The following is a 115,343-nucleotide window of genomic DNA, read 5'->3' as shown; positions in this document are numbered from 1 at the left end:
GATCTACATTAGCTACGGAATTTACTCCATAAATGCTTACACTACTCTCCGATACTATTGTTATAAAACTTCGTGGCGCCCCAATTGAAATTGCCTTCCCCATATGGCATTAAACAAGCAACAGAGCGCAATGGATAACTGGCAACGACTTACGCATTGATAGTGGAGGTTCCTTTAAAAGCAAAATGCCAAAATAGAAAATTAATAGCATGCCTTCTTGATGCCTCGTGAAGTCATTTTTAATTGTATTTATCCGATGAAAAAAATTTATATCTTATTTTTTTTAGCCTATTTAGGCACTTGCTTTTCACAAAGTTTAACTCAAATAAATCCTCAACTTGCGGAAGGAGTACCAATTGCAAAAGTCACCATTTTGATTAAAAAAGAGGGACAAACCATACCGACCACAGAACAAGAAAATGATAAATTTTATACCGCATTTGGTATTCGGCCTGGCGCTTCGTTTAGCAAGCAGATTACCGAAATGAGTGTAAAACGAATCGAACAAGAACCGGATATCGCTCAGGTTCATTATTTTGTTTACAACTCCGAGTTTAATGGTCCCGTGGATCTGATATTTGAAGTGTATTTTAAAAGTGAAACCTCAACACCTTCAGAAAAAAAAGGGATGATTAACAGTGGAACGATTAAAGATTTTCCAACCCTGATCGAAACCCCAAAAAGTAAATTAACCCTAATAATGAATGGCGCCACAGGTCTTTTTAATGAAAACAATGCCTTTTTTAGCCAAGGCAAGTTGTTTACAGAAGGTAATCCCGTAGCAACAAACCCCGCAGGAAATGGGACTCGCTTTTGGGGCGAAGCATTTATAGAGCCTGGGATAGCAGGGATTACAAAAATAGGAAAGAAACAAACCTATATTTACGGTTCGATCTCAGCCATAATTTCTGGAAGAAATACTAGCGACATTTATTCTCAAGGATCCGCCCTATTTATTGATTTTGAACGATTGTATGCCGGAGTGTTATTCACTGGATTAACCAAAAAGAAAGATTTAAACATCGACATTTCTGCTGGTAGAAACTTTTTCCAACTGAACGAAGCCTTTCTGATTTCCAAAATTAGTGGTTCAGCGAATGCGGGCGACAGAGGAAGTGTGTATTTTAGTTCTAGGACGGCTTTTCAAAAAACAGTTTTACTCTCCGTTCACAAAAAAAACTTTCGATTTAATGGTTTTTTCTTAGAACCTGAGGAATTGTTTAAAAACAAACAAACCAACACGAATTACTTAGGAGGAAGCTTAAATTTCAACAACAATAAAACTGTTGATGCCGGCCTCACCTATTTGACAGTTTCCGGAGGAAAATCTAACTATTCAACTCCCGAAGGCCCGATACCTAAAAAAGGGATGTACATCGTCAATCCAAAATTATACCTTACCAACATAGCCAAAACTGGATTATTTTTAAAAACAGAATATGCCTATCAATCCCATCACTCCGAGGATATGCAAAGCAAAGGATGGTATGCCGGTTTAGGATATAAAACAAAATGGTTTGGGAATCCTTCCCTGTATTATCGCTATGCCTTTTTAGAAGGTGACAACATCAATACAGATACTTATGAAAGATTTGACCCTGTTTTGACAGGTGGGTTAGGCAACTGGGTACAAGGAATTAATTTTAGAAAAGTAACGGGGAACGGAAATTTTGTCACCCATAGAGTGGAACTAAAAGGTAATTTTTCTAAAGATTGGGACATATCATTAGACTATTTTTTTCTGAGAGCAGATGAATTAAATAATCAAGGGGGATTAGCACCTATTTCCAATTTAAAAAATAAAGATATCGGCCAAGAATTCACCTTAAACACACGCTATTTTATAAACACACATTTCATGCTTTGGGGGTTGTACTCCATTGCGGCTCCAGGCAAGGCCATTCAATCTTCATTTAACGAAAAGGTCTACAACTGGAGTTCTTATCAACTCGCCTTATTTATGTTCTTTTAAAAAAAAAACACTATGAATAATCAAAGTATTATTAAAGGGTCAATTATAGCAGGAATTATTAATGCTATCATAAACGGATTAATTTATTGGTTTCAAATTGACCAAACCAAAAGCTACAATTTAACAACCGACATGATTTCTTCTCAAGAACCCACTGTGTTTGGTGAAGCTGTTGTGTTAGGAACTTCTCTAGCATTCATTTTAACGAGCATCACTTATTTTACTACAAAAATGGACAACAAACCATCCTATTTCCCTAAAGTGTTTCTTATGGCATTAAAGAATAGCATTTTTGCTTTTGGTACCATTACCATTTTTGCTTTGTTATTCCAAAGGGTATATGGAGCTATAGAAGTGACCGCTTTTGGAGGTGCAATAATCACAAGCCTAATTGCAGGTATCGCCTCGGTACTCGTTGAATACGATACCAAAACCAGTTTATTATTCAACAAATAAATATTTTTTAATTAACCTAAAATAAATGATTTTATGAAAATTGTAATTATTGGAGGAACTGGTCAATTAGGTCACTTCATAACCAAACATCTTTTTCAAAAAGGACATGATTTAGTTGTTATTGGTTTAGGATCCGAACCTGAAAAAGGATTTTTACCTGACGGTACAAAAGTTATTATAAAGAACATCTCTTTGTGCACAGAAGATGAACTATTGGACATATTTGGAGGGACTGATGCAGTAGTGTATGGAGCAGGAGCGGATGGCAGAAATCTATTTGACAAACCAGCTATAAATGGCTTTAGAAGAGAGAATGTGGATTCTATTGCTCAAATAATAAAGATCATGAAAAAAGTAAATGCCAAAAGACTAATTATCTTAGGCTCATACTATACTGCCATGCATAGAGATTTCCCATCACTAAACATTCCATCAAAAAGCCCCTATATCCTTTCTAGGGTAGAACAAATAGAGGTAGCTTTTCAAGAGGCTGGAGATACACTATCTGTAGGCATTTTAGAATTGCCTTATATTTTTGGCGCTGCCCCAAACCGTCCTACGCTATGGGGTTTTTACATAGATACACTTAAAAATGCTACAGATGAAGTCCCTGTACATACAGGAGGCTCGGCGTGTATAACTATGAATCAAGTTGGAATAGCAGTCGCCAATGCCTGTGAGGTTGTTAATGGTAAGAAATATTATCCGATTGGTAATGTCAATCTTAAATACAAAGAAATTTTCGAAATCTTTGCTGATCACTTACAATTGGAAAGAACAATAAAACCTATGCCTTCTGATTTCTTTATGGAAAAAGCCAAAGAACAAAAGAAGAAAGTGGAAGAATCCGGTAAAGAAAGTGCTTATGACCCTTTGGGTTTACTTGAACTTGAAGAATGCGATTTCTACATCGATCCTACATCATCAATGAAAGAATTAAACTACGGCTTTGAAGACATTAACAAAGCAATTAAAGAAAGTATTGATGCCACTTTAGGGAAAAAAAGTATTGGTCCAGGAGCAATTAATTAAAACAAAAAGACATGAACACAACAAAAACAATCGTAATAACAGGTTCCCAAACAGGTATGGGATTTAGCACAAGACAACTTCTAGAAAAAAATGGAGTAAAAGTAATAGGGGTTTCTAATTCAGGCGATCCCGAAATTACTGCCGATCTTTCAACCAAAGAAGGTGTTGATTATGCAGTATCCGAAATAATCAAATTATCAAACGGTCAAATCGATGGTGTGTTTGCCAATGCTGGAGTAGATAACGAAAATGCCGAATTAGTATTTGGCGTTAATTACTTTGGTATCATACAAATGCTGACTTCCTTACAGCCCTATTTAAAAAAATCAAACAATGGAAGAGTGGTCATCAATGCATCAAATTCTGTTGTAATTACGCCAGGCATACCCTCTGATGCAGTAGATGCTCTTTTGAATTTCGAAACGGAAAAAGCTTTTGAATTGATTAAAAACAACCCAAAATATACATATCAAGTAAGTAAAGTTGCTATAACAAAATGGGCTCGACATAATGCCCACAAAGCTGATTGGGCAGGAAGTAACATATCTATGAACATTATTGCTCCTGGAGCTGTTCTTACTCCATTAATTGAACACGATATGAAAGATCCTCGTAAAGCAGCAGGTATAAATATGCTGCCAAAACCAATTGGAGAAATTCCTAAACCCGATAATATTGCCCCTCTAGTAAAGTTTCTTCTACTTGACGATTCTCGATTTATTATTGGTCAATACATCATTATAGATGGAGGCACAGAGGTTACTTGGCGAGAAAAGGACAATCCAAAAACTTGGGACATTAGCTACGAAGATTTTAGTAAGCTTTTGAAATAATAGCTTTTGAAAAAAGTATAGGTCCCAGTAGATTTAAAACAACTAGCTGGCGCAGCTGCTAATTGGTTTGAATTGGGTATAAACTTCAATCCTTTCTGTTGGTAAATCAACAGCCATCTATAATAAAGAGATAGCCCCGAAAAGTGAGACACTATTTGGGGCTATTTTTATCAGAAAAACACGTTCGACTATACATTGAAATAATACAAAACTGCATTATTGTACCCGCCGCTGCTACATTCCGGTTCTGATAGCTTCTACAGGGTCCAAACGAGCCGCTGCAATAGCAGGCAAAATACCGGATAACAATCCAATAAAAGCCGCCAAACCAGAGCCTAATAAAATATTACCAATACTCAATACAAATTCAAAATCTAAGGCTTTTGTGAGCACTAAAGCAATGACCCAAACAAAAAACAGCCCAATCAACCCCCCAATTAAAGACAAAATAATAGCTTCAAACAAAAACTGAAACAATATGAATCGGTTTTTGGCACCTAAGGATTTCTGGATCCCTATCAAATTAGTTCTTTCTTTTACTGATACAAACATAATATTGGCAATACCAAAACCGCCTACCAACAATGAAAACCCACTTATAATCCATCCTACTACATTCATCTGTCCAATAATACCATCAATGAAATCTGTAAAACCCGAAAAAACATTAATAAAAAAATTATCAATTTCGCCTGCTTTCAACCCTCTAAAAGCACGCAATTTTTGAATAATTTCGCCTTTATACGCTTCCATATCCACCCCTTTTTCTGGTTTAAGAATAATAACATTGGTTAAGCCGTCGTTGTTATCACCGTACAATTGACGTACAAAATTAACCGGAATAAATGCTGCGGTATCATCGTCATCAAACAATCCAGAACCTTTTTTCTTTAACACCCCAATTACCGTGAAGCGCTTGCCATACAAGCGTACATTTTTCCCAATGGGGTCTGTCCCTTCAAACAGAGAATTAGCCACCTCATTACCTAAGACTATAACAGGAGCCGCCGCATTGGCCTCCGATTCGGTATAAAACCGTCCTTCTTCGAATTCTAACCCTTGGATGTCAATGAATTCATGTGAAACAGGCACAATATTCACATCGCTAACCGTTTTGGACTCGTACTTTATGGTTTCCCGTTTGGTAAAAATCTGATACCCCATTTGCTCGGTTTGCGTCATAGCCCCTTTCATATAAATGTATTCATCGTACTTTACATTAGGAAATTGTTCTCTTTTCCATTGCGGGATATCGGTAGGACCAAAAGAAAAACGCATCAAATAGATGGTGTTTTTATCCAAGCCACTTAAATCTTTTGATATTTTTTTATCCAAGGAATCGACCGCAGCCAAAACCGCTATAATCGAAAAAATTCCGATAGTTACGCCCAATAAAGAAAGTAAGGTCCTCAATTTATTGGCCAATAAGGCATTCTTAGCAAAACTAAAACTCTCTTTAAGTAATCGAAGGTAAAGCAGCATAGTGATTTTTTTTTAAAGAAGTAAAATTGGTCAAAATTCAAAGAAAAACCTAGATTTTTTTTCCATAATCATTGGTCACAATAGCTTCAAAATTGTTACAAAAAATACGCTGAAATAATACATAAAAATTAACTACTTTTGCACTTTCAAAAAACTACGATACATGAACACTACTAAAAAAATTCAATCGGCCTTAATTTCAGTGTTTTCAAAAAAAGGATTAGAGCCAATTGTTAGAAAATTACACGAACAAAATGTTGTTTTTTACTCCACAGGAGGTACAGAAGAGTTTATCAAGAATCTTGGCATTCCTGTAATCCCAGTAGAAGACGTAACTTCTTACCCTTCAATTTTAGGAGGAAGAGTAAAAACTTTACATCCTAAAGTTTTTGGTGGAATATTAAACCGTCAAGACAACGAGAGTGATGTACAACAAATGAAGGAATTTGACATTCCTCAGATTGATTTAGTAATTGTGGATTTGTATCCTTTTGAAAAAACAGTAGCCTCTGGAGCAAGCGAAGCCGACATCATTGAGAAAATTGATATCGGAGGAATTTCCTTAATTCGTGCTGCTGCCAAAAACTTTAAAGACACTGTTATCGTACCTTCTATGGACCAATACGGTTTATTTTTAGATATGATCAGTAGTCAAAACGGAGCTACTACTTTAGCCGACCGAAAATTATTGGCCACTAAAGCCTTTCATGTTTCTTCGCATTATGATGGCGCTATATTCAATTATTTCAATACCGACGAAACCTATTATAAAGAAAGTATCGCCAATGGTCAAGTATTGCGATACGGCGAAAATCCACATCAAAAAGGATTTTTCTTTGGCGATTTCGAGGCCATGTTCCAAAAAGTTCACGGAAAAGAATTGTCGTACAACAACTTATTAGACGTTGATGCAGCAGTAAACTTAATTGCCGAATTCAAAAACGACGGCCCTACTTTTGCCATATTGAAGCACAACAATGCTTGTGGTCTAGCTACAAGAGACACGATTAGCGAAGCGTATTTGGCAGCATTGGCTTGTGATCCTACTTCTGCTTTTGGAGGCGTTTTAATTTCGAATACCGCTATCGACCTTGAAACTGCAAGCGAAATCAACAAATTATTCTGCGAAGTAGTTATTGCGCCAGCGTATTCACCTGAAGCTATTGCTATTTTACAAGAAAAGAAAAACAGAATCATTTTAATTCAAAATGAAGTAGCCTTGCCAGAAAGACAAGTTCGTACCTGTTTGAACGGATTATTGGTTCAAGACCGCAATAACATCACTGACCAACCAGAAGATCTAAAAACAGTGACCATCACGGCACCTACTGCACAAGAAATCAAAGATTTGATTTTTGCTTCAAAAATTTGCAAAAATACCAAGTCAAATACTATCGTATTTGCCAAAAACGGCACGCTTATTGCATCAGGAACAGGCCAAACCTCAAGAGTAGATGCTTTACAACAAGCCGTAGACAAAGCCAAAGCTTTCGGATTCAGCTTAGAGGGGGCTTCCATGGCTAGCGATGCCTTCTTCCCTTTCCCAGATTGTGTGGAATTGGCCAAAAAAGCAGGTATTACAGCGGTTATTCAACCCGGAGGATCAATTAAAGACGAATTAAGTATCAACTATTGCAATGAAAACAATTTAGCAATGGTATTTACAGGAACACGTCATTTTAAACATTAATTTTTTTAACTTTGTTAATTAATTTAAAAATCATAAAAACATATGGGATTTTTTGATTTCATGACTGAGGATATTGCGATAGACCTTGGTACGGCAAACACCTTAATCATTCACAATGATAAAGTAGTTATTGACAGCCCCTCTATTGTGGCTAGAGATAGAATATCGGGTAAAATTATCGCAGTTGGAAAAGAAGCCAATATGATGCAAGGGAAAACGCATGAAAACATCAAAACCATTCGTCCTTTAAAAGACGGAGTTATTGCTGATTTTGATGCGTCTGAGAAAATGATCAGCATGTTCATCAAAAGCATTCCTGCCTTAAACAAAAAAATGTTTACCCCAGCCTTACGCATGATAGTTTGTATTCCCTCTGGAATTACAGAAGTGGAAATGCGTGCGGTAAAAGAATCATGCGAACGCGTAAATGGTAAAGAAGTATATCTAATACACGAACCAATGGCTGCCGCTATTGGTATTGGTATCGACATCATGCAACCAAAAGGAAACATGATTGTAGACATTGGAGGAGGTACTACCGAAATCGCAGTTATTGCCTTAGGAGGTATTGTGTGCGACAAATCGGTAAAAATTGCAGGTGACGTATTTACCAACGACATTGTGTATTACATGAGAACACAACACAACTTGTTTGTAGGAGAAAGCACGGCTGAGAAGATTAAAATACAAATTGGTGCCGCTATTGAAGATTTGGAAACACCTCCAGAGGAAATGTCTGTACAAGGACGTGACTTGCTAACCGGTAAACCTAAGCAAGTAGAAGTATCGTATCGCGAAATTGCCAAGGCTTTGGATAAGTCCATCCAAAGAATTGAAGATGCTGTTATGGAAACCTTATCCCAAACACCACCTGAATTAGCAGCTGACATTTACAATACCGGTATTTATTTGGCCGGAGGAGGATCAATGCTAAGAGGGCTAGACAAACGTATTTCTCAAAAAACAGATTTACCAGTTTACATCGCTGAAGATCCGTTAAGAGCTGTAGTACGCGGAACCGGAATGGCTTTGAAAAACATTGCCAAATTTAAAAGCATCTTAATTAAATAAAAAAACAAGCTATAACTACTCCATTAACCCCATAATTATACCAAAACAAAATGCAGCAAATCGTTTATTTTATTACTAGAAACAGTTATAGAATTCTGTTTTTGCTGCTTTTGGGTATATCCCTTTCGTTAACCATTCAATTTCACGCTTTCCACAGAAGCAAGTTTATTAGCTCGGCCAATGTAGTGACCGGCAGTATTTACAAGGAGATTAATGACATCAATGAATACCTCAACCTTAAAACAGAGAACGACAACTTAGCCCAAGAAAATGCGATGCTAAGAAGCCTACTATTCCAAGTAAAAGACTCTAGTTTTATGGCTAAAATTGACAGTATTAAAGGGGTAAAACCCTCTGATATTGTAGTAACCAAGGTAATCAAAAACTCCTACAGCGTTTATGAAAACTATCTTACGCTGAATGCCGGTAGAAAACAAGGGATAAAACCTGATATGGGAGTAATTAACAGTCAAGGTATCATTGGCATCATAGACGATGTCTCTGAAAATTACGCAACTGTTGCCAGTATTTTAAATAAAAAATCAAGGATAAATGCTAAAATCAAAAAATCAAATCATTTTGGTTCTTTGGTTTGGGATGGTAAAAGTACTGGATTTGTACAGTTAATTGACGTACCTCGTTTGGCCGCCATTCGAAAAGGCGATACGATTGTTACTGGTGGACAATCGGTAATTTTCCCTGAAAATATTAACATCGGAACCATCAATAGAATTTATATTGACAAAGACAATAAAACCAATTTTTACACTCTAGAAATCAAACTCTTTAACGACATGACCAATTTAGGCCATGTGTATATTTTGAAAAACAAAGGGAATGAAGAAATGAAAAATCTAGAAAATCAAAGAAAAAAGGATGAATAGCACTTTAATCGTAAATATTTTTCGTTTCATTTTGTTATTAGCCGTTCAAGTTGTTGTGTTTAACAACATGAATTTCTATGGATATATTAGTCCATTTCCTTATATTTTGTTTATCATTCTTTATCCTGTAAACGGCAATAGAACCGCCTTACTTACCGCCAGTTTTGTGATGGGTATACTCTTGGATATGTTTTGCAATTCTGGAGGAATCCACGCTACCGCTGCTTTGGTTTTGGCCTTCATACGACCCTTGATTTTTAAATTTTCATTTGGTTTAAGCTACGAATATCAAACTGTAAAACTCAATGATGTACTCACACCCGAACGTTTTTCGTTCCTACTCATTTCTATTGTAATTCATCATTTAATTTTATTTTTTCTAGAAGCTTTTGAATTTAGCTTTCTACTAGATGTACTTTTGCGCACTATATTAAGTACGCTATTCACTTTATTATTAAGTATCACTATAATATATCTTATAAAGCCAAGTAAACGATGAGAAAAGCTTTGTTGCCTGCTTTAATTATTATTTGTTCCGCTCTACTTCTTATCCGTATTTTTTATCTTCAAATCATTGACGAGACCTTCAAACTTAAGTCGGAAAACAATGCTATAAAGATAAAATACGATTATCCAGAACGGGGCTATATCTATGATCGTTTTGGAAAACTTTTAGTGGCCAATCAGGCTTCTTATGACATCATGGTAATTCCTAGAGAAATAAAAAACCTTGATACCTTAGAATTTTGTAAACTGCTCAATATCCAAAAAGAGGATTTTATCAAAATTGTAGAAAAAGCTAAAGTCTACAGTCCGAGGTTACCTTCAGTCTTTTTGGCACAATTGAACAAATACGAATTTGCTGCTTTTCAAGAAAAGATCAGAAATTTTGAGGGATTTTACTTCCAGAAACGTTCACTACGAGATTATGAAGCTGATTTTGGGGCCAATATTTTTGGTTTTATTACCCAAGTAAATGAAAACACGATCAAAAAGAACCCTTATTACAAAAGTGGTGATTTGATAGGAAAGCAAGGGGTTGAAGAGAGTTACGAAGAAATTCTAAGAGGAATAAAAGGGGTAACCTACATCCAAAAAGACAAATACAATCGAGAAATTGGCTCTTATAAAGACGGCAAATACGACACCGTAGCTGTACCTGGCAAAGACATAACCTTGACCATTGATGCCGAAATTCAAAAATATGGCGAGCAATTAATGGTAAACAAACGAGGCGGGATAGTAGCCTTAGAACCCAAAACAGGAGAAATATTAGCGTTGATTACCGCACCTTCCTATGATCCTGGAATTTTGGTAGGAAGACAACGTTCCAAAAACTACACCAAATTGTATCACGACTCTATCGCGAAACCCTTGTATGATCGAGGATTATTGGCAGAATATCCTCCTGGATCTCCGTTCAAAATCATGACCGGATTAGTTGCTCTTCAAGAAGGAGTAATCGACGAAAACACTAGCGTAGGTTGTAATCATGGCTTTAGTTATGCCCGCGGGCGATTCATGCGCTGTCACTGTCGCGGCGGTATGTTGCAATTACACCGTGGTATATATGAATCGTGTAACGCCTACTTTGGTACCGCTTATATGAAAACCATCAATAAGTACAAAAAACCCGGTGATGCCGTTGACATTTGGAGTAGTCATGTCAAAAGTTTTGGTCTTGGAGAGTTCATGGGCTATGATTTGCCGACAGGTAGAAGAGGAAAAATTCCTACTTCAAAAACATATAAAAGAATGTATCCCAACGGTGGCTGGAGAAGCACTGCTATTGTATCTAATGCCATTGGGCAAGGGGAAGTATTGATGACGCCTATCCAATTGGCCAATATGATGGCTACAGTGGCCAACGAAGGTTATTATTACACTCCTCATATCATCAAAAAAATTGCAGGTCAACCCATCGATAAAAAATTCACCACCAAACACGAAACTACCATTGACAAAAAATATTTTGCTCCAATAATTAGTGGCCTTTTTGACGTGTATAACTTAGGTACAGCTGCCGGACTTAGAGTAGAAGGTATCGATATTTGTGGAAAAACAGGAACGGCTGAAAATTTTGCCAAAATTAATGGTGTAAGAACGCAACTGAAAGACCACTCTATCTTTGTGGCTTTTGCACCCAAGGACAATCCTAAAATTGCGATTGCAGTAATGATTGAAAATGGAGGTTATGGAGCCACGATAGCTGGACCAATTGCTAGTTTGATGATTGAAAAATATTTGAGAAAAAAAATCACACGTACCGATCTTGAAACTCGAGTACTCAATACTAGCTTACAAGCCCAATATGCCAAATTAGGTGGTTTAAATCCTGAAGTCATGCGCGAGCTTCGCATCAAAGATTCATTGGCACAACTTAAAGTAAAAAAGCAAAACCCATCCCCGACAGCGGTGGTTAAAAAAGACAGCACGAAAAAAAATTAAATCATTTGACATAAAATGAAGAATCAAAGTGTAACAAGTAATATCGATTGGATTTGTGTTCTTATTTACATCCTATTAGTTCTTTTAGGATGGTTGAACATATATTCTTCCTCATTATCTTCAGAGGACGGCACTTCATTTAAACAATTGATTTTTATTGTATTTGCCATCCCCTTAATTTTTACGGTATTGGCCGTTGATGGCAAATTCTACGAAAAATATGCTTCGATTATTTTTGTTATTTCTTTGGTATCCTTACTAGGTTTGTTTGTCGCTGGAAAAACCATTGCAGGGCAACGCTGCTGGTACGCCATTGGTAGTTTTACTTTGCAACCCTCAGAATTTGCTAAAGCGGCTACCGCCTTAGCAATTGCAAAATACCTTAGTGATCCTATCATCAACTTAAAAGAAATGAACCGCCAGATTCAAGCGCTGGCAATAGTCTTCTTACCTGTCTTGTTGATCTTACCTCAACCCGATCCAGGGAGCGCCATGGTGTATAGTGTTTTTATTTTGGTTTTGTATCGAGAAGGTTTGCCTGCTTGGTATGTATGGACAGGATTTACCGTGATTTTGTTATTTGTACTTACTTTGCTATTAGAATCCTATGTAGTCATCTTATTAGCCGCCGTGGTTTTGACTTTGATTCATTTCAAATCACGATTAGCAGACCGAAATGTGCTTAGAAGCATGATCTTTTTAGCTTTAATTACGGGGTTTGTGTTATCGGTAAGCTTTGTGTTTGACCACGTATTCAAACAACACCACAGAGACCGTTTCAACATCCTTTTAGGAAAAGCTGTAGACATGAAAGGTATTGGATACAATACCAATCAATCAGAGATTGCCATTGGTTCCGGGGGTTGGTTGGGTAAAGGTTTTTTGGAAGGTACGCAAACCAAAGGAGGGTTTGTACCGGAACAACACACCGATTATATTTTTACAACCGTTGGAGAAGAATGGGGATTTTTAGGTTCCACAGTAGTCATTGGCCTCTTTGTGTTACTATTGATGCGTATCATCTACCTAGCCGAAAGACAAAAGACCAAATTTAGTCGCGTCTACGGCTATTCGGTTGCAGCCATTTTGTTTCTTCACTTCTTTGTTAATATTGCCATGGTAGCAGGAATTTTTCCTACCATTGGAATTCCCTTGCCTTTCTTTTCGTACGGTGGATCTGGTTTGTGGGGATTTACCATTTTGTTGTTTATTTTCATCAAAATGGATGCTAACAAAGTAAATGAATGGTAGACTAATTAAAGCTCCATTGTTTGTAGTCTACCTTTTTTTCTAATTCCTTTTCCAGCGCATCGGGAAACTTTGGGAAAAAGTCAATTCCGGTGAGTTGTTCCACTCGATCAACACTAACCACATAATCATACAGCGGACGATCACTTTTGGCATTTGGAATAACAAAGGCAATGGCGCGATACTCGCCCTGCATTGGCACTAAAACAATTTTGTAAAACAATTTAGGAACTGCTACTTTTTCGTACCCAATGGTTTTCAAATTAGGTTGCAAAACGCCTCCAGTAATCACATAAAGGGTATTGTATTTCTGTGCCCAATAGCGTATTTTCTCTTCCAATCGGTTCCAAATACCACTATTAAATTCATGATTTTGAGGCGCTATATTTGAAGTTAAAAAAGTAGCATAATATCCTTCTTTACTGTATTCTCGATCTGCAGCTGGACACAAATGCCCTTTGTCATAACCGGAGTTTTTGTAATTTTTCCAATCGGCAGAAAGCGAAGCAATACTGTGGTCTTGCACAAAATAAGGCCGTTTATACTTAGCATTCACTAGTTGTGATTTTCTTAATTCATAGGCTACCCATTCTGCTTGCTCATAGGTTTCGTTATAGGACAAGGTGTAAAATTTATTTTGCACGATAGTATGGGTAGTCGAAGTAGGCAACCAATCCATTTTCTCTTTGGATTGAGAAAAAGAGTTCCATACCGTGACGTTGGAAAACCAAAGGGGCAATACCCAAAAAATAAAATAAAAACATCCTTTCATAGCCATAAAAAAAACGACTTAATAGTTTCACTATATAAGTCGTTTGATACTTTTAATTACACTCTTATGATTTAACTAGTTTCGTATTAGTTACTTTCTTGGGCATAGATTTCACCACTTGTTTCGATTGTAAATCTTCCAGAATATTCAATGCTTCTTCAACATACACATCTTTAGCCAAAGATTCATGCCATCTTTCGCGTTTTTCTTTCAAAGAAGGATCTTTTAAATACTCTTCTAACTCATGTGGCAAAGAAGTAAATTTTAAATTGTTCTTATAATCAAAAATGGGTTTGAATTTTTTAGCCGTAGCCTCAACATGATTTTGAGCTGCTTTAAATTTATCTAGATTAAGATTGTAATCGTTTTCTTTGCTTTTACTATCAATCCATTTGGCATTATCTTCAATCAATTTGAATTGAGGATTCTCTGCAATTCGCTTTTTACTATTAGCAATAACCGAAGCAAAATTTTTACTGTTTTTCCATAACGAATAAGGGGCTGCGTCAATTTTGTCCCAAGGCATTGCATTATCTACATCGCGCTCCCCCATTTTGAGGTACGCATAACGGTCTGGCATCACCACATCGCTACTTACACCTTCTAATTGGGTTGACCCCCCGTTTATACGATAAAATTTCTGAGTGGTTGTTTTCAAGGCACCTAAATCTCCAACAGAACTGTTGCGTACAAATTGATTCAAATCAATTACATTTTGAACCGTTCCTTTTCCGTAAGTTTGTTTGCTACCAATGATAATTCCACGTTTGTAATCTTGAATGGCAGCCGCCAATATTTCAGATGCTGATGCCGAAAAGCTGTTCACCATAATTACTAATGGACCGTCCCATGCAATTTTAGGATTGGTATCATATAAAATTTCTTTTTTCTTTCCAGAAGATTTCACTTGTACAATAGGACCTTCTTGAATGAAAAGCCCTGCGATATCAACAACCGTAGACAAAGACCCTCCCCCGTCGTCTCTCACATCCAATACAATTCCATTCACTTTGGCCTGTTTCAAACGTTCAACTTCTAACGCAATATCTTTACCAGCGTCACGACCGTCGCGGTTTTCAAAATCGATATAAAATTTAGGCAAGTAAATCACCCCATATTTTAAACCATTTTTCTCCACTACACTTGACTTAGCATAGGTCTCCTCAATCTCTACAATATCACGAACAATTGAAATGGTTTTGATCGTCCCGTCTACTTTCTTGACTGTCAATCGAACAATAGTCCCTTTAGGGCCTTTGATTTTTTTCACTACATCGTCCAAGCGCATCCCCACCACATCTACGGGTTCGGCACTACCTTGAGCTACTTTAAGAATTAAATCACCCGCTTCTAATTGACGAGCTCTCCAAGCAGGACCACCAGAAATCAATTCACTAATTTCGGTGAAATCATTTTTCTTTTGCAAACGCGCTCCAATTCCTTCTAATTTTCCGCTCATACTCACATCAAAACGCTCTTTTTCTTCTGGAGCAAAATAACTAGTGTGAGGATCAAAACGAGACATAATCGAATTGATATATACGGTAAACCAATCATCGCGGGTTAACTCTTTGATGAAACCAAAAGATTCGTCTAAGGACTTCCCAATATTGTTTCTACTTTCGACTTCTAGCTCGGCAAAGGTTTTAATTTTTTCTTTCTTATCCGTTTTTGAAGTAGCATCCATTCCTAACTCGGCCGCTAATTCTTTAGGCTTTGACACTACGGTAGAATCCGTTCCTTTGGTTTTGTTTTCTTGCATTCGCAAGCGCTCAGTTATGGAAGACAAAGCCGACAATTTCATTTGTTTGCGCCATCTTTCGGACAATTCTGCATTGTTTTTGGGATATGACATTTTATCATAGTCCGTATTAAAGTTTTCATCTATAGAAAAATCGTTTGGCGTAGCTAGGATGGTTTTATACAGCTTTTTGCTTTCCTCCATTCTAGTCATTAAACGTGTATAAGTCAAATCGAAGAAGGTCAAATCTTTGTTTTGAATTTGATCGTCAATTTCCAATTCATACTTGGCAAACTCATCTATATCGGATTGTAGGAAAAAGCGTTTGGAGGGATCTAAGGCTTGAATGTAATCTTTATAAACTCCTTTAGAGAATTCATCGTCCATAATGGCAGGATCATAATGCCCTTTTTCTATAACAAAGGTGAGCAATTCCAATAATAGTCGATCCTTCTCAGGATCAACCGTGTTGAAACGAGCACCATTTATTTTAAAAGCAAATAAAGCACCTGACAAGCACAATATGGCAAGTACGATTTTAAAATTCTTCTTCATAAAATTTAGTATTGCATTCATCTAAAGATGTGTAATTAGTGTAAAGATAAAACCAAGTTAATTTGTCTCTATATAATTTTTTGTTAAAGATATAAAAATGTCCTAGCGATTGTCTTTTTTTGAAAAAAAAGTAACAAAAAACGTACCACAGCTTCACAATAGACAAGATGCTAGTATCTTTGTGATGAAAAAAAACATCCGATGAGCAAGAAAAGACCACTAATCTTAGTCACCAACGACGATGGCGTTACAGCTCCAGGCATACAAGCATTAATAAGCGTGATGCAGGAAATAGGTGATGTAATTGTTGTTGCGCCAGACAAACCCCAAAGCGCGATGGGTCATGCGATTACTATCAACAACACTTTGTCTTTACATAAAATTTCTAAAGAAGGGGCTGCCACTACCGTATACAGTTGCTCAGGCACTCCGGTAGATTGTGTCAAAATGGCTACTCAGGAAATTTTGAAACAAAAACCCGATTTATGTGTTTCTGGAATCAACCATGGGTCGAACTCCTCCATAAACGTTATTTATTCGGGTACAATGAGTGCAGCTGTTGAAGCGGGTATTGAAGGTATTCCAGCCATAGGATTTTCATTGCTAGACTACAGTTGGGATGCCGATTTTAAACCAATACTTTCCTTTGTAAAGAAGATTGCCCTAGAAACGCTGGAAAAAGGCTTACCTAACGGCGTCGTGTTGAATGTGAATTTTCCAAAATTAGCAGAACACGAGATAAAAGGTGTAAAAATTTGCCGACAAGCTAAGGCACAATGGGTTGAAAAGTTTGACAAAAGACAAACCCCCTTTGGCAAAGATTATTATTGGCTCAGTGGTGACTTTGTCAATCAAGACAAAGGAGAAGATACTGATGAATGGGCCCTTCAAAAAGGATACATCTCGGTGGTGCCGGTACAATTTGATTTAACCGCTCATCACTCGATTCAACTATTAAATACTTGGAATTGGAATGAATAAATTAGCTTTGTTTTACGGATTTGCCTTAGGACTGCTGGTGGCTTTTTTAGGTTGTTACTTTTTTATTACTTTTTTTACTTCTTATGATTTTAGCACCGGAGTAACTTTTTTAAAAACTCAGGGGTTTCTTGGCAAACTGATTGCTGTTGGTTCATTGTTAGATTTGGTTCTTTTCGGGATTTTATTAAAAATCAATAAAGAAATAATGGCGCGTGGCGTTGTATTTGCAGTATTGCTTTTGGCTTTGCTCTCCTTATTTTTTCTATAAAGCCACCTAAATCGAATCGATATTCAAGACCGTATTTTAAAAACTTTTAATACTAAATTCTACACACACGTTGTTTTTTAATCATCGTGTACGGTTTCGAAACGGAAGATTTTGAGTAGCTCAAAATTTTTATAAGTATTTGTAAGTCATCTATTTAATTTTTTATGTAACTTCACATAGAAAACAAATTGTTCCACTAAAAGCTATACTTATGAAATCACTAGTTGCCATTAAGCCCTTTTTATGTTTCGTATTGATTGGATTATTCCTATCTATTTCGGAAGGATATTCACAAACCTCCCCAAAAAAGAATGACATTACGCCAGTTGATTCCACCTATTTTGCCAAAGACCGATTAAAAGGCAAAGTAATCATTATCACAGGTGGCGCTAGAGGTATCGGTCGCGCCACAGCTATTCGAGCTGCCAAAGAAGGGGCCTCGGTTGTTATTGCCGATTGGTTAGAAAAAGAAGGTAAAGCAACTGCAAAAACCATTGAAAACAATGGAGGCAAGGTATTATATGTAAAAACAGATATTCGAAGCACCGAAGATTGCAACAAATTAGTTAGTGAAACTATCAAGAAATTTGGCAAATTAGACGGTGCCGTTTTAAATGCAGGTGTTATGGACGGTGTACATTCTGGTGACCCTTTGGATTATGACAAACAAACGGCATTATTACCAGCTTCAGTAGACGCTGCTACAGACGCCTATTGGGATTTTGTATTTGATGTTAATGCAACCGGAACCTTCAAATCTATGCGAGCTGTTTTAAAACAATTACTAAAAGAAGGTAAAGGTGGAGCATTAGTTACAGTTGGATCAATTGCAGGATTAACCGGCTTAGCAGGCAATCCGGCTTATGTGGCAAGCAAATATGCCGTAAACGGATTGACACGAAATGCCGCTATTGATTATGCTCCTTATGGGATTCGTGTGAACTCCGTTAACATGGCTGCAACCTCAACACCAATGACAGATAAAGCGTTTGCATTTGTAAAGGAAGTGAAGAAAAGAGGCATTGCAGGAATGGGTGGTGCTAAAACAGAAAGTTTGTTGATGCAAAATGACAGCAAACACAGAATGTCAACGCCTTGGGAACAAGCTTCAGTGATTTTGTTTTTACTCTCAGATGAAGCATCTAATTTGACTGGAGGAACTTACGCAACTGATGGAGGATGGACAGCTTATTAACCCATAAGTTTATTGTGAAAAATTTTGGCTTACTGTTCCTATTCTTTTTTTTAGGATTAAAGATTGGTTTCGCTCAGGAAAGTGGAAATTATTTGGAAGGTGAAAACATTCAATCTGTTTTTATTGAATTTGAGAATCCATTAGAAGATGCTCAAAAACAAAGTAGTTTGTTGGCAAAAGTGAATATGCTTTTTCCAGTATATCCACAAACCACGGTAAGAACCATTTTATTAGACGCCTATACTGCCAAAGTAAAACAATTGCCTGAAGTAGAAGATGCTTTTTACGAAGTACGACCATCATTAACAGGAGATATTACGGTAACTTTAAAAATAAAACTAAGCGATACATTAAAAGATAAACCTGCCAAGAGTGGTGCACTGATTGGCGGAAGGGATTTTCCAATTTTGTATATGGACAATAAATCATTGCTCACTTCCCGCTTTGCTTTGGCAGAAATGTTGTATTCCAATAACAACTCTTGGTACGCTAGAGACGATGCCATGTTACAAGGCAATCCGCTAGTAAATGGCCCTGCCGGAAAAGGCTATACCGGCTGGATTGAAGCTTGGGGTTCTGCCGGAATTTATGGTATTACTGCCCTATCTACTAAGCGCAATTTGTATCTCTATGGAGGAGCAAGTTTCATTGTAAGTGGAACAGCTGGAAGGGAATTATTCACAGATCAATCCCGTATACACTCAGCTTTTGACGATGCCTATATAGGATTTTTTGGCACCAAATCCTTCTCTAGAGGAGATGTATTGACCTATAATTTTTCGGTAGGACGGCAACAATTTACTATTGGTAATGGTTTTATTATTAGAAACACTGCTTCTAATGGTGGAAATCGTGCTGCTTTACAACTCAATCCTCGATGGGCCGCTGATTATATTGGGTTGGCCACTATCAGAATGAACAATCTGATGCTGCAAGTTTTTCAAATCAACCCAGATGAGTTGCCTATTATCGATTCAAGGACTGTTATGCACGGATTTAATACCGAGTTTGGAAACAATTTGGGACACAAGGTCGGCTTCACCTACTTGAAAGTTTCAAGATCGGATTTTGGCTATTATACCCCAACAGGAGACGTATTCAGGCGCCAGGGTCTCAACCTTTACAATGTACGATACTACAAAAACTTAACTCAAGGAAAACCGGGGCTTTTACTAAAATCTGAATTAGCCTATGAACGCAATTCTAATTTTGACATGTCCGCTTTTGCAGGCTATGGCGAAGTAGGTTGGAGTTTTAGTAAAGCTAAGGCATCGCCTACCTTTTTGTACCGATTCGCCTACTTTTCTGGAGATGATCCCAACACCAAAACCTTTGAAAGATGGGATCCTTTGTTAACGGGAGGAAATGGAGAAGATTGGGTATTGGGAGCCAATCATTTTAAAATTGTACAAAACAGTAATGTAATTGCTCATAAAATTCAAGGCAGTTTAAGAGTCAGTAAAAAAGTAGAATTGGTACCACAATATTTCTATTTTCAAGCCGCAAATAACAACAATGTAGGGGGCAACCCAGCATTGAGTTTTATGCCACAAAAAGCATACGGACAAGAAGTCAATCTCACCTGGAAATATTTCCATTCACGAAAATGGTATTTTCATGGCCATTTTGCACAAACCATTCCTGGTGCAGGAGTAAAAGAAGCCTTGGGAGGCGATGCTAAATCATGGTTTAGTGCCATGCTCTTCTTTAGATATTCGTTGAACTAAACAGTTATTGATTTACCAATCCAAAAAGAATTAAAATAAGAGGCAAAGGGTTTTTATTTCCTTTGCCTCTTATTTGTTTTACTTTCAATTTACTAATTTAGCCACACAAAAGAAATCTAAACTAGGATACTTGTTTTTTATCCCAACTTAGTACCAAATCTATATTCAATCTTTCAAATTTCAACACATGAAGTATTATATAATTGCAGGTGAAGCCTCGGGCGACTTACACGGTGCCAATTTGATGAAAGCACTGTATCAGGAAGATCCTTTAGCCGACATTCGTTTTTGGGGAGGCGATTTGATGCAAAATGTAGGAGGCACCATGGTCAAGCATTATCGCGATTTGGCGTTCATGGGCTTTGCCGAAGTACTTTTCAATTTGAGAATTATATTGAATAATATTAAGATTTGTAAAAATGATATTTTGACCTTCCGCCCCGATGTGATTGTATTTATAGATTATCCTGGTTTCAATTTAAGAATAGCCAAATGGTCCAAAGCTTTGGGTTTTAAAAACCATTATTATATTTCGCCTCAAATTTGGGCTTGGAAAGAAAGCAGAATCAAGGAAATCAAGCGAGATATTGATAAAATGTATGTGATTCTTCCGTTTGAAAAAACGTTTTACGAAGACAAGCATCACTTTCCTGTAGCCTTTGTTGGCCATCCGCTTATAGATGCCATTCAAGCCCACCCTCTAAAAGACAATACCCTTTTTAGAAAAGAAAACGATTTGAACGACCTACCAATTATTGCACTGTTACCAGGGAGTAGGAAACAAGAAATTACAAAAATGTTGAGCGTAATGTTAAGCGTTGTGGATGATTTTAAAGCGTATCAATTTGTAATAGCAGGAGCGCCAAGTCAAGAATTTTCGTTTTATCAACAATTTATTACTACTCAAAACATAAAATTTATATCCAATAAAACCTACGATTTATTGCAACATGCCACGGCTGCCTTGGTTACCTCAGGAACGGCTACTTTAGAAACAGCACTTTTTAAAGTACCTGAAGTGGTGTGTTATAAAGGCAATTGGATTTCGTATCAAATTGCCAAACGTATTATTACTTTAAAATACATTTCGCTTGTCAACTTAATCATGGACCAAGAAGTGGTCACCGAATTAATTCAAGACGAATGCAATACTACTCGGATTAAAGAAGAATTACATAAAATTCTTCACACCAATCAACGCAAGCAAATTTTAGAAAACTACCAAGTATTGGAAACAAAATTAGGAGGCAAAGGAGCAAGCACTACCACCGCGCAATTGATTGTATCGGAGCTAAAAAAGTAAAAAAGAGAATGTTGTGATTTCTTACTAAAAATTGTATTTTAGTACTATGAAAATCCTACAATTCCCTCTTACTAAACTATTTGCGTGTTATGTCGTTGGTTTACTTTTGGCTTACCAAGGGGTCTTTTCTTTACCTACTGCCCTACTCTTATTTAGTAGTGGTCTTGTTATTCTTTGTATAGGTTTTGTACTTAAAAAAAGAATCCATTGTCCTGCTGTTCTCATAGATGGCGTTTTGCTATTTGCATCACTTGCCTTAGGCGCTTTTGTCTTGTTGCTTCACACAGAGCGTTATCAAAAAGACCATTACACTCAATATCCTAATCTATTGGAAAAGCCTGTTCGTGTTCGTGCAATCATTCAGGAAAAACTTAGAAAATCAGCAACTAATGATCGCTATATTGCAGCGATTTTTCAAATAAACTATAAAGTCGTTAAAGGTAAAATTCTACTGTCTATTGAAAACGATTCTACAACAGAAATTGGAATTGGAACAAAGATACAGTTAAACGGATCGCTGCTTCCGAACCCCTCCCCTAAAAATCCTTATGAGTTTAACTATGCTTCGTATTTGAATCAAAAACAAATCTATGCCCAATTGTTTGCCCACCCTGAGGAGATTCAATTTCAAAAAGAACCGCAAAAAAACCTTTGGTATTACACTTCAGCACTTAGGAATACCATCGCAACAAATTTAAAACAAAGTGGAATTAACAATCAAAACTTGGCCATTGTAATGGCTTTGCTACTTGGTCAACAACAAGATATTGATTCTAAAACCATTAAAGACTATCAATATGCGGGAGCAGTACATATATTATCCGTATCGGGATTACACATAGGCTGTATTGTGCTTTTTTTGAATTTCATTTTGAGTCCCATTCCCAATACCCCAAGAGGTCGATTTTTGAAGTTGATGGTTTCCTTATTGAGTTTGGCTACTTTTGGTGTGTTAGCAGGATTAGCCCCTTCTGTGCTTCGCTCGGTCACCATGTTTGCTTTCGTGGCTATTGGGAACTATTGGCATAAAAACAGCAACATCTATCACACATTAATAGTATCCGCTTTACTTATCCTATTGTGGCAGCCATACTTAATTTTTGATGTTGGATTTCAACTAAGTTATGCCGCTTTATTCTTCATTGTTTGGCTACAACCCTTGTTGGCAAGTATTTTTCTTGTAAAAAACAAAGTGGCACTATTCTTTTGGAACATCCTTACGGTTTCATTCGCGGCACAAATCGGGACATTACCATTAAGTTTGTATTATTTCCATCAATTTCCAGGCTTATTTTTTGTCACCAATTTATTCATACTTCCCCTCTTAAGTGTAATCATGATTCTTGGGGTCATCGTGATGATCATTGCCATTTTTTCAAAAGTTCCCATGTTATTACTAAATCCGTTGGATTGGGGCATACAAATCATGAATGCAATCATTCATTGGGTAGCCTCTGTAGAGCAAATGGTTTTTGAAAATATATCATTTTCGATTGGCTTGCTTATAGGGTTTTACTTGTTGATTATTTCGTTTTTTGTTTGGGTGCAAAATCCCAAATTTCACAACAGCCTAGCAGTATTACTAGCGATTGTTTGGCTACAAATACTATACATTACAATTAAAATACAACAACAAAATGATAACGAATGGGTTGTATTACACACGCCAAAAGCAACTACAATATGCGAGAGAACAAGGGATAAGATCAAGGTGTATACCAACGAAAAACTAACAAAAAATAGTTACCCCTATACAACATTACAAAATTACGCGACAGGTGTATTTAGTGAGGTTCAAACAATTTTCCCCACAAGAAATACTTATGCCTTTAACGGACAAAAAATTCTTCTGGTAGACAGCACTTCAATTCTCCCCTCAGCACCAAACTGCGACATTTTAGTACTTTCTAAGGGACCAAAAATTAATTTAGATAGAGCCTTACTAAACTATCACCCCAAAATGGTGATAGCCGATGCGTCCAATTATCGTAAACTCATAGAAAGATGGAAAACGAGTTGCCAAAAACAACATATCCCTTTCCATGCTACTGCCGAAAAGGGATACTTTGTTATAAAATCATCGAGCACACAGTAACTTTAGTATGCTCCTAAAGCCAGCTGTATTTAAGCTTTTTTATTGGCGATAAAACCATTGGCAACCGCTAACCAGGCCGATGGTCCTCCGGCTACATAACCCGTACTGCCTAAGCCTTGAAAATTTATTTGTCCATTTTTGTTTTTAACTGCTTTTGCAAAATGTATCGTAGGATAGCCTTGAATTTGAAAAACTTGTTCCAAAGCGGCATTTTGTTTTTTAATTTCTTCCGTTTGATAAGGCTTTCGAGGAAAATCTAATTCTACTAACACTACATTTTTTTTAGCCCATTGTGCAAATTCTGAAGTTTTTAACACCTCTTTTTGCAAACGGATACACCAACCGCACCAATCACTTCCGGTAAAAAAAAGAAGCATGGGTTTTTTCTCTTTTTGACTCACGCTTATGGCTTCGTTTACATTGGTAAACCATTTTAAGTCAGACGCTTTTTCGTTGTCATTAGTACTTTGCGCTTTTCCCAGTAGTGCAATAAAGGCAAAGAAAAATAAAAAGAGTAGTTTTTTCATAAGTTTATTTTATTTTGATTGTCGAATTGTGATAACATTCAGTTTCGTTGCATCGTTTTGTAATACTTTCAGTAATACAAATGTATATAAAAATTAATTGCCTTATCAGGAGCTATTTTACTTCTTGCATCAATTTTCGAACCAAAGGTGAAAGTAAAATAAGCAGAACTCCAGCAATTAAAGCATAAATGGCCAATTGCAAATAACCGTCGGCATACACATTAAGTTTCTCTATATTGCTCGATTGCTCCGACGCTTCTGCGATGTTAGCACCTAAAATACCCGCAAAATATTGCCCATAAGCACTTGCCAAAAACCACATACCCATTATAACGGCTTGTGTTTTTGCTGGCGACAACTTAGTCATGGCCGACATTCCTATGGGTGACAAACACAATTCTCCCAAAGTGATGACAAACCATCCAAAAGTAAAAATCCCTAAAGAAGTTCTCCCAAAACCATCAGCAAAAAATTTGGTGTAATAAAATACCCAGAATCCTCCTGCTAAGAACAAAAAGGCTAGGCCAAACTTAATCACGGTGTTGGGTTCCATTTTTCTTTTGTCCAACCAAAGCCAAACCAAGCCCACCAAAGCAGCAAAACCAATCACAAACAATGAATTGGCGGAATTATTCACACCATTAGGACTCAATTCCACACCAGCAATTGTATTGTTCAAATTGTTTACAGCAAATAAACTTAAGGACCCGCCACTTTGTTCGAAAAATGCCCAAAAGAAAATGGAGAAAATAATAAAAATCAAAGCAGCCAATAGCTTTTTGTTTTCGGCTAAAGAAAAATTCTTCATTTCATAAAACAAGTACAAAACTGAAGCAGGACCGATACAAATCATAAAATAATCTGTATACTTTGTATTTGCCACCATCACAATTATTAATGGCACTACAAGCAAAGATCCAACATACGTTACTATTTCCAATTGTTTGCGCTTAGAGACTACCATTTCTTTTAGAGGAGAAAGTCCAATAGGGCCTAAACTTTTTTGGGTTTGAGTAAAAGTCAATAAACTAATGATCATCACTACGGCTGCAAATCCGAAACCAACATTCCATCTCAAATGTTCCGGAACCAAAGCTTGCCACATGGATCCTTCGGCCACAGCGATACAAAGATACCCTCCAATCAACGCCCCTAAATTCACCCCCATATAAAAGAATGAAAATCCAGCATCTCGTCTTGGATCTCCTTCAGGATACAACTGCCCGACCATAGAGGATATATTGGGCTTAAAAAAACCTGTTCCAACGATGGTGAAGCCAAGACCAATAAAGAAAAAATTCTTTGGGTCTAAAGCCAGAATTACGCTTCCAATAATCATGAGGATTCCACCCCAAAAGAGCGATTTGCGCAACCCTAAAATCTTATCGGCAAACAAACCTCCAATAAAAGTAAACGCATACACCCAAGCTTGGGTTGCCCCATACTGCAAATTGGCTATGCGCTCGTTCATACCAAGGTGACTCACCATAAAGACTACCAACATACCGCGCATGCCATAAAAACAAAATCGTTCCCACATTTCGCTAAAGAACAAATACCACAATTGCTTTGGGTATTTCCCTTTGAAATTTTGAATTTCGGCTAAGGTCAATTTGGATTCCATGGTTCTTTCTTTTTAGTTAATTCCTTTTTCTTTCATTACTTTATTAAGCTCCTTAACCAAAGCAAACATCAGTGCTGAAGCAAAAAGAAGCAATCCAAAATTAATCCAGAAAAAATTGGCTTTATTTTCATACGTATCCCACATGCTGGCTAAAACACCGCTTAATTTATTTCCGATTGAAGTAGCCAAAAACCAACCGCCCATCATCAAAGAGGTGATGTTTTTTGGACTCAATTTAGATACTACCGATAATCCCATCGGGCTTAAAAATAATTCTCCAATGGTAATCACACCATAATTAGCTACCAACCACCATACGGAAACTTTCTCTGCGCCATTATTGCCAATATGAACCGCAGCCACCATAACCAAGACCGATAAAGCTGAAATCAACAAACCAAAAGCAATTTTGGTGGGTGTTGAAGGTTCTTTTTGACGGTTACGCAAAAAGGTGAAAAAGGCAACTACCAAAGGGGTTAACAGTATAACCCAACCTGGATTAATCGATTGGCTCAAATTGGCCGACCAGGTGGCCACTGTACTACCTTCAATGGGCAATTTATCTGGGGCAACGTTACGAAAATACAAAGGGTAATCAACCGTTTTAACAACATTACCGTCCTTTTTCTGAATTCTAAATGCCGCATCATACAAGGCTACCGAATCCTTTGTATAGGTCAACGTTTCGGTAAGTTTCAGACTCGAACCTATTTGTTGTGACACCCCTGTCAACGTACGATCGGTATATTTGTCTCCCCAATTGTTGAGTGCCGAACCGTTTAACTTGAAAACGGCCCAAAACAAAATCACAACCGCAAAAATTGAAAGCAATGCGCCGATAGGACGTTTATCTTCAGGCTTCGCTTTGAAATAAAGACTAGCATAAAAGAAAATCACGGGTATACACGCAAAAACAAAAGCATCGGTACTATCCGACCCAAAAACAGCACTATCCAAATTAGTATCCGAAGCAATACCTTTGACCAACCAACCGATCACACCGAAAATTATGGAGGGTACTAAGATAAAAAGTACAATTTTGTAAAAAGGCATATCGCCAGGTTGTACGCCTTTCTTTTCGGTTTTATCGCCATAATGTTTGGCTCCTAACAAAAATACCAAAACTCCTATAAACATTCCAACTCCAGCTGCCATGAAAGCTTCTTGCCAACCAAAAATTATTTTTAGTGCCGCACCAAAGAAATTACAAATAAAAGCCCCCACATTAATCCCCATGTAAAAGATATTGTAGCCTTCGTCTTTTCTCGATTTAAATGGCTCGTCATTATAAAAATTACCTAAAAGCGTCGAAATATTAGGTTTAAAAAAACCATTCCCTACAATAACTAAGGTCATAGCAGTATATAGCATGGGGACACTATGCACGCCCATAATAAGGTAACCAGCCCCCATCATTAAACCACCAATAACAATTGATTTTTTGTAGCCCAAATAACGATCCGCGATCAGTCCGCCAATAAAAGGCGTCAAAAACACCAAGGCAATAAAAGTCCCATACAAATCAGAGGCTTCTTTTTCGGTCATCGAAAAACCAGCTTCTACATCTTTGAGATACAGCGTAAAAATTCCAATCATTAAATAGTAACCGAATCGTTCCCACATTTCGGACAAAAACAAATAAGGAAGTGCTTTAGGGTGATTTTTCCACATAATTAAAGGGTATTAAAAAAGAAAACCTACAAGCTAAATCTTGTAGGTTAAATAATAAAATTTATAATTAACGGATGCCATGCATCATTTTTTTCAGTTTTGGAGTTAGCGCGAACAAAATCAGGGAGGCAATACCCGTTAAGACCACAAACACCATGAAAAATTCGAAAAGGTTGTGAATTTCGAAACCAGCAAAATGGGGATTTACTGCACTTATTTGATTTTCTTCCAAAAGTGCTAATTGTTCCGCTGTTGGAACTATCTTTTTATCTAATACAGCTTGTAAATCGATACCCAATTCTTTAGCCTTATTAAATTTATCGCCAGTTGCAGGCAAAATAGATCCAAGTGTACCAGCTAAGGCATAACCTGCAGCATTGGACAAAAAGAAAACGCCATAGAGTAAAGAAGCAAAACGCTTAGGCGAAAGCTTACCTACTAATGATAATCCAATAGGAGACAAACACAATTCGGCACAAGTTTGAATTAGATATAAAAGTATCAACCAATAAATGGCTAATAATCCATTATTCCCTAAGTCTTTTACATTGTGAGCAATAATAAAATAACTGATGGCAATCAGCCCCAAACCAAAAGCTTGTTTCATAGGAGAAATTGGTTCTCTCCCTTTTTCTCTTAATTTATCCCATAAAAGGCTAAAAGGCACTGCAAACATTACCACAAAAAGTCCATTGAAAATCTGTACCATCGAAGGAGGCATATTCCATCCAAAGAAATTTCTATCGGTTTGATTATCGGCTATAAAAGTCAAAGAAGAACCCGCTTGCTCAAACGCTGCCCAGAAGAAAATCACGAAGAAGGCCACTATATAAATTACCAAAATACGATCACGTTCAACTTTTGTTAAAGAAGTATCAGATATAATCAATCCCGCAAGCGCTAAACCACTAGCGTAAATGATGGAGTAAATCACATTTTGTCCTAAATAAAAATGAAAAGCCAATCCTAGAGCTATAAATCCTAAAATAGCAAAAAGTAATGCTTTTGGTGAAAAAACAGCTACTTGTGATTCGCCTTCTTCGAAATCGGCTGCATCATTTTTTGAAGGTAATCCGCCAATTGGTCTTCCTTCTGGAGTAACCACATACTTGTCTTTTAAGAAATAAAAAACCGCAGTCCCTAAAATCATAGCAATAGAGGCAGCCAGGAATCCCCATTTGAAAGCATGTATGTCTCTAATTCCATCTACGTCTTTTACATCTCCAATGATTGGGCAAATTAATTGACCTAAAAATGCTCCTAAATTGATCCCCATATAAAAAATGGTGAAAGCAGTATCTAGTTTGCTTTTCTCTTGTTTAGGATATAGGCTCCCCACCATGGAAGAAATATTAGGTTTGAAAAAACCATTACCAAATATGATAATTCCTAATGCAACCCATAACAAAGTATTGGCTAAAGATCTATTGGGTTCAAAAATACTAGCACTAAAAAACAACAGAAATTGTCCGATAGCCATCATCAATCCCCCTAACATAATACAGTTTCGATTTCCAAAGTAACGATCCGCAATAAAACCTCCTAACATTGGGGTCAAGTAACACAATCCAAGAAAACCACCGTAAATTAGTGAAGCATCGGCTTCCTTCATTAAAAGTGCATTCACCATAAAAAGCGTCAAAATAGCACGCATGCCATAGAAATTGAATCGTTCCCACATTTCTGTTCCAAACAATACCCAAAGTCCTTTTGGATGTGCTGTTTTTGCTTGAGTTTCTACCATTTTTTTAAGTGTATTTGAATTTTATTATTAGATTATTTTTATAAGTTTTCAAGGATAAAGTTAGTCATTTTGTTAAACAATTGAATTCGGGTGTACCCACCGTAAATCCCGTGGTTTTTATCGGGATAAATTTGCGAATCGAATTGTTTATTGGCTTGTATCAAGGCTTCCATCATTTGCATCGTATTTTGTACGTGCACGTTATCATCGGCCGAACCATGAATCAACAAAAATTTCCCTTTTAATTTTTGTACATGGTTTATTGGTGAATTGTCATCATATCCGCTTGGATTTTCTTGAGGGGTTTGCATGTAACGTTCCGTGTAAATGCTATCGTAAAAACGCCAGTTGGTAACTGGTGCCACTGCAATGGCCATTTTAAACACATCGTTCCCTTTCAAAATACAATTCGACGCCATAAAACCTCCAAAAGACCAGCCGAAAATCCCAATTCGATTTTTGTCTACAAAAGGATAATTCCCGATCACTTTGGCCGCATCTATTTGATCGATTACTTCGTACTTGCCCAATTCTTTTTGCGTAATTTTTTTAAATTCGGCACCTTTGAACCCTGTGCCTCTACCGTCAACACAAGCTACAATGTACCCTTTTTGAGTCAATGATAAAAACCAATAATCGTTGGCGTCTAACCAGTCGTTGTTCACTTGTTGGGAACCCGGTCCAGAATACTGGAACATAAATACGGGATATTTTTTATTAGGATCAAAATCTTTGGGCTTGAACATCCACATATTCAATTCAACTCCTTTTTCAGTCTTCAATACAGAAAATTCTTTAGAAGGCAAATCAAAATTTTTCAACTTGGCCAACAAGGCTTGATTGTCTTCTATCAATTGCAATTGCTTTCCGGTTTTTGAATCGTTTAAAGCATACACCGGGGGTTGTGTCGCACTAGAAAAGGTATGTATAAAATATTGAAAATTGGGACTAAAAGTTGCCTGATTAGTACCATTTTGTGTGGTTAGACGTACTTTATTTTTTCCGTTGATACCAATTCGATACACCTCTCTATTGATACTCCCATTCTCTACCGATTGATAAAAAATGGTTTTATTGGATTCATCATAACCATAATAATTCGTAACCTCCCAATTGCCTTTGGTAACTTGATTGATCAATTTTCCGGTTTTATCGTACCAATAAATATGATTGAAACCGTCTTTTTCGCTTGTCCAAATAAAACTATTGTCTTTTAGAAAAGTCAAATTATCAGTTACCTCTACATAAGCTTTATCTTTTTCATTAAGTATTACTTTGGACTGAGCCGAAGATCCGTCAATAAACAACAAATCCAAGTTGTTTTGGTGACGGTTTAACACTTGAGCTGACAACACATTGGCCTCTTTGGTCCACTGAATTCTAGCTATATAAAAATCAGAATATTGCTTCAAATTCACTTCTTTATGAGATTGTGCTGCTACATCATAGACGTGTAAAGAAACCTGTGCGTTTTTTTCTCCCGCTTTAGGGTATTTAAAAGTAGCCGTTGTTGGATATAAATCCTTTTGAAAAATAGACATGGAAAACTCCGGTACTTGGGATTCATCAAAACGGATGTAGGCAATTTTTTTACTATCGGCACTCCAATCATAGGCTCTCACAAAAGAAAATTCTTCTTCGTAAACCCAATCGGTAATTCCATTAATAATACTATTCTTTTGTCCGTCAGTGGTGATGGCTACATTGTTTTGGGTAGCAATATCGTAGACCCATAAATTATTCTCTTTGGCATAGGCAATTTTCTTTCCATCAGGAGAAAAAATAGGCTCTTGTACGGGTGTATCAAACAACTTAATCAATTGTTTTGATTCGATGTTATAGAGTAAGAAATCGGCTGTGAAGGAATGACGATAAATCGACTCCGAATTGGTTGCAATTAAAATCTGTTTTTCGTCTTTACTAAAACTATAACTGTCAATACCGTTGGATAACTCAGGAAAATTTTTAGTATCGATTAGTGTGGCTACTTTTTTTAAAGTGGCGTAATCAAACAAGTCAATTTGCTGTGTTTTGCTGCTGCGGTCAGTATTTAATACCGTGTATTGATTGGTATTTTTCATGGCTTGCAACTCATCCATGCCTTTGGCACGAAAACTTCCATTATAGATTGACTCTACAGTAATTTTTTGTTGTGCCACCACAGTACAAGTAGCGATAAAAAACAACAAAGTCCAATTTCTAAAATTCATAAGTAATTCAGATTATTTCAATTCTTTTTGCCGTATAAATATAAGCAGAAAAGCAATTCTTTTTGAGTAAAAATTAAAACGATGCCAATTTTAATAAAAAAATTGCAATTATCTCTTATAAGAGGTGTTAAATGTTATTGAAACCACAGCGCGCATTCCGTGAAAATGTATCCCTTTTGAAGAAGATTTTAAGCTTTCAAAAGTGTATATTTGCTTGTAAATAAATTAACCCCTTGATAATGAACAATACCATTGCCGGATTTTCTAAATTATCCAAAGAAGACAAGATCAATTGGATTGCAACTCAATATTTTTCCAATCCAACGGAAGCAATAACACTACTCAAAAAATATTGGAATTCAGATGCTCTATTACAACAATTGCACGATGAATTTATTGAAAACACGATTACCAATTTTTACCTTCCGCTTGGGGTAGCGCCAAACTTTGTGATCAATGGTACTAGTTACACTATACCAATGGCTATTGAAGAAAGCTCTGTTGTAGCCGCTGCCTCAAAAGCAGCCAAATTTTGGTCTACACGCGGAGGATTTACTACCACTATCATTGACACCCAAAAAATTGGTCAAGTTCATTTTTTATACAAAGGGAATCCTGAAAAGTTAACGCAATTTTTCACTACCATTAAGTCCGAATTTTACACCGCGACCGAAATGCTGACTAAAAATATGCAAGCAAGAGGTGGTGGTATTTTGGATATCGAACTGAGAAACAAAACCCAATTACTCCCTCACTATTATCAACTGCATGTCACTTTTGAGACCGTAGACAGTATGGGTGCCAATTTTATCAATTCGTGTCTGGAACAATTTGCCAAAACCTTACAGGAGCAAGCCGAAAATTACAGTGATTTTTCATCAGAAGAACACGAAATCGAGGTACTTATGAGTATACTGTCTAATTACGTTCCTAATTGTATCGTTCGTGCCGAAGTTTCGTGTCCTGTAGAAGATTTGGTTGACAAACACATTACAAACCCACAAGCCTTTGCTCAGCGATTTGTACAAGCCGTGCGCATTGCCGAGGTAGAACCTTTCCGCGCTGTTACACACAACAAAGGCATCATGAACGGTATTGATGCTGTGGTCATTGCCACAGGCAACGATTTTAGAGCGATAGAAGCAGGAGTGCATGCCTACGCTTCGCAATCTGGACAGTATAGCAGTTTATCGCATGCAAGCATTGAAGATGGAATTTTTCGCTTTTGGCTGGAAATCCCCTTAGCTTTAGGAACGGTAGGCGGTTTAACTTCATTGCACCCTTTGGTGAAATTTTGTTTGGAAATGCTTGAAAAACCTTCAGCCAAAGAGCTTATGTCTATTGTGGCGGTTGCAGGTTTGGCGCAAAATTTTGCAGCCCTTCGTTCCCTTACCACAACAGGTATACAGGAAGGACACATGAAAATGCATTTGAATAACATTCTGAACCAGTTTAACGTGACCGAAGAAGAACGACACCACATTAAAAAACATTTTAAACACCATACCATTTCACACAGTGCGGTAGTGAATTTTATTGAAGAAATTAGAAAATAAAAAAATGCCTCATGAAAGAGACGTACTATAGCAATGGAAAACTGTTATTAACAGGCGAATATTTAGTATTAGACGGAGCAAAAGCTTTGGCTTTGCCCACTAAAATGGGACAAACACTTGAAGTTAGTTCCAATGAAGCGCCTGCGATTTTCTGGCAAAGTTTCGATGCGGATGGTTCCAAATGGTTTGAAGAAGAGTTACCATTTGAAGACATACTTGGGTATCAACCTTCAAAAGAGCCCTCGATCAAGGACACCTTATTGAAAATCTTACATCATGCACAAGTTTTGCAACCCAACGCCTTTCGAGACCAAAAAGGTTTTGAAGTACAAACGGCTTTGACCTTCCCAAAAAATTGGGGCTTGGGCACCTCTTCTACGTTAATAAATAATATTGCCCAATGGCTTAACCTAGACGCGTTTCAATTACTACGCAACAGTTTTGGTGGCAGTGGTTACGATATTGCTTGTGCACAACACAGCACCCCTATCGTCTATCAATTGGACCAAAACTCCCCAATAGTAACTCCTTTGTCTTTTGAACCTAAATTTGCAGCTCAGCTGTATTTTGTGTATTTGAATCAAAAGCAAAACAGTGCCACGGCTATTGCATCGTATTTTAATACCAAGCATAAAAATTTAAAAACAAACATACAGATCATAAACACTTTAACTCAAAAAATAAGTCAGGCTGAGGAAATCGGTACGTTTGCAAAAGCTCTTCAAGAACACGAAAGTTTGCTGAGTGACATCTTAGAACTTTCTACCGTACAAGAAAAACTTTTCCCAGATTTTGAGGGCGTTATTAAGAGTCTAGGCGCTTGGGGGGGAGATTTTGTTCTTGCCATCGCCAAAGAAAACCCTACACCCTATTTTATGGCAAAAGGTTTCACCACTATAATTCCTTATAAAGACATGATTCTCTAAAAGTACATTGACTTTCCATCATAACCGTAGCATTACTTCAAAAAAAAAAAAAACCAGACTTTATAAGTCTGGTTTTTTATTATGTTATTAAAATTTTAGAATCCGAATTGACTTCTGAAATCTTCGATTTTCGCAGCAGCTTTTAACGAAGGTATCGTTCTGTTAACATCTCCTGCACTTTGTGTTTTTAGCTTAGCAACATAAGGAGCAAAATCTTTGATTGCAGGCGCTTTTGTAGTGCTAATGTTTTTTACTACATACACTCCTGTATTCCCTTCAATTGGAGCAGAAAGCTTGTTCGCAGCTAAAGCCATTGCTGTACCCACTACTTTACCTTCTTGTCCAACACCACCTGGTAGTACGGCATTTTCTATAGTTACGTCTTTAGCTTGTTGTACTGAAGAACCTACAGCTTTTGCAATTGCTTCTAATGAAGAACCTGTCATTTTAGCTTTGATTAGTTCCGCTTTTTTCTTGTTTTTCAAGATAGGCTCTACATAAGGTCTTGCTACATTAACAGCTACCAAACCAGAATTGTCAATTTTTTTGATCTTAGCGATTACGTGTCCTACGTTTGCTACTTCAAAACGCTTCACGCTTCCAACTTTAGAATCTTCTTCAAAAGCCCATCTTACAATAGCTCTTTGATTTCCTAAACCTCCAAAATTCTCATCCAAAGCTTTCACCGTAACTAAAGGCGCAACAGTTAACTTCATTGACTTCGCCAATTGATCAAAATCTTTATCAGCCGCCTCCATTTCAAATTGCGTAGCTTGAGCAAATAATTTATCTGAAGTCGCTTCAGAAGCCTCAATACGTTGCGCTACGGTAGCCAAACGAATTCCATCTTGTTTATCCGTAATTTTAATAATGTGGAAACCAAATGGTGTTTCTACTAAACCAACTTTACCAATACCGTTGTTGAATACAAAATCATTGAATGGTTTTACCATGGTATTGGGTCCAAAATAACCTAAATCCCCTCCTTGTTGAGCAGAAGAATCATCAGAAGCTGTGAAAGCCAACATCAAGAAACTTTCTGGTTTAGCAATAACTTGTGCTAAAATTTCTTGAGCCTCAGCTTTTGCTTCTTCTTTAGTTCTTAATTTACGTTTGTTTGGCACCTGAGTTCCTTCATAGCTAATCAATATATGACTCGCTTTAGCATTAACTCCAGATTTGAATCCTAACGATCTAGACAAACAATAGTAGTTTCCAAACTTATATGGTCCATATACTGCACCTGCTGGCAATGCAAACAATTTATCGGCATCAACCGCTGGTAAATCTTTTTTAGCGATATAAGTAGAATCGTATGGCACATCAGAATTGGCATTCACAAAATCGATTACATTTGAAGTAGATCTAAAACCAGCTACAGTATCGTTTTTCCCAGTAGCTTGATTGTACACTACGCTACCAGACAATAAAGCCGTAATTTTATTTTTCACTTCTGCCTCATCTTGAGCGGAAGCTTTATCTTCTACCAACACATAAGATACATCACGAGATTCTTCTGCTTTGAATTTTTTCTCGTTTTTCTTCATGTATTCTGTGATTTCGGCATCAGAAATTTTCACTTCACTGTCTTTAATTGAAGAATACAATCCGGCAACATAAGCGAAGTTTACTTTATTATTTTCTGCCTCGTACTTGAATTTTCCTTCAGCATTAGTAGTATAAAGCGCCGATTTGATCAAAGTAGCATACATTTGGTATTTTGCGTTGATTTCAGCATCCTTTTCTCTATCCTTTAAATATTGAGCTTGTTCTGGATTTGATTTGAAGAAATCTTTAAATTTTGCCAAATCAAAAATTCCAGCGGCATTTAAAAACATAGGGTTTTTTCCAATATTTGGGTCTGCTTTTAAAATTTCAACGATGTGTTTTTCTCCCACTCGCATTCCTAATTTATCAAATTCAGAAGTCAACAAAGCAAGAGTCACTTCTTGTTCCCAAACTCTGTCTGCTGCTTGTGTTGGAGTAATCCCTTGACCGCTTTTTTCAAGATTACTAACTTTCAGTCTAAAATCTTCAAAAGCAATATCTTTTCCATTTATACTTCCAACATCTTTTGTGTTTTGACCTAAACCTCCTTTACCAATAAGATCTTGTATGATAAAAGCAAACAAAGCAATTGCAATTGCTGCTATCAATAAAGCGGAACGTTGTCTAATTTTTGCTAAAACTGCCATTTCTTATATTGTTAATTTTATATTCAGTTTGCGAAAATACAATTATCTCTGTAATAATAACAATTGGAACGCTTTATTTTAAAAGTTTTTTTTCAAAGAATTAAAATAAAAATTGTAGTCGAATTCCAATTTAACCAATAGATGCTGTTTTTCTATTTCATCATGTGAAACGGGCAAAGATTTCGGTCTATTTTCACTTCTGAAATTGTAAGTGCGCTTAGTAATTTATCCGTTACAATTATTCAGAATCTGAATTACGATCTTCGAATTTTTTGGCATAACGAGTTCTGAAGAAAAACATAAATACGCCTAATGCTGCAATACCAAAGCTCATCCAAGGCCCTGTTGCAGTGTCTTCCCATTTGGTGATGCCGTCATAGAGAAAAAAAACAGCAAAAGCCAAGTATGCATAGGAAGTGAATTTTAAATATTTCATGATATTTATTTTTAAGTGAATTTTAAAAGAAATGCGTGATTGCAACCAACTGTTGGTGAGCGCTTCAATCAAAGAATCATCATCCCTCATAGCGCATTGCAAGTACCGCTTTTTGTTAATTATTAGTAGCTACTTCTCCCGAAATTTTTTGAGAATTGATAATTTTAAAATCCTTACTAAAATCTATCCCTTGTCCGGCTGATGTTCCTTTGGGACTGGTAAAAGTAAAATGACGTTCGGTATAAAACCATTCGTTTTTTTGATCAAAATACAATTGCTCGGTATTGAGAATTTCTCCATCTTGGGTTGTAATTTTCACCTTTCCTTGTAAATCAATTATTCCTGTTTTTTTATAGGAAATAGCATAATTGGCACGAACAAAAGTTTTTTTTCCTTTTGCATCATACAATGTCACATCAACTCCTTTTGGAAACTCTGTAAAAGGAAAATCAACGGCTGCATAATCCAACATTTTAGGACTGACCAACACCGCAGCTATACGACCAGAATCGGTATATTTAACATTAATTAGATCGGCCTCTCCAGAAGGAGTAAATTCGTTGACATTAATTTTTTGCAGTTCTTTGAAATTGCTTTCACAGGAAAACAACACTCCAATAAGCGCAATAAATAGCAAACGTTTAGGCAAAATAGGAATTGAAAAAATCATAACTAGCTGTAGAAAAACTCCTAGTAGTATTTACGTTTTACAAACCATTTGTCATTCAAAGAGAAGCTAAGCGAAGCGTTGAAATAATTCTCTTGAATCAATCCTTGCTTGGTAGTCCCTCTCACCCCATATTCTAACCCAACATTGAAATTAGAAAAGGACCCAAAAGCAGGTAAGCCCACACCAATAGCAACTGACTTATCCTTGATACTTTGGTTTTGAATAAGCAATCCGGTTTGCTCCATACGCAACCCTGCTCTATACACAATGCGTTGGGCATAACTCGAAAACGAATTGTAATTTGGGATATAATACCCCCCTAAACTGTAACGGTTTTGTTTCTCAAATTGTACATTGGTTACATTGTTATAATTAGCATCTAATGTAGCCGCTGGTCGCATCGCTACTTCAGCCCCAATCAACCATTTTTTGGCTTCTCCTAAGCCCAAGCCAAAAGTTAATTTGCTAGGCATAACCACATCTTTTGTCGTAGTTACTTCATCAAAACCTTCAGGATCAATATTTACTGTTCCGTTATAATCTATGGTAGAAATAGTTCTTGTGGTTTCCACTTTTAGATTCGTTTCCAGACTATAACTAACACTTGAATGCAACTGTAGTTTTTTAGTCAAATTTGTTTTATACATGGCACCCACGTTGATATTGAATCCAGACAAATAAGACAAATTTCTTTCTCTTGTTCCAACAGGTACATCAGTAATGTACTCAATATTATCATTTTCTATTTTACCAAATACATAATGCGCATCTGCTCCTATGCTAAAGTTTTTAGCAATTTTATATCCGGCACCAAAGAAAACTTTATTCACACCACCCGTACCTTCTAACCTTTTATTGTTTTCCGTACCATCAGCACTAATAGATTGAATTTTGTATCCTACTGATGAATACGGTACCAAACCAAATCCAATACCCAATTTCCCAATTGGAATCCCCACAGCCATGTAATCCAAAGTTGTTCTTCTTGCCGAAGCCTTTTCACCTTCTTCTTTTAATGATCTTGTGCCATGTGTCCCTGCCATAGTCATAGTGGTAAGCTTCAAGTTGGCATAACTTGATGGGTTATCAATATTTATATGAATACTATCTTGTTCTACTGCCACCCCACCCATAGAGCGGTTTTCCAACATTCCACGGTATCTTACATCACCAATACCAAAATACGAATACGGAGAAGAGGTACCTTGTTGGGCCAAAGTAATCGTTGAAAAAAGCAAAAAAGTTGCTATACAGATTTTTTTAATCATTGTAGATTGCATATTGAAAAGTTTGATTCAAACTCTCTAAAAGGAAATTTGAATTGGCAAATATGGTATTTTTTAATTGCATCGCCAAAAAAACTGCATCACCACCCGTTAAAATTATGATAAAATTTGGATACTTTTCTTTAAAGTCATTAATATACCCATCAATTTCATAAACCAATCCTTTCACCACCCCAGCATGAATAGCTGTTGCGGTAGAATCTCCAATAAAAGAACTGGGTTGATGCGTTTCAAGAAGAGGTAATTTTGCGGTAAAATGATGCAAAGCCTCGTAACGCATTCTGAGCCCAGGAGCAATAGCGCCACCTAAATAACAATCGTCGGCTGTGATACAATCAAAGGTCACACAAGTTCCTGCATCAATAACCAATCGGTTTTGATTAGGAAATTGCAGTGTGGCTCCTGCAGCCAGCACCATACGATCAATCCCGAGAGTATGCGGAGTTGCATATTTATTTTGGAAAGGAAAAGGATCATTATGGGTAATGAAGTGAATGGTCAATCTAGAAGAGAAACTCATGAAAGCCTCTTTATCCACATTGCTTACGGAAGAAATCACTAAAAAGGCCACTTGAGGATATTTATCTAAAATAATTTCAATTTTTTCTTGTCTTTCGTTTTTCAAGAATACAAAACTATCAACAAGGGTACTCCCCTCAAAAACAGCTGCTTTAATTCGGGTATTTCCAATATCGACCGTTAAAACCATAGTATACATTTTGAAAAGCGAAGGTACGAATTGATTTTTTTTAAAAAATGTTTTGGATAAATTAAAAATGGTTCTATATTTGCACCCGCAATCAACAAGCAGTACTGCTCTAGATTACAAAAGGTACCTTAGCTCAGATGGTAGAGCAATGGACTGAAAATCCATGTGTCCCTGGTTCGATCCCTGGAGGTACCACAAAACCCGAATAGCAATATTCGGGTTTTTTGTTTTATATGGCTTTTGAAAACGATTTCCTTTCCTATTTATTTTTTTTAAATCTACATCTGGTCATTTTCAATTCAAATTTTCATTTCTAATTTCATTAAGAAGATGACTCAATAAATCAAGAATTAGTTTTAAATTCGATAGCAATTGTTGCGGAAAAAGTAGTTTTCAAAAGCACCTTTATAAACTTTGCATTAAAACTCAAACATATACTTATTGACACCAAAAACAACCTAAACCAACACAGCATCTTTCAACACCTAAAATGACGTTTTAACTATGAAAAAACTCTGTATTGTTTGGCTCTTTATATGTTTTCCTTTTGTGCTTATAGCACAAGGTTCAAGCGAATATGGGAATGGCATGAAAATCAATTTTGACGAAAAAGGCACAAAATTCATGCGCTTATTGTTATGGAATCAAATTTGGTTCCGAAGTGCACAAATGAATCCCGGCACTATGATTGGCAATGAACCAACAACTACAGCCAGCGACATAGGGAATCGTAGGTTACGATTTTTAACCTACTCCCAATTGACCCCAAGATTCATGATTGTAACTCATTTTGGTATCAACAATCAGACTTTTACTAATGGTGGCGCTTTTGGCAGTACCGGAACTGGTGGTTATGGCACGGGTAAAAAACCTGGTTTATTCATACACGATGCTTGGAACGAATATGCTGTAGTGGTACCAGAAAAAAACAACGCTTTTAGTTTAACCATTGGAGGCGGATTACACTATTATATGGGACTTTCGAGAATGACGATGGCATCTACTTTGAATTTTCTAACTTTGGATGCCCCTATTTTTAATTGGCCTTTAATTGAAAATTCCGATCAGTTTGCTAGACAAATTGGGCTGTTTGCCAAAGGAAGAATTGGAAAATTGGAATACCGTTTGAGTCATAACAAACCGTTTGCCACCAATTTGACGCCAATAAACGCCAACACACCCGAAAACGCTGTGGCCGTAGACAATAACGGCAAAGCCAAGTGGTCTACTGCTGGTTATTTTGAATACCAATTCTTGGATCAAGAGTCGAATGTATTGCCGTTTAAAGTAGGAACCTACGTAGGTACTAAAAAAGTATTCAACCTTGGCGCAGGATTTTATCGCGCACCCGATGCCACCACTTCGGCAGTCAATAGTCAATTCCAAACCCACGACATGCAACTTTTTGCCACCGACCTATTTTTGGATTTACCCATAGGAAAAACAACTAAAAAAATGGCTGTAACCGCTTATAGCGTCTATTACAATTATGATTTTGGTCCTAATTATTTGCGCAACATAGGCATTATGAACATTGGCGCTTTCGATCCTAATTTTACCGGAAACAGAGCCCTTGCTGGACCTGGAAACGCCCAACCCACTATTGGCACAGGCCACATTTGGTATACTCAGGCGGGCTTCTTACTACCCAACGCAAAGGAAAAGCCCAAACTACGCATCCAACCCTTTGGTGCATTTACCTATAAAAATTTTGACGCTTTGGAACAAGCTAGCACCCAATTTGATGTAGGCGCCAACTTTTTATTGGATGGCCAAAATGCCAAAATTAGCACACAATATTCCACGCGACCGGTCTATAGTGCTCCTGACCAAAAAATAGGTTCAAAAGGCGAATTTCTCGTGCAATTACAGATTTATTTATAAATTATTGAACACAATAAAAATCAAGATCAAATCTTATTCAACGTCTATTTGGTCCAAAAAAAAAAGCTGTTACTTTGAAAAGTAACAGCTTTTTTATTTTAAGCTACTCGAGGAATTAATTTTTAATCATTTTCACAACGTCTACATGATTGTTTGCATTAGTAGCTTTCACTAAATAAAATCCTTTAGTTAAATCACTAATGCTATACGTTTGATCTGGATTAGAATTGCCTTTAAAAACTTTTACCCTTTGACCTGTTATCGAATAAATCTCTACTTGAGTGGTTTCGGCACTCAAAGTAAAATAGTTCGAAGCAGGATTTGGATACAATTTCAAAGTAGCTTCTTTTTCAAAATCTTCAACCGCTAAATTAGCTTGTTTGTTTCCTAAAATCTTGAATTGCCCTGGCTGCAAAGAGATGGTTTGATTCACATCAGTTACTGTAATTTCGCTCAAATCCATCAAATCATACCATTGCCCAGTGTAAGGAAAACCGGTTGCAACATTTTTGGCCACTACACCAAAATTGGCAATAATCAACACGTCTTTTAATTCGGTACTTCCTAACGATGGATTATTGATTTTGATATTCGGAGTATCTGTATTTCCAGCAGCAATGGTTACATTCCCTAAAAATACGGGTTCATTCACTTTTAAAGCAATCATTTTAGCCCAATCGTAATAAATCTTATTCCGATTATTATCTCCAAACCAGTTGCCGGTCCATTGCGGTTGCGGCTTGGTATCTAGTTTACAATCACCGTCCGTTCCACCTGGTAGGTTAACAACTCCATTATTACAAGCAAAAATTGAAGGTTCCCATCCTAACTCACCAAAATGCCAGATCATTTTTGGCCCAGGTACTAAAAGGGAAACCGCACCAATAGCAGACATACGAGACAAAGCCGTATTTAATGTCTTCACATTATAACTTCCCGAACTATTTCCAAACTGCAAATTTTTATACATTAAGCGTTCTTCGTCATGACTTTCAGCATAACCCATCAATCGTTGTTTGGTAAACCCTCGACTTGCACTTGACATTCTAGCGATACTTTTATTAGGCCATCCCATCGACAATTCATTATACTCATCCGTCATTTTGCCCCACAACATAATACCCTCTTTATAATTGGCCCATTGTTGTTCTTCGAAATCACTACCTAAGTGCTCAAAAATAACATAATGAGTAGGATCAACAGCCCAAGAAGCATCGGCATATTCTTTCAATACATCCACACGGTCTTGTTGATAGGCATTGGTTAACGCATCCGATCCCTCGGCATTTTGTGTAAATCCTTTGGTTAAATCCCATCGGAAACCATCAATTTTGAATTCTTTAATCCAATATTCTACAACTCTTTTTACATAATTTTTTGTACGTGGTTGTTGGTGATTGAAATCTTCCCCAACACTATAACTGTGTTTGGCTACCGTATTAAAATAAGGGTTTTCTGTAGAAGGACTTCCCCAGCCGTCGTTCTCTGGATCATTCATCCACATACGCACCATTGGGTTACGACCAAAAGCATGATTTAACGCAATATCCAAAATAACCGCAATCCCGTTTTTATGACACAAATCGATAAATTCTTTGAGTTTGTCAGGAGAGCCATAATATTTGTCTAAAGCCATATGAAATGAGGTATTGTACCCCCAACTTAGGTTGCCTTCAAACTCCATTACTGGCATTAGCTGAATGGCATTCACTTTTAAGTTTTTGAAATAATCGATTTTATCAATCAGGTCTTGGTAACTTCTACGAGCATCAAAGTCACGCACTAAAACTTCATACACTACTAATTTCTCTTTAGCAGGTTTCACAAAATTAGTAGTTGCCTGACTCCATGCATAAGGTGTTTGCCCTGTTTTAAACCAAGTCACTTCTCTATCTTGACCTACTGGATAAGCAGGAATATTAGGAAATGAAGCCGCTGGAATTCCCCCATCATCAAAAGGTGATAAAACCAAGGTAGAATATGGGTCGGCAGTTTTAACTAATTTTGGCGAATTGGCTAGTGGACTTTCTTTCCCTACCCAATATTGAAACATATAATCAGTACCCGCAGTCAAGCCCGTAATTTCTAACCAAAATTTGGTAGATCCAGCCGTTGCATCTTTCTTCATGGCATAAGCCGAAGTGGGTTGCCAATTATTAAAATTACCTGCTACATACACAAAGTCTTTCAAAGGCGCATCCAAAACTAAGGTAACCTTTGTAGGATCAGCAGCATTATAATTAACACCTTCCACTAATCCAGCAGGAATCGCTGCTGAAACCGCGCCAGGATTGACAACAGCTGCAAATTTCTTCACGATAGTAGTAGTCCCTTGTGTTACCTCCAATTCGTAATTTTGATTGGTCGTGATATTGGTGTGATTAAAAGCATAACTAGCAGTCGCTGTAGCCGTATTAATCGAAACTCCATTGGATTTCAAATTGTAATTGGCATTACCATTACTATTGGTAGCCGTAATATTCAAGTTCCCTCCTGAAGCCAAGATAGTAGTACTGTTTTGAGCAGGAGTAGTCAATGTAACTTGAAAAGTACCAACCTCTGTTAAAATATTTTGGGATTTTTTGTCGCCTGTTCCGTTTTTAGCTTTAATTAAAAAACCAAATCTTCCGATTGCGGTTCGGTTAAAAAATGTGCTAGGGACAAAAGTCATAGTATAGGTGTCCGATGCAGAATTATAAGTAAAACGATTGGCTTCGTTGGAATTATCCCAAGTCCCATTAGTAGGACAGTCTCTTTCATTAGTATCATTGATATCAAATGACCAAGCCCACATATACAAAACATTACCAGAAACCCCCCAAGCGGCCTCATTGATACCATTACCGTTGATTGTTATGGTAATTTGATCGGTCTCCTCGAAAGTAGGAGGCGAAATACTATAGGTAACGGTTTGCTGTTGCGCCACAGATAACCAAGACACCAAAAAAGCACAAAAAAGTAAAATTTTCTTCATTTTGGTAAATTAATTTTAAAAAAAAGGGTTGCCATAGCGACAACCCCTTTCACATAAAAATAGAACTTATTGTTTTACAATAGTATAAGTATATGCTCTAGACTTGCTTAAGTCAAGTGTAATTTTGTAAGTCCCTGCTGCAGCTATTACAATATTTGGACCACCTTCATCTAATACTCCATTAGCTCCTTCATCTCCATAGTTAAGTGCCCATCCATCATTTGCTCTAAATTTCATCTCTCCAGCTTTTAATGCCAAAGTAACTTCCCAAACATTTGTTGTTTTGTTGTAGGTCATATCATGATCAACTACACCATTGTCTGGCCATCCATTTGGAGTTGCACTACCTGTAACAGCCCAATTAGTTTTAGTTGTTGAGTAAGTTAATTTTTGAGTATCTGCTTTGATTAAATAGTATCCAGCAGCAGCACTTAAATTTCCACCTTTAGTATCTAACACACCTGGCCCTCCAGTTCCATAAGCTACATTAGTATTCCAATCAAATACTAAATTGTCATTAGCTTCTAAGAATTTAAACTCTCCATCCAAATACACATAACCAGCAAAGTCAGAATTCCCTTTAGCGGATGGTTTCAATTGATATTGAGATGTTAAACCGTCTTTATCTTTCCAACCTTGGTGAGCTCCAGGAACTCCTAATAAAGGCGCTACTTTGAAAGGAGTAATTACAATTTCGATTGGTTTAGAAGCAATAGTTTGTGTTCCAACCACCGCTAATACTCTCGCCCATACGTTAGACCCAACAAAAGGTTTCAATCCTAAATCAATAGCCGCTTTGTTTAAGCTAGTCCCCATTACAGCAACATTATTAGAAGTTGAAGATTGCACTAATTGTGGTTTCTTAAAATCTTTGTCATCAAATTTTGCAATTTGTACATTGTAAGTAACCACTACATCACCACCAAAGTTAGCTGGTTTCCAAGCAAATCTATCAAATAGATTTTCAACTGTTGAAGGAGTAATTATGTAACTTGCTCCTGAAACAGGTGCAGTAATCACTGGGGCATCGGTCGCCTCAATAACTGGACGGTCTTGTACGTCCTCTACACTACATGAAGCCATCACCAGAGTGAATAAGGCTAAAAATAATTTTGATATATTTTTCATTGTCTTAATTTTTTAAGTTGATTAATTTTAGTATCCAGGATTTTGTATAAGTTTAGTATTAGCTGCAAGCGCTCCAGCAGGTATTGGGAATAAGGTTCTAAAGGATGGAATTGCTGTACCTCCTGCGATACCCCCTTTCCAAGGCTACACATAAGATCCGCCGGCAAATTTACCAAAACGGATTAAATCTGTTCTACGGTGACACTCCCAGTGCAATTCTCTTCCTCTTTCATCTAGAATAAAGTCTAAATTCAATTCACCTAAACCAATTGTTGGAGCATTCGCACGAGTTCTCAAAGCATTAACATATTGTAAAGCTGTATTGTTATTTCCTCCTGCACCTCTTAAATTACACTCTGCATACATTAAATACGCATCTGCCAAACGGAACATTGGGAAATCGGTATCCACAAAATCACCAGATTTATCAGAACCTTGAACACCCGCTTTAGTTAAGTTACTCCATTTTTGAATAGCATAACCATCTTGGAAGTTGCCCACATTTTTAATTTCTTTAGATTGTCCTGCAGTAAAGAAGTTACCACGAACATCACCCGATAATCCATTAAATTTATCTACAAACGCAGCAGTTGTTCTAATACCAGCCCAACCTCCGTTGATTCCAAATTTTTCTGGTTTCATATCTCCACCAACAGCAGCATGCGTTAAGAAAGTAGTACCTCCATAGGTTTTAGTGTTCAAACCATCATAAGCAACAGCAAAGATAAATTCATTTTGCGCACCATTCTTATCGTTATCTGCTAAGAATAAATCTTTGTAGTTGTTGTGAATAGTATAAGGAGATGCAATTACTTTTTCAATTAAAGGCATCGCTTTAGCATATTGATCTGTTCCGATATACACTTTAGCATTCATATACAATTTGGCTTGTAACATCCAAGCAGCAGCTTTTCCTACACGATACTTTTCGTTAGTTTTAGGATCTTTTAACTCTGGAGTTAAAGCAGTAAGCTCATCATCAATAAATTTGTAGATCTCTGCTCTAGTTGCATATTCAGGATAATAAATCGTAGTAGGCGCTTCCTCAGTTACGATAGAACCTCCTCCAAAAGTATCTACTAAATGCCAGTAAGTTAACGCTCTCAAGAAACGAGCTTCTGCTCTCATAACTTTGATTTCAGCAATAGTAGCTGCATCAATCCCTCTAGCGGCTAATTTCTCATCTGTAGTTTGACGTAAAAACTCATTACAGTTTACAATTTGGAACGAAAAACGTGAAAATGTAGCCGAGATAAATGTATCCAATGAGGACCAAGAATGATTATGGAAATCCTGAATTGTTCCATCATTCCAAGCGATAATCGCCTCATCTGTAGTCAACTCTTGCATCAACCATAAACCTCTGATGTATTGACTCGCACCTTCATCTATATTTTCGATATCTCCAGACCCTGCAGGTCCTGTCTGACCAGTTGTAGCATAACCTGCATACAGTTTGGCTAAGAACTTCTTGTAGGAAGTTGGATCTTTGAAAAATTCTTCTCCATCAACTGATCCACCTTTGTCAGAAGAGGATTGATCCAAATCATTTATACAAGAAGAGAATAACAGCACAAATGACAGCAGTGCTATTCCTATTAAATTAAATTTTGATTTTTTCATTTTTCTTAAATTTGAATTAGAAATTAACGTTTAAACCTAACGTGAAAGTAATTGGTCTTGGGTATAAATTATTATCGATACCACTTGCAATTTCTGGATCAAGACCTTTGTATTTAGTTAATACAAATACGTTTTGAGCCGCTAAAGTTAATTTCACTAACGAATTTGAATCTGGTTTTTGGTTGAAGGTATAACCAATACTCACATTATCTAAACGTAAGAAAGAAGCATCTTGAATATAATAATCAGATTCATAACGTTTAACATCGTTTGTTGTAAATCCAGATTCTAAAACATTTTCTACACCATTAGACAAATCCGTATTTCTTATAAAGATTCCAGCTAAAGAACCGTTGTTAGAATCTACGTTATTGTACATATAATTCCCCCAAGAACCTCTGAAAGCTGCAGCAAAATCCCAGTTTTTGTACACAACACTTGTATTAAAACCGTAGAAAACATCAGCTGCTGGCTTATGAAAACGGTACTTGTCTTGTTCGTTTACAATACCATCTCCATTACGGTCTACAAACACACCATCAAGTGGTTTACCATCAGCACCATAAGCTTGCTCGTATACATAGAATGAATTAGGTGCATATCCTATTTGATTATTTTGTATAAAGTTACCTGTTGCACCTTCGTATCCTCCCACTGGGAATCCAGGAAACGCTGGAGAATCACTTGATAATTTAGTAATCTCTGAATTTTGGAATGTGATATTACCTCCAACTGTCCATTCAAAGTTATCTGTTTTTACAGGAATCACAGTTCCAGAAATTTCAACCCCTTTGTTTCTGATCGATCCAATGTTGTAGTTATCGAAGTTAGAGAATCCAAAGAAAGGAGGATTTTGTGCACGCAATAACAAATCTTTAGTATCTCTTTGATACACATCAACTGTACCAGAAATTCTATTATTGAAGAAACCAAAATCAATACCCGCATTGATCGTAGTAGTTTGCTCCCATTTCAAATTACTATTGTAAGGCTGTGGACGGAAAGTAGGATAATAAATATCTCCAAATGGATACTGAGCCGCAATATTTGAGCCTAAATACAATGGTAATGAAGGGAAACCATCACCTCCGATATCTTGTTGACCTGTAATACCCCAACCAGCTCTCAATTTAAGTGTAGAAACTGCTTCTACATCTTTTAAGAAGTTTTCATCATTGATTTTCCAACCAACTGCTACAGCAGGGAAATTACCCCAACGATTGTTTTCAGAAAAACGAGATGATCCATCACGTCTTAAAGAAGCTGTCAATAGATACTTATCAGCAATAGTAAAGTTAGCTCTAGCAAAGAAAGATTGTAAATTTACTCTTCGTGGTCTATTAACTACCGGTGTAATTTGATTATTTTGAAAATTAAAAGAAAAACCTCCATAATTATCTCTAAAATCTTGATAGTTATAACCTCCAGTAATATCAAACTGTGTATTGATAGACTCAACCAACTTGTTGTAGTTGAAATACAAGTCCATCACTTTATTGTGTCTTTTTTCTGTATTCTCGTAAGTATTATTGAATCCAGATCCTTTTACACCATTCAAATAATCAGCCGCAGTATTACCAAAAGAACGACCACTCATATAATCGTAACCAAAGTTGGCCACTGCTTTTAATTCTGGTAAGAAATGCAATTTGTAATCAAATTGTACATTTCCGATACTTCTGTATGAAGTTCCGAAATTGTTTTGTTGTTCAATCAAAGAAAGTGGATTTCTACCCGCTAATTGATTAATTTGATTTCCTGGTAAGAACCATTGGAAGTAAGTACCATCAGCGTTTTTAACAGATTGCGTAGGATCAAAACGAATAGCTGATCCAATAGCTCCTCTGTTACTATAATTACTGTTAATCAAAGAAGTATTATTGTTTAACTGTACTTTTAAGTGCTTGTCAAAGAAATCACCAACAATAGTTGCTGATAAGGTAGAACGCTCCATGTTATCTCTTAACAAAATACCGTTTAAGTTTGCATAACCTACAGAAGCTCTATAAGTAATGTTGTCAACTCCTCCACCTACAGAAACGTTATGATCCGTTCCTAAAGCAGTTCTGTAAATTTCTTTTTGCCAATCAGTATTCGCAGTTCCTAATAACCCAATTTGAGCCGCAGTACCTTTCGCATTTACTAAATCTCTAAATTGATCAGCTGATAAAGCATCAATCGTTTTCGTAATTTCAGATACTTGAAAATTGGCGTTATAGTTTACCTGAAGGTCACCTGCTTTACCTTTTTTAGTCGTAATAATGATTACCCCGTTGGATGCTCTAGATCCATAGATAGCAGTTGCCGAAGCATCTTTTAATACAGTTATCGATTCAATGTTGTTTTGGTTGATAGTTGATAACGGGTTTCTACTTCCTTGTACACCACCTTGAGCTACAGGTACTCCATCAATTACATACAATGGGTCATTTTGTGCATTTAAAGATGATCCAGAACGAATTCTAATAGTAGCACCCTCACCTGGAGCACCCCCACCATTGGTAATTTGCAAACCAGCCACTTTACCTTGGATCATTTGATCAGCAGAAACTACTGGTCCTTTGTTGAAGTCTTTCGCTCCGATAACAGTAACCGCACCCGTAGCATCTTTCTTTTTTACAGAACCGTATCCAACGTTTACTACTACTTCTTTTAATTCATTGGCATCTTCTTCTAATGTTACATTTAGTGTCGCTTGACCTGTAAAGGCAATAACTACATTTTTGTAACCGATAAATGAAAATACAAGTTTATCTCCTTTTTTTAAATTGGATAACTTATATTTACCATCAAAATCAGTAGAAACACCATTGGTTGTTCCTTGTATATTTACATTGGCTCCTGGAATTGGATCCCCTGTTGCTTTTTCAACAACAGTCCCCGATACAGTATTCTGTGCAAGAATACTCAACGGCAGTAAGAGCAATAAAAATAACAACTTTTTGTAAATTGTTCTCATACTTTTTGTTTAAATTAATGTTTACTTTTGGTTTTTAGTTAAGCTTTTTTTACTTCGAATACCAAAATTAACATATTATTAATACCGTTAACATGACAATTATCAGGGAGCTTTACGAAAACGTGGTAGTGTTGAAAACTTTGGATAAAACCCATTTTTTTTAACTAATTTTTACTTAATAAATAAAAAAACAAACATTAAAATTAATATTCCATTTTTATATAATTCCGCACTATGAAGAAGAAAGTCACCTTAAAACAAATTGCGAAAGAATTAGATGTCTCTATTTCAACTGTCTCTAAATCACTAAGAAACAGTTTAGAAATAGGCGAAGAAACCCGTCTTAAAGTACAAGCCTTTGCCAAGTTTTACAATTACAGACCCAACAATATTGCCTTAAGTTTAAAAAACAGAAGAACAAAAACCATTGGTATCATTATCCCTGAAATTGTTCACTATTTCTTTTCGACAGTTATTAACGGTATTGAACAAGTGGCCAACGAAAAAGGATACAGTGTTATCATCTGTCTCTCGGATGACTCCTTTGACAAGGAAGTAACCAACATGGAAATATTAGCCCACGGAAGTGCTGATGGTTTCATTATGTCGCTTTCCAAAGAAACCCAATTCAAAAAAGATTTCCATCATATTACCGAAGCCATTGATCAAGGGATGCCTGTGGTAATGTTTGACCGCGTAACCGATGAAGTTCCTTGTGACAAAGTGATTATTGACGACAAAAAAGCAGCCTTCGAAGCAGTAGATTTTTTAATTAAAAAAGGTCGAAAAAAAATCGCCTTAGTTACTACAGTAGACTATGTGAGTGTAGGACAACTTCGAACCCAAGGCTACATACAAGCGTTAGCACACCATAATATTCCTTTTGATGAAAATCTCATCATCAAAATTGAAGATGTAGAAACCTGTGAATTTACCATTGGTAAGCTTTTGGAAGATAAAGCCATCGATGCCGTGTTTGCCGTAAATGAACTATTTGCGGTAACTATCCTAAAAACCGCCTTAAAACTAGGACTATCCGTACCAGAAGAATTTGCTGTTATCGCCTTTACTGACGGCATCATCTCCAAATACTCCACACCTACCATCTCTACTGTTAGTCAAAGTGGAGAAAAAATGGGACGAAAAGCAGCCGAAATATTGATCTCGAGGTTAGAATCTGAAGAAAACGAAAATGAAGAAGAAATCTTTCAAACCGAAATCATCGAAACCCATCTGATCGAAAGAGAATCTACTGATTAATTTCATTTTTTATCAACAAAAAACGTGATAGTGAAAATTATTTACTTGAGAAACAAAGCTTAAGTAAATAATTTTCTATTTTTACATAAGTCAAAACTTTTTTTACTTCGAAACCAAGCAAAGTTTTGTGCTGTTTAATGGGTCTTGAAATGGCTTTTCTTTATAAGCTCTAATTCGAGACACCTAACATAACCAACCAACCTTGCTTATCGCAAGCCACCAAACTCATTTATTGTACGGTACTTACATTTTATTTTTAGTAAGCGACCTTTAGAAGGGTTCTTTAAGGAGCTTTACAAGAGTAGCAATACCACCACTACGAGCAACTCTCTTTTTTGTATTTGCTAGGATATGGACACCAAGTTGATGTAATAGCAAATTTCAAATCTGCTGCAATCTCATAATGGTTTGGATCTTACTTGTAACGCGTTTAGAAAACGATTTCTAACTCAACAAATTGTAGTTGGCAAATTCAGCATTAGTCATAAACAAACGGTTAGACGTTTGTAATAATAACTTACATAAAATTAGATCGTATGGAAAAACCAAAATTAAGTTTTTGGCAAATTTGGAATCTAAGTTTTGGTTTTTTAGGGGTACAAATTGGGTATTCACTACAAAACGGAAACACAAGTAGAATCCTTGAAGCCCTTGGAGCAGATGTTCATAGTATAGGCTACTTTTGGTTAGCCGCACCCTTGGCAGGACTGATTGTTCAACCAATAATCGGACTCTCCAGCGACAAGACTTGGACACGACTAGGGCGCCGTATTCCTTTTATATTTTTCGGAGCAATTGTTTCGGCCCTAGCCATGTTTTTTATGCCTAATGCTGAGTATTTTGCTTATTTATTGCCCCCTTTGTTTTTCGGTGGGTTAATGTTACTCTTGATGGATACTTCTTTCAATGTAACCATGCAACCTTTTAGAGCCTTAGTGGGCGACATGGTAAACGATGACCAACGTAACTTAGGGTATTCACTTCAAAGTGCTTTGATTAATTTTGGAGCCGTTTTTGGTTCGCTTCTCCCATGGATTTTGACTCAATCTGGTATTTCAAATGTACCAGCCGAAGGCGAAAAAGTAGCCGACTCTGTGATTTGGTCTTTTTACATTGGCGGCAGTATCTTACTGGCAAGTGTCCTTTGGACCGTTTTTAGAACCAAAGAATACGCCCCAAAAGAACACGCCCTTTACAACAAAATTAATCTGGATGCCGAAGAGAAAAAAGAAAAGACAAACATTCTTAAATTAATAACCTCCGCGCCTAAAATCTTTTGGCAACTTGGTTTTGTACAATTTTTCTCTTGGTTTGCGCTTTTCTTAATGTGGGTATACACTACTAGAGCTATTGCCAACCAAGTATGGGGTCCGGATGCCCTGGATGCAAAATCCATTGGATTTAACGAAGCAGGAGACTGGACAGGCGTACTTTTTGCCTTTTATAGTGCTGTAGCAGCCATTTACTCCTTAATAATGCCGTCTATTGCTAAAGCTATTGGACGTAAAAAAACCTATTCCTTTTCCTTATTACTAGGAGGATTAGGACTGATTTCTATGTTTATCATAGAAGACAAAAACCTATTATTAGTATCAATGATAGGCGTTGGATTGGCTTGGGCTGCCATTTTGGCTATGCCGTATGCCATCCTTTCTGGTTCCTTACCGGCTGACAAAATGGGGGTTTACATGGGGCTTTTCAATGCCACCATCACGATCCCACAAATAACCGCTGGAATCCTAGGAAGCACCCTTATTGCATTGTTTGGAGGGTTCCCTATGGCTATTATCGTTATAGCTGGAATCTCGATGTTGATTGCCGGTTTGGTTGTTATTTTTATTAAAGAAAAGCAAGCAAGCCACTAAATATTATTTAAAATGAAAAAGAAAAAAGGATTTATTTTCGATTTGGATGGTGTTATTGTGGATACCGCAAAGTACCATTATTTAGCGTGGAAGAAGATAGCAGAGGGACTCAATATCGAATTTACGCACGAACACAATGAGTTATTGAAAGGAGTGAGTCGCGTTCGTTCCTTAGATATTATTTTAGAATTGGGTAATGTTCAAGCTACCCAAGAACAAAAAGAACAATGGTTAGTGCAAAAGAACGAAGACTATTTATCCTTTTTGGTCGATATGGATGCCAGCGAAATTCTACCTGGTGTAGTTCCAGTTTTGAACTATCTCAAAGAGAATGGGCAACTCATTGCTTTAGGATCCGCAAGTAAAAATGCGAGACCCATCTTAGAAAAAACGGGAATTCTTCCTTTGTTTGACGCCATAGTAGATGGCAACGATGTTTCGAATGCGAAACCAGATCCTGAAGTATTCTTAATTGCAGCACAGCAATTAGGAGTAACAGCAAACGACAGCATTGTTTTTGAAGATTCTGTCGCGGGAATTCAAGCTGCCAACATTGCCAACATGACCAGTATTGGTATAGGCGATGCCACAGTTTTACATGAAGCGAAACACAATTTTAAAGACTTTACACTTATTAGTCCATCATTTTTAGATGAATTAATTCAACAATAAAAACCCTTTTTGACTTCCATTAAAAGTCTATCAAGATTCTATATACAATTTAAAAAAAAGAAAAAATGCACCAAGATTATATAAAACCCGACAATTGGTCCATCATTGAAGAAGAATTTGACATCGAGAGAGTAAAATCGTCCGAAAGTCTTTTCAGTATTGGAAATGGCGCCATGGGACAACGAGCTAATTTTGAAGAAAATTACTCAGGTCCAACCTTTCAAGGAAGTTACATCGCTGGAATCTATTATCCAGACAAAACCAAAGTGGGATGGTGGAAAAATGGATATCCAAAATACTTTGCCAAAGTATTGAATGCCCCCAACTGGATCGGTATTAAAATTGAAATAAACGGCGAAAATTTCGACTTGTACACTTGTACGGAAGTAAAAAACTTCAAAAGAGAATTGAACATGAAAGAAGGATGGTACAACCGTTCTTTTCAAGCTACCTTAAAAAATGGTACCGAAGTTGCTGTAAATGTAACTCGTTTTTTATGTATGAATCTGGACGAAGCAGGGTACATCAACTACGAAATAACGCCTCTAAATAAAGACGCCAAAATCGTTTACAAACCCTTTATCGATGCAGGTGTTACTAATGAAGACGCCAACTGGGAAGAAAAATTCTGGGAACCTTTGGAAGTAAAAAAAGGAACTCACGAAGCTTTTGTTACTGCTCAAACCTACAAAACGCATTTTAAAGTTACCACCTTCATGCACAATACGGTGTTGTTGAATGGGGTACCTTCACATATTTCTCCAGCTGCTATTGAAACTACAGTAGACAATGTACAATACACTTACGAAACTTTAGTAGCTAAAGGTGATCGTTCTACCCTTCAAAAAATTGGAGGTTACACCGTATCATTAAACCATAAAAACACGCAAACTGCTGCCGAAAAAGTAATTCAAGAAGCGGTGGCCAAAGGCTACCAAGCCTTATTAGAAGAACAAAAAGAAGCATGGGCTAAAATCTGGGAAATGTCGGACATCACCATTGCTGGCGACGTGAAAGCACAACAAGGTATTCGTTTCAACATCTTCCAATTGAATCAAACCTATTCAGGAAAAGATTCTCGTTTGAATATCGGTCCAAAAGGATTTACTGGAGAAAAATACGGTGGATCTACCTATTGGGATACTGAAGCCTATTGTATTCCATTCTACATGGCGACCAAAGACCAAGAAGTGGCGCGTAACCTATTGACGTACCGTTACAATCAATTAGACAAAGCCATCGAAAATGCTAAAGATAATTTAGGATTCAAAAATGGTGCTGCTTTGTACCCTATGGTAACGATGAACGGAGAAGAATGTCATAACGAATGGGAAATTACCCATGAGGAAATTCACCGTAATGGAGCCATTGCCTTTGCCATCTATAATTACCACCGTTATACAGGTGATTACTCGTACATCCCAGAAAAAGGATTGGAAGTACTTATCGGAATCGCCCGTTATTGGCACCAAAGAGCTTCGTTCTCTACAGACAAAAATCAATATGTCATCTTGGGTGTAACTGGTCCAAATGAGTACGAAAACAACATCAACAATAACTTCTACACCAATTATATTGCTAAATGGTGTATTGATTATGCCTACGAACAAATCCAAAAAGTAGCGACAGAATATCCATCGGATCACAAACGTGTGATTGAGAAAGTAAATCTTGCCGATGCAGAGTTACAAGATTGGAAAAAAGTTTCTGGTAATATGTATTTCCCAAAATCGGAAGAATTAGGCATCTACTTACAACAAGACGGTTTCTTAGACAAAGAACTAATTCCAGTAAAAGATTTAGACCGCTCACAACGTCCTATCAACCAAAAATGGTCATGGGATAGAGTATTGCGTTCCCCTTATATCAAACAAGCCGACGTATTGCAAGGATTCTACTTCTTCGAAGATCATTTTACTACCGAAGAATTAAGAAAGAACTTCGAATTCTATGAATCATTCACAGTTCACGAAAGTTCCCTTTCTCCTTGTGTACACTCTATTCAAGCCGCTAAATTGGATAAAATGGACATGGCTTATACTTTCTATTTAAGAACATCTCGTTTAGATTTGGACGATTACAATAAAGAAGTAGAAGAAGGCTGTCACATCACTTCAATGGCCGGAACTTGGATGAGCATAGTTGAAGGATTTGGAGGTATGCGTGTAAAAGATAACGCTTTACATTTTGCTCCAAAAATCCCAGCTGAATGGGAAGGTTACACTTTCAAAATTAACTTTAGACATCAAATCTTAAAAGTTAGTGTGAGTCAAAAAGCAACCGAATTCTCTTTAGAAGGAACCCAAGCATTGACTGTTTATGTAGATGGAAAAGCAGTTGTGGTACAACCCAATTAATCCAAGAATTTATACCTGTAACCCTTTCAGAGTTTGCTTTGAAAGGGTTACTTTTTAAAACACTATTGGTTTATCAATGTAAAACCAAATCCTCAAGCAATAACTTTCCAAAATAAAAGTTAAAGCCATATTATTTTAAGGTAAGGAATAGCATCTTTGTGATTTACCCTACTTTACTACTAATCTAATGGTATGCATTAGCCAAGTTTTTCTACCATTTGACATTACCAATCATAGAAAACTTTGTTAAGTTCACCAATAAGAAACAAAAGCATTATGAGAAAATTATTTGTATTTCTTTTACTTTCCTCACTATCGTTTGCGCAAAATGCCAACCGAAAATTTGAAAGTTATAAAAAGACACCTCAAACTTTAGAGATTAAAACATCGGATGGTGTATACTATCTCCAATCCTATTCTGATAAAATAATAGAAACCAGTTTTGTACCCAAAGGAGAGTCCCTACAATCTAAATCGCATGCGGTAGTCTTAGCGCCTCAAAAAAATTTAGGAAAAGTAAAGGAAACTGCCACAACTCTAGAATTAGCTACAAAAGGCATTAAAGTTGTGATTACGAAAGCCCCATTTCAAATTCAATATTTTTATGGAAATACTGAATTACTTTCTGAAAAAAATGGGTATTCCAAAAATGAAAAACACGAGGTATTAGATTTCAATTTAAATTCGACCGAAGTTTTATACGGTACCGGAGAACGTGTTTTAGGTATGAACCGACGCGGGCATCGATTGCAATTGTACAACAGAGCCCATTATGGTTATGAAACCTATTCGGAACTGATGAATTACACCATGCCATTGGTACTATCCTCTAAAATTTATGCGGTTCATTTTGATAATGCCCCTATTGGTTACTTAGATTTAGACAGCAAAAAAGACAACACTTTGGCGTATGAAACCATTTCAGGACGCAAAACGTATCAAGTGATTGCTGGTAATTCTTGGACTGATTTGATTGACAGTTATACTACTTTGACCGGAAAACAACCGTTACCTGCACTTTGGACTTTAGGAAATTTTTCGAGTCGATTTGGGTACCACTCACAAGACGAAGTAAACAAAACCATCGACAAATACCTCAAAGATGGAATTCCTGTAGACGCTATCATTTTAGATTTATATTGGTTTGGAAAAGAAGTAACAGGTACTATGGGGAATTTGGATTGGGATAAAGATAACTTCCCGAATCCTACCAAAATGATTGAGGACTTAAACCAAAAAGGGGTAAAAACCGTTTTGATTACCGAGCCTTTCATCACTACAACATCAAGCAAATGGAATGATGCTGTTTCGAAAAAAGTATTAGCTACAGACAATAATGGCAATCCATTTAAATTTAATTTCTTCTTCGGAAATACAGGAATCGTTGATATATTCAAACCAGAAGGTAAAAAATGGTTTTGGGATATTTATAAAAATCTTGCCAATCAAGGTGTAGCTGGATGGTGGGGCGATTTAGGCGAACCCGAAGTGTTTCCTTCCGAAGCAATGACAGTAGCGGGGCCAGCTGATGAAGTGCATAATATTTATGGCCATACTTGGGCAGAACTCTTAGCTGAAGGTTATAAAAAAGACTTTTCTGCTACTCGTCCCTTTATTTTAATGCGATCAGGATATTCTGGCTCACAGCGTTTTGGAATGATGCCTTGGTCAGGTGATGTGAGCCGTACTTGGGGCGGATTGCAACCCCAAACCGAAATCTCCTTACAAATGGGATTACAAGGTATCGGTTATATGCACTCGGATTTGGGTGGATTTGCCGGCGATTATTATGACAACGAATTGTACTTACGTTGGTTACAATATGGTGTTTTCCAACCTATCTTCCGTCCACATGCGCAACAAGATGTAGCCTCCGAACCAGTTTTTAAAGACATTGTAACCAAAGCCAATGCTAAAAAACAAGTGGAATTGCGTTACCAATTGTTGCCTTACAACTATACCATCGCCTTTGAGAACAATCAAAAAGGAACTCCGCTGATGCGTCCGTTGTTTTTTGAAGAACCTCAAAACACTACTTTACAAACCGTTTCGCATACTTATCTTTGGGGGAATGACTTTTTGGTTCACCCAATCACCGAAGCGGGTAAAAAATCGGCCGACATTTATTTCCCAAAAAACAATTCTTGGTTCGATTTTTATTCTGATGCAAAATATGAAGGTGGAAGCACTGCTAACGTAGCTACAGCCACAGATCATATTCCTGTTTTTGTTCGTGGAGGTGCTTTCATTCCGATGATCAAAACCATTCAAAACACCACTAAATACAGTTTAGACGCTTTTGATTTGCATTTTTTCAAGGATGAAAAAACGCCAACTAGCGAAGGGAAATTGTACCATGATGATGGCGTAACGGCCAATGCTTTTGAAAAAGGCTTGTATGAAATGATCACATTCAAGTCCCAAACCAAAGGAAACAATACCACTATTACTTTGGCTACTACATCTGGAAAAAGCTACAGTACTAAGGACAAAAAAGCCAATTTGATCCTACATAATAACGCAACCGTAAGCCAAATTAAAGTAAACGGAATCGTTACTCCTTTTACCAAAGAAGGGCAGACTATTGTCGTGACTGTTCCAGTAAACAAAAACAAACCGACTCAAATTCAAATTCAATACTAGTATGAAAAAACAAACCATAGCACTTACTTTAGCCCTATCCACTCTATTGGGTGGCATGGCTAACGCACAGCAAAAACAAGCTCCCAAAAAAGAAACTACCCCATTTGTTTGGGAAGGGGCCAATTTGTATTTCTTAATGACCGATCGTTTTAATGACGATAATAATCAAAAAGAAATCTATTTTGACCGCACCAAAACACCAGGAAAACTTCGCGGTTTTGAAGGTGGAAACCTCAAAGGTATCACCCAAAAAATTGAAGAAGGCTATTTTACTAAACTCGGAATCAATGCCATTTGGATGACCCCTATCGTCGAAAACATTCACGAAGGAGTTGATGAAGGAACGGGCTTAAGCTACGGATTCCATGGATACTGGGCCAAAGATTGGACCGCTTTGGATCCGAATTTTGGTACCAAAGAAGATTTGGCCGACTTAGTAAAAAAAGCCCACGCCAAAGGCATCCGTATTGTTTTGGACGGGGTAATCAACCACACAGGACCTGTAACGGAGAAAGATGCTGTTTGGCCATCAGATTGGGTACGTACTGGACCACAATGTGATTATAAAACGTTTACAGGAACTACCGAATGTACTTTGGTAGCCAATCTTCCCGATGTATTGACAGAAAGTGAAAAAGAAGTAACCCTCCCTCCTTTCTTAATTGAAAAATGGAAAAAAGAAGGCCGTTACGAAAAAGAAATCGCTTCTTTGGATGCCTTTTTCAAAAGAACGGGTTACCCAAGAGCCCCAAAATATTACATCATCAAATGGTTGACAGATTATATCGTAGAATTCGGAATCGATGGCTACCGTGCCGACACCGTAAAACATACCGATGAAAAAGTATGGGCCGCCTTTCAAAAAGAATGTTTGTATGCTTTTGAAGTTTGGAAGAAAAACAATCCTACCAAAGTATTAGACAACAATCCTTTTTACACCATAGCCGAAGTGTACAACTACGGCATTAGCGGTGGTCAAATTTTTGATTTTGGCGATAAAAAAATCAATTATTTCCAAAATGGTTTCGACAACATGATCAATTTTGAATTCAAATGGGACGCGAAAAACGATTATGAATCCATTTTCTCAAAATACAGTTCAAAATTAAACAACGAACTTAAAGGCTACAGCGTTTTGAATTATTTATCTTCTCATGACGACGGAGCCCCTTTTGATCCAAAAAGAGAAAAAACTATCGAAAGCGGCACTAAGCTTTTACTTTCCCCAGGAATTTCACAAGTGTATTATGGTGACGAATCTGGACGTTCTTTAGTAATCGAAGGCACTCAAGGCGATGCCACTTTGCGTTCGTTTATGAATTGGGACGCCATCAAAATGAATCCAGAAACGCAAAAAACATTGGCGCATTGGCAAAAATTGGGGCAATTTCGAAGAAACCATCCATCGGTAGGTGCTGGTGTTCATCAAAAAATTGCTGATGCTCCTTACGTGTTTAGTCGTCAATACACCAAAGGCAAGTACAACGATCAGGTAGTAGTTGCCTTACACGTTAAACCTGGTAAAAAAGAAATTCCTGTTGGGACTATTTTCAAAAACGGCACAACGGTTCGCGATGCTTATTCCAACCAAACTGCCAAAGTGAAAAACGGAAAAGTAATCATCGATTCCAACTTTACTTTTGTGCTTTTAGAGGCAAAAAAATAGAAAATTCATAAGATTTTATAGACCGCAAATTCGCAAATTCATTTCCCAAAGTAGGGAGTATAATTTGCGAATTTGCGGTGTTTTTTTACCAAGAAGGAACAAGAAGCAATGCTTTTGTGCTTTTAGAGGCAAAAAAATAGAAAATTCATAAGATTTTATAGACCGCAAATTCGCAAATTCATTTCCCAAAGTAGGGAGTATAATTTGCGAATTTGCGGTGTTTTTTTTACCAAGAAGGAACAAGAAGCAATGCTTTTGTACTTTGCGTTCCTTGCGTAAATCTTTGCGAACCTTGCGGTTAATTTTCACAAAAAACATAAAATAATGATAACTTACTATTTATCAAAGAAGTAATTGCTTTTTCCTATTTTAGACCAAAAGAAAAAAAATGAAACTTCAACCGTATCTTTGGCTTATTTTTATTGGATTAACCAGTTGTACTACTATGAACAAACCACTCAACATAGGCCATAGAGGCGCTATGGGACACGAAACCCAAAACACCGTTCCCGCGATTAAAAAAGCATTAGCAATGGGCGTCGACCGCATCGAGATTGATGTGTTTGTCATCAAAACTGGTGAAGTTATGGTGTTTCACGACGATATTTTGGATAGCCTCACCAATGCAAAAGGTCCGATAGAAGACTACACCTTCGAAGCCTTGCAAAAAGTAATCGTAAAAGGCGGACATCACATTCCAACGCTAGAAGAAATCATCACCACCATCGACCGAAAAGTGTCTTTAAATATTGAATTAAAAGGCAAAAATACCGCCGAAGCTACACATAAAATCGTCACGGCTTTTATTAAAAAAGGTTGGGCGGCAAAAGATTTTATCATCTCCAGTTTCCTTTGGGACGAATTAGCAACCTATCGAAAACTTGATTCCAAAATAGCCATCGACGTTTTAACGGAAGAAAATCCGCTAGACGCACTCCCAATGGCACGACAATTAAAGGCAACCTCCATCAATCCTTGGTTCAAAACCCTTACGCCCGAAAATGTAAAACGCATTCACCAAGAAGGATTTAAAATCAACACGTACACCGTAAACAACCCTGAAGACATTAAAAAAGTAATCGCATTGGGTGTCGATGGAATTTTTTGTAATTTTCCCGAAAGATTACGATGATGTACGACTGTTTAATTGTGGGAGGTGGCGCTGCAGGTTTTTTTACTGCCATCAACATTGTAGAAAAAAATCCTAAAGCCAAAGTTGCCATTTTAGAACGTGGCGCCGAAGTCCTAGGCAAAGTGCGCATTTCGGGTGGCGGTCGTTGCAATGTAACCCACGCTTGTTTTGAACCTAACGAACTCGTAAAATTTTATCCAAGAGGCGAAAAAGAATTGCGAGGTCCTTTCCATCAATTTTGCTCTGGAGATACCATCGAGTGGTTTGAACGCCACGGCGTAGCCCTCAAAATTGAAGACGACGGCCGAATGTTTCCCGTTTCCAACTCTTCTCAAACCATCATTGATTGTTTTCTAAAAGCTACTCAACAGCTAGGCATCAAAGTCCTCACAGGTCAGAGCGTACAATCTATTTTCAAAAAAGACAACTACTGGAAAATTGATACCCAAAATCAAAATTATCAAGCCGAAAATTTGATTTTAGCGACGGGAAGTAACCCGAAAATTTGGGACATGCTGCAAACATTTGGCCACGCCATCATTCCACCTGTACCCTCTTTATTCACCTTTAACAGCAAAGACCCTCGAATCAAAGAGTTGCCAGGCGTTTCGGCAAAAGTAACCGTGAGAGTGAAAGACACCAAACTCGAAGCCACTGGACCACTTTTAATTACCCATTGGGGTATGAGTGGCCCCGCTATTTTGAAACTATCTGCTTGGGGTGCGCGCATTTTACACGACAAAAACTATCAATTTACGCTTTTGGTGAATTGGCTCAATGATCTAGATACCGAAGAAGCCCTCGTTCAATTGAAAACCTTAAAACAAGAACAAGCCAAAAAAACAGTTGCCAAAAAATCACCGTTTGAACTCACCAACCGCTTGTGGGAAAGTTTGGTGCTGGCTTCTGGCATTAGTACTGAAACCAAATGGGCCGATTTGTCCAAAACCCAATTGCAACACTTGGCACAACAACTCACTAATGGTGTTTTTTCCATCAATGGCAAAAGCACTTTCAAAGAAGAATTCGTTACAGCTGGCGGCATTGATTTAAAGGAAATCAACTTTAAAACCATGGAAAGTAAAATCCACCCCAACCTATATTTTGCAGGCGAAATTGTCAATATCGACGCCATCACAGGTGGATTCAATTTCCAAAATGCTTGGACGAGTGGGTTTATTGTAGCGAATGCGGTGCGGTAATACAGAAAAAACACAAATCTCTATAAATCAAAACACAAGACATCTCTAGCCACAAAACTTTTTGTAAATTTGAAAAAAATAAGCGATAACAACAATAACCTTAAAAATAAATGAAAAGTCAAAAAAAGGAAAAGCTTTTTTAGAAATGGCTCGTGTGTTTTCTGAAAATTCAAAAGAAATTGTTTTAATTGAAGAAGAGGATAAAAGCCCTTACAATTCTGAATTTGTAAAAAAAATCAAAAAAGCAAGCACTGAGAAAGGCCGACTAATGGAAAGTGCAGAAGATTTATGGGAAAGTATCAAGTAATCATTAAAGCAACTGCTGAAAAAGATTTATCCAAACATAAAAAATCAGGCGATCTTGCTTCCATAAAAAAATTATAAAAATACTTAATGAATTGAAAGACCATCCCTACACTGGTAGTGGAAACCCTGAACCGTTAAAATTTGAATTAAGCGGATATTGGTCAAGAAGAATCAACAAAAAAGACCGTTTAATATATGAGGTTCATGACGATATTGTAACAGTCTTTGTAGTTTCAGCGCTAGGGCATTATTCTTAATGTTACAAAAGCATATTCTTTTTCTCAAAATATTTTGCAGACGAAATTGTCAATATCGACGCCATCAAAGGCGGATACAATTTTCAAAATGCTTGGATGAGTAGGTTTATTGTGGCGAATGCGGTGGGGTGAAAAACGACAAAAAAGTTAATTATTTACCCGTTTCTATAAATTGAATCGCAAGTTCCAAGACTTCATCCTTACCATCACGAAGACCCAAGATGGTTGGTTTTGCCTCGATATCGGGAACTATCCCAATGCGTTGTGTTTCTCTTCCATCAGGATAAAAAACACCTATACCAGAAAATTTTATCGTCCAATCTTTTATAAAGTCAATTCGCGATACATTACCATCGGCTCCTGCAGTTTGGCTACCTATCACTGTTGCATTATCAGCAGTTTGTAAACACATTGTCGCCCATTCTGATTGGCTAAGTGAAAATTCATTAACTAAAATTATTACCTTCCCTTTGTAATTATTTGGATTCTCAGAACCACATAGATTTGTTTTGGACCAATAATATCTTCCAGGATAGGTGAAATCCGGTTTTGTGAATTTTACAAAAGGTCTTTCTTTTGAATTCAGAAACTTAGAAATCTCAAAGTTGGTACCATTAGGATAATTTCTCATGTCAAAAACAATTGCTTTTGTACTACCTAATAGCTGTACCATTTCCGCAACATCTTTAATTCTTAACGTTGCCATATTAACATAACCAATATTGTTTTCAAGTACAATAAAATTGGTTTTTGGCTTTCTTTTTAACTCATTCCTAAACTCAGTAATTCTTGATTCTTTATATGAATACATAGTTAGTGTTTTCTTTGCCACTTGCCCATCTCTAATGAATTCTACATCAAGTGACTTGGCATAACTGCGGGCCACTTTATCAATAAATTGTTTCTGGTAGACAGATTCATTTGAAGCACTAATGTAAGGTCGCTCTTCTTCTAGAAGTTCATGAATAGTTTTACCATCCATTTTGGTAAAAGCATCTCCTAATCGTAAATCTTCTTTAATAGCTAATGAATCTGTTAGAATTTTAGACACTATCAATTTTTGATCTATTATTTTAAACTCAACAGAAAAAAAAAAAACGCTCTTTACCCAAATTCTCCAATTTAGTATAAGCAAAATCAGCATGAGAATCATTTAAACGAGCTACTAGTTTTGCAACTGCTATTTTAAACTCAGGCATACTTTTGGCAGCTAAAAAAACAGGTAGAATATCATTCAATGTCACATCCCACTTAACATCCATTAAATATTTATTTGGAAAAAAATATTCAACAATATTCCAATATCGAAAAAGGGCCAAAAGGCGAGCATTTCTATTGGAGACATCAAAATCTTCGTAATTTTCATTTTTTGCAAATGCATTTTTTCCATCATCAGGATGTACATAAAATTGTGGCCCTTGATGTCGATTTTCTTTGATAAACTCAAGCTTACTTGATAGCGTTTTTGAAAAGTAAATTGTCGCTTTTAACCATGATAAATCCAAATTTTTGTAGAAATACTTGGTTTGCATATAATCATCATTACATGTCAAACATTTTTCAACTATACCAAGAGTTTCTATCCACTTTTCTATCACTTCAGAGAACTCTTTTTTGTTTTTAGCTTTTTCTACTTGAGGTAGAATAGTAAATAATTCTTTGTCCCAATCATACTTCCCACTAGCCACGTTAGGATGATAGTATTTCAAGAAACCCCAAACTTTGGCAGTAGTGGCTAATTTTTCAGTTTCTGATAAAGAATGTTGAGCGTGACTTATTTGAAAAAATAAAAAAAGAGTTAAGGAGAAGAAGATTTTTTGCATAAAGGAAATTTGTCTTTAATTCACTAATTGTTCATTAAAAACAAATATACCTAATTATTTATTCAACCACCAAATACTAGCATTCAACACGGTAGCAAAACTTACCCAAGCCAAATAAGGCAACAATAAATAGCCCGCAATTTTATTGATTTTAGCAAACTGAAGATAGGTTTCATAAATCATCAACCACAACAAAACAATCTCGATTCCGGCTAAAAAAGGATTATGCAATCCAAAAAACAAATAGGACCACAAGGCATTTAAGGCCAATTGAATCGCAAAAAGCGTCAATGCTTTTTTGACAATTGGTTGGTTCCATTCGATTTTATCCCAAACCAAACCCGCTGCCACACCCATCATTACATACAACAAACTCCACACAGGTGCAAAAACCCAATTCGGTGGATTAAAAGAAGGTTTTACTAAAGTGGGATACCAATCTAAAATGGCGGCTTTGGTAACGGTACTCGAAAAGTAACCAATGGCCAAACAGGTGACCACCACTGTGAGAATTCGGGTGAGTTTATTCATTAAATTGAAATTTATTTTTTTCCAAAAATAAAAATTGAAAATTTAAATAAGGCCCAAATTATGAAAAAACTCGCAAAGAATTGCCAGTCAAGGAAGTTTTGTAGGTAGTGAGATTACGTGTTGCGGGACCAACAGTAACTACACCCGTACTACTAAACTGAGCTCCATGGTTCGGGCAAACAAACTTGTTGCCACTAGCACTGTAATTTATAGTAGTTCCTTCGTGCGTACAAGAAGCTGAAACCGCTAAAAAATCACCCGCTAAGGTTCTAGCCACTACAATGCCTTTGGTTACCAAAAAACCACCATTAGTTGCCAAGGAACCCGTACTCACATCGAGGACAAAATCAACCCCTGTTGGTGCTGGATCGCCACCACTTGAATTATCATTGGAACAACTTGTGGCTACCCCTGTGATACAAGCTGGTACTAAAACGGCAGCCGCACCAAAACCTACACGAGCAAAAAATTCTTTTCTAGTCATAATTAAATCGTTTTAATGAATAGTTGACTTCCTAAATGTTAAATAATTAAATAAAAATAAATAAAAAAACTGAAACTTCCACTACAACAAAATCCATCCTTGTAGAGGAAGTGTATAAAATTGAAAAACACTGTGGTCAAAATAGTATATTTGTGCAAAATTTTACTTTTCAAGATGGAATCAACTGTTTTTACACCTTCTTCACCCTATACCCAAAACGTAGACCAAGGTTTTTTTGAATGGAGTGCCCCTAGTAATATCGCCCTAGTAAAATATTGGGGAAAAAGAGACGATTTAGGACATCAAATTCCAGCCAATCCGTCAATCAGTTTTACACTAAATAACTGCAAAACCATTACTAGTGTGGCTTTTGAAAAAAAAGCAAATCAGGACAATTGGTCTTTTGACTTGCTTTTTGAAGGACAGCCCAAAGAGGAGTTTAAACCCAAGATTCAGAAATTTTTGGAGCGAATTGCTCCATTTATGCCCTTTTTGAAAGACTATCATTTTACTATCAATACACAAAATACCTTTCCACACAGTTCTGGAATTGCTTCATCAGCTTCGGGGATGGCGGCTTTGGCAATGAATTTCATGAGTATTGAAAAAGCCTTACACCCTGAAATGACTGAGGAATATTTCTATCAAAAAGCGTCTTTTCTAGCTCGTTTAGGCTCAGGAAGTGCTTGTAGAAGTGTAAAAGGAAATTTGGTTGTTTGGGGAGACCAAAAGAATATTGAAGGAAGTTCAAACCTTTTTGGAGTGCCTTTTTCAGGAAAAGTACATTCGGTTTTCGAAAACTATCAAGATACTATTTTATTAGTCGATAAAGGCGAAAAACAAGTATCGAGTACGGTGGGTCATGATTTGATGCACAATCATCCTTTTGCCATACGTCGTTTTGAACAAGCTCATGAAAATATTGACCAATTGATTTCCATTTTCGAAAACGGAGATTTAGAGGCTTTCATCAAAATTGTAGAAAGTGAGGCCTTGACCTTGCACGCGATGATGATGACTTCTATGCCTTATTTCATCTTGATGAAACCAAACACCTTACAAATCATCAACGCCATTTGGAAGTTTAGAAAGGAAAACAACATACCGGTTTGTTTCACCTTAGATGCAGGGGCGAATGTACACGTTTTGTATCCAGAACATACTAAAGAAAAGGTTTTACACTTTATTAAGAATGAATTAGTTGGCTATTGCCAAAATGGTCAGTACCTTTGTGACCAAATTGGGTTTGGCGCTGCAACATTGTAAACTGTTTTTTGCTATCTTTGACACCTATCTCTAATGCAACGGTTATGGATATCGAATTAGAAAAACTGGAATTAATCAAATTATTGGAAGCAACACAAGACGTAACTATTGTTGCTGCCATTAAAAAGATTTTCAATGCTTCGAAAAAAGATTTTTGGGAAGAATTGACACAAGAGCAACAGTTTGAAATCAATGAGTCATTGAAAGAATATAAAAATGGAAAATTCGTTTCGTTTGATGAATTTATCAAACCTTATTTGAAGTAATGAAAAGAACGGTTGTATCACTCCAAAGGCTCAATTGGAGATGATAACTATTTTTGATTATTTACAATCAAGATGGAATAAAAACACGAAAATAAAATTTGCAAATAAAATAAATGATACTTTACAACTACTAGTTGAGAATCCAGAATTATTTCCAGTTTCAAGTCTTAATAAAAAAATCCGAAAAGGAGTAATTACCAGGCAAACTAGTCTTTTTTATCATTTTAACCAAAAGCATATCGTTCTCGTTGCTGTGTTTGACACCAGACAAGACCCAACAAAAATTAAGAAAATAAAATAATAGCACTATACGTATGAAAGGACCTTTATTTTACTCAAAAATATTACTTTTCGGAGAGTACGGAATTATTCAAGACTCCAAAGGATTGTCTATTCCCTATAACTTTTACAACGGTGCCCTTAAAAAAGAGGAGCATCCTTCGCAAGAAGCGATAGCCTCTAACGGACACTTGAAACGATTTGTAACCTACTTGGAGTCCTTACAAACAGAGCAACCGGACTTGGTACAATTTGACATTGCGACTTTGCAAAAAGATGTGAATGAAGGGATGTATTTTGATTCGAGTATTCCGCAAGGCTATGGTGTTGGAAGTAGCGGGGCTTTGGTCGCGGCTATTTATGACAAATACGCACAACATAAAATCACGGTTTTAGAAAACTTAACCCGTGAGAAATTATTGGAATTAAAAACCATTTTTTCTCAAATGGAAAGCTTTTTCCACGGAAAAAGTTCTGGCTTAGACCCTTTGAATAGCTATTTGAGCATTCCGATTTTAATCAATTCTAAAGACAATATTGAAGCCACAGGCATTCCAACTCAAAGTTTTGACGGCAAAGGCGCTGTGTTTTTGTTAGATTCTGGTATTGTAGGAGAAACCGCCCCTATGGTAAACATATTCATGGAAAACCTAAAAGATCAAGGATTCCGAAACATGCTCAAAACACAGTTTGTTAAATATACCGATGCCTGTGTTGAAAATTTCTTGGGGGGCGACATCAAATCCTTATTTACCAATACTAAAAAATTATCGAAAGTAGTGTTGAGCCATTTTAAACCCATGATACCTGAACAATTTCATGGTATTTGGCAACAAGGAATCGAAACCAACGACTATTACTTAAAACTATGCGGTTCAGGCGGCGGCGGTTACATTTTGGGCTTTACGCAAGACTTGGAACGTGCCAAAGCAGCTTTAAAAGACTACAAACTTGAAGTAGTGTACCAATTCTAAAAAACGTTCAGACGCCATTCAAGATGCAACGAGAGCAAAAGCTATTGTTATTAAAAATCGTTAGTCTGTTCTCTGTTATTCGAGGGTACAACATTCCTATAATTATCATTGCGCAGTATTTGTCGGCTATATTTATTATGGCTCCAGAGCAGCGCGCCTTGAGTATATTATTGGATTTCAACATCTTTATTTTAGTCTTTGCTTCTGCCATTGCAATCGCCTCAGGATACATCATTAATAACTTTTACGACAGCCAAAAAGACTTAATCAACCGCCCAAACAAATCGATGTTGGACCGATTGGTGAGTCAGAAAACAAAACTTCAGGTGTATTTTATCTTGAATTTCATTGTGGCGTTGATGGCTTGGTTTATTTCTTGGCGAGCCTTATTGTTTTTTTCATTCTACATTTTTCTGATTTGGTTCTATTCACATAAATTGAAAAAAATCGTTTTTATTGGCAATTTATCAGCGGCATTGCTGGCAGTTTGGCCTTTTTTTGCCATTCTTTTGTATTACTATCAACCCACTTCGATTGAAGAATTGGAACGCCACAAAGACCATTTTGCGGTAATCTTTGCTCACGCTTCTTTTTTGTTTTTATTGATTTTGATTCGGGAACTAATCAAAGATTTGGAAAATTTGAAAGGTGATTTGGCAAACAATTACCACACGATTCCTGTATTGTATGGTGAAAATTGGTCCAAAAGAATCAGTACAGGATTAACCATTTTAACCTTGGTTCCAGTGTACATTTTGATTGAGTTGTATGATGTGGGCTATATGGATATCTACTTTTATAGTTGTTTGATTGCCATGCTGTTTTTTTTGTTTTTGCTTTGGCCCTCTCATCAAAAATCAGACTACATCAGATTGCACAACATCCTAAAATTTCTGATTGTAGCGGGCGTTTTTTGCATTGTTTTAATCAACCCAAGTGTGCTTTGGCACGGAAAAGACTGGTTATTGAAGCAGTAACTTCTTTAAAACAAAACGTTCTTTAGTGCAGGATTCCCTAGCCCTGATGGGAACGGCATCCTTTACTGCCGGGGTTCGGCAGTAAAGATATAGTGGACAGCAGGAAACAGCTCCTAAAACAAATCGACTTACTAAAAAATACTACTTAACTACTAATAAATTAGTTAGTTACCGTTTTCTAATTATCGAAAATCGTTTCACAAGGATATAAATAGTATCTTTGCACCAAATTAGAGATTATTATGAATAATAAGGAAGGCAACAACAAAAGAGGCGGAGCAAGACCTGCAGGTGCAAGACCCAACTCGAATAAGCCAAAACCTGCAATGCCTAAAAGAGCACAAGGCCCTAAAAAAGCTAAGCCTACTGCCAAAATAGAAGAGGCCAACAAAGTGGTTAAAAAACCGAATCAAGCCGCCAAAAGACTTAAAGAAAAAGACGAAATTCGTTTGAATAAATACATTTCGAACTCGGGCGTTTGTTCGAGACGTGATGCGGATATTTACATTCAATCTGGTAATGTAAAGGTAAATGGTGTTCCCATAACCGAAATGGGATACCTAGTAAAACCAACCGATGTAGTGAACTTTGACGGAAAAGTGTTGACTCCAGAGAAGAAAGTGTACATCTTGTTGAACAAACCCAAAAACTTTACCACAGCCCTTGATGAAGGTCAGGAATACCGTAACGTTTTGGAATTGGTAAAAGGCTCAACTACAGCCAAAATCGCACCGATTGGCAGAATGGATAAAAACACAACGGGTTTGTTGTTGTTTACCAATGACACCGATATGATTCGAAAATTCACTTTACCGAATCAGAAATCATCCAAAATCTACCAAGTTTCTTTAGACAAAAACTTGAAATACGAGGATTTAGAGAAAATCAGCAAAGGTGTCATTCTTGATGGCCACCGCGTTTATGTTGAAGAGGTGAGTTATATTGAAAATGAACCCAAAAGTGAAGTAGGTTTGAAATTACGCTCGGCGAATGTAAAAGTGGTGCGTTCTATCTTCGAACAATTCAATTATGATGTGTTACGCATCGATCGTGTTTCGTTTGCTGGCTTGACCAAGAAAAATTTGCCAAGAGGGAATTGGCGATTACTCACGGATCAAGAAATCATCAATTTGAAAAACATTTAACACAAAGAAATACTACACCATCCCATTACAATCCAATTGCAATGGGATTTTTTAATTATAAAAATGTATGACTCCAGAAAAACTAAACGCTATAGCCTACAAATGGTTTGATTGTTTTAACAAGAAAGAATTAGAAAAATTGTTATCCCTTTATGACGACGAAGCGGTGCACTTTAGTCCAAAACTAAAAGTGCGACAACCTGAAACTCAAGGTTTGATTTCGGGTAAAGAGGCCTTACGATCTTGGTGGCAAGAAGCTTTTGAGAGACTTCCGAGTTTACACTATAAAGTAACATCGCTGACCGCTAATGGCGATCGAGTATTTATGGAGTATATCCGAAAAGTTGAAAATGAGACGGATTTGTTAGTAGCCGAAGTGTTAGAAGTTAAAAATGAAAAAATTATCGCTTCGAGAGTGTATCATGGATAAGATTTTTAAAAAAATGAAGTAGCTTTACCAATAAACAAAACTTTGCAAAAATGAAAAAAAACCGCTTTTTACTAGTCTTTGCACTAGCTGTACTTTTAGTTAGCTGCAAAAAAGAAACGAACGCAACGGACTTCACCGCACTTACCAAAAGTTATTTTGATGACAAAAATGTGCTAAATCCACTGGGAGCTACTCAAAACGGTCAAAACGAATACAACGACCAATTGCAATTTGAAATGACCGATTCGTTCCGAAAAAAACAAGAAGCTTTTTATACAAAATACGAATCGGCATTAAGCACGATAGACACCACGTCTCTTTCCGAAGAAGAACGCAACAGCTATGAGATTATGAAATGGGAAATTGCAATGGGCAAAGAAATGTTGCAATATCCTACCAATTTAATGCCTATCAATCAATTTGAAGGCACACATTTAGCCATCGGACAAATGGCGGGTGGCACTGGAGCACAACCGTTCAAAACGGAAAAAGATTACGCCAATTTCCTAAAAAGAATGGAATTGTATAGTCAATGGATGGACTCAGCTATGGTGTACATGAAAAAAGGCATCAAAGAAGGCGTGGTATTACCCAAAGCCTTAACCCTAAAAATGATTCCACAATTCGAAACCATGCCAACCACTAAAGTAGAAGATAATCTATTTTACTCCGCAGTAAAACTCATGCCCGCTTCGTTTTCGGCTAACACCAAAGCGGATATAGCCAACAAATACAAAAAGGTAATCACTACAAAACTGGTTCCACAATATCAAAAAATTACTGCTTTTTTGAAAACCGAATACCTCCCCGCTTCCAGATCTACAAGTGGCATAGGAAGTCTTGCCATTGGCCAAAAATTGTATAGCAGTTATGCCAAACAATGGACTACTACCACCACTACTCCAGAAGCCATTCACGAATTAGGGCTGAAAGAAGTAGCTCGAATCCGAGGAGAAATGGAAAAAGTAAAAGCCCAAGTAGGATTCAAAGGAAGCTTATTGGCCTTTTTTGACGAAGTGAGAAACAAAAAGGAGTTGATACCTTTTACGCAGCCTGAAGAAGTGATTGCTAATTTCAATCGCATTCATAAAATCATTGAACCGAAAGTCAATCAATTCTTTTCCTTACAACCCAAAACCAAGTTTGAGGTAAGACGAACCGAAGCGTTCCGAGAAAAAACAGCTAGTGCCGAATACAATCAAGGCACAGCCGATGGTAGCCGTCCGGGAATTTTTTACGTACCTATACCAGATGTAAAGAGCTACAATGTATATGGTGACGAAGATTTATTTTTACACGAAGCCATCCCAGGACATCATTTTCAGGTATCGTTACAACAAGAAAATGAAAATTTACCAGATTTCAGAAAATTCAATTGGTTTGGTGCCTATGGCGAAGGCTGGGCCTTGTATACCGAAAGTTTAGGCAAAGAATTGGGATTGTATCAAGATCCTTATCAATACTTCGGTATGTTGGGCAACGAAATGCATCGCGCCATCCGTTTGGTAGTAGATACGGGATTGCACAGCAAAGGCTGGACAAGAGAGCAAGCTATTCAATATTCGCTAGAAAACGAAGCTGAGAGCGAAGCGAGTATCATTGCCGAAATAGAACGCTATATGGCCATTCCAGGACAAGCCCTTTCGTATAAAATGGGGCAACTCAAAATAAAAGAGCTTCGAGAAAAAGCCAAAACCAAAATGGGAAGCCAATTTGACATTAAAAAATACCATGAAAAAGTATTAGAATCCGGTTGCTTACCCTTGGCATTACTAGAAACAAAAATTAATCATTGGATCGATAATAAATAAAACAAAACGGGAGGCCTTTTACTATGGTCTCCCGTTTTTTGGTTACTATAATTAACTACAATCAGAACCTATTATTGAATTTTTTTATTTCGAAAAAAAGAAAATCCCGTGTTTTTTCTTTCTGATTTTTTAATAGAAGGAATAACATATTCTATAGTTGTAACCCCCAACACCAATCGAACGCCTCGTGGCAACAATCCACACAAATAAGTATATTGATCATGTAACAAACTTTCAAATTCCTCAGGCATGTCATTTTTTAAACTCGACATTATATGTAGAGCAACCAGATTCAAAACAGCTCTTGCTGTGGCACTTCTAACACAAATTTCATTAGAAATCATTTCAGGAATACGGTCCTTTTTGATGGTAAAAAGCTGTTCGACAAAATACATTCCTTCCGGAAATACAATTTCTTTGACACAAAAACCATCCAATTCCTTTTCAAAATTTGCAGCAATCTCTCGAGACAAAAGCAGCTTCAAATCCGCACCCTTATGATTGTTAATTCCTATCAATAGCGTTCCAATACAAACTTCAACAGTCTTCCTTACCAAAACCTCATTTTCATCCAAACAATTAGACAACTTAACCAATAAGTCGTTAGAAATTAGATTTTTAAAATAAGGCAGTAGTTGCATACGTAATTTTACTATTAAATATTTCTTAAGATTTTACTTCTAAATAATCGATAAAATGCATAATAAAATCGATTAAGTGATAAAATTAAATGATTTTTATAAAATTTGAAACAAAATTTGAATTTTTTTTAACAAAAATAAAGGATTTAATTTATTAATTTAATAATAAAATGTAGATTTGAGTATGAAAGAATAAGAGGAATTATATTACATAGCAGAAATCCCATATTAACTTAAAAATGTAATAAATAGAAAATATGAAAAATTATGTGTTAAGTATACTTTTGAGTTGTACAGTTTTATTAGTTAATGCCCAAAGTTTAGGCGGAACCAATGAAACGATTGCCCCCTTATACAACAATCTGAGCACTTTTGAAGCTAATAAAATCTTTAATCAAACTTATTTTAAAGATATTGAAGGTACACCTTACCGTTTCAAAGATTTTACCAATGCTGAAATTATAGGTGTTCCCACTAAATTCTTGATGCGCTACAATGCTTTTGAAGACGTCTTAGAAATAAAAAATGAAAAAAACGAAATATACAACGTAACAAAAGAACCTAAATTCAATACGATTATATTTCAAAATGGCCTTTCAATAGTACGATTGATTGCTCTAAATAGCAATCCAAATGATTCAAATTACAAGTATATGTTTGAAATTACGAAAAGCGGCTCATTGGAATTACTTAGACACGATAAAGTAAAATTTACTGAAGGCAGACTACCTCGAAATTCATTTGATTTAGGTTCAAAACCTAAATTTTCTCCTTTTATCTCAACGTACTACATTATTCAACCCGATAAAAAAGTAATCGAATTTCCCGACAGCAAATCAAAATTGTACGCCCTTTACCCTGAACATAAAGCGGAGATCTCCGAGTATATTAAAAAAAATGAGGTGAATTTTAAACTAGAGAAGGACTTGATAGGACTCACGGTTTTATTGAGTAAATTCTAAAAAAAAAGCTTCTCGATTGAGAAGCTTTTTTTGTGCGGATAATAGGACTCGAACCTACACGCCAAGACATTCTATTTGACCAAACCACCAAACATCTGAAAACCGTACAACAACAACTTTAAAACTCAATAATTTCGGTACTTAATAAGGTTTTCTAAACTTAATTGAGAATAGAAAAAAATAGAATAAAATAGAATGAAATCTTAAAACAGTTGGGCAATGGTTGGGCAAGTTTATGAAACGTATTACAAAAATCATTATCTTTGAATTGTTCAAATGTTCAACCGTTCAAAGTTCAAAAAATGGCAACTGTAAATTTTAGATTAAGAAGTAAGGCAAATAAAAACGTATCTATAAAAATACGTCTATCAATAGACCGAAATAATGTATTTGAGTTAAATACAGGTTTTTCAATCCACCCAAAAGACTGGAGCGAAACAACTGGACTCCCCAAACAAACCAATCCCGAAAATAAAATATTATCCAGCGACCTCAAGAAACTAGATTCTTTTGTAACTAAAAGCCTCAATATTGACTTAGGAAAAGGAATATTGATTGACTCCAATTGGTTAGAATTAAAAATCAATGATTGTTTTAGTAGAGTTATAAAAACCGATAAGGGTATATTAACAAATCATATTCAATACATAATCGATAATGCAAACACTCGAAAAGTAAAAAACAAAATTGGTTTGAGTCCTAGCACAATCAAAAACTACAATCTTTTCAAAAACATCATTTTAGAATATCAAAAGAATATTAAAAAACAAATTCAATTTGTTGAGATTACAAAACCTTTTGTTGACAAGTTTACCAATTGGCTCATTAATGATAAAAATTATTCTACCAATTATGCTGGTAAACAATTGGAAATACTTAAAACGGTTTGTATTGATGCAGAAAAAAACGATATACCAGTAACTCCCTATTCAAAAATCATTCAACATTTTAGAGAAAGTGACAAAGACCGTTATATACAAACCTTATCTTTTGCTGAATTGGAACAAATCAAAAATGTAGATTTATCAAACATTGAATACCTCAACCGATTCAAAAAAGAAAACCCCGAACTAACTAAAAATCTTTCAATTACCCCCGAAAGTTTGAACAATGTTCGAAATTGGATTTTGTTAGGTTGCGAGATTGGGCAACGTGGTGGGGATTTGTTAGAAATTACAACCAACAACATACGCTATAATGGTAAAAACTACTATATTGATCTCATACAACAAAAAACAAATAAGAGTGTTACAATTGGTATTATTGCACCTCATGTTGTTCAAATAATAGAAAACCACTTCCCTAAAAAAATCCCACACCAAAAACTAAACGAATATGCAAAAGTGATTTGTAAATTATCGGGAATAGTTGAAATAGTAAAAGGAACAAAACTAAATACAGAAACAAACCGAAAGGAATTAGGAAACTATCCAAAATACGAGTTGATTGCCTCCCATTGTTTTAGACGTTCATTTGCTAGCAATTACTATAAAAAGATACCTACTGCAGTATTGATTGGTATTACGGGACACAGTAAAGAAAGTTTGTTTTTAACGTACATTAACCAACGAGAGGACAAAGACACAAACGCTGATTTATTTATGAAATTTTATGAAGAAATCAACAGAGACAAACCGGCTAAAATGGTATTGTTACCTAACGGCACAAATGAATAAAAAAGAAATATAAGATTTTGAAGCTCGCAAAACGGCCAAAAAATAACAAGTAAAGTTCAATAGACTAAGTAATAAATAAGAACAGGACAGTTATACTGAAATAAACTCAAGTTCAAAAGTTCAAATTAATTCAAGGAATACAGGCAAAAAAAAATGAGAATTGATAATAGTTATACCCTAGACGAATACAAAAAAATTTACCCTGTTTTATTAGAAAAATTTCTACTTGAATATGAAGACCATGACGAATTTATTTTTGCAACTGCAGAAATAGAAAAGGTGTGTTCCGGCCTAATAGATATTCCATCAATCGAGTTTAGTAATGAATTCACACTAAAACATTTTTCTAAAAAAGTACGAGATGGATTTAACAACGATGCTGATCGGGAATTTTTAGAGTTGGCAAAAAAACATAATTTAAGTTCATTTAAAATAATAGCTTTTTTAGAATCAAAACTATCCTATTTCGAAACCAAAACAACTCACACTGAACCGCCCACCGAAAACAAACACCCTAATATATTTATAAATGACAGTTTCAAATTGTTCGAATACATTTTAAATAATCATATTACAGAATTAAGGGGGCGTATAAACGACATTAGTTTTTATTATTGGAAAATGTACAATGACAATTACATTATCCAAAAACCCTATCCATTTGTAGAATGGTTTACTAAGTTATACAATGTTGAAAGTTTTCAAATAAAAACATTAAATACAACTCAAAACGCTAACAGATTAAAACATTATTCAAATTCGTTAGACTGGTTTAAACTTCAAAACAAATAACAGACTGTAAAAAGTACAATTTCAGACTTTAAACAGTACAACCGTATTTAAACCTTTGCCGTATCAATAATTAAAAACATTAGATATGGCACAAGTTCAATTTATCCAAACAACTCCTCAGGAACTACAACAACAAATTAACGAGGGCATAAAAATCCAGTTACAGGAATTTTTAAAACATTTCGCACCAATCCAACCTAAGGAATATTTGACCCGATCAGACGTGGCAAAAATGTTTAGTGTTGACATTAGTACCGTTTCCAATTGGCAAAAATCAGGAAAACTAAAACCTCTCGGAATCTCTGGGCGTGTTTACTTTTTACGATCCGAAGTAGAGGCAAGTCTTAAACCCCTAAACGTTTAAGAATCTGTTTCCAATACAACTACTTCAAAACATTCTTAGCTCCTATAACACAAACTAAAAGATACAAAAAAACGAGAGTTGTTCAGGCTCTCGTTTATACTTTGTTCAAAAGTTCAGTTTTCAACAGGCAATGCTAAAAAACTTCAACAAAGATAATCAATTGGTTGACTTCATAAAAATAATAATTAAGCACTTACAACCCTCTATTTTAGAGACCAATCCCCTATTGGACTTTTACGATACCATAAACTTAACTACCGGCGAGATGAAAACCACAAACAAGAATGGCAACAAGGTAACACCATCAAAAAACGCTTCGTACAAAGGTTTGGAGTTTAAAATTTATGACACGGGAACTATAACACTCTCAGGAAGTTTACATAAGTACTGGAATGATGGAGCGCACAATTACAACGACTTTAATAACGAAGCGGTTTCGTTTATTTTGAACGACTTAAATACAAAATTCGATATTGATCCAAGCAAATGTATTTTGAAGTGTTTAGAGATAGGCATTAACATAACACCACCTGTTCCAACAAATGAAATTTTAGACAATTGTTTACTTCACAAAACAAAACCTTTTGAATATCAAAAAAATTCAGATGAAGGCAAATATAAACAGGTGCAGCACTCTCAATACATTATCAAAATTTACAATAAGGCGTTACACTACAAATCAAAAGGGTTTAAGATTAAAGACGAAATAATGCGTTTTGAAATTAAATATACTAAAATGCAAAAACTGAATGAAAAAGGTATTTTTAGTTTACAAGATTTAATGAATTACGGTTTGCAGAATTTCAAAAATGAGATTTTGAATGAATGGCAAAATGTGCTTTTTTATGACAACACTATCCAAATTGACCATTTAACTAGTAGATCAAAAAAGGCACTATTAGAGTATTCAAACCCAAATTACTGGACTGGATTACTAGCAAACAATCAAACTAAAAACTTTACCTATCATAAAAATCAATTAAAAAAAATTGTTTCCAATAACTCAAACAAAATCCAAGATTTAACCGCAGAGACAATTGGAAAAAAGATTGATTTTCTAAATAGTAAGACTATCCAAATTGACCCTTTAACTATAATGTCAAAACGGATAGTATTTAATGATGAAAACGATACTAAAAAACATATTTGCAAAGTGACTGGTTTTAATATATCGATGCAAAAAGAAAACAGTAATTTACTCTCACATACTGGACTGAAATACTACTACAAAACAGACAAAAGAATCTTTGAACAAATCAAAAGGCGGTACTTATCAAAAATATGGTTTAAGTCAAATTTCGAAACCCAAATAAAAGAGATTGCACATAACATTAGAAACCATAGTAGCAACCAAAACATTAAACAACATAGACTATATCAACCACAACAAATAAACATATTAAACCAATTAGGAATATAAACAACCAACAAATGAAACTAATAAACACAGATACACAATACGATTACTACATTGATTACTTTCAAGGAATAGAAGTAAGTATAAAAAAAGACAAAACAACCAATCAAATTTATTACAGCTCTGATAGTGTAGCAAAAATATTAGGATTTAATAATGCTGATGATATAATACAAAGAAATAGTGATGTCACTAACGCCTTTCTAGATGGTATGAATAAAGGTTTAGTAATATGAAACTTCTAATAACAAAGATTGAGTAAACGAGTACTAGTGTACGAAAGCTTTGCATATCGCATTTGTCTTTGCTAGGAAAAAAATAACTGCACTAGTATTCAAAACATTATTTATCAATTTCGTCTATTGTAAAAGAAAATAATATAAATTATATATATAACTACAAGGACTAAACAAACAACACATGCATAAGTCTAGGTTTGACGAATAGGTAGATTGTTTGTTTGAGTTTCCGAAACGTACACACGAACGTTCAAAGAATGAAAAACTGGGTTTTAATCAATTTAGTGCTTTCATGAGTTTAATATACTGCACTCCAGCAGTCAAGTTGTAAATATCGCAAGGAGAATGGGCACTTGGACTACTATGTAGGAAACATGTCGGAAAATATCTTGTATGCACTACACATAATCCATACCTTATAAGCAAGTTACACACGCACAATGTGTTCTTGATAGGACTGCACTCCCATAGTAGTTCGTGAGTGAGACGTTCGCAGTCAGCGAGCAAAAAGGCAAAAACTTTGGACAATCGTCTCTAATTCACGCCCCCCTGCCTTTTGCAATCGTGTTTTCCTTTGGGCCGGTAGGCGCGAAAAAACTGTATACCACCTCCACCACGCAGCTATATACAATTTTTTATATGCGCCACTTTTGAGCAATACGTATAGCAAGTGCATGTTCCTCCACTTTGTTTCTGAGTAGACTCACTGTTTGAGCTACATCTTCGGCATTTTTGACTTTGGTTGTTCCTTTGAATTGAATATCTTTCTACTTCATCCGGATTACACATAAATTACTGCGGTTGTAGTTATTACCGTCGGTATCTCCTTCCCATTGTAGGTTGAATTCACTTGAGTTAGAATATTTACTAGCAGATTCTCTATAGGATATATTTTTTTTGCCATCTGTTTTAGTATTTAATTTTAAGACGCTTGATTGCAATGATTGTCGGTCTGCGTTCGTTCCATCTGGCTTAATGTTTCTTGCGGTGTTACTAGTTAGGATTGTTTTATGTAATTCTTACAATATTTCTGGTCTGTCCAAATATAAATTAACAAAATATTAGATTTGTTTTGCATATTACAAACGCATTTACAAAATGGTAAAGGATAAAATTGCTATTGGGTTCTATAATAAAACTATCTAGGTGAACACCCAAAGACCAAACCGCATTTTATTGCTCCACTTCTGAAAGACTTAAAATTTGTAGAGTTTAATTTTATCCATACTACTAATTTAGAAAACTTAATTAATTCTAAATATCACTAAAAGTGGGTATTGCAAAAGTTGATTGATAAGATTTACTTTGTTTTGTGTTGTAATCTTGCATGTCACATTTGATAATTAGGGTATCAAAAGTACTCAGTAAATTAAAAATTCATTTCGGATTAATAAGATACTCAGTGTATATGTGATAATAGATAAATTATGACTCTAGTAAGACCTATACAGAAGTTAGCACCAATGCATATATGACGCCAACATGAAAGATAAAAAACTTAAATTAATTGACGAGAACAACTCTCCTCTTTTTAGAATTATGTCCGTTTACAATCTGAACGGACAGAATATTGCGTTTTCAAATAATATTTGTGCTTTCCATATTGGAAACGGACTTGTTATTAGCGTAGCACATAATCTAAGGACATTAGACGGACTCCCTCTTTTGCTTTCTGACACTTTTTTTCAAAATGAACTTACTCCAAAAGTTGACCCGAATGACCTTCCGCTATTTAACCAACATTACACCTCTATTCCAGGGACTTCAAAACGAGTGTTTAATGGTGGTGGAAATCAACCTTTGATAGAGCAATTAGTGAAAATATTAGATGTTGGTAAGGTTGACAGAAGATATTCTAAATTGCATTCAGAAAATTGTTGCAAGCCTTATCTTGTTACAACTTTTAGAAATAATGCTTTTTGCGATGACCCATTATTAAATGTTCATTTTTCTCCAAGCAATTCATTCCACGAAGCAAATCTAAATAGATACACATTTTTAATTGAATTAGAATTATTGGATGAGTGCATCAATGAGGACCTCGCAATTTATAGAATTGTAAACACGCACAATAACATAATAAATAAATTGCCTTCAGTTGAGGTTGATTTTCAGTTGCACGACACAGGCACAGAAAATTATTATTGCCTTCAGACAGCACCATACGACAATTTGGGGAGAATAATCAATGAAGCAAGAATTGAAGGAATTTTAGACAATTTTAGTCAACAAAAGGATGTGCTTGACAACATCTACACTATGGACGGTACTCGATATTTGATAAAGGGATATTTTAGGTTTGGTTCTTCTGGGTCTCCGTATTTAATTTATGACAACGAGACTGAAAAATTTAAAGTTAATGCAGTTCAAAGTCAAGCAAGTTTTATTCAATTATCAATAGAGGGAAAAATGGAAGGTAATTTACAATATGTTAATGGCGTAGCATCTCCTCTTTCACTAATTGAGACAAAGTTGAAGGCAAGAATTAATGAAATTATTTAAACTCAAACATACAAATGCACTAGGTGCTAACAGCACCTATAAGAAATTGGCGGTTCAGTGGTTAAATAAAGCTTTGTGTTTCGTATCACGTTCAGTACTGGCGGACAGTTTAGTGCTTCGAAATCGCAAACTTGTTGCAGCTGCAAAACTTTGTAGGTAATTTCAAAAGAATAGTAATAAATAAAAATGGCGGGCAAAAAATAACTAAAAATTCCATTTCGACGCCTTTAAACTTCGAGTGAAGTAATCGGGAAAATTATAAATTATGAAAAAAAAAATTATTTTAGCAATCGTTACAATTTTGAGTATTGTAAATTACTCTTGTTCAAAAGATGATAACAATAACACACAAAATGCTGATTTGATTATTGGAAAATGGAATGGTGTTTCGAGTACATTTAATGGCACTAACTCTGGTGTTCCTGATAATACTCCTATTACATTTACTTCAGATAATAAAGTTTCCTTTACTTATTTAGGCCAAGGAAATAATGGTCAGGATTTTAACGAAAATGGAACTTGGCAGAAAACAGGAAATACATTAAAAATAACTTGGGATTCTGCAGACCCTGGATTAGAGGTTACAACGTTTACTATAACGGAATTAACTTCTAGTTCACTTAAATGGCAATCAACTGTTGATGGAAAAATCTTAACTGAAAACTTTATTAAATAAGAGAAACTACCTACAACAGCAATAACAAGAAATGACAAATTAAGTGGCAACATCACATATACGTTTCGCAAGAAATTTAGTGGTAGCCGAAAAATATCGGTTACGAACATTGTCACTTCTTGTAGCTGCGGGAACGTTGACTGCTTGTTATCACTGATTGAAAAAAGTGTAATTATATTAGTTTAATTTAGAGGACAGTAATATGACTAAAGATGTTTTGACTTTTATTTTTTTTTTATTTCCTTTATTTTTTATAACCTCATTATTTGTTTTTTTCCTAAGTTATCTTGTAAAATCTTGTGATGTTTTTATCACTTATCGAATAAGAGGTTTTATTAAAAGAGAAGAAATTTATGGTGCCTATCATACAGAAACACTATCAGAGAAAAAAAGATTTTATTTCCTTCCCTTAATTGTATTTAGTTGTTTAGTCGTTTATCACTATATTATTTTTAGAAAAATATTAAAAATAGATTATATTTCTCTTGATGATTTTAAATACAATTTTTGCGTTGTTTTTTGTGTTATTGTATTTCTTATTTCAAGTGTTAAGACTTCATTGTTTGAAGGTATAAATAGAGATAAAATGATTACTGTGTTTATTGCTTCTAGTTTTATGATTTTTGGATATTATACATTTTGCGAACTCATTGAAAAAGATAGAAAAAGATATAGTAAAACAGAAAACTCAATATCGGAGGAGAAATTAAAAGCATCCAAAATTGAAAGTGCTAATTTGCAAATAAAGATTTATGAAATAGAGGAAAAAGTTAATGATTTAGAGATCGCATTAGACGATTTCAAGAGTAAAATAGGCGAAGTAAGTATTGAAAACTACGATAGTAGTATGCAAAATGTTCATTCGAAATTTAGTGATGTGGAGGGTAAATTGAATGAATTAAAAAGCGATTTTTGAAATAAAAAAATAATAGCATTGCTAGCACTTAATTTTCTAATTTCTGTAAATACCTCCATAATTCATTACTGAGAGTATTAATCATTAAAAAAGGTGTCGATAAAATTCAAGAACTTTCTCAAAATAGTATCTCCAACTTTTGATCTTTGTAAAATAGAAGGTTGATTTTCCAGCACTTCCACTACTTCTTGTTTGGTAGGGATTCGTTGGGTAAATAAATAATCTTCGGTTAGTTTTTTAAGTTTGTCCGCATTCAATTTTTCATCGGTTACAAACTGGTTAAAAGCTTTCTCTTGCTCTTCAATCATAAAAGCAGCATAACCCTCTTCAATAGACATATCATCTAGCGCCGGTAAGTTTTCTTCAATGAAACGTTCTATCAATTCTCGTTTGCTACGCAGTTTAACATTACCCGCAACAAGATCTAATATTTCCTTTTGTCTGCGTTCTTTTTCCGCTGGGTTTATTGCTCTTAACTTGGCTAACAATCCTAAAATATAGGTTACTGTAATATCATCGCGATGAATCAATTCTAGTTCAAAATCAACTTCGTTAAGTATGGAGGTTTTTTCTTTTTTACCTTTATCTGATAACTCTAAGTATTTGGATTTATAATTTTCAAATTCTTGTTCGCCTAAAGTAATATCATCAAATTTAAAATCTACAAATGAAGCAATTATGTTTTTTAACCTAATGACTTCACGAAATGCTTTTACAAATTCCAGTTCTTCATCTTCTGTATATAAATCATCTACTGATTCGAAAGTTGGGGTAATTGCTATTAAACTAGCATAGGCTTCATTAATTTCTTTAACGTAACTTTCGTATGGTTTTAAGATGATAATTTCTTTGGCCTTTTTATCTGAAAATAAAGCAATAGCATCATCCGTGGCTTTCTTCAGATTTCTAAAAACAACAATATTTCCCTGTGACTTTTTATCACCCAAAATTCTGTTGGTTCTGGAATAGGCCTGAATTAAACCATGGTACTTTAAATTCTTATCTACAAACAAAGTATTCAAGGATTTGCTATCAAATCCCGTGAGAAACATATTAACCACAAACAAAATATCTACCTGTTTGGTACGAACTCGTTGTGCTATGTCTTTGTAATAATTATAAAAGGATTGACTATCTTTCGTAGTCCAACTGGTTTTAAATGTCTTATTATATTCTTCAATATAACTCTCCAGTTTATCTCTTTTGTGGAACGCATTATAGATTTCGCCATTTTCAGCTACTTCATTAAAATCTTTTTCATCATAATCTTCCACATCGCTGATCATTTCATCATTGGCACCAAAACTAAAAATAGTTGCCATCTTTAAATCATGTTTACCCTCTTGTTTTAATTTGAGAAACAAATCGTAATATTTAATCAACATTTCGACACTACTCACACAAAACATAGCCGTAAAGGTTTTGTTTTGTGTTTTTATTGGATGTTGCTGAATAACATAATTAGTAATCTTTTCGATACGATCATTGCTTTCTAAAAGTTCTTGAGTGTCAATTGCTTCGACTTCAATATCAATTTCGTTTTGAGAATTCTCACGTTCTCTGTATTTACCAACATATTCTACCGAAAAGCGCAATACATTTTCATCCTTGATAGCATCTGTAATCACATAACTATGCAATTGTTCTCCGAATAAACTTGCCGTGGTTTGGTTTTGCTTATTTTTAGACAAGGCATTTTCTACAAAAATAGGTGTACCGGTAAACCCAAACATTTGATAGTTTTCAAAATATTGGGTAATCTTTTTATGCGTGTCTCCAAATTGCGATCGGTGACATTCATCAAAAATAAAAACTATCTTTTTGTTTTTGAGATCATCCATTGTTTTAAGATGGTGTTCTCTTGTAATGGCATTGTATAATTTTTGAATCGTCGTAACAATCAACTTACTATTGCCATCTTTAAACTGACGTACTAAATTGGCCGTGTTATTGGTTGGATCAATACAATCAGGTTTAAAGGCATTGAATTCTTTGGCGGTTTGGTAATCTAAATCTTGTCTGTCTACACAAAAAACTACCTTATCTACCTTTGGTAATTGGGATAATATTTGACTGGCTTTGAACGACGTTAAGGTTTTACCCGATCCTGTAGTGTGCCATATATAACCGTTGTGATTGCTGTTTTTTACCTTATCAATAATGCGTTCTACGGCATTAAATTGATACGGACGTAATACCATCAACATTTTATCAGAATCATGCAAAACGGTGTATTTCGTGATCATTTTAGACAAATGACATTTCTCTAAAAAAGTATTGGCAAAATCTTCTAGTTTAGAAATCCGTTTGTTGTTTTCGTCGGTCCAAAAGAAGGTTTGTTTGTAATCCGGTTTTTTGTTTCCAAAATTGCTGAAGTATTTGGTGTTTACTCCGTTACTGATTACAAATAACTGCACATAATTAAACAAGCCAGTATTGGCTGAGAAAGAGTGTTTTTGATAACGATTGATTTGATTGTAGGCTTCTTTTAATTCTAAACCTGTTTTCTTTAATTCTATTTGCACCAAAGGCAAACCATTGATTAAAATAGTAACATCGTAACGGTTTTTGTAATTGCCCTCAACTGTAATTTGATTGGTTACTTGATACTGGTTTTGACACCAAAAATCCATATTAATGAATTCCACATATACCAGCTCGTTTGCCTCATTTTTGAAGGCAAACTTATCTCGAAGTAACAACGCTTTTTCAAAGATGTTGTTAGATTTGGTAAGGTGGTTTAGAATTTGCTTGAAATCACTATCTGAAAAAACTTTGTTGTTGTGTTTCTCTAATTGCTTTTTGAGATTGACTAGTAAATCATTTTCATCCTTAATGGTTACTTTATCGTACCCATTAGCGGCTAACTGATTGACTAGGTTTTGTTCTAAAATTAATTCGGATTGTGATGTCATGCTTTATTAATAGTTCGAGATTCTTTACAAATCTCGAAGTTTATTTAATTTTATGTTTAGCTAAAAGAGCTTCAAAATTATCAGATCGCACAAAATTTTGCTTCACTTTATTGACTTGAATAATTTCTAAAAAACCTAATTTAACTAATCCTAATAAATCTGTTCTGGCAGTAAAATTGGAAATTATAAAACGATTTTCTGTTTCTTTTACAGTAAAAATACTTTCGGGTTCATCAAAGATAATTTTCAAAAGTTGCGCTTGTCTTTCATTTACATTCGGAATTTTTACAAAACTTGCTATTTGCAAATTTTCTTTTTGCTTTAATTGAATATATGCTTTCAATGCTTCAAATGCTTTATCCATAACTTTTAAATGATAGGTCATGAAATAGGACAAATCATTATTGTCATTTTCAGTATACAAATAGGCTTTTTCATATTGATTTTTAGTATCCTGTATTATTTTAGAAATAGATAAATACTCTGTTAACCAGTATCCTTTTTTTAATAAATACCAATAAAACAAAGCTCTTGCTGTTCGACCATTTCCATCGGTAAAGGGATGGATATATCCAATCATAAAATGGATAACAATACCTTTTAGAATAGGATGCATGAATGATTCTTTTGAATCTGAATTAAAGAAATTGCATAAATCTTGAATAAGACCTTCTATTTCTTTTTGGTTGGGTGGTGTATGTACAATTTCTCCATCAATATGATTTACAACATGAACATCGTCAGAATTTCTAAATGCCCCTTCTTCAGTTTTATTATCTAATGTATCACAAGCCACTAAACCATGGATGTAAAGCAATTTTTCTGGTGATAAATCGTCATTTCTATTTTGGGTAATGTGCTTGATGGTTACATAATTATTAACAATCATTTGCTCCGATTTGTTTTTTGGTTTTACTTCTTTACGAAGCATTTCTTTAGCTTTTTTACGGGTAGTATTAGCACCTTCAATTTGGCTACTTGAAATGGCTTCTTCCATAATAGAACTAACTAAATATCTTGTTTTATCTGCATCTGGAATAATGCTTTTAGCCCCCATATAACCTCCTATATTCATATCAAAATAATGTAAAATTTTTTGAATATAATCAGTACTTACATAATTAAAATTGTATTTACCAAAAGTTAAATTCTTGTAATTAAACTCTCTTGAAATTTTAACAATGGACCATATTTGTTTAGGGTCAAGGTCATCAATATTTTTATATTTTATTTTATCCCAAAACAAATACTCATTATTGATTTCCTTTATTTTTAATACTACGTTTGGCTTATTGGCTAAAGCAAAAGTTTTAGGTGTAAAGGTTACTTTTGGTGCTTGTTCAATCATAATAAAAGGATTTATAAAAATACAAATATAGCAAAACTTCGAGATTTATCGATAATCTCGAAGAATCTAGACGAACATTTGCTGCAACAACCCTTTTTTATACTCTTGGGTGTCTTCTATTTGATTGGAAACTAACTCTATTTTTTCATCAATAGCTGAAAGGAAATTGGCGATTTTGGTTTGTTCAGTTTTATTTATAGATAATTTTAAATTAAAATTTTTCAAATCCTTTTTTTGAATATTAGGCAAACCAGAACCAACTCTTAATGCCATTAATTCATTTTGATTAAATTTCAACAATTGAAAAAGATATTCATTATTTATTTTCTCTTTATCAATAACTTTAATAGAATAACAATGACCGCCACACCAAAACTTAGTTTTAATAAAATTTACATAACCACAAGAATTTCCTCCCTCACTAATTATGATTGTGTTTTCATTTCTATTATGTTTATCTGTGTAACCGGAAGGCTCTATTCCACCACTGATTGATGGATAAATATCAAAATCATTTAAATCATCTTTATTAAGTTGATTACCCTTATTAATTTCTACAATATCTCCCAGCTTTTTCTCTTCCCAATCCTCAAAATCCTCCCCATTATCATCTTTAAACCTAATTTCTTGGTTGAATATTTTTTGCATTATGCCTTTTTTGTATTCTTCTAAACGGGATTTTTTTTCTTTTAAAAGGTTTATTTTTTCATCTACTGAGGAAAGGAAATTGGCTATGCGGGTTTGCTCTTCTAATGAAGGGAAATTAAAAATAAAATCATTTATTTTTGTTAATGTTATTCTCTTTAAAGCTTGACCTGCAATTGCTTTATTAATTTCGTTCTGTCCTATTTCAGAAACTAAAAGATGATATAAAAAATAGTTATTGAACTTTTCTTTAAGTCGAATGTAAGCTACACTTGATAATAAACTAAATTCGTAATCTAAATAATTTACACAAACTTGACCTATTGTACCATCCTTTGTTAATAATACATCTCCTATTTTAACATCACAAGACTTGTAAATTTTTTCGTGATCTTCTCTTGAAATATACTGAAGATTTGAAAAATCAATATATCCGTTTTTAACATTTTTAGAAGTTAAATATTGAAAATCATTTATATCAGTTGAAGTTTTAGGTGAAAAATGCGTTCCATCTTTTATTTTCAAACTTATATCGATTAATTTTTTACTAATCCAATCTCCTTCAAACCCCGGAAATCTCAATATTGGTCGTAACTTATCCATATTAAAAAGGGGTTTTAACATTTAAAGCTGCACAAAATGAAGCAATAGTAGTATCGACATCTTTCATTTTATCATCTACGGTTTGTAATTTTTCTGCAATTGCATTGATGTCAATTTCAACTGCTTCCTCAAAGGTATTTACATAACGCGGAATGTTTAAATTGTAATCGTTGGCTTTTATTTCATCGAGTGTAGCAATGTTGGAGTATTTATCAATTACCGCTCTGTTTTGATAGGTTTCAATAATTTTTTCAATGTCCTGTTCTCTTAAAACATTTTGATTTTTTACTTTTTCAAAACCATTACTTGCGTCAATGAATAAAATGTTATCTGGAGTTTCTTTGCATTTTTTCAATACCAAAATACAGGTTGGTATACTGGTACCGTAGAATAAATTTGCTGGTAAGCCAATTATAGCGTCAATGTAATTACGGTCTTCAATTAAGAATTTACGAATGTGCCCTTCTGCAGCTCCACGAAACAAAACTCCGTGAGGCGCAACACACGCCATAATACCGGCATCGTCTAACTGGTGAACCATGTGTTGGATAAAAGCAAAATCTGCTTTTGTTCCGGGTGCTAAACGACCGTATTGAGAGAAACGATCATCGTTTGCAAATAAAGGATTGGCAGACCATTTGGCCGAAAAGGGAGGATTAGCTACAATAGCATCGAATTTAAAATCTAAATGTTGAGGTTTCTCGAGTGTATCCTCGTTTTTAATATCGAATTTATGATAATTAACATCGTGCAAAATCATATTCATTCGTGCCAAGTTATAGGTAGTACGGTTTTGTTCTTGCCCGTAAAAATGTCCTACTTCTTCCACCTCTCTAGCTACACGAAGCAACAACGAACCAGAACCACAAGTTGGGTCATATACAGATTTCAATTTGCTTTTACGAGTGGTAACAATACGGGCTAGAATAGTAGATACTTGTTGAGGAGTATAGAATTCACCCGCTTTTTGTCCTGCTCCTGCAGCAAATTGTGCAATTAAATATTCATAAGCATCGCCTAGCACATCGCCTTCGGTATTGTCAAGATCGAAATCAATTTCATCCAATGCCGTTAGTATTTTTACAATAACATCGTTACGGTCCTTGGTGGTGCGTCCAATCTTAGTAGAGTTCAAATCGATATCATAGAACAAATTATCAAAATCGTCCTGACTATCCGAACCCATGGTACTTTTTTCGATACTGTTTAAAACATTGGCTAAGTCTTCGAGAATGAAAGTACTTTGTATTTGTTCTTCATCATCTTCATTGAAAACTTTTGCATTTCCTTTTTTGGCTAGGTTGGAGAATAATTCTGAAGGTTTTAAAAAATAGCCAAGCGCATCAACAGTTGCTTCTTTTAAAGCTTCTAAAATTGCTTTGCCCTCAGTGCTGTTTTCGTCTATTTCATTGAATACTAAACCATCAGGTTTAAGGAATTCATTAGCCTTTTTTTCTAATTTTTCAGAAAGGTATTTATAGAAGATAAATCCTAAAATATAATCTTGAAATTGATTGGCGGATATTTTACCTCTTAATATATTGGCAATAGCCCAAAGTTGAGATTCTAGAAGTTTCTTTTGATCGTCTGACATTGTTGATTTTTTGTTTAAAGGTATAAATGTAGGATTTTAAATTATTTATTTCAAGTCAAACTTGATTGTTTAGTTTTTGTGATACCAATATTGGTACTTATTCAAAAAGAAGATACGAATGTAATTATGTCATTTTAAGAGTCCTCTCTCGCTTCTTCATTTTTGTTAGGTCAAAAAAATAAAAACGGTAAAAAAAAATAAATCAAGGCAACTATACCTTGAAGAAATCTTCGATGGAAAAAAACTAAATAAAAATGGTTTTTCAATGCCGTTGGGCAATGGTTGGGCAAGTTTTAAAACAAAAAACCCTAACTATATAATAGTCAGGGTTTTAGTGCGGATAATAGGACTCGAACCTACACGCCTTGCGGCACCAGATCCTAAGTCTGGCACGTCTACCAATTTCGCCATATCCGCGTTGGTGGGTGCAAATATAAGCATAAGTTCTAATTTTCAAAGCAATTTTTTAAAAAAAATATTCTTCTATTTTTTGTACTTTTGAAAGCATTAAAAAATCAAACCACTTCATGGAAAATATAAGTAATTACGTTCAGCAAAACAAAGAACGCTTTATCAATGAATTAATCGAATTGTTAAAAATTCCCTCTGTTAGTGCTGATACCGCCTTTTCTCAGGATGTATTAGATACCGCAGATGCAGTTAAAGCAAGTTTAGAACAAGCCGGCTGCGATAAAGTAGAAATTTGCGAAACGGACGGCTACCCTATTGTATACGGCGAAAAAATCATCGACCCCAATTTGCCTACTGTATTAGTGTACGGACATTATGATGTACAACCTGCTGATCCTGTTGAACTTTGGGATTCTCCGCCATTTGAACCCGTAATCAAACCCACAGCCATTCACCCTGAAGGCGCTATTTTTGCTCGCGGTGCCTGCGATGATAAAGGTCAAATGTACATGCACGTCAAAGCTTTTGAATATATGATTCAAAGCAATACTTTACCTTGTAACGTTAAATTCATGATTGAGGGTGAAGAAGAAGTAGGTAGTGTCAACTTGAAAACCTTTGTAGAAAACAATACCGAGAAATTAAAAAATGACGTGATTTTAATTTCGGATACGGGAATGATTTCTAATCAACAACCTTCCATCACTACAGGATTACGTGGATTGAGTTATGTAGAAGTAGAAGTAACTGGTCCTAACCGCGATTTACACTCAGGTTTGTACGGTGGTGCGGTGGCCAACCCTATCAATATCTTATCCAAAATGATTGCTTCGTTACACGACGAGAACAATCACATTACTATTCCTGGTTTCTATGACAATGTCGAAGAATTATCTCTAGAAGAAAGAGCCGAAATGGCCAAAGCCCCTTTTAGCTTAGAAAACTACAAAAAAGCACTTGACATAAACGATGTCTATGGCGAAATTGGCTACACTACAAACGAGCGCAATTCGATTCGTCCAACACTCGATGTGAATGGAATCTGGGGAGGCTATACTGGTGAAGGTGCCAAAACAGTAATTGCTAGCAAAGCTTATGCAAAAATTTCGATGCGCTTAGTACCTAATCAAGATTGGGAAGTGATTACCGATTTGTTCACCAAACACTTCATAAGTATTGCTCCAGCTGGCGTGAGTGTTGTAGTAAAACCGCATCACGGTGGTCAAGGTTATGTAACTCCAATCGATAGCATTGGTTACCAAGCCGCCAACAAAGCCTATACCGAAACCTTTGGCGTTCCTGCCATTCCAGTTCGTTCCGGTGGAAGCATTCCTATCGTTGCATTATTCGAAAAAGAATTGAAAAGCAAAACGATCCTGATGGGATTTGGTCTAGACTCCGATGCAATTCATTCACCCAACGAACATTTCGGAATTTTCAATTACCTTAAAGGAATCGAAACCATTCCGCTTTTCTATAAATATTTTGTAGAGTTAAGCAAATAAACACTCTTTTTACATAAACATCCGCTTGTTCTCCAGAATGAGCGGATTTTTTTTGGGCGTAACCCGCAGAAAAAGCGGGTCGGGTCATCCGCTATATCTTTTTGGTCCCTCGCCGAAAAAGCGCGTCCCCAAAAAGGATGCCGCTCCTACCCCTTACGCAAAACCGTTTCTAAACTACTCATTGCAAAAAAGTTAATCCTTTTGTTGCACATATTATTTTTTATTCTACATTTGTAGAGCAATGTATTATTCTGTAGAGCAATGACAAAACCAATTTTTCTATTTGTACTGTTTCTTTTATGTAGTTGCCAAGTACAACACATCAATCAAAAGAAAGGCAAAAAAATGCACGGTAAATGGATTGAAGAGTATGCTTTGGACACCATTCTATACAAATCTATTGGTAGCTACAAAGAAGGAGAGCCAGTCAAAAAATGGAAATATTATGCCAATGGCAAAATCATCAAAAAAGAAACCTATAAGAAAAAGTATTGCAAAGTGCGCTTCTACCATCCCAATGGAGCGCTTCAAGCCAAAGGAATTACACAGTTGATTGAAAAAGGGAAAGACATTCATTGGTTTTACTCCGGCCAATGGGAGTATTTCGACACCAAAAAAGATTTAATCATCACCCGTTTGTACGACAAGGGAGAACTTATCTCAGAAAAAGAAATAAAAAATACAAAACAATAAACTATGCAACAACTCACCAACGCCGAAGAACAAGTGATGCAGCATTTGTGGCAACTCGAAAAAGCCTTTATGAAAGACCTACTCGAAGCCTACCCTGAACCAAAACCTGCTACAACCACCATTGCAACCTTATTAAAAAGGATGATTGACAAAAAATTCGTTGCTTACAATGAATTTGGAAACTCACGGGAATATTATCCATTGATCAAAAAAACAGATTACTTCTCGAAACACGTCAATGGACTAATTAGTAATTTCTTTAATAATTCAGCTTCTCAATTTGCTTCGTTTTTTACCAAAGAAACAAACCTAACCACCCGAGAATTGGAGGAACTAAAAAAAATCATCGATAACGAAATCCAAAAAAAGAAATCATGATACAGTACTTGCTAACTTCAACTATCGCTGCCACTATCCTAATGGTAGTATATCAGCTTTTTCTAGAAAAGGAAAAAATGCATCATTTCAATCGCTTTTACTTGTTGCTTAGTTTGCTTTTTTCACTTCTAATTCCTTTTATTTCGATTGAAATTATTGAAGAAATCACGACTCCTATAAGCGCTCCAATTCCAATGAGCCTTTCAGGCGGAACTATAGTAATTGCAGAAGAAACTAATTATCTAGAACAAACACTATGGGGTATTTATGTCTTAGTAACTGCAATTCTGCTTTTTAGATTTACTCGAAATATTATCACTTTTTATCAATTAAAAAAGAATAACACAACACTCACGTTTCAAAACGCGACTTTAGTTTTACTAAAAGAATCTGTGTTGCCGCATACTTTTATGAATTCTATTTTCATCAATGAAGCGGAATACCAAGAACGTAAAATTGAAAAAGAATTGTTTGCACACGAATTGACCCATGTCAATCAAAAGCACACCCTAGATGTTCTTTTTGTAGAGTTGATTAAAACTGTTTTTTGGTTCAATCCTTTGTTTGTTTTATACAAAAAAGCCATACAGCTCAATCATGAATTCCTAGCCGATGAAAAAGTAGTGCAATCGTACCAAAACATTCCATTTTATCAATCGCTATTGTTATCCAAAGCGAGTTGTAACCCGCCTTTGTATCTAGCCAGTAATTTAAATTTTCAAGTCACCAAAAAACGCTTTCTTATGATGGGTCGGAATTCTTCGAAAAAAATAATACTTGGCAAACAGCTAGCACTATTGCCAATTTTTACGGCACTTTTCTGTCATTTCTGTATCGATAGTGTTGCACAAATACAAACAACAAAAGCAACAAACACAATATATACTACTGCAACAAGTAACGACAGAGATATTTACTACGCAGGTGTTTTAGTTAATGTTACTGACAAAAAAAGGAATATCAACTTCTCCAAAAAGTATGAAGCACTTATCTTAGAAGAAAAGAATAGATACCTACCTTTTGCTCCTAAAAAATATTCAAAAAAAACCCCAACAAAAGCAGAATTTGAAGATTTCAAAAACAGTAAAAAATATGCCATCTGGATTGATGGTATTCACGCCAACAATAATCATTTAGAGGTCTACTCACCGGACAAAATTGCCTATTTTACAGGAAGCTTTGTTCATAAAAATGCTAGGAGCAAAAAATTTCCACAACCTTTTCAGTATAATTTCTATACTGAAGCCTATTATGATAAACATTTAAAAAATGCACATAAAAAGTTTTCTGGTAAAAGCATTAACATTACCGTGCCTGAGCCAAAAAAAACGTCTCAAATACAAAATATTTCGTCAAAAGAAGAGCCTCTTTCAAGTCTTACACCTACAAAAATAATTGAAAGTGCTACTTCTGTACCAAATAAAGACGTTTATACAGAAGCAGGTGTAACTGAACATCCTGATTTTCCTGGAGGGATGAAGAAGTTTTACCAATTTGTAGGGGAAAATTATCAAATCCCAACAGAATTCAAAACAAGTGGCAAATTGCATGTTAAATTTATGATAGAAACTGATGGAAGTCTAAGTAATTTTTCTATTCTAAAAGACATTGGTTATGGTACTGGTGAAGAAGCAATACGAGTACTTAAAATGTCTCCAAAGTGGATTCCAGGTAAAAAAGATGGAGTACCAGTACGTGTAGAATACAGTATGCCAATTACAATACAAACTCCAAATACATTATAACTAATAATTTTATTAGCTACTAAAAGTATTTATAAATTAACCAATTTAAACTCAGTGGTATATTTATAATGATCGAGTACGTGTTTAATAATATTTCCTATAGCCATAAACTAAAAACCAATAAAAAAAAAACCGCTTCTCTTATACTACAAGTTTGGAGAAGCGATTAACAAATAATCTCAAAAAAAATAAACAAAAGAAAATCAATGAAACACCTTATCAGGATTGTATCCTATATAAGGCATTTCTTGTTCATGAAACACTACGCCATAGGATTCAAGTTCTTGTAAAATGGGCAGATATACTTCTTTTCGAATGGGCAATTGCACCCCTGGAGTGGTAATTTTTCCATTCAAAATTAACAACGTAGCCATCGCTACAGGTAAACCCACCGTTTTGGCCATGGCCGTATAGGTTTGATCATCGCCTATACAAACCATTTTGGAATCAATTTGCAGTTGCTCTCCTGAAAACTCATACCCAAACTTGTGATACATCACAATCATATCTTTATCTTCGGGCTGTAACGTCCAACTGTCGGTTAAAATTTTCTCTAATATTTGTGCAGGCGTTGCGTTTTTCAAACCTACTTTTTTGGTTTTACTAAACAAATCCAACTCTACTAATTTATCCCACATGATATCGTCTTGATCTATTTTAAGCAAATGACGCATTTTTAGTTCCACCGAATCGGTAGGATGATAAGGCAAAAAGGCATTTACAAATTGTCGATACGACATGTTTTCTGAACCTTCTACTACATAACTATCATCGGTCATTCCTAATTGTACAAACATATTCCATGCTTTTGAGAATCCTACTCTGCGAATAGTCCCTCGATATAAAGTAAGCACCTCGTCCAAACCGTACACCGAACGATACTTTAAAGAATCGCGGTTGGAGTAGGCTTCAAATCTACCATAGCCTTCTACTTCTAAAAATTCGGTTCTGCGAAACAAATTGCAATACGGTATGTACTTGTAGGCCCCTTCTTGGATGAATTTAGCAGCACCACCTTGACCTGCCAACACCACATTTCTTGGCGCCCAGGTAAATTTATAATTCCATAGGTTATTGTCAGATTCAGGGGCTACTAATCCACCACAAAAGGATTCAAACAACAACATTTTCCCGCCTTTGTCTTTAATTTCATCGATCACCTTCATGGCACTCATATGATCGATCCCTGGATCTAGACCAATCTCGTTCATAAAGACCAATCCTTTGGCTTTCACTTCGGCATCTAAAGCCTGCATCCCTTCGCTGATGTAAGAAGCCGTGACCATATGTTTGCCAAACAGCAAACAATCTTTAGCTACTTCCAAATGCAAATGAGCGGGCAACATAGAAACCACTATAGCTGCCTGTTGGATGGCCGCTTTTCGAGCCTCGGCATTGAAAATATCTAATGCCATTGGGGTGGCATTAGGGTGGTTGTGGGTCTTTTTTTGAGCCATCGCTAAGGACAGATCCGCAATTACCAGATGTAATTGCTCTGCTTCCGATTTGGAAAGCAGGTATTGAATCAAAGAAGAAGCGGATCTTCCGGCACCGATAATTAAAATTGTACGCATAAAATATATTTATTTAACACAAACATAGTATTTTGTTGTATTTATAACAAAACAATTGTGTTAAAAACGTAAAAATTTAAAAATTTAACTTGTAGCGATACTAAACTTAAAATCTTATAAATACATTTGTACCGATTTTAGCATTGCCTATATGAGTAAAAATGTTACAGCTATTGCAGCTTTACTAGGAATGACGGCCATTATTTTGGGGGCTTTTGGTGCTCATGCTCTAAAAAACTTACTTCCTACCGATGCCTTAAATACCTTTGAAACGGGTGTAAAGTATCAAATGTATCACGCACTGTTCTTACTTTTCGTGGGGCTTCATCCGCAATTGTCTAACACTACTCAAAAAAACATTACACGTCTTACCCTTTTGGGTGTACTTTTCTTTTCGGGATCCATTTATTTATTGGCTACCAACTCCTTAACTCCTTTTGATTTTAAAACTATTGGTTTTATTACTCCTATTGGAGGTCTCCTCTTAATTTCAGCTTGGGGCTATTTGTTATTTGACTTTTTTAAAGGCGCAAAAAAGAAAATTTGAATTTAAAAGTCGGTCTTTAAAATTATTTTATACTTTTACAGCAAAAACTAACTATCAACAAATAATCGAATGGAAACTAACACACTTTTTACGAAATCGATTTCGCTTACAGACATAGGTATCGAAAATGCAAAAATTCAATACCAACTAACTCCAGATGAATTACATGATTTAACCCTTGCTTATGGGCAAGGTGTGGAAAGTTCCTCGGGAGCATTAGCCATTAATACAGGTACATTTACGGGTCGTTCACCACAAGATCGATTCATTGTTAAAGATAGCATTACCGAAAATCAAGTGTGGTGGGGCAATATCAACATACCCTTTGAACCAGCTAAATTCGATGCATTATTAGAAAAAGTAGGCAAGTATCTTTCCAACAAAGAATTATTTGTTAGAGACGCCTATGTTTGTGCCGATACCAATTACAAGATGAATGTAAGGGTTATCACTGAGACCCCTTGGGCCAATTTATTTTGTTACAACATGTTTTTAAGACCTGAGGCACAAGAATTAGAACATTTTACACCAGAATGGAAAGTAATCTGTGCGCCTGGTTTTGAAGCCGATCCTGCTGTAGATGGTACACGAAACAAAAATTTTGCAATCTTAAATTTCACTAAAAAAATAGCTCTAATCGGAGGAACTGGCTATACTGGTGAAATGAAAAAGGGCATTTTTTCGGCCTTAAATTTCATACTACCCGTAGATAAAAATACGTTACCGATGCATTGTAGTGCCAATGTAGGAGCCAATGGAGATACAGCAATCTTTTTTGGATTGTCCGGTACCGGTAAAACCACTTTGTCTGCTGATCCAAATCGAAAACTAATTGGAGATGACGAACATGGCTGGACCAATGAAAACACGATTTTTAATTTTGAAGGCGGATGTTATGCCAAAGTGATCAATTTGACAGAAGAAAACGAACCTGAAATTTTTCACGCTATAAAGCGAGGAGCTATTTTAGAAAATGTGGTATTTAAACCCCACAGCAACGAAGTCGATTTTACCGATAATTCTATTACCCCAAATACACGAGTTAGTTATCCTATAACACATATTGACAATATCCAACCCGGATCTATTGGTAAAAACCCCAAAAACATCTTCTTTTTGACGGCAGACTCCTTTGGTATATTGCCTCCTATTGCAAAACTGACTCCTGGACAAGCCGCCTATCATTTTATTTCGGGCTATACGGCAAAAGTTGCGGGTACCGAAGCCGGAGTTACAGAACCTCAACCAAACTTTTCGGCTTGTTTTGGCGCTCCATTCATGCCTTTGCACCCCACTCGTTATGCTGAAATGTTAAGCCAGAAAATGAAAGAGGCCGATGTTAAAGTCTGGCTGATCAATACCGGATGGACCGGAGGGCCTTATGGTATAGGTAGCCGAATGAAATTGAAATATACACGTGCCATGATCACCGCTGCATTGAATGGCGACTTGGACCACGTTGAATATCAAGACCACGTAGTGTTTGGTATAGCCAAGCCTCAATCGTGTCCCAATGTACCAAGCGAAATATTGAACCCAAGAAATACTTGGGACGATAAAGACTTGTATGATGTAAAAGCTGTAGAATTGGCCGAAAAATTCAAAACTAACTTTAAAAAGTTCGAAGAATTTGCCAATGCGGAAATCCTAGCAGGTGGACCAAAATCACTTTAAGAAAACCACACTAAACCAAAATAAATCAACCAAAACCAAGAAGAGCTGTTCCACGGAACAGCTCTTTTTTTATATTCTTTAACTATTTTATATTCATACACTTAGATTGTATTCCGTTTTTTGGCCCTAAATTTGTAATCATCAATCAAAAAATCAATCAATCATGTTATCATCCTTTTTTATTGTCTGCTCTGGAGTAGACAAAAACCTCTTAGAAGGTTGCTCCGAAGGCGAAAAAACCAAATTTGTGGGCATAGGTGCCACCGTATTTTTTACAGCTGTAATGGCATTTTTAGCCAGTTCTTATGCCCTATTTACCGTTTTCGATAGTCTATATCCAGCCATTGCTTTTGGGTTCGTTTGGAGTTTGCTCATTTTCAATTTGGATCGATTTATAGTCTCGACCATTAGAAAAAGAGATCAGTTTAAAGCTGAATTCTTGCAAGCCACTCCTCGTATTTTATTAGCAATTATCATAGCAATTGTAATTTCAAAACCCCTTGAAATTAAAATCTTCGAAAAAGAAATCAATACCGTTCTTTTGAAAGAGAAAAATGCCATGGCTTTGAAAAACAAAAAAGAAGTGGCAGCCTATTTTAAAACCGATTTGGATAAAAACAAAGCTGAGATTACCGCTTTGAAAACCGAAATCAGCAAAAAAGAAAAAGAAGTCAATACCCTTTACGAAACTTACATCGCTGAAGCCGAAGGAACGGCTGGCACCAAAAAATTAGGTAAAGGCCCCGTGTTTAAAGAAAAAATTGCCAAACACGATTTGTCCAAAAAAGAGCTGGACACCTTACAAAAAAACAATCTGGCTAAAATTGAGGCATTAGAAAAAGAAAACAAAAAACTGGAAGCCGATTTGGACAAAAAAGTAACCCAAACCCAACCTATTATTGATGGTTTTGATGGACTAATGGCTAGAATCAATGCGTTGAATAGTTTGCCTTGGTGGCCTTCTTTTTTCATTATGTTGCTGTTTTTAGCTATTGAAACTTCGCCAATTATTGCCAAATTACTATCCCCCAAAGGCGAATACGATTACAAACTCGAAGACCTTGAAACCGCGTTAAAAGCCACCATAGAACAAGATAAATACCAACGTTCACTTTTGATAAAAACAAATGCCTCTATGCACGACAAAGTGTACGCGGATATAGCCGAAGACAAACGCTTGTACGATTTGCAACGTAAAAATGCTACCGAGTTATTAGAGTTACAATATCAAAGATTCATTGAGAAGCAAAAAAACACACTATAACGGATAAATTAAAAAACAAAAAAACGTCTTAATAGACGTTTTTTTTCTACAAGCTATCAAGTTGTTACGGCAAAAAGGCATACCCGTTTTTACTTTTCCAAAGAAAATATTTTTCTAACAGCACTTTATTAAAGTCATATAATACATTGGGAATCATAATGGCAAAAGATCTAGGTTTGAACAAAGAAGTGGAAAAGATGAGCACTTCTTTTTTACCAGCATCCATAATACAAAGCCCTGGAATTCTACCCCATTCTTTTTTTACTAATTCTTGCTTTCCTTTGGTTACTCGAATAATGTTTTCGGCTACAATTTTTCCAGTTTCATCAGAAGGATAACCCGTTTTGGGAGAGCCAAAAGCTACCGTTTTGGGGGTAAAAGGCAATTTCACATCGACAGCAATTCCTGCGGCCCATATATTTTGATAAGTATGATGACGGTAATCGTCGCCCACTGGTATGTATCCGGCAGGTGTAGCCTGAAGTTCGGGTGAATTTGTTATTAAATCCACACCAACAAATGGTGGCATCAACATCGTGAAATCGCTGTCTAATGTTTCCCCATTAGTCAACAATACTTTGTTTTTTTGTACTTCTTTTACGCCTACTTCGGTACGATAGTGAATGTTGAACATTTTCATAAATCCTTTGAGCATTGCTTCGCCCATAGGCATACCATCAATACCGAAATGCCCGAGATAATCTTCGGGGGTAATCCAATACAAATCTACTTTTTTACGAATATTCTCCTCGCGCAACCATTTTTCGATATTGAATAAAAACTCATACGCCGCTCCCATGCAACCCGCATTTTGAGTAGCACCAATAAAGATTGGTCCAGGATTTTTTTTGAATTCTTGTAAAGCGGTTCGGATTTTCATGGCGCCATTGGGTGTGCCCACATAATGCGAAAATTCTTCAACTCCTGGAGCAATATCATACTTAACTTTTGGGCCAGTGGCAATGACCAAATGATCGTAATGATATTCGCCTTTATCTGTGGTTACCGTTTGTGTTTGGGGATCAATTTTTAGGGCTTCTTCGTTGATAAAATTCACTCCTTTTCGGGTCAAAATTCCTTCTTTTTTAAAAGAGATGTCTTTAATATCTCTTCTCCCAAAGGGCACCCAAATTAAGGATGGAATAAACATAAACAAAGGCGATTTATCGATTAAAATTACTTTGTGTTGCTTGTTCCCTTTTCTTTTTATTTCCAAAGCAGCAGTCATACCCGCAAAGCTTCCTCCTATGATAATTGTTGTAGTCATAATGATGTTTTTAAATTGTATGTAAAGGTATACTTCAGTAAAAACAAGCACAGTAACAAATATCACATAAAGGATTTTTGGGTATAAAAAACGGTTTTAAAACTTCAAAACAGGTCTTACTAGAACAAAATCGTTTACATCTGACTCAAAATTTCTTTCTTAAAAGCATCATACTCGCCTTGAAGAATGAGGCCGTTATCGAGTAATTTTTTATAATTCTGCAATTTTTCGAACAATTCTTCTTGAGTTAATTTTGAAACATTTTCAATGGGTGCCACAGGAGTCCAAGCTGTTTCCAGTCCTACTGATTCAGGCAAAATTTCAGCATCATAAGTTTCCACCTCTGGGGTTTGTAAAAGCCTTTCATCAATGGTCCCCACAGTAAGAGAAGCATTAGACGCTTCGGACTTGCTTTTCAATGATTCTAATTGTTCTTTGGCAAAAGTATACAGTTTTCTGGCTTGAATTTTAGGGATAAAATCAATCGTAAGTTTGTTTCCTGAAAGAGTTGAAAAGGAAAACTCAGCTCCTAAAATGTTTTCTTTGATAAATGTCCCTTCAACTGCATCCCAAGCATAATCTTCAAAATGCATGGAAAGCCCTAAATTTTTAGGCTGACATAGAATTATTCTTTTATTGGTCAATACAATACTATCTGGAAAAACCGTTACAGCTGGTTTTTTTTGAACGGCAATATAGCCAATAGTCTCATGTTGCATTAAAAATGCCTCGAGCTTTGCAGTGGTTTTCTCCACGGCTTTGGGGTCTTGTTCTTCGTTTAAAAACTTCTTGATTTGTTCTTTCATTGTGTTTGAAGTGCTTTTTTTATGGTATCATATCCTTAGAAACTATCAGAAATTCGCAAAAAGCACAGTTCGCCCAAGTAAGTACTCACTTTTGAAAAGACTTTTGCCTATCCATAGATTCCGTTCTAAAAATAGTAGAAAGATTTCATTAAAACAATGCTCGTAATCAAAATATTCATACACCATCGCTACATACTATTTTAATTTTTAGTAAATTAGACACGACTTATCGGTAAATTGTATGGACGAATTAAAAATTTTCATTATAGAAGACGACTCTTTCTTTGGAGAAACTTTGAAATATCATCTAAAGTTAAATCCAGATTTTACGGTTTTTCTATACGGGTCTGCAAAAGAATGTCTTAATAATTTACATCAAAAACCTGATATTATTTGTTTAGATTTTGGATTACCCGATATTACGGGAGATCTATTGTTTAGGCGTATTAAAGAAATCAACAACAGTATTCCAATAATAATTATTAGTGGACAAGAAGATATTGATATAGCTGTAGATTTTCTAAAATGTGGTGCAACGGACTATATAGTAAAAAGCCCACATTCAAAAGATTTACTTTGGAACTCCATTCTAAAAATAAAAGAAAACCTAAATCTTGTTCAAGAAGTTGAAATATTAAAAGAAAAATTAGAGCAAAAATTCAGTTTCGAAAAAACAATCATTGGACAGAGTACCGCCATTAAAAATGTTTTTAACAAAATAAATAAAGCCTTATCCAACAATATCAATGTTTCTATAACTGGTGAAACCGGAACAGGAAAAGAAGTTGTTGCCAATGCCATTCACTATAATTCCGATCGCAAAAACAAACCATTTATTGCTGTAAATATGGCAGCCATCCCCAAAGAATTGATGGAAAGCGAATTCTTTGGCCACGAAAAAGGTTCCTTTACAGGAGCTAACGAAAGAAAAATGGGCAAATTTGAACAAGCCGATGGAGGCACCATTTTTTTGGATGAAATAGCCGAATTGGAGTTGAATCTCCAAAGCAAATTATTGCGCGTGTTACAAGAAAGAGAAGTCGTTCGATTAGGAAGCACGACCAAAATAAAATTCAATGCACGCTTGATTATTGCCACACACAAAGATTTGGCTCAGGAGGTGAAAAAAGGAAATTTTAGAGAAGACCTCTATTATCGAATTATTGGCCTACCCATAGAGCTTCCGCCGCTGAGAGAACGAGACAATGACATCTTACTTCTTGCGAAACACTTTATGGATTTGTTTGTAAAAGAAAACAAAATGTCGCCCCTATCCTTATCCAAAGAAGCAAAGGACAAACTACTAAGCTATCCGTTTCCGGGGAATATTAGAGAATTAAAATCGGTGATCGATTTGGCTTGTGTGATGTGCGACAGCAACGAGATAACCGAGAATGATTTAAGTTTTAATAGCATCCATTCGAATGATTTGTTTCTGTCTCAAGAAAAAACATTAAAACAATACACCGAAGATGTTATTCTCTATTTTTTGAAAAAAAATAACAATGATGTCCTCAAAACTGCAAAAAAGTTAGACATCGGTAAATCTACCATATACAATCTTTTACAATCCGTCGAATTAAAAAAATGATTTTATGAAAGTAGCGTCTTTTTTATATAAAAATGAAAATTTTATCAAAGAAATTAACGAAGATCAATTACAAGTAAAGGATGCCAATTTAGTGATTGGTTTTGGTGCTAGCGCATTAGTTTCTGATGAAAATAATTTTGCGACTATCCGAGAAAATTTCCCAAATGCCACTTTAGCAATGGCCTCATCTGCTGGTGAAATATTTGATAAAGAAGTATTTGATAATACAATTTCACTAATAGCTATGCAGTTTGACGACACAAAAATTGCTACCTCTGAGGTAAACATAGAAGATTATGACAATAGCTTTGATGCCGGACATGACTTAGTAACTAAGCTAACTAAAGAGGCACTCAAATTGATTTTTGTCCTTTCAGACGGTGGAAAAGTTAACGGAAGCGAACTCGTAAAAGGAATTAACGAAGCTACAGAAAGTAAAGTCTTGGTTACCGGTGGACTGGCTGGTGATGGTGCCAAATTTGAAAAAACATTTGTGGGTCTAAATCAAGTACCAACTTCGGGAAAAGTTGTAGCTATAGGTTTTTATGGAGAAAAACTTCAAATATCTCATGGTTCTATTGGCGGCTGGGAAAGTTTTGGATTAGAACGTACAGTTACCAAATCTGATAAAAATGTTCTTTATGAAATTGATGACAAAAGCGTACTAGAATTGTATAAAAATTATTTAGGAAAATATGCAGAAGAATTACCAGGTTCAGCATTATTATTTCCACTTTCAATAAAACTAAACGATAAAGATGATGTTATTGTTCGCACCATTTTATCAATAGATGAACAGAACCAATCCATGACTTTTGCAGGTGACCTACCACTTGGTAGCAAAGTAAGGTTTATGAAAGCCAACTTTGATAAACTCATAGATGCAGCTAGTGATGCAGCGAATAATTGCTTACGAATGAATAGCATATCACCCAAAGTTGCTTTACTAATCAGCTGTGTTGGGAGAAAAGTAATCCTTAACAATCGAATTGATGAAGAAGTAGAAGCTGTTTCAGATATTTTTAACAACACCACATTATTAACGGGATTTTATTCCTATGGTGAAATATCTCCGCTGCGTCCTTTTTCTGGATGTGAATTGCACAATCAAACTATGACTATTACTTGTCTTAATGAACGCTAATCTATGGCAGACCTTCACAAACTTTTACAAAAGCAAATCAACAAACATCTGTCTACTGATTGCATGCAAAATCCATCGATATTGGCTTTTTTGAATGCAGTCAATGACTCTTATCTTTCCTACGAAAGAGACCGAGATTTAATGAACCACTCTTTTATAGAAAGTGAAAAAGAATATCAAGAAATCCATCAAAATCTCAAAAAAGAATACGAACTCAAGCAACAATCCATTTCCAATTTATATGACAGTCTAGAAGCTTTAGAAGATGATTACAAAAATATCAAAGCCGATGATGCTGTTGATGATATTTTATTCATCTCAAAATATTTAAACCAACAAATTGATAAAAGAAAAAACACAGAAAAAAACCTTTCCAGAACCGTTGAACTTTTAAAAACACTTTTGGCCAACCTTCGTTCTGGCATCTTGGTTGAAGACGAAAACAGAATAATCCTTTTTACCAATCAATTGTTTTGCAATATGTTTGCAATCCCAGTCAATCCTGACCAAATGGTTGGTGTCGACTGTACCAATTCGGCAGAGCAATCCAAACATTTATTTAAAGATCCAGAAGCATTTAGTGAGGACATAACTCGTATTTTAAGCAACAGGGAAGTAGTGACCAATGAACTTTTAGAAACGGTAGATGGTCACTTTTATGAAAGAGATTATATTCCAATATACATAGCCGATGAGTACAAAGGCCACCTTTGGAAATATACGGATGTGACCCAACGGATCCAAAATCAGATTCTATTAGAACAAAGTGAAGAACGCAGCAGAATTGTAATGAATTCCTCGTTGAATGCTATTGTTACTGTCGATGACAAAGGTAGAATCACTTTTTGGAATGAGCAAGCACAAATTACACTTGGTTATACTCCCCAAGAAGTTATGGGAAAAGCATTTACTGAATTTTTAATTCCGGAACGAAATAAGGCCCTTTGGGAACATTCTATATACCAATACTTAACTGAAGGTTTCAATGAGTATTTAAATAGAAATGTTGAACTTATAGGAGTTAAAAAATCTGGCAACGAATTTTTAGCCGAAATATCAATTATACCAATTACTCAAAATGGAGAAACCTTTTTCTGTGCCTTTTTACAAGATATTTCCAAAAGAAAAGAAGCCGAAAACCAACTTTCAGAAAATTTAGTTTTACTAAAAACACTTTTGGCGAACCTTCAATCAGGAATTATGGTTGAAGATATGGATCGTAAGATTGTATTTACCAATCAACTTTTTTGCGACATGCGACACATCACGCTTTCACCAAATGAAATGATCGGAAAAGACTGCAGAGAGTTAATCAGTACAACCAAACTCATTTTTAAAAATGAAAAACAATTTGTTGATCGAGTAAATGAAATCATTAATGAAAAGAAAATTGTGATTCGAGAATTGATTGAAACCAAAGACAATCTTTTTTACGAAAGAGATTACATTCCAATTATCATTGGACAAGAGTACAAAGGACATCTTTGGAAATACACCGATGTAACAGAACGTATTCACAACCAAATGCTTTTAGAACAAAGTGAAGAACGTAACAGAAGCATAATGAATTCATCTCTCAATGCTATTATAACCATAGATAAAAAAGGATTTATCACTTTTTGGAATACACAAGCCGAAGTGATTTTTGGATGGAAAAAAGAAGAAGTAATAGGCAAAACCCTCACCGAAACTATAATACCGAAGCAACACCAAAAAGGACATAACGAGGGCATGAAACATTACTTAGCAACAGGCGAAGGACCAGTTTTAAATAAAAATATTGAACTCCCAGCAGTTAACCGAAAAGGAGAAGAATTTCCTATAGAAATTGCCATTATCCCCTTGAAATTAAATGGAGAATCTTTTTTTTGCTCTTTCATTCAAGATATTTCAGAAAGAAAAAAAGCTGAAACCAAACTCAAATATCAAGAAGAAAAATACCGCAATATTATTTCTAATATGAACCTCGGACTGATTGAAGTTGATAACGATGAAATCATTCAGTTTGTAAATCAAAGTTTTGCCACGATGTCTGGCTATGAAATTGAAGATTTGATAGGAAAAAATCCATCTGAAATTTTTGTATTTAGAGAAAACTATGATGTCATTCAACACAAAAAAGAATTGCGCACAAAAGGCATTTCAGATGTGTATCAAATTCCCGTGAAAAACAAAAAAGGAGAACTTAAATGGTGGGCTATTAGCGGCGCACCTAATTATGATGACGAAGGAAATCTGGTAGGTTCTGTGGGAATTCATCTCGATATCACCGAGCAAAAACAACTCGAAATAGAACTCAACCAACAAAAACAAAAAGCTGAAGAAGCTTCGAAAGCCAAAGAAGTATTCTTAGCCAATATGAGTCATGAAATTCGTACACCACTCAACGCCATTATTGGCTTTTTAAGAGAATTGGGCAAACAAGAACTCACAGAATTGCAAAAAAAATACATTGACAATAGCACAATTGCTTCACGTCATTTATTAGCAATATTAAACAATATTCTGGATATCTCTAAAATAGAAGCTGGTGAAATGGAACTCGAAAAAGAAGATTTCTTATTTGAGGAATCAATAGACAAAGTTGTCAAAGTACTGCATCCATTAGCCAAACAAAAAGGATTAAGACTTTCAGCTTACATTGAACCCATAGTTAGCCCTGTATTGAAAGCCGACTCATTACGTATAGAACAGATTCTCTTTAATTTAGTCGGCAATTCGTTAAAATTCACCAACAAAGGCAGAATCGATTTAAAATGTGAGGTAATTGCTGATTATGCTAATTTTCAAAAAATTCTTATAAAAGTTGCAGATACCGGTATAGGAATGGATCAAAGTTATGTAGAAACCATTTTCAAAAAATTCTCCCAAGAAGACAAAGCAGTTACCAGAAAATTTGGCGGAACCGGTTTGGGAATGGCTATAACCAAGGAATTGGTCTCTTTAATGCATGGAGACATAACAATAGAAAGTGAAAAAGGGGTAGGAACTACTTTTTTTATCACCCTTCCATTAGAAAAAGGAAATCCAGACAAAATAAAGGAAATCAATAAAGAAACAAATGTAGATATTTCAGGCCTGTCTATTTTATTGGTTGAAGACAATAAAATGAACAGAATGGTGCTACAAAATTCCATGCAATACTTTAATTGTGCTGTCACAGAAGCCGAAAATGGTATTGAAGCCCTAGAAATCTTAAAACATCAAAGTTTTGATATTATCCTAATGGATATACAAATGCCAGAAATGGACGGAATTGAAGCGACCAAAATCATTAGAAACGAATACAAACTCAATACACCTATTATCGCTTTGACCGCAAATGCTTTCAAATCAGAAATTGAAAACTGTAAAAATGCAGGTATGGATGATTATGTAACTAAGCCATTTGACGAATATGTTTTGATAGAAACCATAGCCAAACTAACTATAAATCGTCCTAAAAACAGTTCCGAATATAAAACAACAGACCTCGTACCTATCATTTATAACCTATCGATGCTAAGAAGTCTAAGCAGAGGAAATGATGAATTTGTTCAAAAAATGATTATCATATTTGTTGAGCAAACTAAGCAAATTCTGCTAGATATCGATCGTGCATTTCAAGAAAACAACTTTATAGAAATTAGCCTATTGATTCACAAAATTAAACCTAGTATAGAAAGTTTGGGTATAAAAACTATCTTAAACGATGTTATATCGCTTGAAAAAATTGCAAAAACATCCAGCAACAAATCCGAAATTATGCCATTACTACAACGCACTAAACTGGTTTTGTTACAAGCTATTACCCAACTTCAAGAAAACGAATTAAAGAAGTAACATTTTGGAATTATTTTCCATTTTTTGGAACAAAAGAATACATTAAAAAGCATCAACCCCTTTCTTTTCAGGGGTTGATTATTATTGGCTTGAATTTGGCATTGAAATGATAAAAAAAATTTATTATGGAATATTCAACTCAATTCAAATTCTTTATTGTAGACGATGATATCTTTTGTGCTAGTATTTTTGAACAATATTTATCAAATCTCAATTATACTGATTTTACTTACTTTAGTAATGGTAAAGCGTGTCTGGACAACCTAGACCAAAATCCAGATATCATTTTTTTAGACTATAACCTGGATGATTTGACTGGATTTGAAGTATTGAAACGAATCAAAAGATACAATTCTAACATTTATGTCGTAATGGTTTCTGGACAAGAAAACATCAAAATCGCAGTAGACGCTTTAAAACATGGTGCTTTTGATTATGTAACTAAAAACACTTTTGTATGTGATAAAATGACATACATAATTCAAAAAATTTGCAAAATAAAAACCGAAACCAACTGTTCAAATCCAAAAATTTTTAAGCGACTAAAGAGCTTTTTGTAATCACAAATTGTTTATCTTATGATAACACTTATACCACGAGCAATATTACTGCTATTTTTAAGCAGTTACAAAACCTATAAAACATTTGAACGCAAAAACCGAAACAAAAAACTACAACTGAAATCAAAGACAGAAACTCTTTATTTGGCTAGTAAAAAATAGGAAAGAATTTCTTTTAGACCAAAAAATGTATGACAACAAAGAGCTTTAGATAAATCTATCCGAAAATTTTGCAGTAGCAATAGACGGAACAGCAGTAATTATAAAAATTATTTACAATAAAAGGATTACAATTCATTACTAAAAAAGTCTCCTTAATGATAACAAAGAATGAATCGGAAACTCTATTATATTCAATATAGAAAAAGTAATGGTGACATCCAATTAATAATAACCTAAATTAAAATCTTACAAAATATATTTAAGCTCATCTAATCTATGAATTATTGAGTATTTTTTCGTTTATCACATTTTACAAAAAGCAATAGCAAGTATAACTATATAAATCAATTAAATAATTATATCGAAGGTTAATCATAAACAATCAACCATTGTAATTTGTTTTTAATTCTAGTTCTCGAAAAATCAATTCATTTCATTACTTCTTGTTTTCAAAAAAAGACTTTTTTCCAAAAAATGGAAAAGTTTAAATTCTATAATCTCTCAAAACCCCTGTAAAATATAGAGTTTTTTGTTTTGGCACAATTTTACCATTGATTGTAGTACAAAACATTATAATCATGAAAGAAATTTTAAAATTAACAGGCTACAATTTCTCTCCAAAAGAAATAAATGGAAACGAACAAAGCATCAAACTATCTTTTATCTTCAACAGAGATGGTTCACCTAGATGGATTTGGAATGCTCAAAATAAAGTTCCGTCATTTCTAAAATTGTATCATACAGGAAACAAAAATTATTGGTTATTCACTAAAATGATTCAAGTGATTTTTGCTTTGCAATTGCAGCGTCTTTTTTTTAAACAAAAAAAATGGTTTTATACTATTGGAGAAAATCCTCTTTTTGATTGCACAAATGATTGGGCTTTGTTTATTGACTCGCAAGAATCGAATGACAAAGCTGTTTTGTATACAAACAAAACCTTCTTTAAAATTGCTTGTACTGAAAATGGAACTCAATTAATAGAAAACGAATACGAAATTCTACAAGAATTGCAATTAGTTTCAAAAAGTTTTACTACTCCATTGGTTCATATGGTCAACAAACATATTATACAATTCTCCGACGTATTGATAAACAGCAAGAGAAAAAACAAAATTTCAGATAGCCATTTAAAAGTCTTGAATGAAATAGCAATGATTAAAAAACGAACCACTACATTAGAGAAATGGGATTGGTTCAGTCAATTAGAAGCTACCTTTATAGAGATTCAAGACCCAAGGATACCTCGTAACTTAGTACGCAAAATAGAATTTCTATTAAATAACTTAAACAGACAACAAAAAGTTTCCATTGGATTCTCTCATGGTGATTTCACTCCTTGGAATCAATTTCAAAAAGGCGATACTATTGCAATGTATAATTGGGAATTAGCAAGAGAAGATCGACCCTATGCCTTTGATTATTTTCATTTTGTTATTCAACAAGGGTTGTTAATTGATAGAAAAAATTGGTCAAGTATATACAAAGAATTGAAAGAACAGTGTGTTGATAGCCAAGGAAATTGTCTTTTTAATAATGATTTAGACACTTTCAAAACCCAACTAAAATGGTATTTATTAACCCATTGCATGCATTACTTAAAAGAATTTGCTGAACAAATAAAATGGAACAGCAAAATGGAAAGTCAATTGAATTTTTGGAATGAAGGATTGGATTTATTCTTTGAAGAAGAAAAAGCCATAAGAGAATTAATATTTATGGACGTTTTTGATAGCATACAAAACGCCGATTATGGCGCACTGAAATCTCCAAATTTTACCCCTGAAAAACTTAGTAAAGCCTCTGAAATTGAAATTGTAATTAAAAAAAATGATGCTAAAAAAACACTACAACTTCTTATGAATCATCATTTAGTAAGTCATGTTTCGGTTCAAAAAAAATCGTTTATGTATGCCATTCAAGCTGTGCTTATAGATGGAAGCATTTTGGCTTTGGATTTAATTTGGCAAATAAAAGTACGTGGTTTAGAAGTAATGGATGCGCACAAAGTATGTAAAAATAATTCCATATCCCCCTTTGGAATTAAACAAGCACGTAGTATTGACTCGGCTAGATTTACAGCCTTATCGAGTTTATTAACAAATACTAATGTTCCAAACCAATATAGTAATTATCTACCACTACTAAAAACATCAAAAAATGTATTGGATATACAAATTAACCATTGCATTCAAAACAACAAAAATGACTTAACCAGTTTGTTACATTTCATTAAGAAAAACCCAAAAAACCAATCCTATTTATACTTAAAAAATAGCGTCTTGTATGTTCTTGATAGGTTGCAAAATTACACCAGAAAAAGAGGATACGTCATTTCTTTTGGCGGCATAAATAATAATGAAAAATCAACAATGCTTGAACAAATAGCCCAACGCATTCAAAAACAGCTACGTAAGCCAGTAATTATCTTACGTCAACGCCCCTCCATTTTACTTTTCTTATGCAATTGGAACAAACCAAAAGAAGCAACACAATTAGCTATTATAAACACTCAGTCAGATCTAAAAAAGAAGAAAGCTGCTGTGGCCTCATTGCTTCGATTATCTTACCACTATTTGGATTATAAGATTGGCCAATTTGTTATATATTTCAAGTACATTATTCGCGGATATATTGTGATCTATGATGATAGCCAATACTTTAATTTTATTCATGAAAATAAGCAGAGAGATATTCTCATGCCCAAAAAACTGACCGCCTATGGATATCATTTTTTAATGCAACCTGATTTTACCTTTTTGTTCTTTGCAGATACTTCTACCCTTATGAAAAGAAAACAAGACCCTAGTAAAAATGCTATCGAAGAACTTACCGCAGATTACAGAGAGTTGTTCGAAAAACGACAAAAAAGAGGGAATTCAAACTTAAACCATACTAACAATAATTTAGAATTTGATGTCACTTTGAGTCAAGTTTTAAAAACGCTAACGATAATGAATTAATAATATCTTAACTAGAAAAAAAAACTTGATTTGGAACTACTCCTTTTTAAATTAATATTGAAAATTCCTCAACCTTGGATCAATCGCTAGGAATTTGTTGAGTTTCTCTATTCCTTTCTGCAAAACTTAGTTCCGATTTAAAAATCCCAAAAGGTAAGTTCTTATAAAAAATGATTCCGATGTCCTTCCGAAAAGAATATAATCTCTTGGTATTGAAATGCCAAATCAACAAAAACAGAAGAGTTGATAATAATAGTCTTTTAGCAAATTGCCACATTATAACCCTATAAAGTATTTAATGAAAAATGGATTAGAATAGCATTTATTAACTGCACGCAAGCGAAAAGTGATTGTAATAACTCGTCATATCCTTCACGCTGCAAATGAAAAAAATCTCAACAAAAAAATAAGCTAGTATATAGCAATACTACATTCTACTATTTTGATTTGTATACTTAGATACACTTTTGGGAAAAGAAGGTCATGGTTGGATAGTAAATAAAAACACGTGGCTTAGAGGCATAACTTCTTTTTAAAATGTGAAACAATTTTTCCATTTATGATTCTAAAGTCCAAATTTTGGAATTTTTTCAGACTCTATAAAAATGTGACTCCCAGTGTTTACAAGACATTTACAACTCTAGCATAATTCTTGGCATAGTTAAAATAGAAAAAAAGGCATAACAAGCCTACATTAACATTAAAGAAAAAACTATTTACATAACATTAATAACAAAATAAAATTATGAAAATTATAGCCATACATCTAGTGAACGATTTTAGCGAAAGTTCAAAGGTTTTGAAACAATTAGTAAAAGGTTGGACCAATAACAAGATCAATACCGAACTTTATATAGGTAGAGGCAAAAAAGGATTTTTATCAAATACACCTCAATCTACTACACATCAGTATTGGTATTCATCCGTTAAAAACCCTATTTTTAGGTTGATTGCTATTTTTACTAGTCAAACGGTACTGTTTTTAAAGCTTCTTTTTCATTTAAAAAAATCCGATATACTTTATATCAATACTGTATTGCCTTTTGGAGCTGCAATTGCTGGAAAAATCAGAGGATGCAAAATCATGTATCACATACATGACACTAGCATGACTCCAAAAATCTTCAAACTTTTCCTTTTTGGTATAGTAAAATGGACAGCAAATGAAGTTGTTTATGTTTCCAATTTCTTAGCCAAACAAGAACCACTAAAAATTAAAAGTAACGTAATTTACAACGTGCTCGAAAAAGATTTTCTCAACCAATGCAAGGGTATTAAAACCTCTCAAAAAGAAAACAAAATCATTCTTATGATTTGTTCTTTAAAAGCAAATAAAGGTGTTGGTCAGTTTTTACATCTAGCACATTTGAATAGAAAATATACTTTCAAACTGGTCCTAGATGCTACCCAAAAAGAAATTGACAATTATTTTAAGTTTGAATTACTTCCAGAAAATTTAACTATTTACCCAACACCAGAAGACACACATGCTTTTTATAGAGAAGCTAGCATTGTACTGAATTTATCCGATGTACGTTCCTCTGTTGAGACTTTTGGTCTTACTATTCTTGAAGCTATGGCTTATGGATTACCAACTATAGTTCCTCCGGTTGGTGGTGTAGTTGAATTAGTAAAAGAAGGTGAAAATGGCTATTTGATAGATAGCAAAAATATACCACTTCTAAGCAAACGATTAAATGAACTTTTGCAAAACAAAACTCTTTATCAAAAAATGAGTGCTACAGCAAAAGATTACAGTCGCTTTTTCTGCGAAGAGTATTTTGAGAGCGAATCAACTAGAATTCTATTAAGTTAAATTTACAAAAAGCAATTTAGATCACGCGTACTTTACTTTACTACACAAAACTCAACTTATGGTACAAGTACTTGTTTATGTGCAATATTTGTACTCCGGTGTTTTTTTAGGTTACCTTACTAAGCTTGTTATTTAGATAGTTGAATATTGATTTCGGTCTATTCCTTAGATTTCTACTTGGCATATATTTTTAATATAAAATGAATTTATAGACAGGGACACCCCATTGAATTTCTAGCTTAAGATCCTTAAGAATAAAAGGTGCATTATCTTCTAATGAAAAAAGTAGTTACTGATTTTTTCTTATCAGATGAATAATTACCTATATTTGTTTCAAATCAATCTAGACCACATATGATTCGATTATATCCGAATGAACAAGTTAAAGAATTTAGCGTACATGAATCTTTGCAATTGCGATACGCTATTACCAGCCGAGGAAGGCTCATTAGTTTTAAAGACCGTATTGAAGAGGGTCGCGAATTAAAAGGCAGCAAGATCGATGGCTACCGAATTTTTCGCTACAAAGTAAATAATGGGGAAAAACCCGTTAACCGTCATCTATTTGTTTACAAACTCATTGCCGAACATTTTATTCCTAAACAGTCTGAAGATCAAGTGCACATTTTGCATTTGGATTATGTTCGCGATAACGATTCGCTCCGAAATCTAAAATGGGCCACCCGTGAAGAATTTTTGGAACACAACCGTAAAAGTCCGCATGTTATTCAAGCAAAGAAAAATTTGTTAGAACACAACATCAAATCCGATGGTAGAAAACTAACGGTGACCAATGTGATGCGCATCAAAAAGATGTTGCAAAACCCCAACCGAAAAACCAGAATCAAAATGATTGCCAAACAATTTGGTGTAAGCGAAATGCAAATTTTCCGTATCAAATCTGGCGAAA

Annotated in this window: 89 protein-coding genes and 2 tRNA genes (1 of these 91 only partly in view); 61 read left to right on the top strand and 30 right to left on the bottom strand. The window is 35.4% G+C overall.

Annotation, left to right across the window (positions count from 1 at the left end; all coding sequences use genetic code 11):
* Positions 1-256: 256 nt before the first annotated feature.
* From ACZIX2_RS05600 to ACZIX2_RS05585, 4 genes are read left to right on the top strand one after another with little or no spacing between them, the layout of a single operon-like run.
* Positions 257-1,972 carry an alginate export family protein gene (locus tag ACZIX2_RS05600; protein WP_463339102.1) on the top strand — a complete coding sequence of 572 codons (1,716 nt, stop codon included), beginning with the start codon at positions 257-259 and terminating at the stop codon, positions 1,970-1,972.
* A 12-nt stretch (positions 1,973-1,984) separates the two neighbouring features.
* The gene (locus ACZIX2_RS05595) at positions 1,985-2,428 is read left to right on the top strand and encodes a hypothetical protein (protein WP_463339101.1); all 444 of its coding nucleotides are present in this window, start codon (positions 1,985-1,987) and stop codon (positions 2,426-2,428) included.
* Positions 2,429-2,461: 33 nt separating this feature from the next.
* Positions 2,462-3,460, top strand: a complete 999-nt coding sequence (locus ACZIX2_RS05590; protein ID WP_463339100.1) for an NAD-dependent epimerase/dehydratase family protein — start codon at positions 2,462-2,464, stop codon at positions 3,458-3,460.
* A gap of 11 nt (positions 3,461-3,471) precedes the next feature.
* A complete protein-coding gene (locus ACZIX2_RS05585) occupies positions 3,472-4,293 on the top strand; it encodes an SDR family oxidoreductase (protein ID WP_463339099.1) in 822 nt (273 codons plus the stop codon).
* 234 nt (positions 4,294-4,527) lie between these two features.
* Here the strand turns inward: ACZIX2_RS05585 and ACZIX2_RS05580 are convergent, their stop codons facing one another.
* Entirely contained in the window at positions 4,528-5,775 is a 1,248-nt protein-coding gene (locus ACZIX2_RS05580; protein WP_463339098.1) for an ABC transporter permease, read from the bottom strand.
* 163 nt (positions 5,776-5,938) lie between these two features.
* Between ACZIX2_RS05580 and purH the strand changes: the two genes are divergently transcribed.
* Genes purH through rodA form a run of 6 tightly spaced genes read left to right on the top strand, consistent with a single transcriptional unit; the run spans position 5,939 to position 13,119 of the window.
* The gene (purH, locus tag ACZIX2_RS05575; RefSeq protein ID WP_463339097.1) at positions 5,939-7,465 is read left to right on the top strand and encodes a bifunctional phosphoribosylaminoimidazolecarboxamide formyltransferase/IMP cyclohydrolase; all 1,527 of its coding nucleotides are present in this window, start codon (positions 5,939-5,941) and stop codon (positions 7,463-7,465) included.
* Positions 7,466-7,507: 42 nt separating this feature from the next.
* Positions 7,508-8,536 (top strand): rod shape-determining protein, encoded by a 1,029-nt coding sequence (locus tag ACZIX2_RS05570; RefSeq protein ID WP_463339096.1) that lies wholly within the window; start codon positions 7,508-7,510, stop codon positions 8,534-8,536.
* Positions 8,537-8,586: 50 nt separating this feature from the next.
* The gene (mreC, locus tag ACZIX2_RS05565; RefSeq protein WP_463339095.1) at positions 8,587-9,420 is read left to right on the top strand and encodes a rod shape-determining protein MreC; all 834 of its coding nucleotides are present in this window, start codon (positions 8,587-8,589) and stop codon (positions 9,418-9,420) included.
* Positions 9,413-9,919: a rod shape-determining protein MreD gene (locus ACZIX2_RS05560; RefSeq protein ID WP_463339094.1), complete on the top strand. Its 507-nt coding sequence runs from the start codon at positions 9,413-9,415 to the stop codon at positions 9,917-9,919. Before mreC ends, ACZIX2_RS05560 begins: the two co-directional genes overlap by 8 nt.
* A complete protein-coding gene (gene mrdA / locus ACZIX2_RS05555) occupies positions 9,916-11,868 on the top strand; it encodes a penicillin-binding protein 2 (RefSeq protein ID WP_463339093.1) in 1,953 nt (650 codons plus the stop codon). The genes ACZIX2_RS05560 and mrdA overlap by 4 nt, the downstream gene beginning before the upstream one ends.
* A gap of 15 nt (positions 11,869-11,883) precedes the next feature.
* Positions 11,884-13,119, top strand: coding sequence for a rod shape-determining protein RodA (rodA, locus tag ACZIX2_RS05550; protein WP_463339092.1), 1,236 nt, complete (start codon positions 11,884-11,886; stop codon positions 13,117-13,119).
* A 1-nt stretch (position 13,120) separates the two neighbouring features.
* On the opposite strand, the gene ACZIX2_RS05545 is transcribed toward rodA, so the two are convergent.
* Positions 13,121-13,894 (bottom strand): DNA/RNA non-specific endonuclease, encoded by a 774-nt coding sequence (locus ACZIX2_RS05545; protein ID WP_463339091.1) that lies wholly within the window; start codon positions 13,892-13,894, stop codon positions 13,121-13,123.
* Between the two features lie 58 nt (positions 13,895-13,952).
* Positions 13,953-16,205: a carboxy terminal-processing peptidase gene (locus ACZIX2_RS05540; protein WP_463339090.1), complete on the bottom strand. Its 2,253-nt coding sequence runs from the start codon at positions 16,203-16,205 to the stop codon at positions 13,953-13,955.
* 180 nt (positions 16,206-16,385) lie between these two features.
* On the opposite strand from ACZIX2_RS05540, the gene surE reads away from it, so the two are divergent.
* The 6 genes from surE (at position 16,386) to ACZIX2_RS05510 (ending at position 23,753) form a co-directional block, all read left to right on the top strand.
* Entirely contained in the window at positions 16,386-17,165 is a 780-nt protein-coding gene (surE, locus tag ACZIX2_RS05535) for a 5'/3'-nucleotidase SurE (protein ID WP_463339089.1), read from the top strand.
* Positions 17,158-17,433, top strand: a complete 276-nt coding sequence (locus ACZIX2_RS05530) for a hypothetical protein (protein ID WP_463339088.1) — start codon at positions 17,158-17,160, stop codon at positions 17,431-17,433. The genes surE and ACZIX2_RS05530 overlap by 8 nt, the downstream gene beginning before the upstream one ends.
* A gap of 211 nt (positions 17,434-17,644) precedes the next feature.
* The gene (locus tag ACZIX2_RS05525; protein WP_463339087.1) at positions 17,645-18,628 is read left to right on the top strand and encodes an SDR family NAD(P)-dependent oxidoreductase; all 984 of its coding nucleotides are present in this window, start codon (positions 17,645-17,647) and stop codon (positions 18,626-18,628) included.
* Positions 18,613-20,355, top strand: coding sequence for a hypothetical protein (locus ACZIX2_RS05520; RefSeq protein WP_463339086.1), 1,743 nt, complete (start codon positions 18,613-18,615; stop codon positions 20,353-20,355). Before ACZIX2_RS05525 ends, ACZIX2_RS05520 begins: the two co-directional genes overlap by 16 nt.
* 187 nt (positions 20,356-20,542) lie before the next feature.
* A complete protein-coding gene (gene lpxB / locus ACZIX2_RS05515; protein WP_463339085.1) occupies positions 20,543-21,658 on the top strand; it encodes a lipid-A-disaccharide synthase in 1,116 nt (371 codons plus the stop codon).
* 46 nt (positions 21,659-21,704) lie between these two features.
* Positions 21,705-23,753, top strand: coding sequence for a ComEC/Rec2 family competence protein (locus ACZIX2_RS05510; RefSeq protein WP_463339084.1), 2,049 nt, complete (start codon positions 21,705-21,707; stop codon positions 23,751-23,753).
* A gap of 29 nt (positions 23,754-23,782) precedes the next feature.
* Here ACZIX2_RS05510 and ACZIX2_RS05505 read toward each other — a convergent pair whose 3' ends face one another.
* The 5 genes from ACZIX2_RS05505 to ACZIX2_RS05485 all read right to left on the bottom strand — a co-directional run bounded on the left by ACZIX2_RS05505 (position 23,783) and on the right by ACZIX2_RS05485 (position 31,529).
* Positions 23,783-24,280 (bottom strand): thioredoxin family protein, encoded by a 498-nt coding sequence (locus tag ACZIX2_RS05505; protein ID WP_463339083.1) that lies wholly within the window; start codon positions 24,278-24,280, stop codon positions 23,783-23,785.
* Positions 24,281-24,392: 112 nt separating this feature from the next.
* On the bottom strand, positions 24,393-25,904 hold the full coding sequence (locus ACZIX2_RS05500) for a peptide MFS transporter (RefSeq protein ID WP_463339082.1): 1,512 nt from the start codon (positions 25,902-25,904) through the stop codon (positions 24,393-24,395).
* A 12-nt stretch (positions 25,905-25,916) separates the two neighbouring features.
* Entirely contained in the window at positions 25,917-27,575 is a 1,659-nt protein-coding gene (locus ACZIX2_RS05495) for a peptide MFS transporter (protein WP_463339081.1), read from the bottom strand.
* A 67-nt stretch (positions 27,576-27,642) separates the two neighbouring features.
* Positions 27,643-29,319: a peptide MFS transporter gene (locus tag ACZIX2_RS05490; RefSeq protein ID WP_463339080.1), complete on the bottom strand. Its 1,677-nt coding sequence runs from the start codon at positions 29,317-29,319 to the stop codon at positions 27,643-27,645.
* 38 nt (positions 29,320-29,357) lie between these two features.
* Entirely contained in the window at positions 29,358-31,529 is a 2,172-nt protein-coding gene (locus tag ACZIX2_RS05485) for a S9 family peptidase (protein WP_463339079.1), read from the bottom strand.
* Between the two features lie 239 nt (positions 31,530-31,768).
* Between ACZIX2_RS05485 and ACZIX2_RS05480 the strand changes: the two genes are divergently transcribed.
* Complete coding sequence (locus ACZIX2_RS05480) at positions 31,769-33,085, top strand: hydroxymethylglutaryl-CoA reductase, degradative (protein WP_463339078.1); 1,317 nt, start codon at positions 31,769-31,771, stop codon at positions 33,083-33,085.
* A gap of 11 nt (positions 33,086-33,096) precedes the next feature.
* Positions 33,097-34,011: a GYDIA family GHMP kinase gene (locus ACZIX2_RS05475; protein ID WP_463339077.1), complete on the top strand. Its 915-nt coding sequence runs from the start codon at positions 33,097-33,099 to the stop codon at positions 34,009-34,011.
* 95 nt (positions 34,012-34,106) lie between these two features.
* Here ACZIX2_RS05475 and ACZIX2_RS05470 read toward each other — a convergent pair whose 3' ends face one another.
* From ACZIX2_RS05470 to ACZIX2_RS05450, 5 genes are all read right to left on the bottom strand, one after another.
* Positions 34,107-36,206 carry a peptidylprolyl isomerase gene (locus ACZIX2_RS05470; RefSeq protein ID WP_463339076.1) on the bottom strand — a complete coding sequence of 700 codons (2,100 nt, stop codon included), beginning with the start codon at positions 36,204-36,206 and terminating at the stop codon, positions 34,107-34,109.
* Positions 36,207-36,444: 238 nt separating this feature from the next.
* On the bottom strand, positions 36,445-36,642 hold the full coding sequence (locus ACZIX2_RS05465) for a hypothetical protein (protein WP_463339075.1): 198 nt from the start codon (positions 36,640-36,642) through the stop codon (positions 36,445-36,447).
* Between the two features lie 115 nt (positions 36,643-36,757).
* Positions 36,758-37,312 carry an LPS export ABC transporter periplasmic protein LptC gene (gene lptC, locus ACZIX2_RS05460; RefSeq protein WP_463339074.1) on the bottom strand — a complete coding sequence of 185 codons (555 nt, stop codon included), beginning with the start codon at positions 37,310-37,312 and terminating at the stop codon, positions 36,758-36,760.
* 20 nt (positions 37,313-37,332) lie between these two features.
* The gene (locus tag ACZIX2_RS05455) at positions 37,333-38,592 is read right to left on the bottom strand and encodes a hypothetical protein (protein WP_463339073.1); all 1,260 of its coding nucleotides are present in this window, start codon (positions 38,590-38,592) and stop codon (positions 37,333-37,335) included.
* The gene (locus ACZIX2_RS05450) at positions 38,573-39,307 is read right to left on the bottom strand and encodes a type III pantothenate kinase (RefSeq protein WP_463339072.1); all 735 of its coding nucleotides are present in this window, start codon (positions 39,305-39,307) and stop codon (positions 38,573-38,575) included. The genes ACZIX2_RS05455 and ACZIX2_RS05450 overlap by 20 nt, the downstream gene beginning before the upstream one ends.
* Before the next feature lie 122 nt (positions 39,308-39,429).
* On the opposite strand from ACZIX2_RS05450, the gene ACZIX2_RS05445 reads away from it, so the two are divergent.
* Positions 39,430-39,502 (top strand) — tRNA-Phe (locus ACZIX2_RS05445).
* A 309-nt stretch (positions 39,503-39,811) separates the two neighbouring features.
* Positions 39,812-41,191, top strand: a complete 1,380-nt coding sequence (locus ACZIX2_RS05440; protein WP_463339071.1) for a porin — start codon at positions 39,812-39,814, stop codon at positions 41,189-41,191.
* A 115-nt stretch (positions 41,192-41,306) separates the two neighbouring features.
* On the opposite strand, the gene ACZIX2_RS05435 is transcribed toward ACZIX2_RS05440, so the two are convergent.
* The 4 genes from ACZIX2_RS05435 to ACZIX2_RS05420 all read right to left on the bottom strand — a co-directional run bounded on the left by ACZIX2_RS05435 (position 41,307) and on the right by ACZIX2_RS05420 (position 49,875).
* Positions 41,307-44,165, bottom strand: a complete 2,859-nt coding sequence (locus ACZIX2_RS05435; protein WP_463339070.1) for an alpha-amylase family glycosyl hydrolase — start codon at positions 44,163-44,165, stop codon at positions 41,307-41,309.
* A 66-nt stretch (positions 44,166-44,231) separates the two neighbouring features.
* Positions 44,232-45,293, bottom strand: coding sequence for a SusE domain-containing protein (locus tag ACZIX2_RS05430; RefSeq protein ID WP_463339069.1), 1,062 nt, complete (start codon positions 45,291-45,293; stop codon positions 44,232-44,234).
* Positions 45,294-45,437: 144 nt separating this feature from the next.
* On the bottom strand, positions 45,438-46,916 hold the full coding sequence (locus tag ACZIX2_RS05425) for a RagB/SusD family nutrient uptake outer membrane protein (protein ID WP_463339068.1): 1,479 nt from the start codon (positions 46,914-46,916) through the stop codon (positions 45,438-45,440).
* 16 nt (positions 46,917-46,932) lie between these two features.
* Complete coding sequence (locus tag ACZIX2_RS05420; RefSeq protein ID WP_463339067.1) at positions 46,933-49,875, bottom strand: SusC/RagA family TonB-linked outer membrane protein; 2,943 nt, start codon at positions 49,873-49,875, stop codon at positions 46,933-46,935.
* A 234-nt stretch (positions 49,876-50,109) separates the two neighbouring features.
* Between ACZIX2_RS05420 and ACZIX2_RS05415 the strand changes: the two genes are divergently transcribed.
* From ACZIX2_RS05415 to ACZIX2_RS05370, 10 genes are all read left to right on the top strand, one after another.
* The gene (locus tag ACZIX2_RS05415) at positions 50,110-51,135 is read left to right on the top strand and encodes a LacI family DNA-binding transcriptional regulator (RefSeq protein WP_463339066.1); all 1,026 of its coding nucleotides are present in this window, start codon (positions 50,110-50,112) and stop codon (positions 51,133-51,135) included.
* A gap of 536 nt (positions 51,136-51,671) precedes the next feature.
* Complete coding sequence (locus tag ACZIX2_RS05410) at positions 51,672-53,000, top strand: MFS transporter (RefSeq protein WP_463339065.1); 1,329 nt, start codon at positions 51,672-51,674, stop codon at positions 52,998-53,000.
* Between the two features lie 12 nt (positions 53,001-53,012).
* Positions 53,013-53,672: a beta-phosphoglucomutase gene (gene pgmB / locus ACZIX2_RS05405; RefSeq protein ID WP_463339064.1), complete on the top strand. Its 660-nt coding sequence runs from the start codon at positions 53,013-53,015 to the stop codon at positions 53,670-53,672.
* Between the two features lie 65 nt (positions 53,673-53,737).
* Positions 53,738-56,029 carry a glycoside hydrolase family 65 protein gene (locus ACZIX2_RS05400; RefSeq protein WP_463339063.1) on the top strand — a complete coding sequence of 764 codons (2,292 nt, stop codon included), beginning with the start codon at positions 53,738-53,740 and terminating at the stop codon, positions 56,027-56,029.
* Between the two features lie 276 nt (positions 56,030-56,305).
* Positions 56,306-58,672, top strand: a complete 2,367-nt coding sequence (locus tag ACZIX2_RS05395; RefSeq protein ID WP_463339062.1) for a glycoside hydrolase family 31 protein — start codon at positions 56,306-56,308, stop codon at positions 58,670-58,672.
* A gap of 1 nt (position 58,673) precedes the next feature.
* Positions 58,674-60,338: an alpha-amylase family glycosyl hydrolase gene (locus ACZIX2_RS05390; RefSeq protein ID WP_463339061.1), complete on the top strand. Its 1,665-nt coding sequence runs from the start codon at positions 58,674-58,676 to the stop codon at positions 60,336-60,338.
* Positions 60,339-60,726: 388 nt separating this feature from the next.
* Complete coding sequence (locus ACZIX2_RS05385) at positions 60,727-61,470, top strand: glycerophosphodiester phosphodiesterase (protein ID WP_463339060.1); 744 nt, start codon at positions 60,727-60,729, stop codon at positions 61,468-61,470.
* Positions 61,467-62,672, top strand: coding sequence for a BaiN/RdsA family NAD(P)/FAD-dependent oxidoreductase (locus tag ACZIX2_RS05380; protein WP_463339059.1), 1,206 nt, complete (start codon positions 61,467-61,469; stop codon positions 62,670-62,672). The genes ACZIX2_RS05385 and ACZIX2_RS05380 overlap by 4 nt, the downstream gene beginning before the upstream one ends.
* 145 nt (positions 62,673-62,817) lie before the next feature.
* Positions 62,818-62,979 (top strand): DUF2683 family protein, encoded by a 162-nt coding sequence (locus ACZIX2_RS05375; RefSeq protein WP_463339058.1) that lies wholly within the window; start codon positions 62,818-62,820, stop codon positions 62,977-62,979.
* Between the two features lie 91 nt (positions 62,980-63,070).
* Positions 63,071-63,235 carry a Txe/YoeB family addiction module toxin gene (locus ACZIX2_RS05370; RefSeq protein WP_463339057.1) on the top strand — a complete coding sequence of 55 codons (165 nt, stop codon included), beginning with the start codon at positions 63,071-63,073 and terminating at the stop codon, positions 63,233-63,235.
* Between the two features lie 151 nt (positions 63,236-63,386).
* Here ACZIX2_RS05370 and ACZIX2_RS05365 read toward each other — a convergent pair whose 3' ends face one another.
* The 4 genes from ACZIX2_RS05365 to ACZIX2_RS05350 all read right to left on the bottom strand — a co-directional run bounded on the left by ACZIX2_RS05365 (position 63,387) and on the right by ACZIX2_RS05350 (position 66,073).
* A complete protein-coding gene (locus tag ACZIX2_RS05365) occupies positions 63,387-64,286 on the bottom strand; it encodes a S41 family peptidase (RefSeq protein ID WP_463339056.1) in 900 nt (299 codons plus the stop codon).
* A gap of 28 nt (positions 64,287-64,314) precedes the next feature.
* On the bottom strand, positions 64,315-64,944 hold the full coding sequence (locus ACZIX2_RS05360) for a hypothetical protein (protein ID WP_463339055.1): 630 nt from the start codon (positions 64,942-64,944) through the stop codon (positions 64,315-64,317).
* Between the two features lie 168 nt (positions 64,945-65,112).
* Complete coding sequence (locus ACZIX2_RS05355; RefSeq protein ID WP_463339054.1) at positions 65,113-65,589, bottom strand: TspO/MBR family protein; 477 nt, start codon at positions 65,587-65,589, stop codon at positions 65,113-65,115.
* A gap of 58 nt (positions 65,590-65,647) precedes the next feature.
* Positions 65,648-66,073 (bottom strand): QcrA and Rieske domain-containing protein, encoded by a 426-nt coding sequence (locus ACZIX2_RS05350; RefSeq protein WP_463339053.1) that lies wholly within the window; start codon positions 66,071-66,073, stop codon positions 65,648-65,650.
* 174 nt (positions 66,074-66,247) lie between these two features.
* On the opposite strand from ACZIX2_RS05350, the gene mvaD reads away from it, so the two are divergent.
* From mvaD to ACZIX2_RS05310, 8 genes are all read left to right on the top strand, one after another.
* Positions 66,248-67,339, top strand: a complete 1,092-nt coding sequence (gene mvaD / locus ACZIX2_RS05345; protein ID WP_463339052.1) for a diphosphomevalonate decarboxylase — start codon at positions 66,248-66,250, stop codon at positions 67,337-67,339.
* Positions 67,340-67,383: 44 nt separating this feature from the next.
* Positions 67,384-67,605, top strand: coding sequence for a hypothetical protein (locus ACZIX2_RS05340; RefSeq protein ID WP_463339051.1), 222 nt, complete (start codon positions 67,384-67,386; stop codon positions 67,603-67,605).
* Positions 67,606-67,621: 16 nt separating this feature from the next.
* Positions 67,622-67,906 (top strand): type II toxin-antitoxin system RelE/ParE family toxin, encoded by a 285-nt coding sequence (locus ACZIX2_RS05335; RefSeq protein WP_463339193.1) that lies wholly within the window; start codon positions 67,622-67,624, stop codon positions 67,904-67,906.
* A 13-nt stretch (positions 67,907-67,919) separates the two neighbouring features.
* Positions 67,920-68,858: a mevalonate kinase family protein gene (locus ACZIX2_RS05330; protein WP_463339050.1), complete on the top strand. Its 939-nt coding sequence runs from the start codon at positions 67,920-67,922 to the stop codon at positions 68,856-68,858.
* 23 nt (positions 68,859-68,881) lie between these two features.
* The gene (locus ACZIX2_RS05325) at positions 68,882-69,835 is read left to right on the top strand and encodes a geranylgeranylglycerol-phosphate geranylgeranyltransferase (RefSeq protein ID WP_463339049.1); all 954 of its coding nucleotides are present in this window, start codon (positions 68,882-68,884) and stop codon (positions 69,833-69,835) included.
* Between the two features lie 242 nt (positions 69,836-70,077).
* Positions 70,078-70,980 carry a pseudouridine synthase gene (locus ACZIX2_RS05320; RefSeq protein WP_463339048.1) on the top strand — a complete coding sequence of 301 codons (903 nt, stop codon included), beginning with the start codon at positions 70,078-70,080 and terminating at the stop codon, positions 70,978-70,980.
* Positions 70,981-71,047: 67 nt separating this feature from the next.
* On the top strand, positions 71,048-71,410 hold the full coding sequence (locus ACZIX2_RS05315; RefSeq protein WP_463339047.1) for a nuclear transport factor 2 family protein: 363 nt from the start codon (positions 71,048-71,050) through the stop codon (positions 71,408-71,410).
* A gap of 50 nt (positions 71,411-71,460) precedes the next feature.
* Positions 71,461-73,221: a DUF885 domain-containing protein gene (locus ACZIX2_RS05310; RefSeq protein WP_463339046.1), complete on the top strand. Its 1,761-nt coding sequence runs from the start codon at positions 71,461-71,463 to the stop codon at positions 73,219-73,221.
* Between the two features lie 71 nt (positions 73,222-73,292).
* On the opposite strand, the gene ACZIX2_RS05305 is transcribed toward ACZIX2_RS05310, so the two are convergent.
* Positions 73,293-73,862 carry a hypothetical protein gene (locus ACZIX2_RS05305; RefSeq protein WP_463339045.1) on the bottom strand — a complete coding sequence of 190 codons (570 nt, stop codon included), beginning with the start codon at positions 73,860-73,862 and terminating at the stop codon, positions 73,293-73,295.
* A 257-nt stretch (positions 73,863-74,119) separates the two neighbouring features.
* Here ACZIX2_RS05305 and ACZIX2_RS05300 point away from each other — a divergent pair, with 257 nt between their 5' ends.
* From ACZIX2_RS05300 to ACZIX2_RS05260, 9 genes are all read left to right on the top strand, one after another.
* Positions 74,120-74,824, top strand: coding sequence for a hypothetical protein (locus ACZIX2_RS05300; protein WP_463339044.1), 705 nt, complete (start codon positions 74,120-74,122; stop codon positions 74,822-74,824).
* Between the two features lie 302 nt (positions 74,825-75,126).
* The gene (locus ACZIX2_RS05295) at positions 75,127-76,500 is read left to right on the top strand and encodes a phage integrase SAM-like domain-containing protein (RefSeq protein WP_463339043.1); all 1,374 of its coding nucleotides are present in this window, start codon (positions 75,127-75,129) and stop codon (positions 76,498-76,500) included.
* 153 nt (positions 76,501-76,653) lie between these two features.
* A complete protein-coding gene (locus ACZIX2_RS05290; RefSeq protein WP_463339042.1) occupies positions 76,654-77,292 on the top strand; it encodes a hypothetical protein in 639 nt (212 codons plus the stop codon).
* Between the two features lie 85 nt (positions 77,293-77,377).
* Positions 77,378-77,656, top strand: coding sequence for a helix-turn-helix domain-containing protein (locus ACZIX2_RS05285; RefSeq protein WP_131480035.1), 279 nt, complete (start codon positions 77,378-77,380; stop codon positions 77,654-77,656).
* A gap of 265 nt (positions 77,657-77,921) precedes the next feature.
* Positions 77,922-79,076 (top strand): hypothetical protein, encoded by a 1,155-nt coding sequence (locus ACZIX2_RS05280; RefSeq protein WP_463339041.1) that lies wholly within the window; start codon positions 77,922-77,924, stop codon positions 79,074-79,076.
* Between the two features lie 11 nt (positions 79,077-79,087).
* Positions 79,088-79,309 (top strand): hypothetical protein, encoded by a 222-nt coding sequence (locus tag ACZIX2_RS05275; protein WP_463339040.1) that lies wholly within the window; start codon positions 79,088-79,090, stop codon positions 79,307-79,309.
* Positions 79,310-80,794: 1,485 nt separating this feature from the next.
* Positions 80,795-81,814 (top strand): hypothetical protein, encoded by a 1,020-nt coding sequence (locus ACZIX2_RS05270; RefSeq protein WP_463339039.1) that lies wholly within the window; start codon positions 80,795-80,797, stop codon positions 81,812-81,814.
* Between the two features lie 265 nt (positions 81,815-82,079).
* The gene (locus ACZIX2_RS05265) at positions 82,080-82,490 is read left to right on the top strand and encodes a lipocalin-like domain-containing protein (RefSeq protein WP_463339038.1); all 411 of its coding nucleotides are present in this window, start codon (positions 82,080-82,082) and stop codon (positions 82,488-82,490) included.
* A 202-nt stretch (positions 82,491-82,692) separates the two neighbouring features.
* On the top strand, positions 82,693-83,406 hold the full coding sequence (locus ACZIX2_RS05260; RefSeq protein WP_463339037.1) for a hypothetical protein: 714 nt from the start codon (positions 82,693-82,695) through the stop codon (positions 83,404-83,406).
* Between the two features lie 77 nt (positions 83,407-83,483).
* On the opposite strand, the gene ACZIX2_RS05255 is transcribed toward ACZIX2_RS05260, so the two are convergent.
* From ACZIX2_RS05255 to ACZIX2_RS05235, 5 genes are all read right to left on the bottom strand, one after another.
* Positions 83,484-86,321: a type I restriction endonuclease subunit R gene (locus tag ACZIX2_RS05255; protein WP_463339036.1), complete on the bottom strand. Its 2,838-nt coding sequence runs from the start codon at positions 86,319-86,321 to the stop codon at positions 83,484-83,486.
* Positions 86,322-86,361: 40 nt separating this feature from the next.
* Entirely contained in the window at positions 86,362-87,669 is a 1,308-nt protein-coding gene (locus ACZIX2_RS05250; RefSeq protein WP_463339035.1) for a Fic family protein, read from the bottom strand.
* A 66-nt stretch (positions 87,670-87,735) separates the two neighbouring features.
* A complete protein-coding gene (locus ACZIX2_RS05245) occupies positions 87,736-88,917 on the bottom strand; it encodes a restriction endonuclease subunit S (RefSeq protein ID WP_463339034.1) in 1,182 nt (393 codons plus the stop codon).
* A gap of 1 nt (position 88,918) precedes the next feature.
* Positions 88,919-90,511 carry a type I restriction-modification system subunit M gene (locus ACZIX2_RS05240; protein ID WP_463339033.1) on the bottom strand — a complete coding sequence of 531 codons (1,593 nt, stop codon included), beginning with the start codon at positions 90,509-90,511 and terminating at the stop codon, positions 88,919-88,921.
* Positions 90,512-90,846: 335 nt separating this feature from the next.
* Positions 90,847-90,928: transfer RNA gene (locus ACZIX2_RS05235), tRNA-Leu, on the bottom strand.
* Between the two features lie 110 nt (positions 90,929-91,038).
* Between ACZIX2_RS05235 and ACZIX2_RS05230 the strand changes: the two genes are divergently transcribed.
* The 4 genes from ACZIX2_RS05230 (at position 91,039) to ACZIX2_RS05215 (ending at position 95,243) form a co-directional block, all read left to right on the top strand.
* A complete protein-coding gene (locus ACZIX2_RS05230) occupies positions 91,039-92,427 on the top strand; it encodes a dipeptidase (RefSeq protein ID WP_463339032.1) in 1,389 nt (462 codons plus the stop codon).
* 261 nt (positions 92,428-92,688) lie between these two features.
* The gene (locus ACZIX2_RS05225) at positions 92,689-93,120 is read left to right on the top strand and encodes a toxin-antitoxin system YwqK family antitoxin (RefSeq protein WP_463339031.1); all 432 of its coding nucleotides are present in this window, start codon (positions 92,689-92,691) and stop codon (positions 93,118-93,120) included.
* A gap of 3 nt (positions 93,121-93,123) precedes the next feature.
* The gene (locus ACZIX2_RS05220; protein WP_463339030.1) at positions 93,124-93,498 is read left to right on the top strand and encodes a BlaI/MecI/CopY family transcriptional regulator; all 375 of its coding nucleotides are present in this window, start codon (positions 93,124-93,126) and stop codon (positions 93,496-93,498) included.
* Complete coding sequence (locus ACZIX2_RS05215) at positions 93,495-95,243, top strand: M56 family metallopeptidase (RefSeq protein ID WP_463339029.1); 1,749 nt, start codon at positions 93,495-93,497, stop codon at positions 95,241-95,243. Before ACZIX2_RS05220 ends, ACZIX2_RS05215 begins: the two co-directional genes overlap by 4 nt.
* Before the next feature lie 203 nt (positions 95,244-95,446).
* Here the strand turns inward: ACZIX2_RS05215 and ACZIX2_RS05210 are convergent, their stop codons facing one another.
* A complete protein-coding gene (locus ACZIX2_RS05210; RefSeq protein WP_463339028.1) occupies positions 95,447-96,817 on the bottom strand; it encodes a saccharopine dehydrogenase family protein in 1,371 nt (456 codons plus the stop codon).
* 151 nt (positions 96,818-96,968) lie between these two features.
* Between ACZIX2_RS05210 and ACZIX2_RS05205 the strand changes: the two genes are divergently transcribed.
* The 3 genes from ACZIX2_RS05205 to ACZIX2_RS05195 all read left to right on the top strand — a co-directional run bounded on the left by ACZIX2_RS05205 (position 96,969) and on the right by ACZIX2_RS05195 (position 100,302).
* Positions 96,969-97,364: a DUF423 domain-containing protein gene (locus tag ACZIX2_RS05205; protein ID WP_463339027.1), complete on the top strand. Its 396-nt coding sequence runs from the start codon at positions 96,969-96,971 to the stop codon at positions 97,362-97,364.
* A gap of 69 nt (positions 97,365-97,433) precedes the next feature.
* Positions 97,434-99,038: a phosphoenolpyruvate carboxykinase (ATP) gene (pckA, locus tag ACZIX2_RS05200; protein ID WP_463339026.1), complete on the top strand. Its 1,605-nt coding sequence runs from the start codon at positions 97,434-97,436 to the stop codon at positions 99,036-99,038.
* Positions 99,039-99,201: 163 nt separating this feature from the next.
* Complete coding sequence (locus ACZIX2_RS05195) at positions 99,202-100,302, top strand: DUF4407 domain-containing protein (RefSeq protein WP_463339025.1); 1,101 nt, start codon at positions 99,202-99,204, stop codon at positions 100,300-100,302.
* 64 nt (positions 100,303-100,366) lie between these two features.
* Here the strand turns inward: ACZIX2_RS05195 and ACZIX2_RS05190 are convergent, their stop codons facing one another.
* Positions 100,367-101,569 carry an NAD(P)/FAD-dependent oxidoreductase gene (locus tag ACZIX2_RS05190; RefSeq protein ID WP_463339024.1) on the bottom strand — a complete coding sequence of 401 codons (1,203 nt, stop codon included), beginning with the start codon at positions 101,567-101,569 and terminating at the stop codon, positions 100,367-100,369.
* A gap of 134 nt (positions 101,570-101,703) precedes the next feature.
* Positions 101,704-102,375: a PH domain-containing protein gene (locus tag ACZIX2_RS05185; RefSeq protein WP_463339023.1), complete on the bottom strand. Its 672-nt coding sequence runs from the start codon at positions 102,373-102,375 to the stop codon at positions 101,704-101,706.
* A 241-nt stretch (positions 102,376-102,616) separates the two neighbouring features.
* On the opposite strand from ACZIX2_RS05185, the gene ACZIX2_RS05180 reads away from it, so the two are divergent.
* The 7 genes from ACZIX2_RS05180 to ACZIX2_RS05150 form a co-directional block, all read left to right on the top strand.
* Complete coding sequence (locus tag ACZIX2_RS05180; RefSeq protein ID WP_463339022.1) at positions 102,617-103,966, top strand: sigma-54-dependent transcriptional regulator; 1,350 nt, start codon at positions 102,617-102,619, stop codon at positions 103,964-103,966.
* A 4-nt stretch (positions 103,967-103,970) separates the two neighbouring features.
* Positions 103,971-105,110 (top strand): FIST signal transduction protein, encoded by a 1,140-nt coding sequence (locus ACZIX2_RS05175; protein WP_463339021.1) that lies wholly within the window; start codon positions 103,971-103,973, stop codon positions 105,108-105,110.
* A gap of 3 nt (positions 105,111-105,113) precedes the next feature.
* Positions 105,114-108,932, top strand: coding sequence for a PAS domain-containing hybrid sensor histidine kinase/response regulator (locus tag ACZIX2_RS05170; RefSeq protein ID WP_463339020.1), 3,819 nt, complete (start codon positions 105,114-105,116; stop codon positions 108,930-108,932).
* Positions 108,933-109,057: 125 nt separating this feature from the next.
* A complete protein-coding gene (locus ACZIX2_RS05165) occupies positions 109,058-109,492 on the top strand; it encodes a response regulator (protein ID WP_463339019.1) in 435 nt (144 codons plus the stop codon).
* Between the two features lie 740 nt (positions 109,493-110,232).
* Positions 110,233-112,617, top strand: a complete 2,385-nt coding sequence (locus ACZIX2_RS05160) for a hypothetical protein (protein WP_463339018.1) — start codon at positions 110,233-110,235, stop codon at positions 112,615-112,617.
* A gap of 745 nt (positions 112,618-113,362) precedes the next feature.
* Complete coding sequence (locus ACZIX2_RS05155; RefSeq protein WP_463339017.1) at positions 113,363-114,433, top strand: glycosyltransferase family 4 protein; 1,071 nt, start codon at positions 113,363-113,365, stop codon at positions 114,431-114,433.
* Between the two features lie 354 nt (positions 114,434-114,787).
* A protein-coding gene (locus ACZIX2_RS05150) for an NUMOD4 domain-containing protein (RefSeq protein WP_463339016.1) crosses the window boundary here: on the top strand, positions 114,788-115,343 show its 5' portion. Its footprint extends 23 nt past the window's final position; the window shows 556 of its 579 coding nt (coding positions 1-556); its start codon is at positions 114,788-114,790; the stop codon falls past the right edge of the window.

The sequence above is a fragment of the Flavobacterium riviphilum genome (genome assembly GCF_055231795.1).
Note: the sequence above shows the minus strand (reverse complement) of the source record. Positions and strands in the feature narration are given on the sequence as shown.

Excerpts from the sequence above, each read along its gene's own strand:
- ACZIX2_RS05600 (WP_463339102.1), top strand. The coding sequence starts at position 257 with ATGAAAAAAATTTATATCTTATTTTTTTTAGCCTATTTAGGCACTTGC.
- ACZIX2_RS05595 (WP_463339101.1), top strand. The coding sequence starts at position 1,985 with ATGAATAATCAAAGTATTATTAAAGGGTCAATTATAGCAGGAATTATT.
- ACZIX2_RS05590 (WP_463339100.1), top strand. The coding sequence starts at position 2,462 with ATGAAAATTGTAATTATTGGAGGAACTGGTCAATTAGGTCACTTCATA.
- ACZIX2_RS05585 (WP_463339099.1), top strand. The coding sequence starts at position 3,472 with ATGAACACAACAAAAACAATCGTAATAACAGGTTCCCAAACAGGTATG.
- ACZIX2_RS05580 (WP_463339098.1), bottom strand. The coding sequence starts at position 5,775 with ATGCTGCTTTACCTTCGATTACTTAAAGAGAGTTTTAGTTTTGCTAAG.
- purH (WP_463339097.1), top strand. The coding sequence starts at position 5,939 with ATGAACACTACTAAAAAAATTCAATCGGCCTTAATTTCAGTGTTTTCA.
- ACZIX2_RS05570 (WP_463339096.1), top strand. The coding sequence starts at position 7,508 with ATGGGATTTTTTGATTTCATGACTGAGGATATTGCGATAGACCTTGGT.
- mreC (WP_463339095.1), top strand. The coding sequence starts at position 8,587 with ATGCAGCAAATCGTTTATTTTATTACTAGAAACAGTTATAGAATTCTG.
- ACZIX2_RS05560 (WP_463339094.1), top strand. The coding sequence starts at position 9,413 with ATGAATAGCACTTTAATCGTAAATATTTTTCGTTTCATTTTGTTATTA.
- mrdA (WP_463339093.1), top strand. The coding sequence starts at position 9,916 with ATGAGAAAAGCTTTGTTGCCTGCTTTAATTATTATTTGTTCCGCTCTA.
- rodA (WP_463339092.1), top strand. The coding sequence starts at position 11,884 with ATGAAGAATCAAAGTGTAACAAGTAATATCGATTGGATTTGTGTTCTT.
- ACZIX2_RS05545 (WP_463339091.1), bottom strand. The coding sequence starts at position 13,894 with ATGGCTATGAAAGGATGTTTTTATTTTATTTTTTGGGTATTGCCCCTT.
- ACZIX2_RS05540 (WP_463339090.1), bottom strand. The coding sequence starts at position 16,205 with ATGAATGCAATACTAAATTTTATGAAGAAGAATTTTAAAATCGTACTT.
- surE (WP_463339089.1), top strand. The coding sequence starts at position 16,386 with ATGAGCAAGAAAAGACCACTAATCTTAGTCACCAACGACGATGGCGTT.
- ACZIX2_RS05530 (WP_463339088.1), top strand. The coding sequence starts at position 17,158 with ATGAATAAATTAGCTTTGTTTTACGGATTTGCCTTAGGACTGCTGGTG.
- ACZIX2_RS05525 (WP_463339087.1), top strand. The coding sequence starts at position 17,645 with ATGAAATCACTAGTTGCCATTAAGCCCTTTTTATGTTTCGTATTGATT.
- ACZIX2_RS05520 (WP_463339086.1), top strand. The coding sequence starts at position 18,613 with ATGGACAGCTTATTAACCCATAAGTTTATTGTGAAAAATTTTGGCTTA.
- lpxB (WP_463339085.1), top strand. The coding sequence starts at position 20,543 with ATGAAGTATTATATAATTGCAGGTGAAGCCTCGGGCGACTTACACGGT.
- ACZIX2_RS05510 (WP_463339084.1), top strand. The coding sequence starts at position 21,705 with ATGAAAATCCTACAATTCCCTCTTACTAAACTATTTGCGTGTTATGTC.
- ACZIX2_RS05505 (WP_463339083.1), bottom strand. The coding sequence starts at position 24,280 with ATGAAAAAACTACTCTTTTTATTTTTCTTTGCCTTTATTGCACTACTG.
- ACZIX2_RS05500 (WP_463339082.1), bottom strand. The coding sequence starts at position 25,904 with ATGGAATCCAAATTGACCTTAGCCGAAATTCAAAATTTCAAAGGGAAA.
- ACZIX2_RS05495 (WP_463339081.1), bottom strand. The coding sequence starts at position 27,575 with ATGTGGAAAAATCACCCTAAAGCACTTCCTTATTTGTTTTTGTCCGAA.
- ACZIX2_RS05490 (WP_463339080.1), bottom strand. The coding sequence starts at position 29,319 with ATGGTAGAAACTCAAGCAAAAACAGCACATCCAAAAGGACTTTGGGTA.
- ACZIX2_RS05485 (WP_463339079.1), bottom strand. The coding sequence starts at position 31,529 with ATGAATTTTAGAAATTGGACTTTGTTGTTTTTTATCGCTACTTGTACT.
- ACZIX2_RS05480 (WP_463339078.1), top strand. The coding sequence starts at position 31,769 with ATGAACAATACCATTGCCGGATTTTCTAAATTATCCAAAGAAGACAAG.
- ACZIX2_RS05475 (WP_463339077.1), top strand. The coding sequence starts at position 33,097 with ATGAAAGAGACGTACTATAGCAATGGAAAACTGTTATTAACAGGCGAA.
- ACZIX2_RS05470 (WP_463339076.1), bottom strand. The coding sequence starts at position 36,206 with ATGGCAGTTTTAGCAAAAATTAGACAACGTTCCGCTTTATTGATAGCA.
- ACZIX2_RS05465 (WP_463339075.1), bottom strand. The coding sequence starts at position 36,642 with ATGAAATATTTAAAATTCACTTCCTATGCATACTTGGCTTTTGCTGTT.
- lptC (WP_463339074.1), bottom strand. The coding sequence starts at position 37,312 with ATGATTTTTTCAATTCCTATTTTGCCTAAACGTTTGCTATTTATTGCG.
- ACZIX2_RS05455 (WP_463339073.1), bottom strand. The coding sequence starts at position 38,592 with ATGCAATCTACAATGATTAAAAAAATCTGTATAGCAACTTTTTTGCTT.
- ACZIX2_RS05450 (WP_463339072.1), bottom strand. The coding sequence starts at position 39,307 with ATGGTTTTAACGGTCGATATTGGAAATACCCGAATTAAAGCAGCTGTT.
- ACZIX2_RS05440 (WP_463339071.1), top strand. The coding sequence starts at position 39,812 with ATGAAAAAACTCTGTATTGTTTGGCTCTTTATATGTTTTCCTTTTGTG.
- ACZIX2_RS05435 (WP_463339070.1), bottom strand. The coding sequence starts at position 44,165 with ATGAAGAAAATTTTACTTTTTTGTGCTTTTTTGGTGTCTTGGTTATCT.
- ACZIX2_RS05430 (WP_463339069.1), bottom strand. The coding sequence starts at position 45,293 with ATGAAAAATATATCAAAATTATTTTTAGCCTTATTCACTCTGGTGATG.
- ACZIX2_RS05425 (WP_463339068.1), bottom strand. The coding sequence starts at position 46,916 with ATGAAAAAATCAAAATTTAATTTAATAGGAATAGCACTGCTGTCATTT.
- ACZIX2_RS05420 (WP_463339067.1), bottom strand. The coding sequence starts at position 49,875 with ATGAGAACAATTTACAAAAAGTTGTTATTTTTATTGCTCTTACTGCCG.
- ACZIX2_RS05415 (WP_463339066.1), top strand. The coding sequence starts at position 50,110 with ATGAAGAAGAAAGTCACCTTAAAACAAATTGCGAAAGAATTAGATGTC.
- ACZIX2_RS05410 (WP_463339065.1), top strand. The coding sequence starts at position 51,672 with ATGGAAAAACCAAAATTAAGTTTTTGGCAAATTTGGAATCTAAGTTTT.
- pgmB (WP_463339064.1), top strand. The coding sequence starts at position 53,013 with ATGAAAAAGAAAAAAGGATTTATTTTCGATTTGGATGGTGTTATTGTG.
- ACZIX2_RS05400 (WP_463339063.1), top strand. The coding sequence starts at position 53,738 with ATGCACCAAGATTATATAAAACCCGACAATTGGTCCATCATTGAAGAA.
- ACZIX2_RS05395 (WP_463339062.1), top strand. The coding sequence starts at position 56,306 with ATGAGAAAATTATTTGTATTTCTTTTACTTTCCTCACTATCGTTTGCG.
- ACZIX2_RS05390 (WP_463339061.1), top strand. The coding sequence starts at position 58,674 with ATGAAAAAACAAACCATAGCACTTACTTTAGCCCTATCCACTCTATTG.
- ACZIX2_RS05385 (WP_463339060.1), top strand. The coding sequence starts at position 60,727 with ATGAAACTTCAACCGTATCTTTGGCTTATTTTTATTGGATTAACCAGT.
- ACZIX2_RS05380 (WP_463339059.1), top strand. The coding sequence starts at position 61,467 with ATGATGTACGACTGTTTAATTGTGGGAGGTGGCGCTGCAGGTTTTTTT.
- ACZIX2_RS05375 (WP_463339058.1), top strand. The coding sequence starts at position 62,818 with ATGGCTCGTGTGTTTTCTGAAAATTCAAAAGAAATTGTTTTAATTGAA.
- ACZIX2_RS05355 (WP_463339054.1), bottom strand. The coding sequence starts at position 65,589 with ATGAATAAACTCACCCGAATTCTCACAGTGGTGGTCACCTGTTTGGCC.
- ACZIX2_RS05350 (WP_463339053.1), bottom strand. The coding sequence starts at position 66,073 with ATGACTAGAAAAGAATTTTTTGCTCGTGTAGGTTTTGGTGCGGCTGCC.
- mvaD (WP_463339052.1), top strand. The coding sequence starts at position 66,248 with ATGGAATCAACTGTTTTTACACCTTCTTCACCCTATACCCAAAACGTA.
- ACZIX2_RS05340 (WP_463339051.1), top strand. The coding sequence starts at position 67,384 with ATGGATATCGAATTAGAAAAACTGGAATTAATCAAATTATTGGAAGCA.
- ACZIX2_RS05330 (WP_463339050.1), top strand. The coding sequence starts at position 67,920 with ATGAAAGGACCTTTATTTTACTCAAAAATATTACTTTTCGGAGAGTAC.
- ACZIX2_RS05325 (WP_463339049.1), top strand. The coding sequence starts at position 68,882 with ATGCAACGAGAGCAAAAGCTATTGTTATTAAAAATCGTTAGTCTGTTC.
- ACZIX2_RS05320 (WP_463339048.1), top strand. The coding sequence starts at position 70,078 with ATGAATAATAAGGAAGGCAACAACAAAAGAGGCGGAGCAAGACCTGCA.
- ACZIX2_RS05315 (WP_463339047.1), top strand. The coding sequence starts at position 71,048 with ATGACTCCAGAAAAACTAAACGCTATAGCCTACAAATGGTTTGATTGT.
- ACZIX2_RS05310 (WP_463339046.1), top strand. The coding sequence starts at position 71,461 with ATGAAAAAAAACCGCTTTTTACTAGTCTTTGCACTAGCTGTACTTTTA.
- ACZIX2_RS05305 (WP_463339045.1), bottom strand. The coding sequence starts at position 73,862 with ATGCAACTACTGCCTTATTTTAAAAATCTAATTTCTAACGACTTATTG.
- ACZIX2_RS05300 (WP_463339044.1), top strand. The coding sequence starts at position 74,120 with ATGAAAAATTATGTGTTAAGTATACTTTTGAGTTGTACAGTTTTATTA.
- ACZIX2_RS05295 (WP_463339043.1), top strand. The coding sequence starts at position 75,127 with ATGGCAACTGTAAATTTTAGATTAAGAAGTAAGGCAAATAAAAACGTA.
- ACZIX2_RS05290 (WP_463339042.1), top strand. The coding sequence starts at position 76,654 with ATGAGAATTGATAATAGTTATACCCTAGACGAATACAAAAAAATTTAC.
- ACZIX2_RS05285 (WP_131480035.1), top strand. The coding sequence starts at position 77,378 with ATGGCACAAGTTCAATTTATCCAAACAACTCCTCAGGAACTACAACAA.
- ACZIX2_RS05280 (WP_463339041.1), top strand. The coding sequence starts at position 77,922 with ATGAAAACCACAAACAAGAATGGCAACAAGGTAACACCATCAAAAAAC.
- ACZIX2_RS05275 (WP_463339040.1), top strand. The coding sequence starts at position 79,088 with ATGAAACTAATAAACACAGATACACAATACGATTACTACATTGATTAC.
- ACZIX2_RS05270 (WP_463339039.1), top strand. The coding sequence starts at position 80,795 with ATGAAAGATAAAAAACTTAAATTAATTGACGAGAACAACTCTCCTCTT.
- ACZIX2_RS05265 (WP_463339038.1), top strand. The coding sequence starts at position 82,080 with ATGAAAAAAAAAATTATTTTAGCAATCGTTACAATTTTGAGTATTGTA.
- ACZIX2_RS05260 (WP_463339037.1), top strand. The coding sequence starts at position 82,693 with ATGACTAAAGATGTTTTGACTTTTATTTTTTTTTTATTTCCTTTATTT.
- ACZIX2_RS05255 (WP_463339036.1), bottom strand. The coding sequence starts at position 86,321 with ATGACATCACAATCCGAATTAATTTTAGAACAAAACCTAGTCAATCAG.
- ACZIX2_RS05250 (WP_463339035.1), bottom strand. The coding sequence starts at position 87,669 with ATGATTGAACAAGCACCAAAAGTAACCTTTACACCTAAAACTTTTGCT.
- ACZIX2_RS05245 (WP_463339034.1), bottom strand. The coding sequence starts at position 88,917 with ATGGATAAGTTACGACCAATATTGAGATTTCCGGGGTTTGAAGGAGAT.
- ACZIX2_RS05240 (WP_463339033.1), bottom strand. The coding sequence starts at position 90,511 with ATGTCAGACGATCAAAAGAAACTTCTAGAATCTCAACTTTGGGCTATT.
- ACZIX2_RS05230 (WP_463339032.1), top strand. The coding sequence starts at position 91,039 with ATGGAAAATATAAGTAATTACGTTCAGCAAAACAAAGAACGCTTTATC.
- ACZIX2_RS05225 (WP_463339031.1), top strand. The coding sequence starts at position 92,689 with ATGACAAAACCAATTTTTCTATTTGTACTGTTTCTTTTATGTAGTTGC.
- ACZIX2_RS05220 (WP_463339030.1), top strand. The coding sequence starts at position 93,124 with ATGCAACAACTCACCAACGCCGAAGAACAAGTGATGCAGCATTTGTGG.
- ACZIX2_RS05215 (WP_463339029.1), top strand. The coding sequence starts at position 93,495 with ATGATACAGTACTTGCTAACTTCAACTATCGCTGCCACTATCCTAATG.
- ACZIX2_RS05210 (WP_463339028.1), bottom strand. The coding sequence starts at position 96,817 with ATGCGTACAATTTTAATTATCGGTGCCGGAAGATCCGCTTCTTCTTTG.
- ACZIX2_RS05205 (WP_463339027.1), top strand. The coding sequence starts at position 96,969 with ATGAGTAAAAATGTTACAGCTATTGCAGCTTTACTAGGAATGACGGCC.
- pckA (WP_463339026.1), top strand. The coding sequence starts at position 97,434 with ATGGAAACTAACACACTTTTTACGAAATCGATTTCGCTTACAGACATA.
- ACZIX2_RS05195 (WP_463339025.1), top strand. The coding sequence starts at position 99,202 with ATGTTATCATCCTTTTTTATTGTCTGCTCTGGAGTAGACAAAAACCTC.
- ACZIX2_RS05190 (WP_463339024.1), bottom strand. The coding sequence starts at position 101,569 with ATGACTACAACAATTATCATAGGAGGAAGCTTTGCGGGTATGACTGCT.
- ACZIX2_RS05185 (WP_463339023.1), bottom strand. The coding sequence starts at position 102,375 with ATGAAAGAACAAATCAAGAAGTTTTTAAACGAAGAACAAGACCCCAAA.
- ACZIX2_RS05180 (WP_463339022.1), top strand. The coding sequence starts at position 102,617 with ATGGACGAATTAAAAATTTTCATTATAGAAGACGACTCTTTCTTTGGA.
- ACZIX2_RS05175 (WP_463339021.1), top strand. The coding sequence starts at position 103,971 with ATGAAAGTAGCGTCTTTTTTATATAAAAATGAAAATTTTATCAAAGAA.
- ACZIX2_RS05170 (WP_463339020.1), top strand. The coding sequence starts at position 105,114 with ATGGCAGACCTTCACAAACTTTTACAAAAGCAAATCAACAAACATCTG.
- ACZIX2_RS05165 (WP_463339019.1), top strand. The coding sequence starts at position 109,058 with ATGGAATATTCAACTCAATTCAAATTCTTTATTGTAGACGATGATATC.
- ACZIX2_RS05160 (WP_463339018.1), top strand. The coding sequence starts at position 110,233 with ATGAAAGAAATTTTAAAATTAACAGGCTACAATTTCTCTCCAAAAGAA.
- ACZIX2_RS05155 (WP_463339017.1), top strand. The coding sequence starts at position 113,363 with ATGAAAATTATAGCCATACATCTAGTGAACGATTTTAGCGAAAGTTCA.